The sequence below is a fragment of the Actinomyces israelii DSM 43320 genome (assembly GCF_000711965.1).
Lineage (GTDB): Bacteria > Actinomycetota > Actinomycetes > Actinomycetales > Actinomycetaceae > Actinomyces > Actinomyces israelii.
Genome location: NZ_JONS01000013.1, coordinates 1 through 109,497 on the forward strand (window position 1 = coordinate 1; position 109,497 = coordinate 109,497).

The 109,497-nt window shown below is 72.8% G+C and carries 98 protein-coding genes and 4 pseudogenes; 44 read left to right on the top strand and 58 right to left on the bottom strand.

Features of this window, described 5'->3' with window-relative positions; translation table 11 throughout:
- Positions 1 to 380: 380 nt before the first annotated feature.
- The 8 genes from O145_RS05725 to O145_RS05760 all read right to left on the bottom strand — a co-directional run bounded on the left by O145_RS05725 (position 381) and on the right by O145_RS05760 (position 7,145).
- On the bottom strand, positions 381 to 1,769 hold the full coding sequence (locus tag O145_RS05725; protein WP_043560934.1) for a PAS domain-containing protein: 1,389 nt from the start codon (positions 1,767 to 1,769) through the stop codon (positions 381 to 383).
- Between the two features lie 159 nt (positions 1,770 to 1,928).
- The gene (locus tag O145_RS05730) at positions 1,929 to 2,645 is read right to left on the bottom strand and encodes an HAD family hydrolase (RefSeq protein WP_043560935.1); all 717 of its coding nucleotides are present in this window, start codon (positions 2,643 to 2,645) and stop codon (positions 1,929 to 1,931) included.
- The gene (locus O145_RS05735) at positions 2,642 to 3,181 is read right to left on the bottom strand and encodes a hypothetical protein (protein ID WP_043560938.1); all 540 of its coding nucleotides are present in this window, start codon (positions 3,179 to 3,181) and stop codon (positions 2,642 to 2,644) included. Before O145_RS05735 ends, O145_RS05730 begins: the two co-directional genes overlap by 4 nt.
- Before the next feature lie 9 nt (positions 3,182 to 3,190).
- Positions 3,191 to 4,108 carry an HAD-IIB family hydrolase gene (locus O145_RS05740; RefSeq protein ID WP_084682410.1) on the bottom strand — a complete coding sequence of 306 codons (918 nt, stop codon included), beginning with the start codon at positions 4,106 to 4,108 and terminating at the stop codon, positions 3,191 to 3,193.
- 208 nt (positions 4,109 to 4,316) lie between these two features.
- Positions 4,317 to 5,177 (bottom strand): PTS system mannose/fructose/sorbose family transporter subunit IID, encoded by an 861-nt coding sequence (locus O145_RS05745; protein WP_043560940.1) that lies wholly within the window; start codon positions 5,175 to 5,177, stop codon positions 4,317 to 4,319.
- 19 nt (positions 5,178 to 5,196) lie between these two features.
- A complete protein-coding gene (locus O145_RS05750) occupies positions 5,197 to 6,042 on the bottom strand; it encodes a PTS mannose/fructose/sorbose transporter subunit IIC (RefSeq protein WP_043560942.1) in 846 nt (281 codons plus the stop codon).
- A gap of 171 nt (positions 6,043 to 6,213) precedes the next feature.
- The gene (locus tag O145_RS05755) at positions 6,214 to 6,708 is read right to left on the bottom strand and encodes a PTS sugar transporter subunit IIB (RefSeq protein ID WP_043560944.1); all 495 of its coding nucleotides are present in this window, start codon (positions 6,706 to 6,708) and stop codon (positions 6,214 to 6,216) included.
- Positions 6,708 to 7,145 carry a PTS sugar transporter subunit IIA gene (locus O145_RS05760; protein WP_043560948.1) on the bottom strand — a complete coding sequence of 146 codons (438 nt, stop codon included), beginning with the start codon at positions 7,143 to 7,145 and terminating at the stop codon, positions 6,708 to 6,710. Before O145_RS05760 ends, O145_RS05755 begins: the two co-directional genes overlap by 1 nt.
- Before the next feature lie 319 nt (positions 7,146 to 7,464).
- Between O145_RS05760 and O145_RS05765 the strand changes: the two genes are divergently transcribed.
- On the top strand, positions 7,465 to 8,988 hold the full coding sequence (locus O145_RS05765) for a serpin family protein (protein ID WP_043560950.1): 1,524 nt from the start codon (positions 7,465 to 7,467) through the stop codon (positions 8,986 to 8,988).
- 17 nt (positions 8,989 to 9,005) lie between these two features.
- On the opposite strand, the gene O145_RS05770 is transcribed toward O145_RS05765, so the two are convergent.
- A complete protein-coding gene (locus O145_RS05770; protein ID WP_043560953.1) occupies positions 9,006 to 9,455 on the bottom strand; it encodes a GNAT family N-acetyltransferase in 450 nt (149 codons plus the stop codon).
- A 305-nt stretch (positions 9,456 to 9,760) separates the two neighbouring features.
- Here O145_RS05770 and O145_RS19860 point away from each other — a divergent pair.
- Together O145_RS19860 and O145_RS05780 are read left to right on the top strand one after the other, a co-directional pair.
- Positions 9,761 to 10,516, top strand: a pseudogene (locus O145_RS19860) (serpin family protein); the annotation flags it as partial.
- Between the two features lie 58 nt (positions 10,517 to 10,574).
- Positions 10,575 to 11,132 (top strand): serpin family protein, encoded by a 558-nt coding sequence (locus O145_RS05780; protein WP_169740325.1) that lies wholly within the window; start codon positions 10,575 to 10,577, stop codon positions 11,130 to 11,132.
- Here O145_RS05780 and O145_RS05785 read toward each other — a convergent pair.
- The 4 genes from O145_RS05785 to O145_RS05800 form a co-directional block, all read right to left on the bottom strand.
- The gene (locus O145_RS05785; RefSeq protein WP_043560962.1) at positions 11,101 to 11,895 is read right to left on the bottom strand and encodes an HAD family hydrolase; all 795 of its coding nucleotides are present in this window, start codon (positions 11,893 to 11,895) and stop codon (positions 11,101 to 11,103) included. The two genes, O145_RS05780 and O145_RS05785, sit on opposite strands and share 32 nt — an antisense overlap.
- Before the next feature lie 122 nt (positions 11,896 to 12,017).
- Positions 12,018 to 14,297: an NAD(+) synthase gene (locus O145_RS05790; protein ID WP_043560965.1), complete on the bottom strand. Its 2,280-nt coding sequence runs from the start codon at positions 14,295 to 14,297 to the stop codon at positions 12,018 to 12,020.
- Positions 14,298 to 14,774: 477 nt separating this feature from the next.
- The gene (locus tag O145_RS05795) at positions 14,775 to 15,485 is read right to left on the bottom strand and encodes a TetR/AcrR family transcriptional regulator (protein ID WP_043560967.1); all 711 of its coding nucleotides are present in this window, start codon (positions 15,483 to 15,485) and stop codon (positions 14,775 to 14,777) included.
- Positions 15,486 to 16,659: 1,174 nt separating this feature from the next.
- Complete coding sequence (locus O145_RS05800) at positions 16,660 to 19,374, bottom strand: ATP-dependent Clp protease ATP-binding subunit (RefSeq protein WP_043560970.1); 2,715 nt, start codon at positions 19,372 to 19,374, stop codon at positions 16,660 to 16,662.
- Between the two features lie 618 nt (positions 19,375 to 19,992).
- Here O145_RS05800 and O145_RS05805 point away from each other — a divergent pair.
- The 4 genes from O145_RS05805 to O145_RS05820 all read left to right on the top strand — a co-directional run bounded on the left by O145_RS05805 (position 19,993) and on the right by O145_RS05820 (position 24,419).
- The gene (locus tag O145_RS05805; RefSeq protein ID WP_043560973.1) at positions 19,993 to 20,700 is read left to right on the top strand and encodes a hypothetical protein; all 708 of its coding nucleotides are present in this window, start codon (positions 19,993 to 19,995) and stop codon (positions 20,698 to 20,700) included.
- 247 nt (positions 20,701 to 20,947) lie between these two features.
- Positions 20,948 to 21,607, top strand: coding sequence for a hypothetical protein (locus tag O145_RS05810; protein WP_156966618.1), 660 nt, complete (start codon positions 20,948 to 20,950; stop codon positions 21,605 to 21,607).
- A gap of 120 nt (positions 21,608 to 21,727) precedes the next feature.
- On the top strand, positions 21,728 to 21,910 hold the full coding sequence (locus tag O145_RS05815) for an Rv0909 family putative TA system antitoxin (protein WP_043560978.1): 183 nt from the start codon (positions 21,728 to 21,730) through the stop codon (positions 21,908 to 21,910).
- Between the two features lie 175 nt (positions 21,911 to 22,085).
- Positions 22,086 to 24,419, top strand: coding sequence for a prolyl oligopeptidase family serine peptidase (locus O145_RS05820; protein ID WP_043560982.1), 2,334 nt, complete (start codon positions 22,086 to 22,088; stop codon positions 24,417 to 24,419).
- Positions 24,420 to 24,457: 38 nt separating this feature from the next.
- Here O145_RS05820 and O145_RS05825 read toward each other — a convergent pair whose 3' ends face one another.
- Both O145_RS05825 and O145_RS05830 read right to left on the bottom strand, forming a co-directional pair.
- On the bottom strand, positions 24,458 to 25,090 hold the full coding sequence (locus O145_RS05825; protein WP_052374745.1) for a Fic family protein: 633 nt from the start codon (positions 25,088 to 25,090) through the stop codon (positions 24,458 to 24,460).
- 230 nt (positions 25,091 to 25,320) lie between these two features.
- Positions 25,321 to 25,800, bottom strand: coding sequence for a GNAT family N-acetyltransferase (locus O145_RS05830; RefSeq protein WP_043560983.1), 480 nt, complete (start codon positions 25,798 to 25,800; stop codon positions 25,321 to 25,323).
- Between the two features lie 225 nt (positions 25,801 to 26,025).
- Here O145_RS05830 and O145_RS05835 point away from each other — a divergent pair, with 225 nt between their 5' ends.
- Positions 26,026 to 26,451, top strand: a complete 426-nt coding sequence (locus tag O145_RS05835; RefSeq protein WP_043560986.1) for a YjdF family protein — start codon at positions 26,026 to 26,028, stop codon at positions 26,449 to 26,451.
- A 261-nt stretch (positions 26,452 to 26,712) separates the two neighbouring features.
- On the opposite strand, the gene O145_RS05840 is transcribed toward O145_RS05835, so the two are convergent.
- The 4 genes from O145_RS05840 to O145_RS05855 are packed head-to-tail and all read right to left on the bottom strand — an operon-like array spanning position 26,713 to position 30,330.
- Positions 26,713 to 27,915, bottom strand: coding sequence for an ABC transporter permease (locus tag O145_RS05840; protein WP_043560988.1), 1,203 nt, complete (start codon positions 27,913 to 27,915; stop codon positions 26,713 to 26,715).
- Positions 27,912 to 28,655 (bottom strand): ABC transporter ATP-binding protein, encoded by a 744-nt coding sequence (locus tag O145_RS05845; protein ID WP_052374734.1) that lies wholly within the window; start codon positions 28,653 to 28,655, stop codon positions 27,912 to 27,914. The genes O145_RS05840 and O145_RS05845 overlap by 4 nt, the downstream gene beginning before the upstream one ends.
- Positions 28,652 to 29,845 (bottom strand): peptidoglycan-binding protein, encoded by a 1,194-nt coding sequence (locus O145_RS05850; protein WP_084682418.1) that lies wholly within the window; start codon positions 29,843 to 29,845, stop codon positions 28,652 to 28,654. The genes O145_RS05845 and O145_RS05850 overlap by 4 nt, the downstream gene beginning before the upstream one ends.
- Positions 29,842 to 30,330 carry a hypothetical protein gene (locus tag O145_RS05855; RefSeq protein WP_043560991.1) on the bottom strand — a complete coding sequence of 163 codons (489 nt, stop codon included), beginning with the start codon at positions 30,328 to 30,330 and terminating at the stop codon, positions 29,842 to 29,844. Before O145_RS05855 ends, O145_RS05850 begins: the two co-directional genes overlap by 4 nt.
- A 241-nt stretch (positions 30,331 to 30,571) precedes the next feature.
- On the opposite strand from O145_RS05855, the gene O145_RS05860 reads away from it, so the two are divergent.
- Positions 30,572 to 31,231, top strand: a complete 660-nt coding sequence (locus tag O145_RS05860) for a response regulator transcription factor (protein ID WP_043561155.1) — start codon at positions 30,572 to 30,574, stop codon at positions 31,229 to 31,231.
- 1 nt (position 31,232) lies between these two features.
- Entirely contained in the window at positions 31,233 to 32,498 is a 1,266-nt protein-coding gene (locus O145_RS05865) for a sensor histidine kinase (protein ID WP_052374736.1), read from the top strand.
- A gap of 44 nt (positions 32,499 to 32,542) precedes the next feature.
- Here the strand turns inward: O145_RS05865 and O145_RS05870 are convergent, their stop codons facing one another.
- The 6 genes from O145_RS05870 to dnaK all read right to left on the bottom strand — a co-directional run bounded on the left by O145_RS05870 (position 32,543) and on the right by dnaK (position 38,035).
- Positions 32,543 to 33,355 (bottom strand): hypothetical protein, encoded by an 813-nt coding sequence (locus O145_RS05870; RefSeq protein WP_043561160.1) that lies wholly within the window; start codon positions 33,353 to 33,355, stop codon positions 32,543 to 32,545.
- Positions 33,356 to 33,362: 7 nt separating this feature from the next.
- Entirely contained in the window at positions 33,363 to 33,812 is a 450-nt protein-coding gene (locus O145_RS05875; RefSeq protein ID WP_043560995.1) for a hypothetical protein, read from the bottom strand.
- Between the two features lie 112 nt (positions 33,813 to 33,924).
- A complete protein-coding gene (locus O145_RS05880; protein ID WP_043560998.1) occupies positions 33,925 to 34,386 on the bottom strand; it encodes a heat shock protein transcriptional repressor HspR in 462 nt (153 codons plus the stop codon).
- Positions 34,383 to 35,405 carry a DnaJ C-terminal domain-containing protein gene (locus tag O145_RS05885; RefSeq protein ID WP_043561001.1) on the bottom strand — a complete coding sequence of 341 codons (1,023 nt, stop codon included), beginning with the start codon at positions 35,403 to 35,405 and terminating at the stop codon, positions 34,383 to 34,385. The genes O145_RS05880 and O145_RS05885 overlap by 4 nt, the downstream gene beginning before the upstream one ends.
- Before the next feature lie 63 nt (positions 35,406 to 35,468).
- The gene (locus O145_RS05890) at positions 35,469 to 36,179 is read right to left on the bottom strand and encodes a nucleotide exchange factor GrpE (protein WP_043561005.1); all 711 of its coding nucleotides are present in this window, start codon (positions 36,177 to 36,179) and stop codon (positions 35,469 to 35,471) included.
- A complete protein-coding gene (gene dnaK, locus O145_RS05895) occupies positions 36,176 to 38,035 on the bottom strand; it encodes a molecular chaperone DnaK (protein WP_043561008.1) in 1,860 nt (619 codons plus the stop codon). Before dnaK ends, O145_RS05890 begins: the two co-directional genes overlap by 4 nt.
- Before the next feature lie 410 nt (positions 38,036 to 38,445).
- Between dnaK and O145_RS05900 the strand changes: the two genes are divergently transcribed.
- Both O145_RS05900 and O145_RS05905 read left to right on the top strand, forming a co-directional pair.
- Positions 38,446 to 39,489 carry a phosphodiester glycosidase family protein gene (locus O145_RS05900; RefSeq protein ID WP_043561011.1) on the top strand — a complete coding sequence of 348 codons (1,044 nt, stop codon included), beginning with the start codon at positions 38,446 to 38,448 and terminating at the stop codon, positions 39,487 to 39,489.
- Position 39,490: 1 nt separating this feature from the next.
- Positions 39,491 to 40,639 (top strand): glycosyltransferase, encoded by a 1,149-nt coding sequence (locus tag O145_RS05905; protein ID WP_043561012.1) that lies wholly within the window; start codon positions 39,491 to 39,493, stop codon positions 40,637 to 40,639.
- 347 nt (positions 40,640 to 40,986) lie between these two features.
- Here O145_RS05905 and hemQ read toward each other — a convergent pair whose 3' ends face one another.
- Genes hemQ through O145_RS05920 form a run of 3 tightly spaced genes read right to left on the bottom strand, consistent with a single transcriptional unit; the run spans position 40,987 to position 44,659 of the window.
- Positions 40,987 to 41,793 (bottom strand): hydrogen peroxide-dependent heme synthase, encoded by an 807-nt coding sequence (gene hemQ, locus O145_RS05910; RefSeq protein WP_043561014.1) that lies wholly within the window; start codon positions 41,791 to 41,793, stop codon positions 40,987 to 40,989.
- On the bottom strand, positions 41,790 to 43,160 hold the full coding sequence (locus O145_RS05915) for a ferrochelatase (RefSeq protein ID WP_043561017.1): 1,371 nt from the start codon (positions 43,158 to 43,160) through the stop codon (positions 41,790 to 41,792). The genes hemQ and O145_RS05915 overlap by 4 nt, the downstream gene beginning before the upstream one ends.
- Positions 43,157 to 44,659 carry a glutamyl-tRNA reductase gene (locus tag O145_RS05920; RefSeq protein WP_084682412.1) on the bottom strand — a complete coding sequence of 501 codons (1,503 nt, stop codon included), beginning with the start codon at positions 44,657 to 44,659 and terminating at the stop codon, positions 43,157 to 43,159. Before O145_RS05920 ends, O145_RS05915 begins: the two co-directional genes overlap by 4 nt.
- Before the next feature lie 241 nt (positions 44,660 to 44,900).
- Here O145_RS05920 and O145_RS17135 point away from each other — a divergent pair.
- Positions 44,901 to 46,139 (top strand): annotated as a pseudogene (locus O145_RS17135) (uroporphyrinogen decarboxylase); the annotation flags it as partial.
- Here the strand turns inward: O145_RS17135 and O145_RS05925 are convergent.
- On the bottom strand, positions 46,061 to 48,499 hold the full coding sequence (locus tag O145_RS05925) for a PKD domain-containing protein (protein WP_229118384.1): 2,439 nt from the start codon (positions 48,497 to 48,499) through the stop codon (positions 46,061 to 46,063). The pseudogene O145_RS17135 and the gene O145_RS05925 overlap by 79 nt on opposite strands.
- A gap of 322 nt (positions 48,500 to 48,821) precedes the next feature.
- Between O145_RS05925 and O145_RS05930 the strand changes: the two genes are divergently transcribed.
- The 6 genes from O145_RS05930 (at position 48,822) to O145_RS05955 (ending at position 55,637) form a co-directional block, all read left to right on the top strand.
- A complete protein-coding gene (locus tag O145_RS05930; protein WP_043561020.1) occupies positions 48,822 to 50,582 on the top strand; it encodes a protoporphyrinogen/coproporphyrinogen oxidase in 1,761 nt (586 codons plus the stop codon).
- Between the two features lie 3 nt (positions 50,583 to 50,585).
- A complete protein-coding gene (hemC, locus tag O145_RS05935) occupies positions 50,586 to 51,644 on the top strand; it encodes a hydroxymethylbilane synthase (protein WP_043561022.1) in 1,059 nt (352 codons plus the stop codon).
- Positions 51,641 to 52,507 carry a uroporphyrinogen-III synthase gene (locus O145_RS05940; RefSeq protein ID WP_052374738.1) on the top strand — a complete coding sequence of 289 codons (867 nt, stop codon included), beginning with the start codon at positions 51,641 to 51,643 and terminating at the stop codon, positions 52,505 to 52,507. The genes hemC and O145_RS05940 overlap by 4 nt, the downstream gene beginning before the upstream one ends.
- A 34-nt stretch (positions 52,508 to 52,541) precedes the next feature.
- Positions 52,542 to 53,630 carry a porphobilinogen synthase gene (hemB, locus tag O145_RS05945; RefSeq protein WP_043561025.1) on the top strand — a complete coding sequence of 363 codons (1,089 nt, stop codon included), beginning with the start codon at positions 52,542 to 52,544 and terminating at the stop codon, positions 53,628 to 53,630.
- A 111-nt stretch (positions 53,631 to 53,741) separates the two neighbouring features.
- Positions 53,742 to 55,205 carry a glutamate-1-semialdehyde 2,1-aminomutase gene (hemL, locus tag O145_RS05950; RefSeq protein ID WP_043561027.1) on the top strand — a complete coding sequence of 488 codons (1,464 nt, stop codon included), beginning with the start codon at positions 53,742 to 53,744 and terminating at the stop codon, positions 55,203 to 55,205.
- Between the two features lie 186 nt (positions 55,206 to 55,391).
- Complete coding sequence (locus tag O145_RS05955) at positions 55,392 to 55,637, top strand: PspC domain-containing protein (RefSeq protein WP_043561029.1); 246 nt, start codon at positions 55,392 to 55,394, stop codon at positions 55,635 to 55,637.
- A 58-nt stretch (positions 55,638 to 55,695) separates the two neighbouring features.
- Here the strand turns inward: O145_RS05955 and O145_RS05960 are convergent, their stop codons facing one another.
- A complete protein-coding gene (locus O145_RS05960; RefSeq protein WP_043561030.1) occupies positions 55,696 to 57,015 on the bottom strand; it encodes an alpha-amylase family protein in 1,320 nt (439 codons plus the stop codon).
- Between the two features lie 39 nt (positions 57,016 to 57,054).
- On the opposite strand from O145_RS05960, the gene O145_RS05965 reads away from it, so the two are divergent.
- Positions 57,055 to 57,675 carry a TetR/AcrR family transcriptional regulator gene (locus tag O145_RS05965; RefSeq protein WP_043561033.1) on the top strand — a complete coding sequence of 207 codons (621 nt, stop codon included), beginning with the start codon at positions 57,055 to 57,057 and terminating at the stop codon, positions 57,673 to 57,675.
- 792 nt (positions 57,676 to 58,467) lie between these two features.
- Here O145_RS05965 and O145_RS05970 read toward each other — a convergent pair.
- Both O145_RS05970 and O145_RS05975 read right to left on the bottom strand, forming a co-directional pair.
- Positions 58,468 to 59,106: a MarC family protein gene (locus tag O145_RS05970; RefSeq protein ID WP_043561035.1), complete on the bottom strand. Its 639-nt coding sequence runs from the start codon at positions 59,104 to 59,106 to the stop codon at positions 58,468 to 58,470.
- 42 nt (positions 59,107 to 59,148) lie between these two features.
- A complete protein-coding gene (locus O145_RS05975) occupies positions 59,149 to 59,994 on the bottom strand; it encodes a PHP domain-containing protein (RefSeq protein ID WP_043561036.1) in 846 nt (281 codons plus the stop codon).
- 63 nt (positions 59,995 to 60,057) lie between these two features.
- Between O145_RS05975 and O145_RS05980 the strand changes: the two genes are divergently transcribed.
- The 4 genes from O145_RS05980 to O145_RS05995 all read left to right on the top strand — a co-directional run bounded on the left by O145_RS05980 (position 60,058) and on the right by O145_RS05995 (position 64,230).
- Positions 60,058 to 61,170 (top strand): Gfo/Idh/MocA family protein, encoded by a 1,113-nt coding sequence (locus tag O145_RS05980; protein ID WP_043561039.1) that lies wholly within the window; start codon positions 60,058 to 60,060, stop codon positions 61,168 to 61,170.
- A gap of 63 nt (positions 61,171 to 61,233) precedes the next feature.
- A complete protein-coding gene (locus tag O145_RS05985; RefSeq protein WP_043561042.1) occupies positions 61,234 to 62,841 on the top strand; it encodes an aminopeptidase P family protein in 1,608 nt (535 codons plus the stop codon).
- Positions 62,842 to 62,914: 73 nt separating this feature from the next.
- On the top strand, positions 62,915 to 63,304 hold the full coding sequence (locus O145_RS05990; protein ID WP_043561044.1) for an ArsR/SmtB family transcription factor: 390 nt from the start codon (positions 62,915 to 62,917) through the stop codon (positions 63,302 to 63,304).
- A complete protein-coding gene (locus O145_RS05995; RefSeq protein WP_043561046.1) occupies positions 63,301 to 64,230 on the top strand; it encodes a cation diffusion facilitator family transporter in 930 nt (309 codons plus the stop codon). The genes O145_RS05990 and O145_RS05995 overlap by 4 nt, the downstream gene beginning before the upstream one ends.
- Before the next feature lie 14 nt (positions 64,231 to 64,244).
- Here O145_RS05995 and O145_RS06000 read toward each other — a convergent pair whose 3' ends face one another.
- Positions 64,245 to 65,102 (bottom strand): sugar phosphate isomerase/epimerase family protein, encoded by an 858-nt coding sequence (locus tag O145_RS06000; RefSeq protein ID WP_043561057.1) that lies wholly within the window; start codon positions 65,100 to 65,102, stop codon positions 64,245 to 64,247.
- A complete protein-coding gene (locus O145_RS06005; RefSeq protein WP_052374739.1) occupies positions 65,099 to 65,875 on the bottom strand; it encodes a YflT domain-containing protein in 777 nt (258 codons plus the stop codon). The genes O145_RS06000 and O145_RS06005 overlap by 4 nt, the downstream gene beginning before the upstream one ends.
- A gap of 78 nt (positions 65,876 to 65,953) precedes the next feature.
- On the opposite strand from O145_RS06005, the gene O145_RS06010 reads away from it, so the two are divergent.
- The gene (locus tag O145_RS06010; RefSeq protein WP_043561171.1) at positions 65,954 to 67,246 is read left to right on the top strand and encodes a magnesium transporter MgtE N-terminal domain-containing protein; all 1,293 of its coding nucleotides are present in this window, start codon (positions 65,954 to 65,956) and stop codon (positions 67,244 to 67,246) included.
- Positions 67,239 to 67,826: a DUF1003 domain-containing protein gene (locus O145_RS06015; RefSeq protein WP_043561060.1), complete on the top strand. Its 588-nt coding sequence runs from the start codon at positions 67,239 to 67,241 to the stop codon at positions 67,824 to 67,826. Before O145_RS06010 ends, O145_RS06015 begins: the two co-directional genes overlap by 8 nt.
- On the opposite strand, the gene O145_RS06020 is transcribed toward O145_RS06015, so the two are convergent.
- Positions 67,814 to 69,706: an acyltransferase family protein gene (locus tag O145_RS06020; protein ID WP_043561062.1), complete on the bottom strand. Its 1,893-nt coding sequence runs from the start codon at positions 69,704 to 69,706 to the stop codon at positions 67,814 to 67,816. The genes O145_RS06015 and O145_RS06020 overlap by 13 nt on opposite strands.
- A 164-nt stretch (positions 69,707 to 69,870) precedes the next feature.
- Here O145_RS06020 and O145_RS06025 point away from each other — a divergent pair, with 164 nt between their 5' ends.
- Positions 69,871 to 71,016: an Mrp/NBP35 family ATP-binding protein gene (locus O145_RS06025; RefSeq protein ID WP_043561065.1), complete on the top strand. Its 1,146-nt coding sequence runs from the start codon at positions 69,871 to 69,873 to the stop codon at positions 71,014 to 71,016.
- Positions 71,017 to 71,033: 17 nt separating this feature from the next.
- On the opposite strand, the gene O145_RS06030 is transcribed toward O145_RS06025, so the two are convergent.
- Entirely contained in the window at positions 71,034 to 71,810 is a 777-nt protein-coding gene (locus tag O145_RS06030; RefSeq protein WP_043561067.1) for a twin-arginine translocase TatA/TatE family subunit, read from the bottom strand.
- Positions 71,811 to 71,984: 174 nt separating this feature from the next.
- Here O145_RS06030 and O145_RS06035 point away from each other — a divergent pair, with 174 nt between their 5' ends.
- Positions 71,985 to 72,620: an O-methyltransferase gene (locus O145_RS06035; RefSeq protein ID WP_043561069.1), complete on the top strand. Its 636-nt coding sequence runs from the start codon at positions 71,985 to 71,987 to the stop codon at positions 72,618 to 72,620.
- Between the two features lie 120 nt (positions 72,621 to 72,740).
- Here O145_RS06035 and O145_RS17140 read toward each other — a convergent pair whose 3' ends face one another.
- From O145_RS17140 to dapE, 4 genes are all read right to left on the bottom strand, one after another.
- Positions 72,741 to 72,908, bottom strand: a complete 168-nt coding sequence (locus O145_RS17140; protein ID WP_084682413.1) for a DUF3117 domain-containing protein — start codon at positions 72,906 to 72,908, stop codon at positions 72,741 to 72,743.
- Between the two features lie 142 nt (positions 72,909 to 73,050).
- Positions 73,051 to 73,821 carry an LOG family protein gene (locus O145_RS06040; RefSeq protein WP_043561072.1) on the bottom strand — a complete coding sequence of 257 codons (771 nt, stop codon included), beginning with the start codon at positions 73,819 to 73,821 and terminating at the stop codon, positions 73,051 to 73,053.
- Positions 73,822 to 73,873: 52 nt separating this feature from the next.
- Positions 73,874 to 74,893 (bottom strand): hypothetical protein, encoded by a 1,020-nt coding sequence (locus tag O145_RS06045; protein ID WP_043561074.1) that lies wholly within the window; start codon positions 74,891 to 74,893, stop codon positions 73,874 to 73,876.
- A complete protein-coding gene (dapE, locus tag O145_RS06050) occupies positions 74,890 to 76,113 on the bottom strand; it encodes a succinyl-diaminopimelate desuccinylase (RefSeq protein WP_043561076.1) in 1,224 nt (407 codons plus the stop codon). Before dapE ends, O145_RS06045 begins: the two co-directional genes overlap by 4 nt.
- A gap of 307 nt (positions 76,114 to 76,420) precedes the next feature.
- Between dapE and O145_RS06055 the strand changes: the two genes are divergently transcribed.
- Entirely contained in the window at positions 76,421 to 78,142 is a 1,722-nt protein-coding gene (locus O145_RS06055) for a phospho-sugar mutase (RefSeq protein WP_043561079.1), read from the top strand.
- Here the strand turns inward: O145_RS06055 and O145_RS06060 are convergent.
- The 10 genes and pseudogenes from O145_RS06060 to O145_RS06100 form a co-directional block, all read right to left on the bottom strand.
- Complete coding sequence (locus O145_RS06060; protein ID WP_043561083.1) at positions 78,108 to 78,989, bottom strand: metal ABC transporter permease; 882 nt, start codon at positions 78,987 to 78,989, stop codon at positions 78,108 to 78,110. The genes O145_RS06055 and O145_RS06060 overlap by 35 nt on opposite strands.
- Positions 78,986 to 79,981: a metal ABC transporter permease gene (locus O145_RS06065; RefSeq protein ID WP_084682414.1), complete on the bottom strand. Its 996-nt coding sequence runs from the start codon at positions 79,979 to 79,981 to the stop codon at positions 78,986 to 78,988. Before O145_RS06065 ends, O145_RS06060 begins: the two co-directional genes overlap by 4 nt.
- On the bottom strand, positions 79,978 to 80,826 hold the full coding sequence (locus tag O145_RS06070; protein WP_052374741.1) for a metal ABC transporter ATP-binding protein: 849 nt from the start codon (positions 80,824 to 80,826) through the stop codon (positions 79,978 to 79,980). Before O145_RS06070 ends, O145_RS06065 begins: the two co-directional genes overlap by 4 nt.
- Complete coding sequence (locus tag O145_RS06075) at positions 80,823 to 82,028, bottom strand: metal ABC transporter substrate-binding protein (RefSeq protein WP_043561085.1); 1,206 nt, start codon at positions 82,026 to 82,028, stop codon at positions 80,823 to 80,825. Before O145_RS06075 ends, O145_RS06070 begins: the two co-directional genes overlap by 4 nt.
- 75 nt (positions 82,029 to 82,103) lie before the next feature.
- Positions 82,104 to 82,757 (bottom strand): deoxyribose-phosphate aldolase, encoded by a 654-nt coding sequence (deoC, locus tag O145_RS06080; protein ID WP_043561088.1) that lies wholly within the window; start codon positions 82,755 to 82,757, stop codon positions 82,104 to 82,106.
- Positions 82,754 to 83,614 carry a hypothetical protein gene (locus O145_RS17990; RefSeq protein ID WP_156966619.1) on the bottom strand — a complete coding sequence of 287 codons (861 nt, stop codon included), beginning with the start codon at positions 83,612 to 83,614 and terminating at the stop codon, positions 82,754 to 82,756. The genes deoC and O145_RS17990 overlap by 4 nt, the downstream gene beginning before the upstream one ends.
- A 146-nt stretch (positions 83,615 to 83,760) precedes the next feature.
- Positions 83,761 to 84,027 (bottom strand): annotated as a pseudogene (locus O145_RS18990) (thymidine phosphorylase); the annotation flags it as partial.
- Between the two features lie 63 nt (positions 84,028 to 84,090).
- Positions 84,091 to 84,474 (bottom strand): annotated as a pseudogene (locus tag O145_RS18595) (cytidine deaminase); the annotation flags it as partial.
- Between the two features lie 92 nt (positions 84,475 to 84,566).
- Positions 84,567 to 85,745, bottom strand: coding sequence for a mannose-1-phosphate guanylyltransferase (locus O145_RS18000; protein ID WP_043561090.1), 1,179 nt, complete (start codon positions 85,743 to 85,745; stop codon positions 84,567 to 84,569).
- A 316-nt stretch (positions 85,746 to 86,061) separates the two neighbouring features.
- Positions 86,062 to 86,673: a 2'-5' RNA ligase family protein gene (locus tag O145_RS06100; protein ID WP_084682415.1), complete on the bottom strand. Its 612-nt coding sequence runs from the start codon at positions 86,671 to 86,673 to the stop codon at positions 86,062 to 86,064.
- A gap of 196 nt (positions 86,674 to 86,869) precedes the next feature.
- Between O145_RS06100 and galK the strand changes: the two genes are divergently transcribed.
- The 5 genes from galK (at position 86,870) to O145_RS06125 (ending at position 92,654) form a co-directional block, all read left to right on the top strand.
- Positions 86,870 to 88,171 (top strand): galactokinase, encoded by a 1,302-nt coding sequence (gene galK / locus O145_RS06105; RefSeq protein ID WP_043561093.1) that lies wholly within the window; start codon positions 86,870 to 86,872, stop codon positions 88,169 to 88,171.
- Between the two features lie 210 nt (positions 88,172 to 88,381).
- Complete coding sequence (locus tag O145_RS06110; protein ID WP_043561094.1) at positions 88,382 to 89,437, top strand: permuted SH3 domain-containing protein; 1,056 nt, start codon at positions 88,382 to 88,384, stop codon at positions 89,435 to 89,437.
- Positions 89,434 to 90,240 carry an ABC transporter ATP-binding protein gene (locus tag O145_RS06115; protein ID WP_043561097.1) on the top strand — a complete coding sequence of 269 codons (807 nt, stop codon included), beginning with the start codon at positions 89,434 to 89,436 and terminating at the stop codon, positions 90,238 to 90,240. The genes O145_RS06110 and O145_RS06115 overlap by 4 nt, the downstream gene beginning before the upstream one ends.
- The gene (locus O145_RS06120) at positions 90,237 to 91,688 is read left to right on the top strand and encodes an ABC transporter permease (RefSeq protein WP_043561100.1); all 1,452 of its coding nucleotides are present in this window, start codon (positions 90,237 to 90,239) and stop codon (positions 91,686 to 91,688) included. The genes O145_RS06115 and O145_RS06120 overlap by 4 nt, the downstream gene beginning before the upstream one ends.
- Before the next feature lie 117 nt (positions 91,689 to 91,805).
- Entirely contained in the window at positions 91,806 to 92,654 is an 849-nt protein-coding gene (locus O145_RS06125) for an exodeoxyribonuclease III (RefSeq protein WP_043561103.1), read from the top strand.
- A 769-nt stretch (positions 92,655 to 93,423) separates the two neighbouring features.
- Here O145_RS06125 and O145_RS06130 read toward each other — a convergent pair.
- From O145_RS06130 to O145_RS06150, 5 genes are all read right to left on the bottom strand, one after another.
- Entirely contained in the window at positions 93,424 to 94,581 is a 1,158-nt protein-coding gene (locus tag O145_RS06130) for a hypothetical protein (protein WP_156966621.1), read from the bottom strand.
- Positions 94,582 to 94,685: 104 nt separating this feature from the next.
- Positions 94,686 to 95,909 carry a hypothetical protein gene (locus O145_RS06135; RefSeq protein ID WP_156966622.1) on the bottom strand — a complete coding sequence of 408 codons (1,224 nt, stop codon included), beginning with the start codon at positions 95,907 to 95,909 and terminating at the stop codon, positions 94,686 to 94,688.
- A gap of 16 nt (positions 95,910 to 95,925) precedes the next feature.
- On the bottom strand, positions 95,926 to 96,825 hold the full coding sequence (locus tag O145_RS06140; RefSeq protein ID WP_043561111.1) for a bifunctional methylenetetrahydrofolate dehydrogenase/methenyltetrahydrofolate cyclohydrolase: 900 nt from the start codon (positions 96,823 to 96,825) through the stop codon (positions 95,926 to 95,928).
- Positions 96,822 to 98,138 carry a serine hydroxymethyltransferase gene (glyA, locus tag O145_RS06145; protein ID WP_043561114.1) on the bottom strand — a complete coding sequence of 439 codons (1,317 nt, stop codon included), beginning with the start codon at positions 98,136 to 98,138 and terminating at the stop codon, positions 96,822 to 96,824. Before glyA ends, O145_RS06140 begins: the two co-directional genes overlap by 4 nt.
- Positions 98,139 to 98,275: 137 nt before the next feature.
- Positions 98,276 to 99,391 (bottom strand): GTP-binding protein, encoded by a 1,116-nt coding sequence (locus tag O145_RS06150; protein ID WP_043561116.1) that lies wholly within the window; start codon positions 99,389 to 99,391, stop codon positions 98,276 to 98,278.
- 49 nt (positions 99,392 to 99,440) lie between these two features.
- On the opposite strand from O145_RS06150, the gene rpmB reads away from it, so the two are divergent.
- The 6 genes from rpmB to O145_RS06180 all read left to right on the top strand — a co-directional run bounded on the left by rpmB (position 99,441) and on the right by O145_RS06180 (position 101,792).
- Positions 99,441 to 99,677 (top strand): 50S ribosomal protein L28, encoded by a 237-nt coding sequence (rpmB, locus tag O145_RS06155; protein ID WP_043561118.1) that lies wholly within the window; start codon positions 99,441 to 99,443, stop codon positions 99,675 to 99,677.
- Positions 99,677 to 99,847, top strand: a complete 171-nt coding sequence (gene rpmG, locus O145_RS06160) for a 50S ribosomal protein L33 (RefSeq protein ID WP_043561122.1) — start codon at positions 99,677 to 99,679, stop codon at positions 99,845 to 99,847. Before rpmB ends, rpmG begins: the two co-directional genes overlap by 1 nt.
- Entirely contained in the window at positions 99,847 to 100,152 is a 306-nt protein-coding gene (rpsN, locus tag O145_RS06165) for a 30S ribosomal protein S14 (RefSeq protein ID WP_043561126.1), read from the top strand. The genes rpmG and rpsN overlap by 1 nt, the downstream gene beginning before the upstream one ends.
- A 16-nt stretch (positions 100,153 to 100,168) precedes the next feature.
- Positions 100,169 to 100,420 carry a type B 50S ribosomal protein L31 gene (locus O145_RS06170; protein WP_043561128.1) on the top strand — a complete coding sequence of 84 codons (252 nt, stop codon included), beginning with the start codon at positions 100,169 to 100,171 and terminating at the stop codon, positions 100,418 to 100,420.
- A 74-nt stretch (positions 100,421 to 100,494) separates the two neighbouring features.
- Positions 100,495 to 100,617 carry a type B 50S ribosomal protein L36 gene (gene ykgO, locus O145_RS06175; RefSeq protein WP_043561131.1) on the top strand — a complete coding sequence of 41 codons (123 nt, stop codon included), beginning with the start codon at positions 100,495 to 100,497 and terminating at the stop codon, positions 100,615 to 100,617.
- A 62-nt stretch (positions 100,618 to 100,679) separates the two neighbouring features.
- Positions 100,680 to 101,792, top strand: coding sequence for a hypothetical protein (locus O145_RS06180; RefSeq protein WP_043561133.1), 1,113 nt, complete (start codon positions 100,680 to 100,682; stop codon positions 101,790 to 101,792).
- Between the two features lie 33 nt (positions 101,793 to 101,825).
- Here O145_RS06180 and O145_RS06185 read toward each other — a convergent pair whose 3' ends face one another.
- Positions 101,826 to 102,215: an acylphosphatase gene (locus tag O145_RS06185; RefSeq protein ID WP_084682416.1), complete on the bottom strand. Its 390-nt coding sequence runs from the start codon at positions 102,213 to 102,215 to the stop codon at positions 101,826 to 101,828.
- A 209-nt stretch (positions 102,216 to 102,424) separates the two neighbouring features.
- On the opposite strand from O145_RS06185, the gene O145_RS06190 reads away from it, so the two are divergent.
- From O145_RS06190 to purU, 4 genes are all read left to right on the top strand, one after another.
- Positions 102,425 to 102,856, top strand: coding sequence for a hypothetical protein (locus O145_RS06190; RefSeq protein ID WP_043561136.1), 432 nt, complete (start codon positions 102,425 to 102,427; stop codon positions 102,854 to 102,856).
- Positions 102,857 to 102,873: 17 nt separating this feature from the next.
- Positions 102,874 to 104,109 (top strand): glutathionylspermidine synthase family protein, encoded by a 1,236-nt coding sequence (locus O145_RS06195; RefSeq protein ID WP_229118385.1) that lies wholly within the window; start codon positions 102,874 to 102,876, stop codon positions 104,107 to 104,109.
- A 105-nt stretch (positions 104,110 to 104,214) separates the two neighbouring features.
- Positions 104,215 to 105,468 carry an APC family permease gene (locus O145_RS06200; RefSeq protein ID WP_229118386.1) on the top strand — a complete coding sequence of 418 codons (1,254 nt, stop codon included), beginning with the start codon at positions 104,215 to 104,217 and terminating at the stop codon, positions 105,466 to 105,468.
- A 10-nt stretch (positions 105,469 to 105,478) separates the two neighbouring features.
- A complete protein-coding gene (gene purU / locus O145_RS06205; RefSeq protein ID WP_043561141.1) occupies positions 105,479 to 106,378 on the top strand; it encodes a formyltetrahydrofolate deformylase in 900 nt (299 codons plus the stop codon).
- A gap of 360 nt (positions 106,379 to 106,738) precedes the next feature.
- Here the strand turns inward: purU and O145_RS18995 are convergent, their stop codons facing one another.
- Together O145_RS18995 and O145_RS06210 are read right to left on the bottom strand one after the other, a co-directional pair.
- Entirely contained in the window at positions 106,739 to 107,068 is a 330-nt protein-coding gene (locus O145_RS18995) for a phosphotransferase (protein WP_229118387.1), read from the bottom strand.
- 1,889 nt (positions 107,069 to 108,957) lie between these two features.
- The gene (locus O145_RS06210) at positions 108,958 to 109,284 is read right to left on the bottom strand and encodes a hypothetical protein (protein WP_043561144.1); all 327 of its coding nucleotides are present in this window, start codon (positions 109,282 to 109,284) and stop codon (positions 108,958 to 108,960) included.
- Positions 109,285 to 109,497 lie beyond the last annotated feature (213 nt).

Here is a 109,497-nt window from a genome sequence, read left to right on the forward strand (position 1 = left end):
TCGGGTCGCACCCCTGCGGGGCGGGTTCTGCCGGGGCCTGCGGGCGCCGGGGCGACAGTGTCGCACATTCGCGCGCGACCCGCGTTGGCAAAAACCCCGGAATCATGCGGAAACGAAGTCCCAGCGGTGGTCACGATCCCGCTCCCATGTGCGCAGACCCCCCTCAGCACACATGGGAGCCAGACAACCGAGCACGACGACTAACAGGAAAGCGCACAATCCTGCGGAAAACCGGCCCTCGCCCTGCAAAGGCCCCACCCTCCCATGTGCAACACCGAAGAACACCGGCGAAGACCGCGCCCCGCCCCTCGGCACTCACACCCCGACACGACCCCGGACGAGAATGCCGGAGGACGGGGATCGGCGAGTCGGTGAGCCCGTCAGCCCAGCTCGGCCAGGGCTGCCTCGACGAGCACGAGCCGAGCATCGATGTCCGCGGCGGCGTACGGCACCTCCAGGTCGCGCACAGCGCCGGCGAGGTCGGCCAGGTCGCGGGCCTCGGGGAAGCCGTCGCGGACCAGTGAGCGGGCGGCGCGCACGGAGGCCTCGTCGGCGACCCCGGCGTCGGAGGCGGCGCCGAGCAGGTCGATCAGCAGCCGGTACGTGGCGGTCAGGGCCTTGGCGACGTCGTCGAGCTCGCCGCCGACCAGCTCGGCGCGGGCGTGGTAGAGGGACAGGCGCTCGGTGAGGCGCGCGGCGCCATCGCGCAGGGCCCTGGCGAGCTCGCCCAGGGAGCCGACGGCGTCGTTGGCGTCCAGCTCGTCCTCGCCGTCGAGAATCTGCAGGGCGAAAAAGCCCGAGGCCAGGTTGTGCAGCCGCAGCAGGGCGATGCCGAAGCGCAGCGAGTCCACGTCGCTGCGCAGCTCGGCCACCTGGCCGGCCAGGGGGCGGAGCTGCTCGACGCACTCCAGGATGAGGTTGTCGACCTTCCGGTAGCGCTCGGCGACGTCGTCGAGCGCCGGGCCCGACCCGAGCCGCTCGGCGTCGGCGGCGGCCTCGCGCAGGCAGTCGCGCAGCTGCTTGAGTCGGGCGGACAGGGCGCCGATCTCGGCGGAGCGTCTGCCCAGCAGGGCGACCATGCGGCTGCACTCGTCCAGGAGGGCGACCAGCTCGGCGGTGGAGGCCTCGACGCCGTTCATCTCGGCCAGGACGCGGGCGACCGGGCCGTCACCGCCCCTCTCGGGGATGTCGACGCCGGCGGCGACCAGGGCCGCGACCTCGTCCGGCAGGGTCCTGCGGGTGAAGTCCACGGAGTCGCGGTAGCCCAGCGCCCGCAGCTCCTCCAGCAGGGCGGCCTGACCTGCGGCGGCGACCTCGCGGCGGGAGGAGCCGCCGGCCGCGGAGGCGTCCTCGACCTGCCGCACGCGGGCGTAGACGGTCTCGATGGTGTCGCGCAGGCCGGTCTTCATCGGCAGGGTGCGCACGGACAGGAAGCCGTTGCCCGAGGGGACGATCGTGGCGAAGACGCGGTAGCGGCCGCCATCGGAGGAGCGGTTGGTGATGTAGGCGCTGGCGGCGGCCCCGGCCGCGATGTCCTCCCACACGCTGCGGAACAGGCCCGCCGGCATGTCGGGGTGCCGCACGACGTTGTGGGCGCGCCCCACCAGGGCGCCGCGCGGGTAGCCGGACAGGCGCATGAAGATCGAGTTGGCGCGGCGGATCCGGCCCGCGGCGTCGGTTGTGGAGAAGAAGAGCTCGTCGGCGGCGTAGGTGTGCTCGTCGCCCGCGGCGGGGTCTGCGGGCCTGGCGGGCCCTGTGAACTCGGTCATGTGGCGCCTCCCTTGGCAGATGTCGGTCTCCGACGACGCCGGGCGGCCAGGCGGGTCGCGCTCGACGGCGGAGGCGGGACGGTGGTCCTATCCCGGATAGCCTACTCAGCGGACACGTTGTCAGGTCCCGGTGGGCCGGACCGGTCTCGGTGCGGAGATCTACCGATCTCGGCGGAGCTGGGGGCGGGGCCAGACGAGGGAGTCGTCCCACAGCAGCAGGTGCGGCGTGACGGAGGCCAGGTCCTTGACGACGATCAGCCCCGGGTCGCCGGGGAAGAGCTTGTCGCTGCCGCCCACCTGGACGACCAGCAGGTCGTTGGAGCGCGCCGAGGCCGCACCCGTGGCGGAGTCCTCGACCGCCACGCACTCCTCGGGCCTCAGGCCGAGCCGCTCGATCGCCGCCGCGTAGGGCGCGGGGGTGGGCTTGCCCGGCAGCCCGTCATCGCCGGTGACCAGCTCGACGAACACGTCGCCGAGCGCGTGGGCAACCGACTCGACAATGGGCCGCGGGGACTGGGTGACAATGACCTGCGCCAGCCCGATCTCGCTGAGCATGGAGGTGATCCTCCGGGCGCCGGGCAGGATCGGCGGGTCGGCGCGCACCGCCTCCCCGACGTCGGCCGCGATCCGGGCGAAGACCTCGGCGGTGGCGGCGTCCTCTGGCGACCGCGTGGCGCCGGTCTCCGCAATGATCTCGCAGGTGCGCGCAATGGAGGCGCCCGCTATGCCCGCGACCTGCTCGGGGGTGACGGTCCCGCCCCGCTCCTGGCAGCGGCGGCGGAAGGAGTCGTCCCAGATCGGCTGGGAGTTCATGAGCGTGCCGTCCATGTCCCACAGGACGGCTTTGACATAGCGGTTGGCGCCGGCGGCGGTCATTGTTTCTCCCGCGGGGACTCGTCTTCCGGTGCGCGCCCGGAGTCGCCGCCCCGACGGCGCTGGGCGCGGGCGGCCTTCTTCGCCGCCCGTCGTTCGTTCCTCTCGGCCTGGTCCCGCGCCCACTCGACCTGCTCGGCGAGCCACGTCCTGGTCGCGGACGTGAGCATCTTATTGTCCTCCAGCAGGCCGGAGGCGCGCAGCTCGATGAACTCGAGATAGTCCGGCTTGCGGGTGCGCTCGTACTGGCGGCGAGCCTCCTGGAGGTCCGAGGCGACGCCCGCCACCTGCCGCTCGATCATGTGGCGCCCCAGCAGCAGGAAGATCGCCAGGGTCAGGGCGACAATGCTGCCGTAGCCCCTGGTCAGCGGGTAGAGGATCGCGGCGACCACCGACAGGACCATGGCCGGCCCCATCATGCCGTAGGTGTACCCCTCCGACCGGTCGTCGTAGCCGCGCAGCCAGTGACGTATCTTGATATGTCCCTGCGGGTCCCCGCCGTTGAACCAGTCGCGGACCTTCGCGCCGAATCCCGCCATATTGCTCCCTCAGCTCCTCTTGTCATCAGTGGCGCCGGAGGCCCGGACCGCAGGCCCGTCGCCTCCGTGAGCTCCACACGTCCCGAGAGCGCGGACCGATCTCGACGCGGAAGTGGACCGATCTCGGCGTCCGCCCCCGCCGGCTTCGAGAACCCGGTCGATGAGCTCGGCCATGGAGCCCGTGGTGTGCTCGCACACGGCGGTGACCTCCGCGGGGGACCAGGGCAGGGCGACGGCGTGGTCGGCGACCTCGTGCATGGAGATGTCGTTCCACGAGTCGCCGAAGCTCCAGGTCTCCACGCGCTCGCCCGGGTGCGGCCCGCCGGGGCCGGTGAGCCAGGCGACCAGGTCGTTCAGCCCGGAGCCCTTGGTCGCGCCGGCGGGGATGACGTCGAGGAACTCCTGGTTGCGCACCACCTCGATCTGCTCACCCCAGCGCCCGGTGAGGTCGGCGACAATGCGCTCGCGCGTGTCGTCGTCGCGCACCCGCATGGGCACCCCGATGAAGCGGTGCCCGGTCATCTGGTCGGGCTCCATGGGGACGAACACCTGGAGGATCGGGGAGATCTCGTGGTAGGTGTCTGAGATGATGTGGTCGGTCTCCAGCGTGGTGGCGAAGACCGTGAGGCCGTCGATCCCCTGCAGCGACATGACGATCTCGCGGGCCAGGCCGTCGGGCAGGAAGCGGGAGGTCACAATGCGGTAGTCGCCGTCGACGAGCACGGCACCGGTGAAGGTGACCGCGTAGTCGAAGACGACGCCGAGCGGCTCCAGGGTGTCGCGGGTGGCGAAGACGGACTTGCCGGTGTCCACCACGAGCAGGTTCCCGGCCGACCGCCACCGCCTCATGGCGCCCAAGTCGGCCGCCGAGACCTTCCGGTCGAACAGGATGGTGCCATCCAGGTCGGTGGCGATGAGCTGGAGCATACGCGTTCCTCTGCACTCCGTCGTCTGATGGTGGGATCGGGGTCGTCCCCGCTCGCGCGGGGGCTCACGGATAATGCGCTCTCGGGCTGCGGGCGCCGAGGCGGACGACTGCAAGTGATACCGCGCCGGAAGCGGGGCGGACAGGGCCGCCGGGGAACCCGTGTCCCCCGGCGGGCCCCTGTCATCGCCTGCGGGCCCGGCTGCGGCGCTACAGCCCCAGGAACCCGGACCAGGCTCCCAGGATGCCGATGACGAACATGCCCAGAATGATCCACAGGGCATTGACCTTCTTATTGAGCAGGTACATGCACAGGAAGGTCAGGCCGAGCGCGGCGGCACCCGGCAGCAGGCTATCCAGAATGTCCTGGAGGGTCTTCGTCTGGACTTCGCCCGTCCCGTACTGCTCCGCCTGGGAGACCACGGTGGGGAATTTAATAGTCGTCCACTTGGAGACCAGGGCGCCCATGACGAACAGACCGGTAATGGCCGCGATCTGGGTGATGCGCTTCAGCTGGCCTCCCCCCACCTCGGTGACCATGGCGGTGCCGCGCTCGTACCCCCACCTCAGGCCGTACCACCGAACGAGGACGCGGATGATGTTAATGCCGAAGAAGTAGATGAGCGGGCCGAGCCAGGAGCCGTTGAGCGCCAGTGAGGCGCCGAGAGCACCCAGGACCGGGCGGGCCGTGCCCCAGAAGATCGGGTCGCCGACACCGGCCAGGGGCCCCATGAGACCGACCTTGACGTTGGTGATCGTCTCGTCCCCGATGTTCTCGCCCTTGGCGCGCTGCTCCTCCATGGCGGCGGTGACGCCGAAGACCACCGAGGAGATCCACGGGTGGGTGTTGTAGAACTCCAGGTGGCGCTTGAGCGCGGCCGCCTGCTGGGTCTTGTCGTTGGGATAGAACTTCCTGATCGCGGGCATGAGGGTCAGGCAGAACCCGATGGCCTGCATGCGCTCGAAGTTGAAGGATCCGAGCAGGAAGGTGGAGCGCCAGTACATGCTCCGCAGGTCCTTGGTGGTGAGCATGCGCTCCGGAGCCGCGGGGGCAGTCACGTCGGTAGTCATAATCGTGCTTCCTTCCGGTTCAGTCGAGCTCGTCGTCCAGGTCGTCGTCCAGGTCGGCACCACCGCCACCGCCGCCCGCGGCGACCGGCTGCGGCAGCCGCGTAGCCTCGTGGAACTCGGGGTTGAGCTGGACGTAGATGAAGGCGAGGCAAGCGCCGAGAATGCCCAGGGCCACGAGGGTAATTCCCTCCTTCAGGGTCGTCATGAAGGTGGCGACAACGAATCCGATGAAGAAGAACGGCATGAGCTTGCGCGCCTTCATCATATTAATCACCATGGCATAACCGACGACGACAATAAAACCGCCGGCGATCTGCAACCCGTTGGTAATGACGTCCGGAATGGCCTCAAGCGCCGCCTGGACGCTGTCACCGGAGGCGACGACGACGACAATGGCGGTGGGGATCGCCACACGCAGCCCCTGGAGCATCAGGGCGATGAAGTGCATGACCTCAATGGCCCGCATATTCGCCCGATCGGCGAACCTGTCCGCCTGGTGGGCGAAGAAGACGTTGATGGTGCGTACGAAGATGGTGAGGGCCTGGCCGGCGACGGCCAGCGGGACCGCCACAGCGATGGCCTCTCCCTGGCTCTGCCCTCCAGCAATAACGATGACCGTGGAGACGGTGGAGGCGAGGGCGGCATCGGGGGCCATGGCGGCGCCGACATTCATCCACCCCAGGCTCACCAGCTCCAGGGAGCCGCCGATCATAATACCGGTGGTCGGGTCGCCCAGGGCGAGGCCGGTGAGGGTGCAGGCAACAATAGGACGGTAAAACATGCGCTCGTCCAGAACAGCATCGCAACCGGCCAGGAAGGCCACAAGCGTCACGAGAATGATCTGAACCGCATTGATATCATGCATGAGGCTGCTTTCTCTGCGGATTTCGGAGAATCTGGTGGAAGAGGACGGGGGAGGGCGCCGGGACGAGCCCGGGCACCGGCGTCGTCGGCGCTCCTCCTGAGGCGCCGGCGATGCCGCTCGGCTGCGCGGCAGACGACTACAGCGCGACCCGCCGCGCGGCCGAGGGTCGCCTCAGGAGATGAAACCCTTGGACTTCAGCGCCTCCATGAGATCCGAGCGGCCCGTGGAGGGGACCTGCTGGATGTACTGGGCGATCCCGCGCTTGTCGATCTCCTGGAAGGCCTTGGCGTCCTCGTCGGAGATGTAGACGGCCTGGGACAGGGCCTTGGTGCCCTGCTTGAAGGTCATGCCGCCGACATTGACCTCCTTGGCCTCGACGCCCAGGTCGAGCAGCCGGACGATGTCCGCCGGGGTCTCCACCACGATGACGGCCTTGAGGGAGGCGTACTTCGGGTTCTTGTAGACGCGGGCGGCCTTCTCCACCCCCAGGACGTGCACCTTGACCTTGCCGCCGCCGGTCTGGAGCATGAGCGTCTTGCGCAGCTCGTCGTTGGCGGCGCCGTCGGACACCGCGAGGATCGCCTCGGCCCCGAGGCTTCCCGCCCAGTTGTTGGCCACCTGGCCGTGAACCAGTCGTGAGTCAATGCGCAGGAGCTTGATGTCCATCAGAGCTCGTCTCCTTCGTCGTCGGAATCGGTGTTGGTGGGGGTGAAGATCTCGGAGAGGACCTTGACGCCGCCGGAGCCGGCGGTCCGGGCCGTCTCGACCAGCTCGGGCAGGGTCCCGCCGGTCAGGCGGCGGCCGAGGACCTCGATGAGCATGGGCAGGTTGACGCCGGTGACGACGTCGGCATCCTCACGCTCAGCGGCGAAGCGCGCCGCCGCGTTGTAGGGGCTGCCCCCGAGCAGGTCCACGAGCACCAGGTACTGGTCGCTCGGGGACTTCTCGACGGCGGCGGCGTACTTGGCGAGCAGATCGTCCGGGCCCTCCGAGGACTCGAAGGTGACAGCGACAAGATCTTCCTGGGGGCCCGCAATCATGGCGGACGAGGCGATCAGCCCCTCCGCCAGGTGCCCGTGGGCAGCGACGATCACAGCAACCATGCTCACTCCTTCGTGAATCGCGCAGGTCCCCGCCCGGGTTGGGCAGGGACGTCAACAAGCAGAACAAACGTTACCTGCATCACACAGATACGGCAGGTCGAGCGTCCGATATTCGACCACCAAAGACCGATTTGTGTCCTATCTCATAGATTAGGTGTAGTGTGGATGGGAGGCCACCCATGCACCCGCCCGCACGCGCCCAACAGCGGGCTGCCGCCGCCTGCCGTGCGCCGCCGCACGCCTCCGCCCGCCGCGCAAGGGGCAACACTCCACCGTCAGCCTGCTGACAAGGGCCCCGCGGCCACCGGACACTGTGCCCATGAGCACGCCGCCCACGAGCACGCGGAGCACACCGCGCACACAGAGCACGCCCGACCCCGCGCGCCGCACGCGCCTCCTCCCACGGCGCAGCGCCCTGAGGTCCCTCTCGGCGCTCGCGGCCCTGGCGTCCACGGGCGCGCTCACCGGATGCGGCTCGACCCCCGACAAGGACCGCGACGACGCGCTGGCCAAGATCGAGTGGCTGCCCTCGGAGGTCGACACCGAGTCCGTCAGTCTGGACCAGCAGCGCGCGACCACCGCGGTGACCGCCTGCAACGCCGTCGGCGCCACCATGCTCTCCACCCTGCTGCGCCAGGCGACAGGCTCCAACGCGCTGTCCTGCCCCGTGGGGATCACCTTCATCCTGGCCCTCCTGTACGCCGGGGCCGAGAGCGTCGGTGAGGGCGTCAACGCCGCCCTTGGCGTCAAGGCCGACGCCCAGGCCCAGTCCCGCGACTCCACCTGGAGCGCCGTCCGGCAGACCCTCCAGCGCTTCGACGTCGCCGACGTCCAGCAGCTGCGAGACTTCGACCCCGGGACCATCCCGGAATCACCGCTGATCCACGTCGCCAACAACATTATGATCGTTGACGAGAAGACCGTGGTCCGCCAGGAGTACCTCGACAACGCCAAGCGCTGGTACGACTCCGAGATCGGCCGCATCCGCAACCCCGACGCCAGGGCGGCCCTCGACGCCTGGGCCGCCCTCCACACCGGCGGCCTCATCAAGGAGTCCGGCATCGACATCACGCCCGACACGCGCCTGGTGCTGCAGAACGCGCTCCTGTTCGCCGCCCGCTGGGCCACCCCCTTCAAGGCCGAGGAGACGGAGAAGGGCGCACAGTTCACGCTCGCCGACGGCTCCTCGTCCACCGCCGACCTCATGACCGACACGGGCGTCTACCCGCTGGTCAGCGGGAAGGGGTGGCGCGCCCTGCGCCTGCCCTACACGGCCGGATCGGACTCGCCGTCGTCGTCGAGCGGGACTGGCTCCGAGGCGGTCGCGCCCGGCTCCGGCTCGCCGTCGTCGAGCACGGCGGGGTCGAGCGCGCCCGACCCCGGGCCCGGCTCCGCCTCCAGCAACCTGGCCATGGACGTGATCCTGCCCGACAACGTCGTCTCCCCCGCCGACCTGCCGGCGAGCACCTGGGGCGAGGCGACGGCGGCCCTCACGGCGGCCACCGCCGAGCAGCAGGTCGCCCTCAAGCTGCCCAAGCTCGACCTGGCCTCCGGGGTCATGGACCTCTTGCCCGTCCTGACAGCCATGGGCGTCGATCTGGGATCGCTGGACCACATCGCCGAGGGCATCGACGCCACCCGGGCCGCCCAGCAGGTGCGCCTGATCGTTGACGAGGAGGGCACCGTCGCCGCGGCCCTCACCGAGATCGGGATCGAGGCATCCGCAGTCGATGAGTCGGACGCCGTCGAGTTCACCGTCGACCACCCCTACGTCCTGCGGATCGTGGACCTCGCCTCGGGGGTGGCCATTATCGAGGCGGCCATCCTCAACCCCGCCGGCTGAGGAGCCCGCCCGGACCGTCACTTGCCGGAGTAGCGGTACACGTTGGTCTCGCGCAGCTCGAAGCCGCAGCGGCGGTACAGGCGGTTCGCGGCCTCGCGGGAGGGGCGGGAGGTCAGGTCGACCGTGCGGGCGCCAAGCTCACCGGCGTGGGCGACGGCCGCCTCGACGAGCGCCTGCCCAGCGCCCTGGCCGCGGGTCGCGGAATCGACGACGACGTCCTCCACCCAGGCGCGCAGCCCCGTGGGGATCGAGAATGTCGCCAGAGTCAGCATGCCCAGGATCGGGCGGGTGCCGTCCGCGGCGGGCTCGTCGGGGCGGAAGACGAACAGGTAGACGCCCTCCTGCGCCACGAAGGCCTCGCACTGCTCGGCGGTCAGCGCCGGCGCTGAGCGTGAGAGCTGGGGGATGAGGCGCTCCATCGCCTCGATGAGCTCGGGGGTGGACTCGGCGATGATCTCAACGGTCATGGGCTCTCCTCGTGTTTGCGTTCTGCTCGGTTGTGCGCAGTGGCGGGCCGCGGGCGCGTGAGCCTCGGCCTGCGGGGAGCCTACCGGCCCCGGCGCCCCGCACGGGCCGGGCATGCGGGCGGCCTGGGCCGGCACCATCTGCGCTCCCCCGCGTCGAGATAGGCATTCTCGGACGATGTCGGCGGCGTCACCGTCTGTCTTGTCCGAGAGCGCCCATCTCGACGCATGCTTCTCGTATGAGCAGTGATCTTTCCGGCGCCGTCCCGACCGGGGCCGCGGCGGCGTGCGACGCCATTGGTGCGCGCATGCTCGCCGGGCGCCTCCACGAGGGCGGTGCCGGCAGCACGATCAGCAAGAGCAGCGAGGCCGGGCGTGGCAGTCATGATGGTGCTGCAGACCACCGCAATGTGCTGGTCTGCCCGGTCGGGCTCGCCCTGGCCCTGGCCGTCCTGCGCGCCGGAGCAGCCGATGCCGGCACCGACGCCGCACTCGGAATCGACAGCGCGCCCGGCACCGACGCCGCGCCCGCGCTCGTGGCCGACGGTGCGCCCCGGGTCGGCGTCGGCACCCCCGACTCCACCGGCCCGCGCGCACCCGGGGACTCCGCCTCCCCGCTCCCCCGCGACCTCGTCTGGTCCGCCGTCCAGCGCGCTCTCCGGCGCTTCGACGTCGCCGGCCCCGAGCAGCTGCGGAGCTTCAACCCCGACGCCATACCGGAGACGCCGCTGGTCCACATCGCCAATAACATCCTGGTCGTCGGAGAGCACGTAGTCCGCCAGGACTACCTCGAGGCCGCCAAGCACTGGTACGACGCCGAGATCAGCAGAACCCCGCTCGCGGAGGCCAAAACCGCCCTCGACGCCTGGGCCGACCTGCACACCGGCGGCCTCATCAAGCAGTCAGCCATCGTCCTCAGGCCCGACACGGTCCTCGTGCTGCAGAACGCCCTCCTGTTCGCCGCCCGCTGGGAGCGCCGCTTCACAAAGGCATCGACCATCGAGAAGCAGCCGTTCACGCGAGCCGACGGCTCCACCTCGCGGGCCGACCTCATGACCAGCACGCGCCCCTACACCCTCGTCGCCGGCCCGGGGTGGCGCGCTCTACGCCTGCCCTACAATGGTGGCGGAGCGACCGGGGGGGCCGACGCTCGCCATGGATGTCATCCTGCCCAACAGGGTCATCTCCCCCGCCGGCCTGCCGGCGAGCACCTGGGGCGAGGCGACCCGGCTCCTCACCGCCGCCCAGGCGGAGGACCGCGCCGCCGGGGTGCGCCTCCGGCTCCCCCGGCTCGGCCTGTCCTCACAGCCCACCGACCTCACCGGCGTCGTCGAGTCCCTCGGCGTGCGTCTGGGCAGTCAGGACCATATCGGGCCGAACGTGCTCGTGGACCAGATCGTCCAGCAGGTCAGGCTCACCGTCGCCGAGGAGGGGACAGTGGCCGCCGCCCTGACCGAGATCACCGCTCGTTCTGGGGCGCTCGCGGGCTGGGAGGAGGACTTCGTCGTCGACCATCCCTACGTCCTGCGGATCGTGGACCAGGCCTCCGGCATCGCACTCATCGAGGCCGCCGTCCTGGACCCCGCCGCCGGCTCGCGGCCCCGGTGCCCGGTGCTGGTCGAGGGCGCGAGCAGGTTGAGGGCGCGGCTCAGTCGGAGGAGGCGAGGACCGAGTCGATGAGGGAGGCCACCGACGTCGTCGTGCGCTCGCAGACGGCCAGGACCTCGGGCGGCGAGCCGTTCATGGCGACGGCGTGGTCGGCGGTCTCGTGCATGGAGATGTCGTTCCACGAGTCGCCAACGCTCCAGGTCTCGATGCGCTCGCCCCGGCAGGGGCCGTCGTCGGCGGCGAGACGCTCGACCAGCACGGTCAGGCCCGCGCCCTTGGAGGAGCCGGCGGGGACGATGTCGAGGAAGTTCTGGTTGTGGAAGCCCACGGCCACGTCGCCCCAGCGGCGCGCGACCTCGGCCTGCATGTGCGCCATGAGCGCCGGGTCGGCGATGCGCAGCGGGACGCCGACGACGGTGCGTCCGGCCAGGTCGGCGCGGGAGGCCCTGGAGAACAGTGTGAGCAGGGCCGTGTCGGAGCCGATCGAGTCGTAGAGCTGGAGGTCGCCCTCGAGCGTGGTGGCGAAGACGGTGACGCCGGTCTCGCCCTCGAGCAGGTCGAGGACCTCCTCGGCCAGGCCGTCGGGCAGGGTCCGGGCCTCCAGGACGTCGTAGCCGCCGTCGGCCAGGGCGGCGCCGGTGTAGAGCACGGAGTAGTCGAAGGCCAGGTCGGAGCCGCTCAGAGCCGAGTGCAGGGCGGCCACCGAGCGCCCGGTGTTGGGCACGAGGAGGTTGCCGGCGTCGCGCCAGCGCGTCATGGCGTCCAGGTCGTCCTGGGAGATTGCCGCGTTGAACAGGAGCGTGCCATCGATGTCGGTGGACAGGAGCTTGCGCATCGCCCCAGCCTACGGGGCAGGGCGGGGTCCGGGGGCGCCGTCGGACCGATCTCGGTGCGGAAGTGGACCGATCCCGGCGAAGGGGCGCGGCGGGGCGCAGCGCACGGCGCGCCCCGGCGCGCTCAGGCAGGCGGAACGTTGCGCTCGAGCTCGGCGATCCAGGCGGCTGCGCCGGCGTCCGAGGGCATGCGCCAGTCGCCGCGCGGGGACAGCGAGCCGCCCGCGACCACCTTCGGCCCGTTGGGCAGCGTGGAGCGCTTGAACTGGTTGGAGAAGAACCGGCGGAGGAACAGCAGCTCCCACCTCCTGATGGCCGCCAGGTCGTAGGCGACCCGCTCCTCCTCCGGCAGCCCGACCGGCCACCGGCCCTCACCCGCGTCCGCCCAGGCCTTCTCCGCCAGGAAGGCGATGCGGCTCGGCCGGGACCCGCGGCGCAGCACGTGCCACAGGGTGAAGTCCTGCAGGGCGTAGGGGCCGATCCTGGCCTGGGTGGACTGGATGGGCTCGCCGTCGTCGGCGGGCACCAGCTCGGGGCTGATCTCGGTGCCGAGGACGGCCAGCAGCACCCGCCCGACGTCGTCGGAGAAGATCCGCTCGGACACCACCCAGCGGATGAGGTGCTGGATGAGGGTCTTGGGGATGCCGGCATTGACCCCGTAGTGGGCCATCTGGTCGCCCACCCCGAAGGTGCACCAGCCCAGGGCCAGCTCGGACAGGTCGCCGGTGCCCAGCACGATGCCGCCGCGCCGGCCCGCGATGCGGAACAGGAAGTCGGTACGCAGCCCGGCCTGGACGTTCTCGAAGGTGACGTCGTAGACCTCGCGCCCGCGCTCGCCGCGCCCGTAGGGGTGGTCCATGGCGGCGAGCATCTGCTCGGCGGCGGGACGGATGTCGAGCTCCTCGACGTGGCAGCCGAGCGAGCGGGCCAGGGCGAGCGCGTTCCGCCTGGTCTCGGCGCTCGTGGCGAAGCCGGGCATGGTGATGGCGTGGACGTGCTCGCGGCCAAGGCCGAGGCGGTCCACGGCGCGGGCGGCCACAATGAGCGCGTGGGTGGAGTCCAGCCCGCCGCTGACGCCGATGACGATCCTGGGCAGCCCGATCGCGCGCAGCCGCTGGACCAGGGCGGCGACCTGGATGCTGTAGGCCTCGTAGCAGTCCTGGGCGAGGCGGGCAGGGTCGTCGGGGACGAAGGGGAAGCGGTCCACGGCGCGGCGTAGGCCGATGTCGGTGCGCGGCGCCCGCAGCGTCCGCCGCCCGATGCGCACGGTGCGGAAGCGACCGGGCCCGACGGCGTCCGCAGCGCCGGGCGCGGGGGCGCCGTCGGGCCCGGGGTGCCCCCGCCCGGGGCGCCCTGGCCCGCCGAGGGCGAGCGCCGCGCGGTTGTCGTCGAAGGAGCCCTGGCGCAGCCGCTCGGCGCGCAGCCCCTCGATATCGACGTCGATGACCGTGGCGCGCGGCCCGTCGGGGAAGCGCTCGGTCTCCCCCAGGAGGTCGCCGTTCTCATAGACGAAGGTCTGACCGTCCCAGGCCAGGTCCGTGGACGACTCGCCCTGCCCGGCGGCCGCGAACACGTAGGCGGCCAGGCCCCGCGAGCTGGAGGCGCGCGCCAGGAGCTTGCGGTCCTCGGCCCGGCCCACGGTGATGGGCGAGCCGGAGAGGTTGACCAGCACGGTCGCCCCGGCCAGGGCCGCCAGCGACGACGGCGGCACGGGCACCCACATGTCCTCGCAGACCTCCACGTGGAAGGTCAGGCCCGGCACGTCGGCGACCTCGAAGAGCAGGTTCGGGCCGAAGGGCACGCCAGCGCCGCCCTCCCGGTTCCCGACGGCGGGGGTCGCCCCTGCGCCGTCGCGGTGCCCGACGGCGCCGCCCTCCCCTGCGCCGTCGCGGACTCCCGGCAGGGAGATCCGCCGGGCCGCCGCGCTGCGCCCGTCGGCGCCGTCGGCGAAGTGCCGCTTCTCGTAGAACTCGCGGTAGGTGGGCAGGTAGGACTTCGGGACGACGCCGCGCACGGCCCCGCCCTGGATGACGACAGCACAGTTGTACAGGCGGTTGCCCTCCCGCAGGGGCGCGCCGACGACGATCGCCGGCAGGAGCCCGGCGGAGGCCGCGCGGATGGTCTCGATGGCGGCGAGGACCTCGTCAAGCAGCACGTCGCCGAGCAGCAGGTCGTCGATGGAGTAGCCGGTCAGGCTGAGCTCGGGGAAGGCGGCCAGGCACACGCCGTCGTCGGACAGGGTGCGGGCCTGCTCAATGATCGCCGTCGCGTTGGCGGCGGGGTTCGCCAGTGCGACGGGCAGGGTGACGGCGGCCACGCGCGCGAAGCCCTGGTCGTAGGCGGAGCGGAACTCGATGGCCGGCCGGCCGGTGGCGGGGGGCGGCGTGGGTGCGTCCTGGTGCATGTGACGATCCTCCCACGGACGTCGGGGCGGGGCGCGGGGCGGGCTGCGGGCAGCCGAAGGGCCTCCCGTGAGGCGCCTCCGGCGCCCTGGGAGCCCCTCAGAACCCCCGACGTTACCGATTCGTTACCTTCGGGGAGGAATCGAGATCATTTCGTTATCATGGACCCGCGGAATCTCGCGGAATCCCCGTGGGGCGGGATTGGATTTCCGAGCCGGGACCCCCTATAGTTTTCCTCGTCGGAACGCGGACGACACGAGGGGATCAGGGACCCTGTTGACTGTCGTCGCGTTCGGGGATGTCGCGATTCAGGGACCGCGCCCCCGAGCCCGACACGAGGCCCCGCACCGCAAGGTGTCGGGGCCTCCCTCTGTTCTCCGGCAGGTCATGATCGCAACACCTGCCGGAGAACCGCCGGGGGACGTCGCGATCAGTCGAGTCCCGGCTCGGGATCGCTTCGCTTCCGCGCCGAGACCGGTTCACCCGCGGGCATCGGCGTCGATCCGCCACCGCTCCCGCAGCCCGTCCACGAACATGCGGACCTCCGGCTCCATCGAGGTGGCCAGGCACTGGTCCGCGGCGCTGTCCGGCGTCGTCGAGCACAGCCACTGGATCTGGAGCCCGTCGCTGAGGGCCACGACCGACCGGGCGATCATCCGCGACGGAGCCTCCGGACGCACGGTGCCCGTCTCCTTCCCCCGCTCCAGCGCCTCCTCGATCATCCTCACCGAGCCCGCCAGATGACTGGCGAACCACCGGTGAGCCGGATGCTCGGCGTCGAGCACGGACACCGCCGTCGCCGCGTAGATCGCCACGAGGTCCCGGTGAGCCGAGTTGTGCGCGACCAGCGCCACGAAGGCGTCGAGCAGCTCCCACGGGTCCTCGATCGCGCCACCACCCATCACGCCGACGAAGTCGTCCTGGTCCCGCCGCGCCAGCACCCGGGCGAAGAGCGCCTCCTTGGAGGAGAAGTGGTGCAGCAGCCCCGCCGTCGAGATGTCCGACGCCGTCGCGATATCGGCCAGGGACGTGCCGGCGTATCCGTGCGCCCCGAACAGCGCGATGGCCTCGTTGAGGATCCGCTCGCGCTTGTCCTCGCCGCCGGCCCTGGGGCGGCCCGGCTTGCGCCGATCGGCCTCCTCGATCTCGGAGGGATAGTCACCGGGGGAGGCACTGTCAATACTGTTCATACCAGCATTGTGGCACCGGGTCCCGCCCGCGCCCGGCAGGCGCGTCCCAATATCTCGAACTGATCTCAGCGCGGAACTGATGCGCGCGGGCCCGGCGGCCGCGCGACCATTCTTCGACGGCGGGGCTCGGCTTGTCCGCAGTTCGGGTGCCGCCCCGGGGACGGCCCGCAACTGGTGCGCACGCGCTCCTTGCGCGCCGGTACGCGGGGCGGCCGCGGCAGGCCGGCACGCATTCGCCCATCGCATAACACCGCGCCCCCTCCCGGTGCAGCAGCAGTCTATGAGGATTATCCATGGGACTTATGCGAATATGATTTCGAGGATGACCGTGAGAGCTCCGGGAAGGTTCCAGGTGGTTGATTCTGAAGGGAGGCTCAATCCTCGCGGTCCTACGTTGGCTCGCGTGGCCGTACCTTAGGCGACCGGCGACCGCGGCCCTCAAGCACGACCGCGAGAGCTTCGGGTTGTCGCCAGTCCAGGTCGGCCTCCCGGGGGTCCCGGAGAGCCGATGGAGGCCCGACGGCGGACGCCCCGAGTCCCCTTGAACCGATCTCGAGCCGGAAGCGGACCGATCTCGGCGAACGGGCGGCGGCCGCCGCCGGTGGACGGGGAGGGTGCCGGCGCGGGCACCTACAGCGTCCCGAACGAGAGCACCTCCACGGCCACCCACACGCAGAAGTCAGCCGGCTGCTGACCCTGAGGCGGAGGAGGGCATCATTCCTTTGCCGACGCTCAACCCGCCACAAGCAGCAACGCACCCAGCGTAAGCATGAGCGAAGCGGCTACATGCCGCTCACTACTCAACCTGGATATCACTGGGTCTCACCACGTACCCCAAAGAGCGCAGAAAAGGTCCCGGCCCAGCGCGCACCATAATGAGAGGCCTGGTCAGGGGAGGATTGATTGGGTTTGCAGCATCGGACTGGGGCGAAAGAGACCGATGCCGCCATTTATGTGTTCTGCATAATATCCGGGACCGAGTCTCACGAGTCGCACGTCCACCCACCCTGCGGAGCGCCTGGCCTCGACGCGGGCCCGGCCCGCCTGCCCCACTTCCCCGCCCAGAAGCCCGGCCGGGGGCGGCAGGTGAACGCGCCTGCCGCCCCCGGCCCGCCAGCCGTCGGTGCACGCCGTCCGGCTCAGGCCGGCCTCAGAGCCCGCCGCCCCGCCAGGCTCACACGGCGCTGGTTGCGGACGGCGCCCAGGCCTCGCCGCGGGCGGTCAGGGCGAGCCCGGCGAGCACGCCGTCGGGGCTGACGTCCACCACGACCTCCTGGCCGTCCAGGACCTCCCCGGCCAGGATCATGCGGGCCAGCTCGTCGCCGATCTCGCGCTGGACCAGGCGGCGCAGCGGCCGCGCCCCGTAGGCGGGGTCGTAGCCCTCGTCGGCGAGCCAGGCGCGGGCGGCGTCGGTGACCGACAGGGTGAGCCGGTGGCCCGCCAGGCGCTCCTGCATCTTGGCCAGCTGGATCTCGACGATCCGGCCCAGCTCCTCCTTGCTCAGCGGGTCGAAGACGAGGGTGTCGTCGAGCCGGTTGAGGAACTCGGGCTTGAAGGAGGCGCGCACCTGCGCCATGACCTCCTTGCGCTTCTCCTCGGGGCTCAGCAGCGGGTCGATGAGGAACTGGCTGCCGAGGTTGGAGGTGAGCACGAGGATGACGTTGCGGAAGTCCACCGTGCGCCCCTGGCCGTCGGTCAGGCGGCCGTCGTCGAGCACCTGCAGCAGGATGTCGAAGACCTCCGGGTGGGCCTTCTCGATCTCGTCGAGCAGCACCACCGAGTAGGGGCGGCGCCGCACGGCCTCGGTGAGCTGGCCGCCCTCCTCGTAGCCGACGTACCCGGGGGGCGCGCCCACGAGCCGGGCCACCGAGTGCTTCTCGGAGTACTCGGACATGTCGATGCGCACCATGGCGCGCTCGTCGTCGAACAGGAAGTCGGCCAGCGCCTTGGCCAGCTCGGTCTTGCCCACGCCGGTGGGGCCGAGGAAGAGGAAGGAGCCGGTGGGGCGGTCAGGGTCGGACACCCCGGCGCGCGAGCGGCGCACGGCGTCGGCGACGGCGGTCACGGCCGCCTTCTGCCCGATGAGGCGCTCGCCGATGACGGACTCCATCTCCAGGAGCTTCCTCTGCTCGCCGGCCATGAGCTTGCCCACGGGGATCCCGGTCCAGGAGGAGATGACCTCGGCGATCTCGGTCGGGCCGACCTTCTCGGCGATCATGGGCTCGGGCGCGGTGCCGGGCTCGCGCTCGACGCCGTCGGGCCCGACGACGGCAGCATCGGCCGCCGCCTGAGCGGCCTCCATGTCGCGGATCTGCGCCTCCAGGGAGGGCATCTCGCCGTAGCGCAGGCGCCCGGCCTCCTCGAAGCGGCCCTCGCGCTCGGCCAGGTCGGCCCGGGTGCGCAGGTCGTCGAGGGCGGCGCGCAGCTCGCCGACCCTGTTGTGGCCGGCCTTCTCAGCCTCCCACCGGGCGTTGAGCGCGGTCAGGCGCTCGGAGGCGTCGGCCAGCTCGGCGCGCAGGCGCTCCAGGCGGTCCGCGGCGTCCGGGTCGGCGGAGGAGCCCTCCTCCTCGATGGAGTCGGCCAGGTAGGACTCCTCCATGCGCATGCGGTCCACCCGCCGCTGGAGCTCGTCGATCTCAACGGGGCTGGAGTCCAGCTCCATGCGCAGGCGTGAGGCCGCCTCGTCAATGAGGTCGATGGCCTTGTCGGGCAGCTGGCGGCCGGTGATGTAGCGGTCGGACAGGGAGGCCGCGGCCACGAGGGCGCCGTCGGAGATGGTGACCTGGTGGTGGGCCTCGTACTTGGGGGCGATGCCGCGCAGGATGGCGACGGTGTCGGCCACGGAGGGCTCGCCGACGAAGACCTGCTGGAAGCGGCGCTCCAGGGCGGGGTCCTTCTCGACGTTCTCGCGGTACTCGTCCAGCGTGGTGGCGCCGACCAGCCGCAGCTCGCCGCGGGCGAGCATGGGCTTGAGCATGTTGCCGGCGTCCATGGCGCCCTCAGACCCGCCTCCCGCTCCCACGACGGTGTGCAGCTCGTCGATGAAGGTGATGACCTCGCCGTCGGAGTCCTTGATCTCCTTCAGGACGGCCTTGAGGCGCTCCTCGAACTCGCCGCGGTACTTGGCGCCCGCGACCATGCCCGCCAGGTCCAGGGCGATCAGGCGCTTGCCGCGCAGCGACTCGGGCACGTCGCCCGCCACAATGCGCTGGGCCAGCCCCTCGACGACGGCGGTCTTGCCGACGCCGGGCTCGCCGATGAGGACGGGGTTGTTCTTGGTACGGCGGGACAGGACCTGGACGACGCGGCGGATCTCGGCGTCGCGGCCGATGACCGGGTCGAGCTTGCCCTCCCGGGCGGCCTCGGTCAGGTCGGTGCCGTACTTCTCCAGGGACTTGTAGGTGCCCTCGGGGTTGGGCGAGGTGACGCGGGCGCTGCCGCGGACCTTGGGCAGGGCCTCGCGCAGCGCGGCGGCGGTGGCGCCGGCCTCGGCGAGGATGCGCGCGGCGGCGTCGGAGGACGGCTTGCCCGCGGCAATGCCGATGAGCAGGTGCTCGGTGGAGATGTACTCGTCGCCGAGGCTCTTGGCCTCGGCGGAGGCGGCCTCGAGGGCGGCGAGCAGGCCGCGGGAGGGCTGGGGCTGGCTCACCGAGCTGCCGGACGACGTCGGAAGCTGGGTGAGGGCGCGACGGGTGGCGGCGCCGATGGCCTGGCGGGCGCCGGCGTCGGGGTTGACGGCGGCGAGCAGGCCGACGGCGACGCCGTCCTCCTGGCCGAGGAGCTCGGCGAGCAGGTGGAGAGTGTCGATCTGGGGGTTGCCGGCCGCGGCGGCGGCCTGCATGGCTCCGGAGATGGCCTCCTGGGAGCGGGTGGTGTAGTTCGTGTCCATGTGGACCTCCTTGAAGTCGTTCAGACGGCGCAGGTCCTGGCGGGCGGGGCGGTCGGGGGCCCGCTCCTCCGGTGGTGCCGGTGGCGGTGAGGTCCCGGTCCGCGGGCCCGCGGGGGTCCTGGCGTCTCCGGCCAGTGCAACCTCGCCAGAGCTGAGTCTATTCCGCTCAGCTTACTGGCAAGCCGGGCGCTTTCTGCGATGAGCGCCACACGGGCCCCTTGGCGCGCCCCGCAAAGACGCCGGACCCTTGCACGCGCCGCCCACGGAGGACCGGCGCACGCGGCGCCCTTGACACGGAGCCGTCGGGCACGCGGCATGATCGCCGCCAGAACCACGACCGTCGCCGACACCGAGACCTCCGCCGGACGGCGACCGGCACGGCACCGGTGGCGGCGGCTGTCGGCGGCCCCGGGGGTCGCGACCGGCGCTGCGCGGAGGCCGCGCAGGCTCTCGCTGGCGAGTGGCGGCCCCGGGGGTCGCGAACGGCGCGATCGCCCCCGGCATCGATCTGCCCCGCGGGGGGGGGGCGCCCGGGGAGGGCTGAGCGGGAAGCGGACGGACTCCGGCAGTGGGTACTTCTGCCCACCGCCGCGCCAGGACCATCGCATACGGTGAGAAGTGTTCTTCAGCAACGACTCCAAGCACCGGGAGACACTCATGAAGACCTTCCACCGTGTAACCGCCGTCACTGCCGCAGCGCTCCTGTCCGCGTCCCTGGCGGCATGCTCCTCGACCAGCCCCAGGAACGATTCCAGCGGCGACTCCAAGGATCAGGAGAGCTCGGCCCAGCCGACAGCCGTATCCGCTCAGCCGGCGCCCGCCGGATACCAGATGGTCACCACGTCCACGTCGAAGATCTCCTTCGCCATTCCCGATAACTGGCAGATCCTGAGCAAGGACGCCGCCCAGGACGACCAGCGGGTTCAGGCTATCGCGGACGCGCTCGGCAAGAGCCCCGACGAGGTCCGCACGATGCTCTCGTCCCTCGACATGCAGGCCATGTCCACGGCTCCCGACGACAAGGGATTCACCGAGAACGTGAACGTCGAGCCGGTGACAGGGCCCACCTCCCTGCCGACCGAGAACGACATGTCCCAGATGATCCAGGGGCAGAACGGCACACCGGGCGAGTACTCCACCACGCAGACCGCGCTCGGGGAGGTCGCCGTCATGACCTACACCATGACCGTCCAGACCACCACGGTGCAGGGCGCCGTAATCGCCGTCCGGACCAAGGACGGCACCTGGACTCTCATCTGGGTGTCAACCTCAGAGACCTCCCGCGCCAAGGAGCTGGCCGGCATCATCACGTCCACGCTGTCCTGACGCCCCCACCCTGACGCCTCCGCCTCCTCAACACGCCTGTTCGCGTCCGCGTCCCGACTACGCTCATCGCAAACACGCGGGAACGAGCAGACGGGCACCGCCATCACGGGAACCCCGCCGGAGCGGCCACCTCGCCGCCGGGCAAGGTGCACTCGCACCAGCCCGGCGGGGGCCTTCTCCCCGTCTGCTCCGATCGTGATCGTCACATACTGTATAGACGGTTCCTCTGCAATATCGGGAGACGATCATGAAGGCCTTTTCCTGCGCGACCGCCGCAGCAGCAGCATTGCTGTCCGCCTCCCTGGCGTCCTGCTCATTGATCGGCTCCGAGGATGACCGGGGCGTCACGGCGCCAACGGGCACGGCCTCGCAGAGCGCCGAGCCGACGGATGCCTCCACCGACGGGGCCGACGACGACTACCAGACGGTCACGGCGCCCTCAACGCAGATCTCCTTCGACGTCCCTGCAAAATGGAAGGTGATCAGCAACGACGGCCAGGGGACCGCGATTATCGCCGAGACGCTCGGCGTCGGCACCGACGGGGAGGCCCATGCGCTCACGGCCGTCGACCTGGAGGCCATCGCTCCGAAGCGCAGGAAGAAGGGCTACGCGGAGAACGTGAGCGTCGCACCGGCGGCGGAGTTCTCCTCCCTGCCGAGCGAGGAGACGCTGTCCGAGCTGATCCGGACATGGGGGGCCACCCCGGGCGAGTACTCCGTTTCCGAGACGGCCCTCGGAGACGCCGCTGTCATGACCTCCTCCATCACCGAGTACGCCACCGCGGTGCAGGGCGCCTCAATCATTGTCTCGAGCAAAGACGGCGACTGGACGACCATTACGGTGCTGACATCAGACGCCTCCCGCACCAAGGAGCTGACCGACACCATCATCTCCACCCTGTCCTGACGCCCACGAGCCGCCCGCCGCCCACATCATTTTGTGACTCGCGGCGCCCGCGCCGGCGTGCCATGCTGTAGCCAGGCCGGTGCCGCCCGGCACCGCGCACCCCGACGAAAGGAGGTCGCTATGGGACTTGGTGACCTGACGAGCAAGGCTGGTGAGCTCCTCGGCTCCGACAAGAGCGAGGCCGTGACCGATCAGGCTCTCGACAAGGCCGCCGATGCCGCCAAGAAGGCGACCGGCGGCAAGCTCGACTCCCAGGTCGAGGCCGTGCGCGACGCTGTCGACTCCAAGATCGGCAGCGCCTGAGCCCAGGAGCATTGAAGCGGCCCTGTGATCGCAGGTGAGCCCCGGCGCCCCGCGGGGTGCCGGGGCTCCTGCGCTCCGGCCGGCCCGCCCGACGACGGGCCCCAGCCCAGCGAGCCCCTGGGCTGGGCGGGGGCCCGGCGGGCCCCCGCCCGGGAGCCTCCTGCACAATGCCCCCATGACCGACCCGACCGACCCGACCGACGCAGCCCCCGCCCAGCCCGGCCTGCCGCCCGTGCCCGCCTGGCTCGACGACATCGAGGGCGACCGGGCCCTCGCCTGGGTCGCCGAGCACAACGCCGCGACCCGCGCCGTCGTCGAGGGAGCCGAGCGCTTCGAGGCCATCCGGGCCGAGACCGAGGCGATCCTCGACTCGCCCGACCGCATCCCCGCCGTCGGCCAGGCGAACGGCCTGCTCTACAACTTCTGGACCGACGCCGACCACCCGCGCGGCCTGTGGCGCCGCACCACCTGGGAGTCCTACCGCGCGGGCGCCCCCGGTCGGGCCGACAACGGCACCGCTGCGTCAGGCGCGGCCTCCGCCGAGACCGGCACCCGGTGGGAGGTGCTGCTCGATCTCGACGCGCTCGGCGAGACCGAGGGCGTCGCCTGGGTGTGGCACGGCGCCCAGGTCCTGCGCACCGGGCCCCTGGCCGGTCGGCGCGCCCTCGTGACCCTCTCCGACGGCGGTGCGGACGCCGATGTCACCCGCGAGCTGGACCTCGACACCGGGCGCTTCATCCCGCCCGCCGAGGGCGGCTTTCACCGCGGGGCCTCCAAGGGGTCGCTGTCGTGGGCCGACGACGAGGGCGGCTCGGTGCTGGCCCTGACCGACCTCGGCGAGGGCTCCTTGTCCCCCTCCGGGTACCCGCGCCAGGTCAGGCGGCTGCTGCGCGGCCAGCAGCCGGCCGAGGGCGAGGTCCTGCTGACCGCCGCAGCCGACGACGACGGCGCCTGGGCCCACCGCGACCGCTGGGGCCGCACCTGGCTGCTCACACGCCCCGACTTCTACACCGAGGAGCTGTGGCTGCTTCCCGACGGCGCCCCCGCCCTCCCGGCGTCGTCGGGACCGGGCGCCCTGGCGGAGGCCTCCGCGACCGTGGCCCCGGGAGCCGTGCACATCGACGTGCCCGCCTCCGCGGAGGCCTCCGCCGTGTGGGACTGGCTCCTGGTCAGCCTGCGCGAGGACTGGGAGACCGGCGGCGCCGTCCACCGGGCGGGCTCGCTGCTGGCCGCGCCCCTGGAGGACTTCCTGGCCGGCGGGCGCGACTTCGAGACCCTGTTCGCCCCGACGCCGTCGGCCTGTCTGATCGGCTTCACCGCAACCGCCCGCCACCTGGCCCTCACCCTGCTCGACGACTGTGCGGCCGCCCTGGAGGTGCTCACGCCCCCGCGCGCCACCACCGGCGGGTGGGCGCGCCGCCCCCTGGACCTGGGCGCGCTGGCCGGGAGGCCCGATGCCGGCGCCCGCGCCGATGCCGAAGCCGACGCTCCTGCGCGGCCCGACGCGCAGCCCGACCCCACTGCGCTGCGCCCGGGCCGGCCCCTGATCGAGGTCAGCGCCACCGCCGTCGACGGGCGGGAGGGCGACCGGCTGTGGCTGACGACGTCGTCCTTCACCCGGCCGACCACCCTCATGGCGGGCGAGCTCGACGACGACGGCGCCCTGACCGGCGTCGAGGTGCTGCGCGCCGCGCCGGAGCGCTTCGATGCGACCGGCGTCGAGGTGAGCCAGCACGTGGCGGTCAGTGCGGACGGCACGCGCGTACCCTACTTCCAGATCGGGCGGCCGGTCGCCGACGCCGAGGGGCGCGCCGCGGGCGGGCCGACGATCCTGTACGGCTACGGCGGCTTCGAGGTGCCACTGGGGATCGGGTACCTTCCGGTGACCGGCAAGGCGTGGCTGGAGCGGGGCGGCACCTATGTCATTGCCAACATCCGCGGGGGCGGGGAGTACGGGCCGGCCTGGCACCGCGCCGGGCTCAAGGAGCACCGGCACCGCGTCTACGAGGACTTCGCGGCGGTCGCCCGGGCGCTGAGCGAGCGGGGCGTCGCCGCGCCGGGGCGGCTGGCCGTGCACGGGGGCTCCAACGGCGGCCTGCTCGTGGGCAATATGCTCACTCAGTACCCCGACCTGGTCGGGGCGGTGCTGTGCGAGGTGCCGCTGCTGGACATGCGCCGCTATACCCACCTGCTGGCCGGCGCCTCCTGGCGGGCCGAGTACGGGGACCCGGACGACCCGGCCCAGTGGGAGTTCATCCGGACCTTCTCCCCCTTCCACCTGCTGGAGGCCGGGCACGACTACCCGCCGGTGCTGCTGGTGACCTCGACCCGGGACGACCGGGTCCACCCGGCGCACGCGCGCACCATGGCCCACCGGCTGGAGAGCCTGGGGCAGGCGGTGACGTACTTCGAGAACTCCGAGGGCGGGCACGGCCGGGCCTCGACCAATGCGCAGCGGGCCTTCATGAGCGCCCTGACCTACGACTTCGCCTGGCGGACCCTGCGCTAGCCCGCCGAGATCGGTCCGCTGCACCGAGCCACAGCGAGCTACTCGTCAAGCACCTCGACGAACGGAGCGAAGCGGGCGTAGTAGTCGTCCTGCAGCGAGCGGAGCGTCTCGCGCAGGAACCCGGGCTGGTGCTCGTACTCGTTGAGACCCCGGTAGTAGAAGAGCTTCGTGGCGTCGAGGACGATGAAGGGCATGAGGCCATTGCGCAGGCACTGCTGGAACATCAGCATCCGGCCGACCCGGCCGTTACCGTCCTGAAAAGGGTGGATGCTCTCGAAGCGGTGGTGGAAGTCCGCGACGTCGTCGAGCGTCATGGACCCCGGCGTGCGCGCCAGAAGATCCTCGATCGCCGGCCCGACGCGCCCAGAGGCGACCGTCTCCCGCCCGCCGACGACGTTGGGCACGCGCTTCCAGCCGCCGACGGCAAAGGACGGCCTGCGGGCGTCGGCCGTCCCGCGCTTGAGGATCCGGTGGTAGTCCTTCATCACCGCTGCCGTGATCGGCTCGTCGAACCGGTCGAGCACGGCGTCGAACAGCTCAAAGCCGTTGACGGTCTCCACAATGTCGTCAACGGGGAGGGCATCGCCGGCAATGGTGCGGGTCTCGTAGATGTAGCGGGTCTGCTCCTCATCGAGGCGGCTGCCCTCGATCCGGTTGGAGTTGTAGGCCATGAGCACCTGGTTGAGGTGGTAGAGGCCGCCTTCATCCGGGTGCGGCGCTGCTCGCGCAGGGTGCGCGCGAAGCGCGCGGGGTCAATGGCGTACTCGCCCTGCTCGGGCATGCCGCACCCCCTCCCCGATCCGCAGGGCTTCCATGCTACGAGTCACCCGCACCGAGATCGGTTCACTTCCGGCTCGAGATCGGTTCACTTCCACAACTTCCACATCGAGACGCCGTCGCCTCAGCACGCTCGAAGGTCGGCGCGCATGGCGGGGAACTTGTTGAGCGTGAAGCCGGTCTGCTCGTACATGCCCTGTCCCGCCTCGGTGGCCATGAGCTCGGCCCGGCCGATGCCGGTCGATGCGGCCCACCGCATCACCGCCTCGAAGGCCCGCCGGCCGTGCCCGCGACCGCGATGGGCCGGAAGAGTGCACACGTTGCTGACCAGCACGTCGCGGCCGTCGGGGACCTCGGGCGAGGGCGCGGCGTCCCGGACCGCCCCCATCGCGCAGGCCACGACCTCCCGATCCGCCTGCACGACGAAGATCCCGTATATCGGGTCCCTGATCCTCTCGAGGAACCAGCGACGCGCGTTGCTCCGCCACCGGCCATCCGTCATCGCCGTCCCCGTCATGCGGAACATCTCCTCGCGCAGCGCCACCAGAGCACTGACGTCGGGAACGGTCGCCCGTCTCACGACAATGGCATCATCCACGGTCACGAAACTACCGTGGGCCCAAGCATGAGCAAAGGCCCTCACCCGGGCCGAGTCGAGGCATGCGCCACGGCGCTCCGTCGGCAGCGGTAGAATCGCTCCATCAGATCCTGGTGCGCGAATCGCACTGCCCGGTAGGAAGTCCGGGCGGCACCCCGCCCGTGCCCGTCGCCTCGCCCCGTCGAGGAATCCGGCGTCACCAGGTCCGCTTCGGCGTACCTGGAGACAACAATGGCGACGACTTTCACCATCTTCTTCGACGGCCACCGGTGGGTGGGTGTTCTTGAGCAGCGCGACGGCGGCCAGATCCGAGCCGCTCGGGTCGTCTTCGGCCGAGAACCGAGCGGCGCGGAGATCGAGGACTGGCTCCGCCGTCACGGCAACGACCTCATTGCCCGCGCGTCCGCTGCGCAGCCCATCGACGACGGCGGCCGCCCGGCAATGCGGGCGCGCAGTCCGAAGCGCGCCCAGCGCGAGGCCGCCCGGCAGGCGCGCCAGCCGCACGGCGCCACCGCCTCCCAGCAGGCCCTCGCCGCAGACCGGGAGGCACGAGCCGCAGCCCGCGCACAGGACGAGGCCGCCCGACGTCGTCGGGACCGCGAGGAGGCGTGGGCGAGGCGACGCGCACGCGCCCGAGCGCGCCACCGGGGCCGGTGAACCGATCTCGACGCGGAGCTGGACCGATCTCGGCGAAGAGGGGCGAGGGTGCCGGCGGGGCTGCGTGCTGGACGGGCGCGCGGGCACACGAGAGCCGCCGGCGCGTACCCCTGAAACACGCGCTCGGCGGCTCGTCGTGCTATGAACCTCCTCTCACTCGGTGGATCCCCGCGGCCGTCGTACCTGGAATGGACCGCGGAGCCTGGACATCTTCCCCTGTCGTTCCTTGTATTCCTCCTTCCGTGCGAGCTGCGTGCAGGTCTACTGGGCGTTGAGGGCCGCCGTCGGGGGCGTGCGCGCCGCCCGCACCGCCGGGTACAGCCCCGCCACCGCGCCGATAATGACCGTGACCCCCAGGCCCGCCAGGATGATGAGCGCCGGCAGGGAGAAGGGCCAGCCGTTGGCGGCCGCCACCCCGGCCGTCACCCCGACCCCGATGACGCAGCCCAGCGCTCCTCCCAGCCCCGCCAGAAGCAGGGCCTCGGCGAGGAACTGGATGAGGATGTGGCTGCGCATCGCCCCCAGGGCCCGTCTCAGGCCGATCTCGCGGCGCCGTTCCAGCACCGAGATGATCATGGTGTTGGCCACCCCGATCCCGCCCACGATCAGGGCGATCGAGCCGACCCCGGTCAGCAGGCTGGTGAAGGCCTGGTCGGCGGCGTTCTTGGCCGCCAGCGCGTCCGAGGGCCGCGAGATCTTGACGGCCCCGGGCGCCTGGGGCGAGATCGTGGGGCCGAGCAGTTCTCTGACCCGCTCGACGGCCTTGTCCGCGCTGCGCTCGTAGATGGTCGTCGGATTGCCCGCGTAGCCGAACAGCCTCTCGGCCACGGGCGCCCCGATGAGCGCCGCATTGTCGAGCTCGGGCGCCAGCACCGACGGCTTGAGGATCCCCACCACGGTGAAGGACGTCCCGCCGAGCCACACCTGGGTGCCGGGCTCCACCACGCCCAGTCGCCGGGCGGCGGAGGCCCCGAGCACGGTGGACGGGTAGGAGGACGTGGCCGGGTTGAGCCAGGCCCCCTTGTCCACCTCGCCGGCGACGACGTCGAGCAGCCCCGGCTCGGCCACCAGGGCCGAGATGCCGCCGGTCGCCGCCTTGTCGCTCAGGGAGTTGCGGTAGACGGAGGCTTTGACCAGCGAGGTCGAGCTCGACTGCTGGACGCCGTCGATCTTGTTCACGCGCCCGACGGCGTCGGTGGGGAACTTGACCTCGGTGCCGGTCAGGTCGGAGCCCGGCGTGAGGGTGAGCATATTGGTGCCCAGGGACTCGAGCTGGGCGGTGAGCTGGGCCCGGCTGGAGGTGGACACGCCGACCACCGCGATCATGGCCGCGATGCCGATGGCGATGCCCAGGGCGGACAGGAAGGCGCGCATGGGTCGGGCTCGCAGGCCCGTTCCGGCCAGGCGCAGGATGTCGGCCGGACGCAGGTGCGAGCGCTTCGGGCGCGTCGTCGTCGAGCTCATTGTGCCTCCTTCGCCATTGTCGCCTCGCCCGCCCGCGGGCGGGCCTCAGCCGCTCCCGCCTCCGGGTGGGCGGAGTCTGAGACGATCCTCCCGTCCCGGATGGCGACCCGCCGCGGCAGTTTGGCCGCCAGCTCGTTGTCGTGGGTGATGACGACCACCGTCGTGCCCTGCTCGTGCAGCTCGTGGAGGAGCTCGACGATCGAGGCCCCCGAGACCGAGTCGAGGTTGCCGGTCGGCTCGTCTGCCAGGAGCAGGGGCGGGTCCCCGACGACGGCGCGGGCGATGGCCACGCGCTGCCGCTCACCGCCGGAGAGCTGGTGGGGGCGGTGGCGCAGGCGGTGCCCGAGCCCCACGCGCCGCAGGGCAGTCTCGGCGCGCCTGCGGCGCTCGCCTCGCGGCACCCCCAGGTAGAGCAGGCCGTCGGCGACGTTGTCGATCGCCGTCACGCCGTCGGCCAGGTGGAACTGCTGGAAGACGAAGCCGATGCGCCGCGCGCGCACGGCCGACAGGTCCTGGTCCGACAGCCCGGCGACGTCGAGGCCGTCGATCTCGACGGTTCCCGAGCTGGGCCGGTCGAGGGTGCCGATGAGGTTGAGCAGAGTCGACTTGCCCGAGCCGGAGGGGCCGACAACGGCGATGAACTCGCCGCGGTCTACATCCAGGCTGATGCCAGCGCAGGCGGCCACGGGCGGCTCCCCGTAGGTGCGGCGCACATCGCGAAGGGACAGGATGCGGCTCATCGCTGCGGCACCACCACGCGCTGCCCCTCGGCCAGGCCCTCGCCCGAGATCTCGACACGGCCGGCGGCGAACAGCCCGGTGGTCACCGGGACCCGCTGGGTCGTGTTGTCGGCCTGGACCACCTCGACGCCGAACTGCTCCGGGCTCAGGGCGACCAGCGCACCCACGGGCACGGACAGGACGTTCTCCCGCTTCTCGCTGGGCAGGCCCACGGTGACCGAGACCTCCTGGAAGCTCGCGGTGACCGAGGCGTCGTCGGGCGTGATGGTCACCGGGATGACGCGCTCCTTCTCCTTGGAGTCGCCCGACCCGCTCTTCTCCGTGGGGGTGCCCACCGAGGAGATGGTGCCGGTGGTGTCGACGGCCCCCGGCAGATGCAGGGTGACCTTGTTGCCGACGACGCCGAGCTGCTGGTCGGCGAGCTTGATGTTGACGTCCACCACCTGGGCGGTGGAGGTGACGTCGTACAGGTCGCCCTCGACCGCCGCCTTGTCCCCCACGCGGGACTTGATGGAGCCCACGCGCAGGTCGTCCGGGGCGAAGACGACGCGCCCCAGCGGGATGGCGCCGGTCTGCTCCAGGTCCTTGTCCTTCTGCCAGGCCCTGATCGCCCGCATGGTCCACCACCCGAAGGTGCCGTCCGGCTCGCGGGTGAAGTAGCCCAGAGACTGCAGGGCGGCCTGGAGCTGCTGGACATCGCTGCCCTTGCTCATGCCGTCCTCGAAGGCGCGCCAGGCGGGGATGGAGCCGTGCATGAGGTAGGCGGGCTCGCCGCCGACGTCGTAGAGCTGGTCGCCGGCGTGGAGCACTGTGCCGGCCGCCGGCAGCCAGGTGACCACGCCCTCGAATCCGGAGCGCAGCACGTGGGAGTCGGAGAAGCGCAGGGTGCCGGCGGCACTCGTCTCGCCCTGCAGGGTCCCGCGGGTGATCTCCTCGGTGGTGCCGGTGAACTCGGCGGGCTTGTCCTCGTTCTTCCTCGCCTGGCCCGGGAGCACCCCGGCCGCCGCCGCGGTGCCCGCCCCGGCCCCGACCAGGAGGAGGGCGGCGCCGACCCCGATGAGGAGCCGACGGCGGGTCGGGTGCGCGGAGCCCTTCCTCTCCGGAGCCTCCGCACCGGCCGGGTCGCCCGCGCCCTCGATGAGGGACGCGAGGTCGCCCCCGGCGTCACGGGTTCGACGCCTGAGCCTCACTGGCTGTCCCCGGACGTCGCGGCGGCGCACTTCTCAATGGCCTCCTGGGGAATGGCGCCGACGTCGAGGGACAGGCCCTTGCCGGGCTCGGGGTCCTTGACGTCGTAGCCGTCGTTGCGCAGGCACTCGGCGAGCGCAATGCTCGACTTGAGGATCTCGGGGTCGTCGGGTCCCTGGGTGCTGGCCCCGGGCGGCGTGCCGAGCTTCTTCTCGCACTCCTCGACGGCGGTGTTGAAGGCGGCCGCGTCCCCGCCCACGTCCTGGGTGCGGATGTCTTTATCGCTGTCGGAGTCTGAGACGTTGAAGCCCGCGTCGCGCAGGCACTGGTTGAACTTGAGGTTGTAGTCCTGGGCCGCATCGGCCGTGCTGCTGGTGGAGGCATCGGCGGCGTCGGCCGACTTGCCGCCCCCGCACGCGGCGACCATCCCGAGAGCGCAGACCACGCTCGCCGCTGCCGCGAACATCCTCGTCTTGCCGTTCCTCATTGGGGCTCTCCTCATTCCTCGATCGTGGGTTCTGAAGCTCCCGTGCGCGCGCCGCCCCGGCATCCGGGGCGGCTCAGCGCCGGGCCCCGGTCCGTCCGGAGCTGGGCACAATCTCAGCGAAGCCGACGTTGCGAGAGCCTTTAGAAAAATCTTTACGCGGGTTTTAACCCCGTCTCCCCTATCGTTGGCTCGGGAAGACGCGGGAGACCGCGGGAAGATGCAGAGCCTGGAGGTCGATGACGTGCGCGTGCTGGTGGTTGAGGACGAGTCCTACCTCGCAGAGGCGATAGCCACAGGGCTGCGCCGCGAGACAATGGCGGTCGACGTCGCGGGCGACGGCGCCGAGGCGCTGGCCCAGGTCGAGATCGCCGACTACGACGTCGTCGTCCTGGACCGGGACCTGCCCGGCGTCCACGGCGACGAGGTCTGCGCCCGCCTGGCCGACGAGCACCCGGAGGTGAGAGTGCTCATGCTCACCGCGGCCCGCTCCCTGCGCGAGCGGGTGGAGGGCTTCCAGATCGGGGCGGACGACTACCTCGTCAAGCCCTTCGAGTTCCCCGAGCTCGTGGCCCGCCTGCGCGCGCTGGAGCGGCGCAGCCAGCCGGCCCGCGGGCCCGTCCTGGAGTCCCAGGGGGTGCGGCTGGACCCCTTCCGCCGGGAGGTCTCGCGCGACGGCCACTTCGTGCGGCTGAGCCCCAAGGAGTTCGCGGTCCTGCAGCTGCTCATGGAGGCCGACGGCGGGGTGCTCAGCGCCGAGACGATCCTGGAGAAGGCCTGGGACGCCAATGCCGACCCCTTCTCGAACACCATGCGGGTGACGATCTCCCACCTGCGCAAGCGCCTGGGCCGGCCCTGGGTCATCCAGACGGTCCCGGGCGCCGGCTACCGCTTCGGGGGCTGACATGTCGTCGCAGCGCGACCCGAGCGACCCGGCCGTCGAGACGGCCCGGACGGCGTCATCCGCGTCCGGGCCGACGACGACCGCTTCGGCACCGTCAGCGCCGCCGTCTGGGCAGTCGGCCCGGAGGCCCAGGGCCCGCAGGCTGACCATCCGCGCCCGGCTCACCCTGACCTATGCGGGCCTGGTGACCGGGTCGGGCGCCGTCCTCATCGCCCTGGTCTACCTCTACATGCGCCGCTTCGAGGTGCCGGTTTCCGAAGCGCCGGTGGTGGGCACCAATGAGAGCGACGGGTCGATCTACCTGCGGGTCACCCTCCTGTCGGAGTTCCTCAACACCATGCTCGGGATCTCCCTGGGGGCGCTCGTCCTGCTCGCCCTGCTGTCCGGCGCTGTCGGCTGGGTGGTCGCCGGTCGCATGCTCGCCCCGCTGTCGACCATGAACGAGGCCGCCAAGCAGGCGGCATCCGGCGATCTGAGCCGGCGTCTGGCGCTGGCCGGCCCGCACGACGAGATCCGCGACCTGGCCGACACCTACGACCACATGCTCGACTCCCTGGAGTCCTCCCTGGCCACCTACCGCCGCTTCGCCGCCAACGCCTCGCACGAGCTGCGCACGCCGCTGGCCACCGCCCAGACCATGATCGACGTGACCCTGGCCGACCCCGGCGCCTCGGCGGACCAGCTGCGCTCCCTGGTCGAGCGGCTGCGGGAGACCAACCGTGCGAACGTCGAGACCGTCGACGCCCTGCTGGACCTGGCGGAGGCCCAGTCGGGGGACATCTACCGCGAGGAGGTGGACCTCGGCGAGGTGATGGCCACGGTGCTGGCCCAGCTCGCCCCGGAGGCCGCCGAGCGGGAGGTGACCCTGCCGGCGGCCCCCGGCGACATCGTCGTCGTGGAGGGCGACCCGGTGCTGCTGCGCCAAGCCGTCTCCAACCTGCTGCGCAATGCGGTGCGGCACAACGTCGCGGGCGGCGGCGTCGAGCTCGGGCTCGCCCGCGCGGGCGACAGGGCCCGGCTGCTGCTGTCCAACGACGGACCGCTCGTGCCCGCCGAGCACCTGACAGCGCTGCGCGAGCCCTTCGTGCGCGGCGCCGGGCGGGGCCGGACCCGCGGCGACGGGCACGGCCTGGGCCTGGCCATTGTCTCCGCGGTCGCGGACGCCCACGACGGCGTCCTGGAGCTGTCCGCGAACCCGTCGGGCGGGCTGAGCGTCGTCCTCGACCTGCCCGCGCGCAGCGGCGAGCCGGAGGGCGGGGCCCTGTGATGCGCCGCCGGCCCCTTCTCCAGAGCCTTGGACGTTCGGACGTCTCAGTACTGGTAGGTGCGTTCGAGGGAGCGGTAGCGCAGCAGGCGGGCGGTGGCGAGAATCGTCACCACCAGGCCCACCAGCCCGGACACCCCGGCGATCAGGAGCATCAGCATGATCAGCGGCATGCGCGAGAGGTTCAGGGGCGGTCCGATGACAACGTTGCTGGTCCCTGCGGGGCAGGTCACCGTGAACGTGCCCGTCCCGGGAGCCTCGAACAAGGCGTAGGGCATGGTGTCGGACAGCGGGGTCAGCGCCACGGCGTCGCCGCTCGGAGCGGTGACGGTGCAGTCGGTCGTGGTCCCGCCGAAGGTCGAGGTGTACAGGGCCGAGGTGGTCCCCTGCTCCAGGTACACCGTACCGGCCTCGCCCAGCGGCTCGCCCAGGCCCCTGGAGCCCCCGAACGCCACGAACATGCTGGCGGCGCCGAGGACCAGCGGCACGACGAACAGAAGGACCAGGCCGATCACCGCCATGCGCCAGGGTCGGCGCCTCGCGCGGGGCTGGGTGCTGAAGCCCGTGTCGGCCCCCAGGCCCGTGTACTCGCGCACGGGCGGTAGAGGGGCCGCCAGTCGGACCAGTCCGTCTCCGGGCGCGCGCGCATACGGATCCGGGCCGCTGCCCCCGCGGTCGGCCTCGGTGTCCCCCGCAGGCGACCCGAACGACGTCGTCGCCGGGGCCGTCTGCCAGTCGGAGTCCGCAGGCGAGGCCGACGACCGCTCGAGTCTCTGCTCGTGCAGGTAGGCCGCCAGCTCCTCGGGGCTCAGACGCTTGCCGTAAAGGGGCTGGCCGTCCTCGGTCTCGTAGCGCGCCACGCGTGACTCAGCCCTGACGGCCACCTGCGGGACCACCGACCTTCGCCGCGATCTCAAGCACAAGGCGCAGCCCCAGGATCTCGGTCAGGACCCAGGGCAGGTTCACGAGCAGGTCGATGAGGAACTTGCCGACGTCGAACTCCGAGCCGGAAAGAGAGGAGAAGGACAGCGAGACGCCCGCCTTGTAGGACGCGTAGAGCCAGGACAGTGCGAAGCCGATGGTGCCGACGATCATGACGATCGTGCCGTACTTGGCCGCGAAGGAGCGGCCGGCGTCGAACAGGTTGGTGAAGATGGAGTCCCCGGCCGGAGCCATGCCCGGCTGCTGCGGCACCGCGCCGGTGGGGACGTACTGGGTGTTCTGGGCCGCGAACTGCTGCGGGTTGTAGGCGCCCGGGGCCGACGGCGCGGAGGTGGGTGGGATGTAGGGCTGTCCGGGATTGGGAGGTTGAGTCATGGCGAACTTCCTTCGTCGTTGGGAGTACTCGCACACTATAGTCACGGGGCCGGAGGCCCCGGACAGAGGATCACGTTCTGATCTCGGCCAGGATACGCCGGTCACGACGACGTCAGAAACGGGGCAGGATCATGGCGCCGCCCACAGACGTCCTCGGCGCCGCGCTCCGCCCCGTCCGGCCGGTGCGGGCGGGCACGACCTGGACCTCGCCGTCGGCGGCCGCGGCGAAGATCCGCTCGGCGGCCGCCTGGCGCAGGCGCAGGGCGCGGTTCTCGCGCTCAAGGGCCTCCAGGCGGCGCTCGAGATCCAGGATACGCCGGATGCCCTCCAGGTTGACGCCGTCCTGGCTCAGGGCCTGGACGCGCCGCAGCCGTTCGACGTCGCGGTGTGAGTAGCGTCGGCCCCGCCCGGAGGTGCGGGCGGGGCTGACGAGCCCGAGGCGGTCGTACTGGCGCAGCGTCTGCGGGTGCATGCCGGCCAGCTCGGCCGCCACCGAGATGACGTAGACGGCGCGCTCGGCGGCGTCGTCGGCTGGGAAGTCGACGCTCTGGCCGGTGCGGCGCCGCGGGCTCACTGCGACGCCTCCCGGGCCAGCGAGGCGCGCGGGTCGGACTCCATGGCGGCGTCGAAGGCCTCCAGGGCGTCCTTGGCCGCGCGCGAGAGCCTCCGGGGCACGGCGACCTGGATGGTGACGAGCAGGTCCCCGGTCTTCTTGGAGGTGACGACCCCCTTGCCGCGCACCCGCATGACGGTGCCCGAGGACGTGCCGGCCTTGATCTTGATGCGGGTGGTCGTCCCGTCCAGGAGCGGCACCTCGACGGTTGCGCCCAGCGCCGCCTCCTTGAGGGTGACCGGCAGGTCCATGCGCAGGTTGACGCCGTCGATGGAGTAGACGGGGTGCTTGGCGACGGTGATGGTGATGACCATGTCGCCGTTCTCGCCGCCGTCGCGCCCGGGACGGCCCTTGCCGCGCAGGCGGATCTTCTGGCCGTTGTGCACGCCCGCGGGAATGCGCACGGTCATGGTCCGCCCGTCGGCGGTGAGCTCGACGGTGGTCCCGGCGACGGCGTCGCGCAGCGACAGGGTCGCGCTGGTGATCACGTCAGGGCCCTTGACGGGCTCGGGCTGGGAGCCGAAGCCCCCGAAGCCGAAGGGGCCGCGGGAGCGCCGCCCGCCGAAGCCGCCCGCACCGCCGGCCGCCCCGAACTGGCGCAGGAGCTCGTCGATGTCGGGGTCGGCGCCGCCCGACGTGGTGAAGCGGACGTTGCCGCCACCGCCGCCGAACATCGAGGAGAAGATGTCCTCGAAGCCGGCGCCGGCGCCGCCCCCGGTGCCGGAGGTGAAGCGGGCCCCGCCTCCGGCCATGGAGCGGATGGCGTCGTACTGCTGGCGCTCCTTGGCGTCGGACAGGACCGCGTAGGCCTCCCCGATCTCCTTGAACTTCTCAGCCGCGGCGGCGTCGTCGGGGTTGCGGTCCGGGTGGTACTTCTTGGCGAGGGTCCGGTAGGCCTTCTTAATGGCTGCGGAGTCGGCGTCCTTGGCGACGCCGAGGACCGCGTAGAAGTCCTTGGTCATCCAGTCCTGGCTGGCCACGGGTCACCGCCTCCTTGTCTGGGTGGTAGTCGTGTTTCTGTCTTTCGTGCGTGTGCGGGTGGGTCAGGCGGGGTTCGCGACCTGGACGCGAGCGGCCCGCACGATCCTCTCACCCAGGCGGTAGCCCGGCTGCAGGACCAGGGAGATGGAGGGCTCGCTGACCTCGTCCGACTCGGTGGCCATGAGGGCCTCGTGGATCGTCGGGTCGAAGACCTCGCCCACCTCGCCGAAGCGCACCAGGCCGAACTTGTCGGCCAGGATCGCCTCAAGCTTGCCCGCGGTGGTCTCGAAGGTGCCGGTGAGGTCCCCGTGCTGACGGGCCAGCTCGATCTCGTCGAGGACCGGGATGAGGGCCTCGACGACGGCGGCCTGCCCGGTCTCCCGGTGCCCCGCGGCCCCCTCGCGGGAGCGGCGCACGAAGCCCTGGTACTCCTGCTGGAGGTTGTACAGGTCGGCGCGCGCCCGGGCCAGGTCGTCGGCCGCCTGCGCGGCCTGTGCCCGGGCCCGCTCGAGCTCGGAGGTCTCGGCGGGCTCAGCAGGCTCAGCGGGCTCAGAGGCCCCGGCAGCCCGGGCGGACCCGGCGGGCCGGGCCCCGCCGTCGTCGGCCCCCCCGGAGCCCTCGGCCTCCCCGGCCTGCCCCGCAGGGGCGACCGGGTTGCCCGACTCGTCCAGCACGACGCCGTCGAAGGCGGAATCGACAGCCTCCGCCAGGGCGGGGTCGACCTGCTCCCCGCCGTCTCCGTTGTCCGTGCGCCCGGTGTTCTCGTCACTCACTTGGAGTCCTCGTCGTCAATGATCTCGGCGTCAACAATGCCGTCGTCCTCGGCCGGGGCCTCGGAGGAGGCGCCGGCGGCGGAGGTCTGGGCCTGCTGGGCCTGGTCGTGCTGGTAGAGGGCCTCGCCGATCTTCTGGGCGACCTCGCTCAGCTTCTCCTGGGCGGTCTTGACGGGCTCGATGTCCGAGCCCTCGAGGGCCTTCTTGAGGTCATCGACGGCGCCGGAGACCTCGGAGTGGACGGCCTCGGGCAGCTTGTCCTTGTTGTCCTTGAGGAGCTTCTCCACGGAGTAGGCCTGCTGCTCGGCGGTGTTGCGGGTCTCGGCGTCCTCGCGGCGCTTCTTGTCCTCGGCGGCGTGCGCCTCGGCGTCCTTGACCATGCGGTCGATGTCCTCCTTGGGCAGGGCCGAGCCGCCGGAGATGGTCATGGACTGCTCCTTGCCGGTGCCGCGGTCCTTGGCGGAGACGTGGACGATGCCGTTGGCGTCGATGTCGAAGGAGACCTCGATCTGCGGGATACCGCGCGGGGCCGGGGCGATGCCGGTGAGCTCGAAGGTGCCCAGCGGCTTGTTGTCGCGGGCGAACTCGCGCTCGCCCTGGTAGACCTGGATGAGCACGGAGGGCTGGTTGTCCTCGGCGGTGGAGAAGACCTCGGAGCGCTTGGTCGGGATGGCCGTGTTGCGCTCGATGAGCCTGGTCATGACCCCGCCCTTGGTCTCGATGCCCAGCGACAGGGGGGTGACGTCAATGAGCAGGACGTCCTTGCGGTCGCCCTGGATGACGCCGGCCTGGAGGGAGGCGCCGATGGCGACGACCTCGTCCGGGTTGACGCCCTTGTTGGGCTCCTTGCCGCCGGTCAGCTCGCGCACCACCTGGGCGACGGCGGGCATGCGGGTGGAGCCGCCCACCAGCACGACGTGGTCGATCTCGGACAGGGAGACGCCGGCGTCCTTGATGACGTTGTGGAAGGGCACCTTGGTGCGCTCCAGGAGGTCGGCGGTCATCTCCTCGAAGTGGGAGCGGGTGAGCTTCTCGTCCAGGTGGATGGGGCCGGACTCGCTCATGGACAGGTACTGCAGGTTGATGTTGGTGCTCGTCGCGGACGACAGCTCCTTCTTGGCCTGCTCGGCGGCGTCCCTCAGGCGCTGCATGGCGATCTTGTCCTTGGACAGGTCGACGCCGTCCTTGGACTTGACCTGCTTGACGAGCCAGTCCACGATGCGGGCGTCCCAGTCGTCGCCGCCCAGGCGGTTGTCGCCGTTGGTGGCGCGCACCTGGATGGTGGCGAAGCCGTCCTCGTCCTTGCCGACCTCCAGCAGGGAGACGTCGAAGGTGCCGCCGCCCAGGTCGAAGACGAGGATGAGCTCGTCCTCCTTGCCCTTGTCCAGGCCGTAGGCCAGGGCCGCTGCGGTGGGCTCGTTGACGATGCGGTCCACGCTCAGGCCCGCAATGGTGCCGGCCTCCTTGGTGGCCTGGCGCTCGGCGTCGTTGAAGTAGGCCGGGACGGTGATGACCGCGTTGGTGACGGTCTCGCCCAGGTAGGCCTCGGCGTCGGCCTTGAGCTTGGCCAGGATGCGGGCGCTGATCTCCTGGGCCGTGTACTTCTTGCCGTCGATGGTGACGGACCAGTCGGTGCCCATGTGGCGCTTGACCGAGGAGATGGTGCGGTCGACATTGGTGACGGCCTGGCGCTTGGCCACCTCGCCGACGAGGACCTCGCCGGACTTGGAGAAGGCGACGACGGAGGGTGTGGTGCGGCCGCCCTCGGCGTTGGGGATGATGGTGGGCTCGCCGCCCTCGAGGACGGCGATGGCGGAGTTGGTGGTACCGAGGTCGATACCGACGGCGCGTGCCATGGAAGACTCCTTGCTGCTCCTGACGGAGCGACGGTTGATGTTGAGTGGTATGCACTCAGGATTGTGGTTGAGCGGAGCCGTGTCAACTTCGCCGTCCTCAATCTTGAGTCTGCTGAACTCAACTTCAGCGCGGGAGGTTCTATTCCGCGCCGCCGCTCCGGGCCGTATGCGGTGCGCCACAGGACCTGCCTCCCCCAAGCCGGAGCACCCCGGCACCCTTTTGCCGAGATCGGTAGATCTCCGCATCGAGATCGGTTCGAAGCGCCCGCCCGGCACCATCCTCACCATGCCCGCGGGCCTGACCATGACGGGCCCGCCGAACGCCGTTCCGCTGGTTACCGCCGTCTTTTCACAGAAGACCCACAAGAGGGACCTGCGCGCGCCACACGCCGGCCCGACACGGTGGAACCATGTCGAGCAAGCACCATCCACCGGCCCCGCACGCCGCCTCCCCGGCCGGCCCTGCCGGCACCACCGGTTCAGCCGTCACCGCCGCGCCCCCGCCCGGGCAGCACCGCCGCCACACGCGCCGCAATATTCTGCTGGGCGCCGCCGCCCTGGGCCTGGCCGCCACCGGCACCAGCGCCTGGGCGCTCAACCGCTTCGTCATCGACCACACCGAGATCACCGACGTCGAGGCCTACGAGGCCGAGAACGCCGCCGCGACCTCGGCCGCGACCGCCGACGCGTCCAGCATTACAATCACCGACACCTCCTACACATCCTCGCTCACCTCGATCGCGATCGGCACGGTCGCCACCGGCTCCGGGGACGACACCGTCACCTACTACACGGCCGACATCACCGTCACCGACGCCACCGCCGTCCGCAGCGCCTTCGCCAACAACGAGTACGGCACCAACATCACCGCCAAGCCGAGCCGGATCGCCGCCGAGCACGACGCCGTCTTGGCCATCAACGGCGACTACTACGGCTTCCGCACCGACGGCATCCTCATCCGCAACGGCGTGGTCTACCGCGACGACGGCGTGCGCGACGGCATGGTCCTCTACTCCGACGGCCGCTGCGAGATCTACGACGAGACCTCCACCGGCGCCCAGGCCCTCCTGGACGCCGGGGCGTGGAACACGCTGTCCTTCGGCCCCGCCCTGGTCAGGGACGGGCAGATCCCCGCCGGGATCGACAGCGTCGAGGTCGACACGAACTTCGGCAACCACTCCATCCAGGGGACGCAGCCGCGCACCGCCCTCGGGTGGGTGGAGACCGACCACTACATGTTCGTCGTCGTCGATGGCCGTGACGAGGGCTACTCGCGCGGGGTCACCATGACCGAGCTCGCCCGGATCATGGCCGGCCTCGGCTGCCGGGCCGCCTACAACCTCGACGGCGGGGGCTCCTCGGCCATGTACTGGGGCGGGCGGATCGTCAACCGGCCCTCCAACGGGGGCGAGCGCGCCACCTCCGACATCCTCTACATCACCAGGGGGGCATGAGATGAGCGTGCAGACAGGCCCCGTCCCGGTCCGCCCCCGCATCGCCCCCGGCCGCCGCTCCCCCGCCGGGAGCCCGACGCGCCCGACGCCGGGGCGGGGCGCTGCGGCCGGACGCGGGCGGGCCCTCCCCGCCCGTCTGGCGGTGCTCGTGCCCGCCTACCAGCCCGACGCCCGGCTGGCCGGCCTGGTGACCGACGTCCGCCGCCGGCTGCCCGGCGCGCAGGTGCTCGTCGTCGACGACGGCTCCGGCCCCGCCCACGAGCACGTGCTCGCCGCGGCCCGCGCCGCCGGCGCCGCGGTCACCGGCTACCCGGCCAACGCGGGCAAGGGCGCGGCCCTGCGCACCGGCCTGGCACGGGTGGCGGAGCTGTGGCCGGACGCCGACGTCGTGTGCGCCGACGCCGACGGGCAGCACACGCCCGCCGACATCGCCGCGGTGGCGCGCCGGGTCCGCGAGACCGGCCGCATGACGCTGGGCGTGCGGGCCTTCACCGGGCCGGTGCCCCTGCGCAGCCGGCTGGGCAACCGGGCGACCGCGCTGCTGTTCCGCGGGGCGACCGGGTGGCGGCTGCGCGACACCCAGACCGGTCTGCGCGGCTACCCGGCCGGCGGGCTGGAGTGGCTGATGGAGGTCCCCGGCAACCGGTACGAGTACGAGCTGTCGGCCCTGCTGCGGGCCCGCGAGCTGGGGATGGCGGTCGAGGAGGTCGAGATCGCCACGGTCTACGAGCCCGGCAACACCTCCTCCCACTTCCGTCCGCTGCGGGACTCGGCACGGATCTACGCCCCGCTGCTGCGCTTCACAGGGGCGTCGCTGGCGAGCTTCGTCATCGACTGGGTCGGGGTCATGGTGCTGCACCTGCTCACCGGGAACCTGCTGGCGAGCGTGGTGGGGGCGAGGCTGATCAGCGGCACCGCCAACTTCTTCATGAACCGTCGCGTCTTCCGGGCGGCGCCGGGGACGGTGGGGCGCACGGCGGTGCGCTACGTGGCGCTTGCCCTCGCCCTGGTCGCGGCGAGCTATCTCGCGCTGGCCGTGCTGACCGGTATCGGCATCCCGCTGGGCATTGCCAAGGTCGTGGGCGACAGCGCGATCTACATGACCAGCTATGCGATCCAGCGCCGGGTCGTGTTCCGCGAGAGGGCCTGAGAACCGGCTGGTGCGCGGCGTGGGGGTGTTTCAGAGGGTGGGATGGTGCCGAGCAGCGGGGGCAGGCCAACGGCGGCATCGCCGCCGGCCGGCTCGGCACCGGTGACGCCCACCACCTCCGCACCACAACCCCAAAACCCCGGAGTCCCACCACACACCCCGGTCCCCAGCGACCCGCGCACGTGCAGGGCCCGGCCTCGCACACCGCCCAGCACGCCGGCGCACACGACATACCAGAACCGATCTCGAGCCGGAAGTGAACCGATCTCGGCGAAAGGGGGCGGCCGCGTCTGGCCCTCCCCCTCGCCTCCGGGACTCTCCCCCCGCCCCCGGGGGGCTCGTCGAGGTCAGGCGCGCGGCTGGCGCTCCGCCCACTCGCGCGGGCTCACGCGGGACCCCGTGTAGAAGGGCGTGTCCTGGCGCACGTGAAGCCGGGCCTCGGTGTAGCGCTGGTGGTGGATGACACCCTCCAGGCGGTCCAGGGTGTCGGCCTCGAAGGCGAGAATCCACTCGTAGTCGCTCATGCCGAAGGCCGACAGCGTGGAGCCCTTGACGTCCGGGTACTTCGAGAACCCGTTGCGGCCGTGCGCGGCCATAATGCGCGAGCGCTCCTCGGCGGGCAGCAGGTACCAGTCGTAGCTGCGCACGAACGGGTAGACCATGCACCAGTCGCGCGGGGCGACGCCCCCCAGGCAGGCCGGAATGTGCCGGCTGTTGAACTCGGCGGGCGTGTGCAGCCCCATGCAGGACCACACGGGCTCCAGGTACCGGCCCAGCGCGCTGGCGCGCAGCCGGTGGCTGGCGTCCTGGAGCTTCTCGGGGTCGTCGTCGAGCCACCAGATCATGAGGTCGGCATCCGAGCGGAACCCGGCCACGTCGTACCAGCCGCGGGTCGTGACCTCGGACTGGTCGACGAAGAAGTTCGACTCCCCGACCAGCCGTCGGCGCGTGTCCTCCAGAGCCGGCAGCGGCGCCACCAGGCAGTAGACGGCGTAGAGGGCGTAGTGGTGCCGGTTGTTGACGGCGTCGAAATCGACGTCGGTGGCGTCGCGCGGGTCGCGGTAGGGGCGGCGCTCCTCGTCCTCGAAGCGGTGCAGGCGCGGATCGCCCGCACCCGAGTCGGCAGTGGGCTGGGAGGCGTCATGGTTCGTCATCGCGTGCTTCCTTCATTGACGAGAGCAGTATCAGGAGCAGTATGCGGGCTTACGGACACCGATGGGAGTGATTTCGCGGTCGGGCGCATCCCGCGACCGCGGGCGGAGCGGGTCTCCGGCCGGCAGCACTGGGGCGGGCAGACGGTGTGGAAGGGGCCGACGCCGGTGGTCGACGCCGGGCGGACCTCCTCGCCGCGAGCCACGGCGGCCCGCTCCGCGAGCACGTCCGCCAGGGAGGACACCAGGGCCGGGTGCGTCCCGGCGGTCGCGGCCCGCACGTAGGGCAGGCCCAGGCGGGCGGCGGTCTGCGCGGCCTCGGTGTCCAGGTCGAAGACGACCTCCATGTGGTCGGCCACGAAGCCGATGGGCGCGACGACGACGCCGGCGGGCGGGCGCACGGGCGTGCCATCGGTCAGGCGGCCGCCCACGAGGGCCTCCAGGTGGTCGTTGACATCCGGCTCGAGCCAGCGGGCGTGCGGCGGCCCGGAGCGCGAGCAGTACACGAGGTCGTGGCCGGGCGCCGCCTCCAGGCCGAGGCTCTCGGCCAGGGCGGGCAGGAGGACCTCGATGAGACGGCGGTGCTGCTCCACGTAGGAGATCTCCGTGGACAGGTCCGCGGTCACACCCGGCTCAAGGCGCGGAGCGGCGACCGGCGCCGCCCCGCCGAGATCCGGCACTACCTCACCGGGACCCGGCGCCGAGAGCTCCTCCATGGAGACGGGCACGGAGTGGGTGACCAGCACGAGCCTGACGCTCCGCGGGGGCAGGCCCCGCTCGGCCATCCGCCCGTAGGCCTCGGCAATGGCGTCGACATTGGCCCTCAGCATGCCCTCGGTGTTGTAGAAGGGGCGGGTCTTGTCCACTACGAGCTCCACCGGCGCCCCGCCCGCGCCCCCCACCCGTGCGGCGGCGTCGGCCTCGGCGCCCTGCCCGGTGCTCCCGTCGGCGCCGGCGGCGAGCAGGGTCAGCGCCCCGGCCACGTCCTCGCGGTACTGCCGGCAGCCGGAGTAGGAGCCGTAGGCGGAGGTCGTGATCGCCAGGACGCGGCGCGCCCCGCCGTCGGCCAGAGCGCGCAGGGCCTCGGAGACGAAGGGGCGCCAGTTCCGGTTGCCGATGACCACGGGCAGGCGCGAGCCGCGGGCGGCGAGCTCGGCCCGCAGCGCCTCCAGCAGCTCGGCGTTGCGGGCGTTGATCGGCGAGACGCCGCCGAAGCGGCCGTAGTGGCCGGAGACCTGCAGGAGCCGGGAGTCGGGCACGCCCCGCCCGGCGGTGGCGTTGCGCATGAAGGGCAGGACGTCGTCGGGGCCCTGCGGGCCGCCGTAGGACAGCAGCAGGACGGCGTCGTAGGGGGCCAGTGGATCCGTCATGCGCGCCCTCCCGAGAGCTCCGACATCACAGCGAGCCCGGCGAGCGGCTCGTCCCGCCAGTCCGGCCAGTCGCCGACGGTCGAGGCAGCCGGCCGAGTCGGAATCGTCGGGAGGTCGGCGGCCCCCCGCTCCACACCCGCGTCCTCGGCGCCCCCGGCGCCCTGAGCCTCGCGGGCGGGGCAGGCCGCGGGCGGGCGGACGCCGTCGCGCAGCCCGGCGGCGACCTCCGGGCCGACCACGAGGTCGAGGGCCGCGAGATACTCCTGCTCGCGGCCGGCCTCCCCGGCGGCGCGCGCGGCGACGCTGGGGTGGTGCAGCAGGCGGGCGGCCAGCCGGTGCAGCGCGCGGGCTGCGTCCTCGGCGTCGACGCGGCCGTCCGCAGGGCGCAGGCGGGCGATCTCCTCCTCGACGACGGCGCCGACGCCGCTGCGCAACCGCCGCACGACTGGGTCCATGCGGCGCCCGGCCCGCACCCGCTCGAAGCTCGCCGCCTCCTCGGCCACGATCCGCCGCGCCGCATCGACCTGGGAGGCCTCGACGTCGGGTACGGCGCGCTGCACGCTGGGCAGGTCGATGAGCAGGACGCCGGGCAGGGAGCCGACGGACCGCTCGACGTCGCGGCTCAGGGCGAGGTCGAGCACGACCAGGGGGCGCGCTGCGGGCCCGGCGCCCCCGTGCGGCGCTGTGGACCCGGCGCTCCGGCGCAGGCCCGTGGCCGAGGCGACCAGCCCCCGGGTCAGGACGGGAGCGCCCAGCCCCCGGCAGGTGATGACGAGGTCGGCCTGCGCCAGCGAGCGCGGCAGCTCGTCCTTATCGACGGCGCGCACGCAGTGCCCGGCGGCGAACTCCCGGGCGCGGTCGGACCGGGAGTGGACCCCGATGTCGCGGATCCCGCGGTTGCGCAGGGCGGTGACGGTGGCGCCCGCGTAGGCGCCCGTGCCGACGATGAGGGCGCGCACCCCCTCGGGCGGCGGCAGGCGGCGCGCTGCGAGCTCCAGGCCGACGGCGACGACGCTGCGGCCGGTGCCGGCCAGCGCGGTCCGGGCGGCCACGCGCCGGGAGACGGCCGAGGCGTGCTCGACGGCGCGGGTAATGGCCCCGGTGACGGTGCCCTCGGCGGTGGCGAGGATCAGAGCGCGGCGCAGCTGCCCGGCGATCTCGCGCTCGCCGACCACCATCGACTCCAGCCCGGCCGCGGTGGCGAAGAGCTCGCGGTGCGCGGCCCGATCGGACCACAGGCTCAGGCGGACGGGCTCGCCGGCCCCCGAGCGCTCGGCGAGGAAGTCGGTCACGGCGTCGCGCAGGTCCTCGGCCAGCGAGCCCTCGGGGGCGTCCAGAAGGATCGCCAGGCGGTTGCAGGTGCCCAGGACGAGGACGCCGTCGATCCCCCGGACGGCGCGCAGCAGGTCGGGCCCGAGCCGCGCGGAGACGCCGCCCAGGCGGGAGACTGCCTCCAGGCCCTGGGCGCGGTGGTCGGCGGAGAGAAGGTGAACGGTCACAGCGAGCGCTAGTTAAGCATCTCCCGGCAGCGGGATTCCAACACCGACCGCGACATAGGGCCCGGCTATCGCGACAATGTGTCAAACTTGCGTTCTGACACACCGTCATATTACGGTCTGCGTTGCGATTCCGGACGTCAAAAGCCCCCGTGCGGACGTCGGGGGCGCGCCGGGGAAATGACGTCGGTTAACATCCGTTAACGGCACGTGGTGTCGCCTCAACCGCATTCAGGGAGTTTTCATGACAGATTCCTCACCAAATTCGGGCGGAGGCGGCCCCGCCGCCGCGCCAGCCCTGCTCGCGGCGCTCGCGGGCGCCCGCCCTGCGCGCACCCCCGTGTGGTTCATGCGCCAGGCGGGGCGGAGCCTGCCTGAGTACCGGGAGCTGCGGAGGCGGGCCGGCCTGGGCATGCTCGAGGCCTGCCTGACCCCCGGGCTCGCGGCCGAGATCACGCTCCAGCCCGTGCGGCGCCACGGGGTGGACGCCGCCGTCTTCTTCTCCGACATTATGGTGCCGCTGCGCATGGCGGGCCTGGACGTGCGGATCGAGCCGGGCGTGGGCCCCGTCGTCGGCGACCCGGTGCGCACGCCCGACGACGTCGCCCGCCTGACCGCCCGCCGCTACGGGCAGGGCGCCGCCGGGGAGGCGGGCGCGCGCGCCGTCGAGGCCGGGGTGCGCGCCGCCGTCGTCGAGCTGGGGACCCCCGCCGCGCCGGGCGGCGGCCCCGGTCTGGCCGAGCGCGCCCGCGCCGGCCTGGCCGAGTCGCGCGGGCGGGCGTCGTGGACCCCGCTCATCGGCTTCGGCGGCGCGCCGTTCACCCTGGCGGCCTACCTCGTCGAGGGCCGTCCGAGCCGGGACCACCTGGCCGCGCGCACCCTCATGCGCGCCGACCCCGCCTCCTGGGACGCCCTCATGACCTGGTGCGCCCGGACCACCGGCGCCTTCATCGCCGCCCAGGTGCGCGCGGGGGCGAGCGCCGCCCAGCTCTTCGACTCCTGGGCCGGGTCCCTGTCCCCGGCGGACTACCGCGAGCGGGTGGCCCCCTACTCCGCCCTGGCCCTGGACATCGCCCGCGAGGCGGTCTCGCCCACCACCGGCTCCCGCGTCCCGCTGATCCACTTCGGCACAGGTACGGCCCGGATCCTGGCGGACATGCGGGCCGCGGGAGCGGGGAGCGACGGCGGGTGCGCCGTCGGCGTGGACGACCGCACGGACCTGGGCTGGGCCATCGGCCGGCTGCGGGCCGGCGACGCGGTGCGGGCCGACGGCGCCGGTCCCGTCGTCGTCCAGGGCAACCTGGACCCGGCGCTGCTGGCCGCACCCTGGGATGTCCTGGCTCCGGCCGTGGACGCCTGCCTGGAGGCGGGGCGCGCCGCGGACGGGCACGTCGTCAACCTCGGTCACGGGGTGCCGCCGTCCACGGACCCGGATACGCTCACCCGCGTGGTCGCACGCGCGCACGGCTCGGGCGAGTGGGAGGGCGTGGCACTCGCCGGCTGGGACGCCCCCGCCGAGATCGGTTCACCTCCGCACCGAGATCGGTTCACTTCCGCACCGAGATCGGTTCGGACGCGCAGGACGACGGCACCGGCCGTGGTCAGGACCACGGAGGCCAGGACCACTGCGGGGGCGTCGGTCCCCGTGCGGGCGATCGAGGAGGATCCCACCTCGACCCGGGAGGACGCCGGCGCGGCCCCGGACGGCAGGACGACGGGAGCGCCGGCGGGCTCGGCCGGCGCGGAGCCCGCGGACTCGTCGCCGGGTGCAGCGGCGGGGGCGCTGCCGGTGATCTCGCTGACGCCGGGGGCGTCCTCGGCGGGGAACCCCGGGGTGGGGTCGCACTCGTCCCCGACGCCGTCGGAGTCGTAGTCGGTCTGCCCCCAGTTGCCGGTGTCGGGGCAGTTGTCCGACTCCCGCGGCGTCTGATCGCCGTCGTCGGTGACCATGAGCGGGGACGCGGCCGTCGCGCTCCGGCCGTCGGACTGGGTCACCCGCACCCCGACGACGCCGCCCCGCTCATCGGGGAAGACATGCTCGACCCTGGGCGTCGCGGTGGTCTGGTCGTAGGCGCCGTCGCCGTCGAAGTCCCACTCGTAGGAGACGATCCGGCCGCTCGTGGCGTACGAGGCCGACGCGTCGACGGTCAGCGCGTCGCCGGCCTTGACGACGGCGCCCCCTTGGACCCAGGCGAAGGGCCTGGACGTCTCGGCCGTGATGTCGCTGTCGACCAGCCCGGGCAGGTCGCCCGGGGAGCCCGCCTCCGCTGCGCTGCCGCCGCTGGCCGACGCCAGGGCCCTGAGGGGCTCGAGGGCCGCGGAGCCCCCGGCGCCCGCGGAGCCGCCGGTGCTAATGCTGTAAATGGTGACCTGGGCGCCCCCGCGGGCCGCCCGGGCCACCGAGGCGGCGGTGTAGCCGGTGCCCGGCTCGGGGTCTCCGGCAGGCGCGTCCCCGATCACGATCACCTCTCTTCTCGCCCCGGACCGCCAGCTCAGCCCCATGGCCCGCATAATGCCGGAGTAGACGGGGGCGCTCGCACGACCGACCTCACCGGCGCCTCCGCCGCGAGCCAGGGAGTCCAGGCCGTTCTCGACGGCGGCGGCATCGGCGGTGAAGTCCACGTCGGTGCGGGCACGCTCATCGCCGGCGCCACCCCCGTAGGACACCAGGGCGAATCTGCACGACGACGAGGACGCCCCGGCCCTGTCCGCGATCGAGCGCATACTCGCGCGCAGGGCGGCCACGTCGTCGGACACGGAGGCCGCGGCGCTCACCACGAAGACGATATCGGTGCCCGCGCTGGAGGGCGCGGCCGGCCTGGCGTTGCCGGGCACACCGACCCGCTCCTCGATGAGCTCGGCGATCTGCTCGTGACCGATCTTGTTGAGCTGGTAGAAGGTGCTGGCATCGCCGCTGAGACGCGACACCGTCGTCCCGTCCTCGCCCAGGTCCCCCTCGGCCTCCCAGGCCCCGTTGATCCACCGGCGGTCATTGCGGCCGCCGGCCGACGGATCGGGCTCATGGCCGGAGAAGGCCGCTGCCGTGGAGTCGATGCAGGTGACCTTCAGGGTGCTGGAGCGCACCGCGTTCCACTCATCGACCAGGGCCGACTGGGACTCCCTCATCTTCTCACTCAGGCTCCGCACCCCCGCCCCGGCGTCATAGACCTCCCCGCCCGCGCCGGAGAGCCGGTACGACCTGTCCATCACCGGGTACGGGTAGCTCACCAGCACCACCTGCGCACCGTCGGCGAGCTTCGCGTCGAGCGCCTCGAGGATGCTCCGGGTCTGCGACCTCACGCTCGGCACGGCCACGCCCTTGTCGACCGTCGCGCTCTCCAGGCGCCTGCCGGCGGCCTCAACCGTCTCCCGGCAGCCGGACGCGCTGCGCGACCCGGGGACGAAGCACCGCCTCGCAATGTCCGGGACGCCCACATCGGCCCCGCCGACCGCGAGCATCACCAGATCGGTGTCGGCGGGCATTGCGCCGATCTGCCCGTTCGCGACGTCCTCGGCCGTGGCGCCGCTGCGGGCGAGGGTCGTGAGCGTCGCGTGCGCGCCCTGCTCATTGAGCCAGTCCACGTAGTGGTGCGCCCAGCTGTTGCGGCTGCGGTAGGCCGGGCCGTCCGGGTCACTCGGGTTCTCGGCCTCGTAGTCGCCGGCCCCGCTTCCGGATGAGTAGGAGTCTCCGAGGACAACGACGTTCAGCGTCACATTCAGCGAACCCGAGCCCGCTGCCGCGCGGGCCGGAGCGGACATCGGCAGCAGGACCGAGAAAACGAGAGTGACCGCCAGAAGAATAAGCAGGGGGACGAGGGGGCGAGATCGTTCTGTCTCATTCATCAGGGAACCTTCTAAGGGAATTGTAAGGGAGGGGAAAGGGCGCGCAGGCCCGGAAACCGAACCGGCGCGCGCCAGCGCGTCGTCGCACACAGGATTGTTGAGAGCCAGGGAGCCAACGCCCTAAAATTAACGAGCCGGATGTGCAGCGTCAACGCCCTCATGGTCACCGTCTGACAACAATTCCCCGGGCCCCGCCGGCGCCGGGGCCCGGCTGAGGAGAGGGTGCCGGCCCGGCGCCGGTACAGTCGCCGAGGAGCGCGCGCCGCTCCCCCTCAACCGCCGCTGGCCCTCCGCGGGCCCTCCACCGCACAGGACGACGACCATGACGCCTCCCGCCGCCGACGCCCCCTCGCCGAGATCGGTCCAGTTCCGCACCGAGACCAACGAGACCGGTGCGACGACGCCGGCACCGGCCGCGCCTCTCGATCTCCTGGGCGGCAAGGAGCTCGTCGAGCACTGGGACGCCCTCGTCGTCGGCGGCGGCATCGCCGGCCTGACGGCCGCCTGGGAGCTGACCCGCGCAGGCCTGCGGCCGCTGCTTATCGAGGCCCGCGGCTACACCGGGGGGCTCGTCGCCGCGGGCGCGATCGCCGGGGTGCGCATGGACCTGGGGGCGGAGGGGTTCGCCGTGCGCGGCGGGGCCGTGACGAGCATGGCCGATGCGCTCGGCCTGGACGTCGTCGGCCCCGCGGGCGGCGGGGCCCGCCTCTTCCTGCCGCCGCGCCCCGGCGAGCCGGCGCAGTCTCCACCCGCTCCTCCGGACGGCGACCCCGCCCGCGGGTGGCGGCTGCACCGCTTCGTCCGCGGCGCCGTCCTCGGCATCCCCGCCCACCCCCTGGCCGACGACGTCATCGCCGTCATCGGCGAGCAGGCCGCCGAGCGGGCCGCCCAGGACGCCCGCCTGGGCGAGGCCGGCACCCGCCCCGGCGACCCGGAGGACCTGGCCTCCTTCGTGCGCACGCGCATGGGCGACGGCGTGCTCGACCGCCTCGTGGGCCCGATCGTCGCCGGCATCTACTCCGCCGACCCGGCCGCGCTCGCCGCGGACACGGTCCTCCCGGGCCTGCGGGAGGCCACGGCCCGGCTGGGCTCGCTGCAGGCCGCGGTCGGAGAGGCCCTGGAGCGACGGCGCGCCCGCGGACGCGGCAAGGCGGACGCGACGATCGCCGGAGGGCTCTCGCGCCTGACCGACGCCCTGCGCGCCGCCGTCGAGACCGCGGGGGGCGGCGTGCTCACGCGCACGGGCGCGCAGTGGCTGCGGCCCGCCGGCGGCACGAGCGACGGCCCCGACGACGGCGCACCCGGCGCGGCGCCGGACGGTGGCGCACCCGGCTGGGCCGTGGCCATCGCCCCCACGGGCCGCGGCCCGACGCCGTCGGACGAGCCGGTTCCCGTCGGCCCCGCCCGTATTGTGCGCACGCCCCGCGTGGTGCTGGCCTGCTCGGCGCCGGCCGCCCTGCGGCTGCTCGGCGGCGCGGGCAGTGCGGGCGGCGCGGGTGCAGGACAGGTGGGCACGGACCTGCCGATTCCCGCCGGCGCCCCGATCGCCCGCTTCACCCTGGTGGCGCGCGCCCCCGACCTGGCGGGCGCCCCGGTGGGCCCGGGCCTGCTGGTCGCCGGCGCAGCCGGCTGCCCGGTGCGCGCCAAGGCCCTGTCGCACCTGAGCGCGAAGTGGCCGTGGATCGGGGCGGAGCTGGCCGCCCTGCACGGTCCGGGCACCCACGCCCTGCGCCTGTCCTACGGGCGCCCCGGCGAGCCGCCACCCGAGGTGGACCTGGAGCGCGCACTGGCCGACGCCCGGACCCTGACCGGCGTGCGGATCACCCCGTCCGACGTCGTCGACTCCGCCCTGGTGCGCTGGGACGGCACGCTGCCGCCGGCCACCCCCGAGCACCGCGAGCGCGTGCGGCGCCTGCGCGCCCAGGTCCGCGGGCTGCCGGGGCTCGCGCTCACGGGGGCCTGGGCGGCCGGCACGGGGATCGCCGCCGTCGTCGAGGACGCCCGCCGGCAGGCCATTGTCACGACAGGCGCCGACGCGGGTAGCCTGCCGGTAGCCTCAGCGTCGATCCATCAAGAGGAGTGACTCGTGACAAAGCCCGCGACCAGGACCGTCAGACTCGGTACACGCGGTTCGGCGCTCGCCATCACCCAGTCCGGGCTCGTCGCCCACATGATCGCGCAGCGGGCCGCCGACCTCGACCTCGACCTCGCCGTCAAGATCGTCGAGATCCGCACCCGGGGGGACGAGGACCCCACGGCCCTGACCCAGCTCGGCGGCACCGGGGCCTTCGCGGCAGCTCTGCGCCGGGCGCTTCTCGACGGCGACTGCGACCTGGCGGTCCACTCCCTGAAGGACCTGCCCACCGCACCGACGCCCGGGCTGCGCATTGCCGCGGTGCCGATGCGCGAGGACCCACGCGATGCGCTGTGCACCGTGGGCGGTCCCGACGGGCGCCGCCTGGCCGAGCTGGCGCCCGGGGCGCGCATCGGGACGGGCTCGCCGCGGCGCGCCGCCCAGCTGCTGGCCGTGCGCCCGGATCTTCAGGTCGTGCCAATGCGCGGCAACGTGCCCACCCGCCTATCAAGGGTCCTCGGCAAGGGCGTACGGGAGGACGGCCCCATGGGGGCGGCGGGGGAGCCGGACCTCGACGGCGTCGTCCTGGCGCTGGCGGGCCTGCAACGGCTCGAGCTCGACAGCCACGTCAGCGAGATCCTGCCCGCCGGCACCGACGGGGACGCCCCGATCATGGTGCCGGCAGCGGGCCAGGGGGCGCTGGCCGTGGAGACGCGAGAGAACCTGGAGCGGGAGGACCCCGGGCTGTCGCAGGTTCTCAACCACATCGACAACCCGGCCACCCGCGCGGCGGTGACCGCCGAGCGCGCCGTGCTGGCCCGGCTCGGGGCGGGGTGCGCCGCGCCCGTGGGCGCCCTGGCCGTACCGGCCGTGGCGGGGGGCGACGCCCTGAGCCTGAAGGCGGTCGTGGCCTCGCTCGACGGCCGCACCGTTCTGCGCGAGTCATCCACGGCGCACCTGGACCGGGCCGAGGCGCTGGGGGTGCACGTCGCGCAGGCCCTGCTCGCGGCGGGCGCCACGAGGGTCGCCGACCTGCGGGCCGGGGCCCCGGTCCGAGGGGGCCGGCGGTGAGCGGGCCCGGGGCCAGGGCGGCGACGCCCGGGTCCGCAGAACCCGGGGCCGCAGAACCCGGGGCCGCAGAACCCGGGGCCCCAGAGCGCAGCGGCCCTCTGAGCGGGCGCCGCATTCTGCTGCCGCGTCTCAAGGACGGGGACGCGCTGGCCGCCGCGCTGCGCGCCGCGGGGGCCGACGTCGAGACGGTCCAGGTGACCCGCACGGTCGCCGGCCCGTCCGAGCCGCGCGCCCGCGCCGGGGCGGCGCTGGCCGCGGGCGCCTACGCCTGGCTCATCGTGTCCTCCCCGCGCACGCTCGACCACGTCGACCTCACCGGCCTGCCCGCGGATACGGGCCTGGCGGTCGTCGGCGCCGCCACGGCCCGCATCGTCTCCCGGGCGCTCGGGCGTCGGGCCGACCTCGTGGCGGCCGGCTCGTCGGCGGCGCTCCTGGAGCTCGCCCCCCTGGCGGACGGCCCGGCGCCGGGCGCCGCCGGAGCTGCGCGGCGGATCCTGCTGCCGGGCTCCGCGCTGCGCGGCACCTCCCTGTCCGGCGGGCTGACGGCGGTCGGCTGGGAGGTGGATCAGGTGTCGGCCTACACCATGGAGCCGCTCGCCCCCGCCGAGCTGCCCGACGGCTTCGCCCGGCGCTGGGCGGGCGGGACCTTCGACGCCGTCGTGCTCACGGCGGGCTCCTCCAGCCGGGCGCTGGCCGGGCTCGCCGGGCCGCCGCCGGCCTCCACGCGGGTGGTGGCGCTCGGGCGCCCGACCGCGACCGCGGCCGGCGAGGCGGGCTTCGCCGTCGACGTCGTCGCCGACTCCCCCACCCCGCCCGGCGTCCGCGCCGCCGCCATCGCCGCCACTACCACGCCGGCGCCCTGAGCCCGCGCCCGCCCCGTGCACGAAGGAGCACCCCATGACCGACTCGTCCGGCCGCACGGCCGCCCTGCCCAACCCGACCGACCCCGCCACATCCCCGGCCGCCGACCTGCTCACCGGCCGTGGCGTCCCGGCGCCTGCGGCGCCCGTCGTGCGGCCCCGCCGCCTGCGGCGCACGCCCGCCCTGCGGGGCCTGGTCGCCCAGACGCGCATCAGCCCCGCCCAGCTGATCCTGCCCGTCTTCGTGCGCGAGGGCATTGACGAGCCGGCCCCGGTCGGCGCCATGCCCGGCGTCGTCCAGCACACCCTGGACTCGCTGCGCCGCGAGGCGGCCGCGGCCGCCGAGGCCGGAGTCGGGGCGATCGACCTGTTCGGGGTGCCCGCCGCCCGCGACGAGGCCGGCTCGGAGGCCTGGGCCGAGGACGGCATCCTCAACCGCGGCATCGCCGCCGTGCGCGCCGAGGTGGGCGACGCGCTCGTCGTGTGCGCCGACACGTGCCTGGACGAGTTCACCAGCCACGGCCACTGCGGCGTCCTGCGCCCCGGGCCGGGCCCGCGCGCCGGGGAGGTCGACAACGACCCCACCCTGGCCCTCTACCAGGCGATGGCGGTCAGCCAGGCCGAGGCCGGGGCGCACATGGTCTCGCCCTCGGGCATGATGGACGGGCAGGTCGCGGCCATCCGCACCGCCCTGGACGCCGCCGGGCACGACGACGTCGCCATCCTCGCCTACTCGGCGAAGTACGCCTCGGCCTACTTCGGGCCCTTCCGCGAGGCCGTGGGCTCCACCCTCAGGGGCGACAGGCGCACCTACCAGCAGGACCCGGCCAACCGGCGCGAGGGGCTGCGCGAGGTCATGCTCGACGTCGAGCAGGGCGCGGACATGGTCATGGTCAAGCCGGCCGGCCCGTACCTGGACGTGCTGGCCGACGTCGCCGCCGCCAGCCCCGTGCCGGTGGCCGCCTACCAGGTGTCGGGCGAGTACGCGATGGTCGAGGCCGCCGCCGCCAATGGGTGGATCGACCGCGAGCGCGTCATCGCCGAGTCGGTGCTGGGGATCGTGCGCGCCGGGGCGGATTGCGTGCTCACCTACTGGGCGCGCGAGATCGCCGAGGGGCTCGGCTGAGGCGCGGGGCGCCGGCCCGGTGCGCTGCGTTACGGGCGCCCGGCGAGCCAGTAGAGTCCGGGTACCGATCCTCACACGGCTCCGCCCGACCGACACACGACAGCAGGAACGATGACGCCCACGCACCCGACCCCGACCACCAACGACTCCCTCTTCGACGCCGCCCGCGCCGTCATCCCCGGGGGCGTGGACTCCCCCGTTCGCGCCTTCGGATCGGTCGGCGGCACGCCCGCCTTCATCGTGAGCGCCCGGGGCGCCCACGTCGTCGACGCCGAGGGGCGCGACTACGTCGACCTGGTGGGATCGTGGGGCCCGGCGCTGCTCGGGCACGCGCACCCCGCCGTCGTCGAGGCCGTGCGGGAGGCGGCCGCCCGCGGCCTGTCCTTCGGGGCGCCCACCGCCGCCGAGACCGAGCTGGCCGAGGCGGTGCGCCGCCGCGTGCCCGTGGCCGAGCGGGTGCGCTTCGTGTCCACCGGCACCGAGGCGACCATGACGGCCGTCCGCCTGGCACGCGGGGCGACCGGCCGCGACCTGGTGGTGAAGTTCGCCGGCTGCTACCACGGGCACAGCGACGGCCTGCTCTCGGCTGCCGGCTCCGGGGTGGCCACCGGCGGCCTGCCCGGGTCGGCTGGGGTGCCGCAGCCGGTGGCCGCGCAGACGATCGTGCTGCCCTACAACGACGCCGCCGCCCTGGAGGAGTGCTTCGCGGCGCGCGGGGAGGAGATCGCCGCCGTCATCCTGGAGGGCGCGCCCGCGAACATGGGGATCGTGCCGCCCGCGCCCGGCTTCAACGAGTCGGTGCGGCGGGTGACGGCTGCCCACGGCGCCCTCATGATCGCCGACGAGGTCCTCACCGGCTTCCGCGTGGGCCCGGCCGGGTTCTGGGGCCTGGAGGCCCTGGACGGCTGGTCGGCCGACATCCCCGACGGCGGCGCCCCGTCGGTCCCGGCAGTACCGGCAGCGGCGGCCTCCGCGCCGTCGTGGCCGGGGGCCGGCTGGCGCCAGCGGGCCGCCTGGGTGCCGGACCTGCTGACCTTCGGCAAGGTGGTGGGCGGCGGCATGCCGCTGGCGGCCCTTGGAGGCCGGGCCGACGTCATGGACCTGCTCGCACCGCTGGGGCCCGTCTACCAGGCGGGCACGCTGTCGGGCAATCCGCTGGCCACCGCCGCCGGCATCGCGACACTCGCCCTGGCCGACGACGCCGTCTACGCGACCGTGGCTCGGCGCGCCCGGGAGATCGGGGAGGTCGTCGGCGCGGCGCTCGACGCCGAGGGCGTGGCGCACCGGGTGCAGTGCTCGGGCTCGCTGTTCTCGATCATGTTCGGGCCCGACGCCGCCGCCCGCGGGGTGCGCGACTACGACGGGGCGCGCGCCCAGGAGGCGTGGCGCTTCGGGCCCTTCTTCCACGCGTTCCTGGACGAGGGGGTGGCGCTGCCGCCGAGCGTCTTCGAGGCCTGGTTCGTCTCGGCCGCGCACGACGACGCCGAGCTGGAGCGCATCGCCCGGGCGGCGCGCCCGGCGGCGCGGGCCGCGGCGGCGGCCCGGCCCCCGAGCGCGGGCGCCCCCTCCGCCTGACCCGAGCCCTGGTCCGCCCCGCCCCCTTCGTCGAGATCGGTCCGCTTCCGCGCCGAGATCGGTCCGGGCGATGGGCGGCCCGCCCCGGGCGCACACGCGCCGTCGTGAATGATCCGCCAGGCGGCCGGGGCCGAATCAGGGGGTTCACGGATACCGGTCGAGGCCGGAAGGCGGCACACTGGAGCCATGACACAGCACTACCCCTCCGACCCGTCCCTGTCCGCCCGCACGGAGAGCTGGCGCTCCACGCTCCCCCACCGCTCCCACCACCGGCTCCTGGCGGGCGTGTGCGGCGGCCTGGCCGAGTACTGGGGCGTGAGTCCCGCCCTCGTGCGCGTGGCCTACCTCGCCCTGTCGCTGCTGCCGGGGCCCATGTGGGTCGCCTACGTCCTGGCCTGGATCCTCATGCCCGCCCCCGACGAGGCCCTCTGAGCCGATCGCCCCGGGCCGCTGCGCCCGGGCGTCCCGCCGCCGTGACCGCCCGGCGCGCTCAGCCCCTGTGCTCCATGACGAGGGCGGGCTCGTCCGGCGCCTCCACCTCCGCCCGCGGCACCGGCTCAAGGCGAAGGCGGACCCGGATGCGCCGTCCCCCGGTCCCGACGGCGTCGTACTCCATGAGCCGGTTCTCCAGGGCGATGCGCTCGGTGCGGGCCCCCACGAGCCACGGGTGACGACGGCGCAGCCCGATGAGCTCCTGGTGCCAGCGGTAGAGCCAGCCCCCGAGGGGCGAGAGGGCCTCCGGTCCCGGCGGCAGCGCCGGACGGACCTCGTCGTCGCCTGACGGGCGGTCCGTCTTGACGCCGCGGAAGGCCTGCTCGTCGCCGTAGTAGATGGCTGGGACGCCGCCTACGGTGAGCAGGACCGTGACGGCAAGCGCCGCCTTGGCGTCGCCGATGCGGCTGGCGATGCGGGTGACGTCGTGGTTCCCGACGAAGGTCAGCGGCGTGAAGACGTCGAGGAACCCGTTGTGGCGGTTCAGGCACCAGTCGAGCTCGAAGAAGTTCTCGTCGAGCAGGGAGCTCCAGATCGCCTTCCACAGCTCGTACTGGGTCAGCGAGTCCATTGAGGAGCGCTCGATAATGCCGGCGTAGTCCCCGTGGATGACCTCCCCGACGAACCAGGCGTCAGGGAACTCGCTGCGGACCCGCGGCAGGACGCGGGCCCAGAAGGCCGGCGGGACCGCGTAGGCCGCGTCGAGCCTCCAGGCCGAGGCTCCCCGCCCCAGCCAGTGGGAGAGCACGGACACGGCCAGCTCGGCGACCTCGTCGCTGTCGTGGTTGAGCACCGCCAGCCCCTCATGCCCCTCGAAGACGGCGTACCCGGGCCGGGAGCCGGGGACGCCGGGCGGGCCGGAGGAGCCGTCGGCCTCGTCGAAGCGGAAGAGGCGGCGCTCCCGCTGCTCCGGGCCGCCGGCGCGGGCGGTGCGGAACAGCGGGTGCGCCGTGCCCACGTGGTTGAGGACGCCGTCGAGCATGAGCGCCACGCCCCGGTCACGGCAGGCCTCGGCGAGGTGGTCGAAGACGGCGTCGTCGCCGAGTCTGGGGTCGATGCGGAAGTGGTCGGTGGTGTCGTACCCGTGGGTGCTCGACTCGAAGACCGGCCCGAGCGCCAGGCCGTTGGAGCCCAGGTCGACGAGGTAGTCGAGCCATTCGACGAGGCGTCCGAGACGGGGTGCGGGCGACCTGTCGGCCGGGGTCTCCGGCCGGATCGGGGCTCCGGTGGCGCCCAGGGGGTAGACGTGCCACCAGATGCTGTGCTCGACCCGGGCGGGAAGGCCCCGTCCGCTTATTCCAGTACTCTCACTAGCCATGTTAATGACTGTACTCACTAGCGTGACTAGAATGCAACCATGCCGACCAGATCAGATCGCCGACCCCGTGTGCGCATGGACCCCGACGAGCGCCGGCGGCTCATCCTGGGCGCCGCGCGCCGGGCCTTCGCCGCGCAGTCCTACGAGGACGTGTCCCTGTCCGCGATCGCGCGGGAGGCCAGGGCCTCCGAGGCGCTCGTCCACAAGTACTTCTCGACCAAGGGGCGGCTCTACGGCCAGGTGCTCGCCCTGGACGCCGCGGACCTGGCCGAGCGCACGCGGCTGGCCGCCGACGCCCTGGACGACGGCAGCACCGCCCGAGACCATGTCCGCACCTCGATCGGCGTCTACCTCGACTTCATCGCCGAGCGCGCCCCCGGATGGGCCGCCTACCAGATGCTCGCCGGTCACGAGCCGAGCGAGGCCGCCGAGGTCCGCAGGCGCGCCCGCGAGGTCTCGATCGATGCGCTGCGGGACCTGCTCGGGGGCGCCGACGACGCGCGGACCACCTTCGCGCTGTGGGGATACCTGGGGTTTCTTGAGACGGTCTGCCTGGAGTGGGTCTCACGGGGCTGCCTCGCGAGCGACAGGCCCGCCGTGACCGACGCCGCACTGGGCTGCCTCGAAGGGGCGCTCGGCGCGACGGGCCTCGGCCGCTGAGTCGGCTGAGTCGGCGTCCGGTCTGGTTGGCCGGCCCGGCGGCCCGCCGGGCGCTGCTGCGCCCCGCGAAGTGATCACCCCACGCGCCCTCAGCCCTCCGCGGTGGCGCGGATGTAGCTTGTCGATCTCTGCGTTTTGGATTTGCTCGTCGCAGTCCTCCACGGTGGCGCGGATGTAGCCCTTGTCGAGAGCCCGATCACCCCACGCGCCCTCAGCCCTCCGCGCCGCCCGGCCCGCACAGCAGAACCGCGGAACCACGCCGACCTCCACCACACCCGAGACCGGCGACCGACCTAAAAGCGCGTGGGACGACCACCTCCCCCGCCCCGACTTGTCCCGCACCGTCTTGGAGCCGGCCGGTCAGCCAGTCATCGGGACGACCGGCCCCGGACCAGCAGGCACGGCCACCAGGCACTGCGAGAGCCGGCCCCGCACCGGAACGTCAACGCACCCTCCCAGCATGAACCCGCCCTTCTCCCAATCCTCCTGGAGGGCAGCGCCCAGAACGACGGGAGAAAAGCACGACCACACGACAAAGATACGTCCGTACGTCCACGTCGGGCCGCACGCCCCCTGTCGAGATAGACATTTTCGTACGAGGTCGGCGGTGTCACCGTCTATCTCGTACGACAATGTCTATCTCGACGCCGGAGGCCGCCGCCGCACGCCCCGACCGACACGGCCCAGCGCGCCACACGGCCCAACGGACGTCACCGGCGGACAGGACGAGCTCAACCGGCAAGCACGGCAGAGCCACAGGACACCACCCACCACCAGCCCCGAATCACTCACCTAGAGGGTCGAGAGGGCCGTGCGGACGTAGGCCAGGACGCCCTCGGCGATCATCTCCACGGCGATCGCCGCGAGCAGGAGGCCGAAGATCCGGGTCAGGACGCGGATCGCGGAGTCCCCCAGGAAGCGGTGCAGCGCCACGGAGAAGCGCAGGGTGAGCCAGATGACCACGTGCGTGGCGATCATGGCCGCGGTCACGGACGCCCACCCCACGACCGGGCTCGCAGCGGACTCGACCGACACCATGGCCGAGACGATGGCTCCGGGTCCGGCCAGCAGAGGCGTGCCCAGGGGCACCAGGGCCGCGTTGGTGCTCACGGCGTCCGGGTCGGGGCTCTCGTCGGCCTTGTCGGTGAGCAGCTCGAGGGCGACCAGCAGCAGGAGCAGCCCGCCGGAGGTCTGCAGCGCCGGCACGGAGATGCCGAGGAACTTCAGGATGTAGCGCCCGAAGATCGCGAAGACCAGGATCACCGACAGGGAGACCAGGGTCGCTTCGCGGGCGGAGCGCTTGCGCTCCTCGGTGTTCTGGCGGCTGGTCAGCGACAGGAAGATTGGGATGGCCCCGAGCGGGTCCTGGATGACGAGCACCGTCGTGAAGGACGTGGCGAACAGGTTGAGGCTGAAGATCGAGTCGAGCATGGGCGGGGGCGGGCTTGTCTGTCTGGCTGAGAACGAGGCGGGTCAGGTGGTGATGAGGGGCAGCGCGCCCTCGGCGACAATGCGGTCGAGCAGCTCGGGGGGCATGAGGTTCTCCCCCAGGCGGTTGGGCTTGCCGGCGCCATGGTAGTCGGAGGCCCCGGAGGCCCCCAGGCCGAGGCGGCGGGCCAGGGCGCGGGCCGCCTCGCGGCCGGCGGCGTCGTGGTCGCGGTGGTCGACCTCGAGCGCGGCCAGGCCGGCGTCGGCCATGGCGGCGAAGGTCTCGTCGGGCACGAGGCGGCGCTGCCTCCGGGCGGCCCGCGGGTGGGCGGCGACGGGCACGCCCCCGGCGGCGCGCACGAGCTCGCAGGCCCGGACGGGCTCCAGCGCCCAGTGGTGGACGTAGTAGGGCGAGCCGGTGGCCAGCGGTCCGGCGAAGGCGGCCGAGCGGTCCGGGAAGCAGCCGGCGGCCACGAGCGCGTCGGCGATGTGCGGGCGCCCGATGGTGGCCGTCCGCGCGCTGTGCTCGACGACGTCCTGCCAGGTGATCGGGTAGTCGGCCGCGAGGCGCTCAACCATGCGCCGGGCCCGGCCGTCGCGCGAGCTGCGGGCGCGGGCGAAGGCCTCGCGCAGGGCGGCGTCCTCGGGGTCGAAGAGGTAGGCCAGCAGGTGGAGGGTGACGCCGTCGGCGGCGCAGGAGATCTCCGTGCCGCGCAGCAGGGCCACCCCGGTGGCGGGGACGGCGGCGGCGGCCTGGGCCCACCCGGCGGTCGTGTCGTGGTCGGTCAGCCCGACGACGTCGAGCCCGGCGCGCGCGGCGGCGGCCATGAGCTCGGCGGGGGTGTCGGTCCCGTCCGAGCAGGCCGAGTGGGTGTGGGGATCGATGCGCACGGGCGCCAGTGTAGGGACCCGGCGCCCCTGCCGCGCACGGGCGCACCGTGGGACAATGCCGTCATGAGCGCCGTCAGCCCCGCCTCCTCCGCCCGGCCCGCCTCCCCCGCCGAGCGCGACGACAAGACGCCGGCGATCCGCTTCGGGGTGGTGGGGGCCGGCTTCATCGCCCGCTGGTTCCTCCAGGCGGCCGCCGCCGTCCCGCGGGCCCGGGTCGTGGCCGTGGCCTCGGCCCACCCTGAGCGCGCGGCCGCCTTCGCCACCGAGCACGGCATCGGCGCCTCCTACGCGACGGTGGAGGAGATGCTCGCGGCCGGCCGCCCCGGCGGCGCCGACCCCTTCGACGTCGTCTACATCGGCTCCCCGAACTCCCTGCACGCCCCCCAGGCCGTCGCCGCCCTGGAGGCGGGCTTCCACGTCCTGGTGGAGAAGCCCTTCGCGCTCGACGCCGACCAGGCCGAGGCGATGGTCGCGGCCGCCGGGCGTCACGACCGCTTCCTCATGGAGGGGTGGCTGACCGCCTTCGAGCCGGGTACGGCGGCGCTGCGCCGGGCGCTGCCCGCCCTGCTGGACGACGGGCCCGGCCCGCACCGCGCGGTGCTGGTCAAGGAGCAGTACTCCAGCCGCATGGACCGCCTGCGCGCGGGCGGGCTCCCGCCAGCCTTCGACCCGGCGCTGGGGGGAGGCAGCCTCATGGACCTGGGCATCTACCCGGTCTCGCTGGCGATCCACCTGTTCGGGCCCCCGAGCCGCGTCACCGCCGCGGGCAGGACCCTCGGCTCGGGGGCCGACTCCCACGGCGTCGTCGTGCTCGACTACGACCGGCTCGCCGGCGCCTGCGGCGGGACCGGGCGGCCCGCGGACCTGCAGGTCGTGTGCCTGCACTCCAAGACCTCGCCCGCCGGCGCCGGCGCCCGCACCAACCGCATCGCCTCCGACCGCCGGGTCCTCGCCTTCGACGACTGCCAGTGGCCCCGCGCCATCGAGCTGAGGGGGCCGGACGGGGAGAGGGACCTGTCGGTGCCCGACGACGGCGCCCCCGTGCTCGCCCGGGAGCTGGCGGAGGTCTGCCGCCTGGTGGCGGCCGGGGCGCGCGAGTCCGACCTCCACCCGCTGGCGGCCTCGGTCGCCGCGGCCGACGTGCTGGCGAGGGCCCGCCGCGGCTCGGGCTCCTGACGGCCCCGAGGCCCGGGCCGCTCCCGGTTCGGCCCGGGCGCCGCCCGGTGGGAGGATGCGGGCATGACCGACACGAGTGAGACCAACCGCCCCTCCCCCGCCGACGCCGCGCCCGGCGCCGAGGCCCCGCAGCCCTCCGACCAGCCCCTGTCCCAGCGGGTCAACAACCGCTCCCGCCAGCCGACCAACAAGGCCTTCCGGGACTTCATCGGCTCGGGCTGGGGGCCGCGCCCCGACGCCTTGCCCGCCCTGTCCGAGGCCGCGCCGTGGGCCGCCAGGCGGCAGGCGGCGCTGGGCGCCCGCTTCCCCGGCGAGCGCCTGGTCCTGCCCGCCGGGACCCTGGTGACGCGCAACAACGACTGCGACTACCGCTTCCGCCCCCACTCGGCCTTCGCCCACATGGCGGGCACGGGGACCGACTTCGAGCCCGACGCCGTCCTGGTCCTGGAGCCGCTGACCGTGCCGGGCCAGCGGCTCGCCGCCGGCGAGCCGACGCACGAGTCGGTGCTCTACTTCCGGCCGCGCGCCTCCCGCACGAGCGAGGAGTTCTACGCCAACGCGCGCTACGGCGAGCTGTGGGTGGGGGTGCGCCCCTCCATCGAGGAGGTCGAGGCCGCCACCGGGATCCGCTGCGCCCACATCGACACCCTCGGGGACGCCCTGGCCAAGGACGCGGGTGCGGACGGTGTCCGGCTGCGGGTGATCGCCGAGGCCGACACGGCGGTCACCGCGCTGGTGGACCAGGTGCGCCGCAGCGCCGGCCTGGCCGCCGGCCAGGAGGCCCAGGGCCTCGACGACGCGCTGGCGGAGGCGGCCAGCGAGCTGCGCCTGGTCAAGGACGACTGGGAGGTCGACCAGCTGCAGAAGGCGGTGAACGCCACCAAGGCCGGCTTCGACGACCTCATCCGCTCCATCCCCCGCGCGAAGGGCCACTGGCGCGGCGAGCGCGTGCTCGAGGGCGCCTTCGGGGCCAGGGCCCGCGAGGAGGGCAACGGCCTGGGCTACGACACGATCGCGGCCGCCGGGGACCACGCCAACACCCTGCACTGGATCAACAACGACGGGCCCGTCCAGCCCGGCCAGCTGGTGCTGGTGGACGCCGGCGTGGAGGTCGACTCCCTCTACACGGCCGACGTGACCCGCACGATCCCGGTGGACGGGCGATTCACCGCCCCGCAGCGCCGCGTCTACGAGGCGGTACTCGAGGCCGCCGACGCCGCCTTCGCTCGCGCGGGCGAGCACGGCTGCCGCTTCAAGGACCTGCACGCGGCCGCCATGGAGGTCCTCGCCCATCGCCTGGAGGAGTGGGGCCTGCTCCCCGACGGCGTCACGGCGGCCGACTCCCTGGGCCCGGACGGCCAGTACCACCGGCGCTGGATGGTGCACGGCACCAGCCACCACCTGGGCCTGGACGTGCACGACTGCGCCCAGGCGCGCCGCGAGATGGCCATGGACGCCGAGCTCGTCACGGGCATGGTCTTCACCATCGAGCCGGGCCTGTACTTCCGCTCCGACGACCTGCGGGTCCCCGCCGAGCTGCGCGGCATGGGAGTGCGCATCGAGGATGACGTCGTCATGCGCGGTCCCGGCCGCCCCGAGTACCTGACCGCCGCGATCCCGCGGCGCCCCGACGACGTCGAGGCCTGGGTGAGCAGCCTGATCGAGTCCTGAGCGGCCCGCCCCGCCGCCGCAGGGACCTGACACCTCTTGACAGCATTTCGGCACCCACCGATACCATCGGTGGGTGCCGATCATTCATGAGCTCCTGCCCACCGACATCACCGACGACACCTCCGCCGTCCACGACGCCACCGCCCTGGCGGCGGTCCTGTCCGTCCTGGCGGACCCCACGCGGCTGGCCATCCTGTCCCACCTGCGCGGCGGCGAGCACCGCGTCGGCGAGCTCGCCGAACACCTGGGCCTGGCGCAGTCCACGGTCTCCCAGCACCTGGCCATCCTGCGCGGCACCGGGCTCATCTCCACCCACGCCCACGGCCGCGCCCGCGTGAGCGTCCTGGAGCACGCCGACGAGCTCATCGCCGTCCTGGTCGCCGCCGGGGCCCTGGCCCGCTCGGCCGCCGCCGTCGCCGGAGCCGCCGCCGAGGAGCCCGAGAGAGCCGAGGAATCCGCATGAGCCCCGTCAACCGCGCGCACCCCTCCCACTCGCACGACCACACCGCCGGGGCCTCGCGTCGCCGCCTGGCCATCGTCCTCGCCATGGTCGCCGCGGTCCTGGTCGCCGAGGTCGTCACCGGCCTGCTCACCGGCTCCCTGGCCCTGCTCGCCGACGCCGGCCACATGCTCACCGACTCCATGGGCCTGGTCGTCGCGCTGGCGGCCGCCCACCTGGCCGTCCGCGCCCCCACGGACCGCTCGACCTGGGGCATGCGGCGCGCCGAGGTCATCGGCGCCGCCCTCCAGGCCGGCATGCTCGCCGTCGTCGGAGTCGTCGTCGGCGTGCGCGCGGTCCTCGACATCCTCGCGCCGGGGGACATCGAGGCCGACGGCATGCTCGTCATGGGCGTGATCGGCCTGGTCGCCAACGTCGTCTCCATGCTCGTCCTGGCCGGCGGGCGCGGCTCCAGCCTCAACGCGCGCGCCGCCTTCCTGGAGGTCGCCAACGACGCGCTCGGCTCGGTGGGGGTCATCGTGGCCGCCGGCGTCGTGGCGCTCACCGGGTGGACCCGGGCCGACGCCGTCGCCTCGCTCGTCATCGTCGCCCTCATCTTCCCGCGGGCGGTCGCCCTGCTGCGCGCGGCCGGACGCGTCCTGATGGACTTCACGCCCGAGTCCCTCGACCTGGCCGAGGTGCGCCGCCACATCCTGACCATCGACCACGTCGAGGACGTCCACGACCTGCACGCCTGGACGGTCGCCTCCGACCTGCCGGTGCTGACCGCCCACGTCGTCGTGCGCGACGAGTGCCTGCGCGACGGGCACACCGCCGCGATCCTGGACTCGCTCCAGAGGTGCGTCGCCGGCCACTTCCCGGTGCCCATCCGGCACGCGACCTTCCAGCTCGAGCCCGCCGCGCACCGCGAGCACGAGCACACCTGCTGAGGACGGGCGGCGCCTCAGGTCGTGCGGTAGCGCCTGCGCTTGGGGGCGGGGACGTGGACGTTCTCGGTGCGCCCCTCCCCCTCGAGGTGCTCGCGGGCGAAGGCCAGGGCGCTGGCCAGGCCCTCGCGGCGCTCGGCGGCCGACATGGAGCCCGTCTTGACCTCGACGACGACCTGGCCGCCGCGCTCCTCGAAGCCGGTGGCCACCAGGTGGGCCAGGACCCCGGCGCAGTCCTGGTTGCCCTGCCCGGGCAGGAGGTGGTCGTCGCGGAAGCCCGGCACCCCGTCGGTCAGGTGGAGGTGGCGCAGGGTCGGGCCGAGCGCGCGGGCCATGGCCAGGGCGTCCGAGCCCGAGGTCGCCGCGTGGGAGATGTCCAGGGTGACGGAGTGGTAGCCCTGGCCCACCGGGTCCCAGGTCGGGGAGTAGGCCTGGAACTCCCGCGTGGAGCGGGCGTCGCGGGGGCGCCAGGTGAACATGTTCTCCACGCACAGGTGCATGCCGGTGGTCGTCTCGCGCAGCGCCACCCCGGCCACGAAGCTGCGGGCGTAGCGGGTCTGCCAGAAGAAGGGCGGGTGAAGGACGACGTTGGGCGCCCCCAGGGCGAAGGCGAGCTCGATGGAACGGTCAACCTTGTCCCAGGGGTCGGGCCCGAAGACCCCGCGGGTGAGCAGCAGCGTGGGGGCGTGCACGGCCAGGACCGGCTGCTCGTAGCGCTCGACCAGCGCCGACAGGAGCCGGAAGTCCTGGGTCGTGCGCTCGGACCACACCATGACCTCGACGCCGTCGTAGCCGAGCCCGGCCGCGAGCGCGAAGGTGTTCTCCACGCCCGCAGGCATGAGGCAGGCATTGGACAGGCCGACCGGGATGCTCATGCCTCGCCGTCTCCGGAGCGGTCCCCGGGCGCCTTGCGCAGGTAGGGGTCGATCTCCCCGCGCTCCCCCGGCGCGGCCCCGGCGTCGCGGCCGCCGTCGTCGGAGCCCTCGGAGCTCCCGGAGCCGCCGGAGTAGTCGGAGGGGTCGACGCCCTCGGGCACGCGCACGCCGTAGCGCGGGCGCTCGTCGGGCCGCGACCCGAAGGCCGTCGAGCCGCCGCGCGCCTGCGCCCGGGCCGCACGGCGCTCCTCGGCGCGGCGGGCCGCGTCGCCGCCCCGCGACAGGTTGCCGGGCACGCCGGCGAGGGCCTGGGCCGCCTCAGCGGCCCGGTCCGAGGCGATGATCGAGTAGCGCGAGGCCACGACCTGGCTGACCGAGGTGAAGTCGCGCCGGCCGCGGGTGAGCGCGTAGGAGCCCACCTGGAACACGATCCCCCACACCACGCCCAGGAGCACCGCCGTCACCATGCTCACGCCGCCGGCCGCCTCGGAGCCGACCAGAGCCATCATGGCGCCGAAGAACAGGCCGATCCACAGGCCAGACCCGGCTCCGGAGGCCACGGCGCGCCCCCAGCTCATGCGCCCGGTGATCCGTTCCACCTGCCGCAGGTCGGTGCCGATAATGGTGAGGAACTGGACTGGGAAGCCGTCGTCGGACAGGGAGTCGACGGCGTGCTGGGCCTCGGCGTAGCTGGCGAAGGAGGCGACCTCCTCGCCCCGGGGCATGCCGCCGCCCCGGGGCGAGAACGCGGGTCGCGAGGAGAACTGACTCATGGCCCCATCGTCCCACGCCGCGCCCGGCTCAGGACCCCGATACCGGCCCGTCATGCCCAGGGCGCATAGTCTGTGCCCGTGGAGAGCACCAGGACGCGCACCGTCTCACGGGTTTTTGTCGCCCGCCTCGTAGGAACGACCGTCTTCGACCCCCTCGGCGACCCGGTGGGCAAGGTCCACGACGTCGTCGTCCTCATCCAGATGCGCGGCGAGCCGCGGGCGGTGGGCCTGGTCATCGAGGTGCCCGGACGCCGCCGCGTGTTCCTGCCGCTGTCGCGGGTCACCGCCATCGAGCCGGGAGCGGTCATCACCACGGGGCTGGTCAACATCCGCCGTTTCGAGCAGCGCCACGTCGAGACGCTCGTCGTCGGCGAGCTGCTCGACCGCGTGGTCACCATGCGCGACGGCACCGGGCCGGTCACCGTCCGCGACGTCGCCATCGAGCGCGACCGCGGCATGGACTGGAAGGTGACGCGGCTGTTCGTCCAGCGCGGCGCCTCCGGGCCGCTGGGCCTGCGCCGCGGCGAGACCTTCATGGTGCGCCCCGAGGAGGTCGCCGGCCTGGCCGGCAGCGCCGACCAGCAGGGGGCGACCGCGCTGCTGGCCACCATGGAGGACCTCAAGCCCGCCGACCTGGCCGACGTCCTGTCGGACCTGCCCCTGCCCCGCCAGATCGAGGTGGCCGCCGAGCTGTCCGACGAGCGCCTGGCCGACGCCGTCGAGGAGCTGTCCACCGACGACGCCGTCGCCCTGCTGTCGGGCCTGGAGGCGGCCCGCGCCGCCGACGTCCTGGACGCCATGCAGCCCGACGACGCCGCCGACCTGGTCTCCGAGCTGCCCCTGCCCAAGGCGGCCGAGCTGCTCGGGCTCATGCAGCCCGAGGAGGCCGAGGACGTGCGTCGCCTCATGCGCTACGACGAGTACACCGCCGGCGGCCTGATGACCACCGAGCCGATCATCCTGCCCCCGGAGGCCAATGTGGCCACCTTCCTGGCGCAGGCGCGCAAGGCCGAGGTCCCGCCGGCGCTCGCGGCGATCGCCTTCGTGTGCCGTCCCCCGCTGGAGTCCCCCACGGGCCGGTTCCTGGGGATGGTCCACTTCCAGCGGGCCCTGCGCGAGCGCCCGCAGCGCCTGCTCGGCTCGGTCCTGGACAAGGGCCTGGACCCCATCCACGCCGACGACTCGATTGGCACGGTGACCCGGCTGCTGGCCACCTACAACCTGACCGCCCTGCCGATCCTGGATGAGGCCGGGCGGCTGCTCGGCGCCGTGAGCGTCGACGACGTCCTGGACCACCTCATGCCCGACGACTGGCGGGAGGCCGACGACGCCGTCACCGACGAGATGATCGAGAGGAACGCCAATGCCTGACCAGCTCGACCAGCCGCTGACCCGGCCCCGCTCGCGGTGGATGCCCTGGCTCCGCCCGGCGCACGCCTCCCGCTCCGACGGCTTCGGGCGCTTCGCCGAGGCGACGGCCCGGTTCATGGGCTCGCCGAAGTTCGTCCTCTACATGACGGTGTTCGTGGTGGCGTGGATCGCGGCGAACATGCTCCTGGCGAAGATCAGCGAGGACGCCGCCTGGGACCCCTACCCCTTCATCCTGCTCAACCTGGCCTTCTCCACCCAGGCGTCCTACTCCGCCCCGCTGATCCTGCTGGCGCAGAACCGGCAGGACGACCGCGACCGGGTCACCGCCGAGCAGGACCGCCAGCGCGCCCAGCGCAACCTGGAGGACACCGAGTTCCTCACCCGGGAGATCGCCTCCCTGCGCCTGGCCATGAACGACGTTGCCACCCGCGACTTCGTGCGCTCCGAGCTGCGCGACATGCTCTCCGAGATCCTCGCCGAGGAGCGCCGCACCCGCGAGGAGATCGCCTGCGAGATGGAGCCGGCCGAGGAGGAGCAGGGCGCGCACAGGCCGCCGTCTCAGGCGCCTCAGGACGGCTGACGCCTCAGGGTCGCGATCGCGTTGGCGACCGTCTGCGCGTAGAGGTCGCCGCCCTCCGGCAGGGGGTGGATCTGGTCGTCGTAGAGCAGCTCTGGGTGGGCGGCCGCGGCGGCCTCCCAGTCCGCCACCGCCACCTGGTCGGGGTGGGCGGCGGCGAAGGAGCGGATGGTCTCGTCGGCCTCGGGGATCCAGGTCGTGCGCGCCGGGCCGTACCCGGTGACCAGGACGAGGCTGCGGCTGGGCCCCAGGTAGTCCAGGATCGAGTCCAGCTCGCCGGTGTCCACGGGGCCGTTGGTGGCCAGGGAGACGACGACGCAGGGCCTGGCACCGGCGGCGTCGGCCGTCTCGAGCACGGACTGGGCGGCGTAGATGGAGCGCGAGACCTCGGCGTCGACGACGACGCCCGGCAGGCTCGTCTCCAGGCTCGGGGCCGCCGCCACCGTCACGGAGTCGCCGACGACGGTGACCTCCGCCCCGGTGAAGGGGCTCGCGGTCGCCTCGGCGGTGGGGGTGGCCGTCTGCGTGCCCGAGTCGGACGGCGGTGGAGGGACCGCGGACGAGACGGTGAGGTACTCGCCGCCGGCCGCGATCGCCTGCTGCGCCGCGGTCTGGTTGGGCTGGGAGGCGAAGCCGAGGCTGATGAGCAGGGCGAGGGCGGTCAGCCCGCCTCCCACCGGCACGGCCTGGCGCGGGCGCAGCCGGACGAGCTGCCGCAGCCAGCCGACGAGGCCGTTGCGCCGCACGGGCGTCTCAATGTAGACGTAGGACAGCTCGGTGAGCCACAGCGTCAGCCCCAGGACCCCCAGGGCGGTCACCCAGGGGCTGACGGTCGCCGGAACGGCGTAGAAGGCCAGGACCCCCAGGGGCCAGTGCCACAGGTAGAGCCCGTAGGAGCGGGAGCCCACCCACCGCAGTGGCCGGGTGTCCAGCAGGCGCAGCAGCCACCGCGCCGGCCCGGCGGCGAGGGCGACCTCCCCGGTGAGGGCCTGGACGACGGCCAGGGTGCACGCGGAGGCGGCGATGAGGGCCGGCACGGGCCCGAGGTCGCCGGGCTGCCCCGTCGCCCCCTCACTGGCGACGCGGGCCAGAACGAGCAGGCCGGCCAGGCCCACCCACCCCAGCGCTCCGCGCAGCCGGCGCAGCCGCGCGGGCTGGGGGCTCAGCGTCAGGCCCTCCGTCGCGCGCCCGTGACACAGGGCCAGCGCGGCACCCATCATGAGGCCGAAGGCGTGGGTGTCGGTCCCCATGTAGACGCGCGTGGAGGACGCCCCGTCCCGCATGAGGCGCAGGGCCCAGGCGGCCGAGACCACCGCGAGCCCCAGGGCGAGGACGGCGCCGAGCCTGGTCCGCCTGCGCGACGCGCCCCGCGACAGGAAGGCGATGATGACCAGCGGCCACACCAGGTAGAACTGCTCCTCCACCGCCAGCGACCACACGTTGGTCAGCAGGAGGGGCTGGGTCTGGTCGAAGTAGGACGACCCGCCGGCGATCTCCACCCAGTTGTAGACCAGCAGGATGGAGCCGAGGACCTGGCGCCGCACGGCCAGCAGGACGTCGCCGCCCAGGCAGGCGGCCATGGCCACGACCGCGGCGACCGCGGCGACGAGGGCGGGCACGATCCGGCGCAGGCGCCTGGTCCAGAAGCGCCTGAGGTCAATGACTCCCGTGCGACGCCTCTCAACGACCAGGAGGCTGGTGATGAGGAACCCCGAGATGACGAAGAAGGCGTCGACTCCCACCATCCCGCCGGGCAGGACCCCGGGCACGAGGTGGTAGACGAGGACGAGGGCGACTGCGACAGCACGCAGCCCGTCGAGGCCGCCGATGCGGCCCCGGCGAGGGGTAGACGATGAATTGGCGGAGCGCTGAGTCGAGGTCATGCGCTTCTCTTTCCGGCTCGCAGGAGGAACGACGTCCGCGCGTGGTGGCGGCCCGTCCAGGTTACGACGCCTTTACCATCGCACATCCCTAAAACACGGGGAGGAGCGTCTCAACGTGCTGTGCACCACGACAGCCCGCGCGCGCTCCCACATAGGATGGCGCTATGTCCGCACCCACCGAAGACGCAGTTCGTGAGGCTCTGGGCCGAGTCATCGATCCCGAGCTCCGCCGTTCGATCACCGATCTCGGCATGGTCGAATCGATTGAGATCAGCGAGACGGGCGCCGTGACCGTCGGCGTCCTGCTCACCGTGGCCGGCTGCCCGCTCAAGGACACGATCACCGCGGACGCGCGTCGTGAGGTCGGCGGGGTCGAGGGCGTCACCGAGGTGCAGGTGCGCCTGGGCGTCATGAGCGACGAGCAGAGGGCCGGGCTGCGCACCCGGCTGCGCGGGGGCGCGGCCGAGCCGGTCATCCCCTTCACCCAGCCGGGCAGCCTCACGCGCGTGTACGCGGTGACCTCCGGCAAGGGCGGGGTCGGCAAGTCCTCGGTGACCGCCAACCTCGCGGCGGCCATCGCGACCCAGGGCCTGAACGTGGGGGTCGTCGACGCCGACATCTACGGCTTCTCCATCCCCCGCATGCTGGGCGTGGACCGGGTCCCCACCCAGCTGGACGGCATGATCGTCCCGCCGGTGGCCCACGGGGTGAAGGTCATCTCCATCGGGATGTTCGTGGAGTCCAAGCAGCCGGTCGTCTGGCGGGGCCCCATGCTGCACCGGGCGGTCCAGCAGTTCCTCTCCGACGTCTTCTGGGGCGACCTGGACGTCCTCCTGCTCGACCTGCCCCCCGGCACGGGGGACGTGACGATCTCGGTGGCCCAGCTGCTGCCCAACGCCGAGATCCTGGTGGTCACCACGCCGCAGACCGCGGCCGCCGAGGTCGCCGAGCGCACCGGGCTCATCGCCGCCCAGACCAAGCAGAAGGTCGTCGGCGTCATCGAGAACATGTCCTACATGCCGCAGCCCGACGGCTCGCGCCTGGAGATCTTCGGCTCCGGCGGGGGGAGGACGGTCAGCGACTCGCTGACCCGGACACTGGGCTACGACGTGCCGCTCCTGGCCCAGCTCCCCCTGGACATCCGCCTGCGGGAGGGCTCGGACGGCGGCGTGCCCGCCGCCGTCGCCGAGGGCGGCAGGCCCGCGGCCGACGCGCCCGCCGCCCTGGAGCTGGCGAGCGTGGCGCGCAGGCTCGCCCACCGCTCCCGCGGGCTGGCCGGCCGGAGGCTGAGCCTGAAGGTCGCCACCTGAGCGCTCGGCCCTGAGCCTCAGCCGTCGACGACGGCGGCCGCGGCCTCGGCCCGGGTGCGGGCGGCGGCGTTGGCCGCGCGCACGATCTCGCGCGGGGAGATGGGGCGCACCCGGGGCGCCGCCTCGCTCGTGCTCTCCTCGACCAGGCTCGAGGGCACCGGCTCCGGGGCGACGGGCTCAGGCTCCTCGGGCGCAGCGTCCGCCCCGGCCTCGCTCGACGACGGCGCGTCCGGCTCCTCGTCGTCGGCAGTGGCGGCGTCGGCGTCGGGTGCGACGGCCTCCCGGGCTCCGTCCTCGGCGGGCGACGCGGCGGCCTCGGCCTCCGACCCGGCAGCGGCCTCGGCCGGGCCCTGCGCCTCGGTCTCAGCCGCGTCCTGCTCCGCACTCTCCTTGCGGGCCCGGCGCGTCTGCTCGGCCTTGTCGTCGATCATCCGGGTCAGGGACTTCGTCGAGCCGGTCCTGACAATGCCGTCCGCCGTCTCCTCGGCCGTCTTGGCCACCGACTGGAACGGAGTCGCCAGGTCCTTGCGGATGGCGTCGAGGTCCTCCCCCAGGGCGTCGCGCACGATCTTGCGCGGGTCGTAGTTGCGGGGGTCCAGGTCGGACAGGTCGAGGTCCGTCAGCTCGGGACCGACCTCCTCGGCGATCTGCTCCTTGGCGTCGTCCAGGAACACTCTCAGACGGCGCACGGCCTGGGTCAGCTTGCGAGTGTACTCGGGCAGGCGCTGGGGACCCACGACGATGACCGTCACCAGGATGATGACGAGGAACTCGGGACCTGAGATGCCTAGCACGCCGATAGTATAGGGACCCACGACGGCAGCCAACGACAGGGACGCACGACGGACGATGCGGGCGATGGGCCCGCGACCTGGAACAATGAGAGCGCCCGCGCCCGTCCCGCCCCGGGCCCGCACGGGCAGACCCGGTCCTACGCGACCGCCAGTCGCAGCACGGAAGGTGGAACGGTGAGCGCCGACAAGACCTTGAGCTGGTCCTACACCGAGGAGTTCCCTCATGAGGACGAGCCAACCGCGGAGGCCAGGCTGCGCGGCATCGAGCTCGGCATCGCGCCCGTCTCCCCGGCGACGGGCGCCGCCCTGCGGATGCTCGCCGCAGCCGTGGGCGCCAAGTCCGTGGCCGAGATAGGCACCGGCACCGGTGTGTCGGGCCTGTGCCTGCTCGGCGGGATGGGGGTGGACGGCGTGCTGACGACCATCGACCTTGAGCCCGAGCTCCAGCGCGAGGCGCGCAGGACCTTCGAGGCCGCGGGGTACCCGGGGGCGCGCACGCGAATCATCCGGGGCAGGGCCTCCGACGTCATGCCCCGCATGGCGGCCCGCTCCTACGACATGGTCGTCCTCGACGTCGATCCGGAGGAGTCCGCCAAGCTGGCGGGGGCGGCGCTGCGCATGCTGCGCGTCGGCGGGGTCCTGGCCATCACCCGCGCCCTGTGGAATGACCACGTCGCCGACCCGGCCCGCCGCGACCCCACCACCGTCGCCGCGCGGGAGCTCGGGAAGACGCTGCGCAACCACGACAGCGTGCTCGTCTCGCTGCTGCCGGTGGGCGACGGGCTGCTCGTCGCCGTGCGCCAGGCCTGAGGCGGCTCATCGCAGAGGGCTCGGGAAGGGCTCGGGGAGGACACAGCACAAGGACCGGGCCTCGCGGACCCGGTCCTCGCCCTGGCTGCGGCCGGTGCCGCCTGCAGCGCGGGCCGAGAATCAGTACTTCACGGAGGCCAGCGCCTCCTGGAGCTCCTTGATCTCGTCGGGTGTGATCTCGACGACCAGTCGGCCCCCGCCCTCCAGCGGTACGCGCATAATGATCGAGCGGCCTTCCTTGACGACCTCGAGAGGCCCGTCGCCGGTCCTGGGCTTCATGGCAGCCATGAGCTCCCCTTTCAGTGCTGTATCGCGGATCCATCACCGCACTGCCCAGGTCATTCTACGGCACGGCGGCGCCGCTACTGAGGGAAACGTGGTTAAGTCCACGAATGCTAAACTATGCTCGGTGTTTTTCGCGCAGGCGGGCTCATCCCAGGCCCCGCGGCCCCCTGGCGGCCTCCTCGGCCCGCAGCCGCCGCGCACCGTCGACGACGTAGTCGATGGCCTCCTGCGCCGTATCGACCACGGGGAGCAGATCGACGTCGCCGGGCGAGATCGTGCCGGTCTCGACCAGGGTGCCGCGGATCCAGTCCACCAGCCCCCTCCAGTAGCCCGAGCCGACCAGCACGATCGGGAAGGTGGACACCTTGCCGGTCTGGACGAGGGTGACGGCCTCGAAGAGCTCGTCGAGCGTGCCCATGCCCCCGGGCATGACGACGAAGCCGTCGGAGTACTTCAGGAACATCGTCTTGCGGGCGAAGAAGTAGCGGAAGTTGATGCCCAGGTCGACGTAGTCGTTCATCTCCTGCTCCAGGGGCAGCTCGATGCCGAGCCCCACCGAGACGCCGCCGGCCTCGTGGGCGCCCTTGTTGGCGGCCTCCATCATCCCCGGACCCCCGCCGGTGATGACGCTGTAGCCGCTGTCCGCCAGCCCCGCCCCGATCCGCTCGGCCAGGGCGTAGGCCGGGTCGCCGGCCGCGGTGCGCGCCGAGCCGAAGACGCTGATCGCCGGCCCCAGCTCGGCCAGGGCGCCGAAGCCCTCGACGAACTCGGACTGGATGCGCAGGACGCGCCAGGGGTCGGAGTGCAGCCAGTCGGTGTCGCCGCGGCGGTCCAGCAGACGCGCATCGGTGGTCCGGGCGGGGATCTGGGTCCCGCGCAGCAGCACGGGCCCCTTGCGGTAGGTCTCGCGTGTCATGGGAGCATGATTCCCCACCGCCGGGCGCACGGTGTCAACATCGTGAGGACTGTCAGCATCCGCCGGCGCCGGCGAGCGCGCCCCTGACCCAGGCCGGGGCGTCCCAGCCCTCAAGGAGCCCGACGGCGAAGGGCCGGGTGATTCCGCCGGCCACCGGCAGCGCGACCAGGAGGGTCCAGCCTCCCGCGGCCGGTTCGCCGCAGGAGGCCAGGTGCCGGTGCAGAGGGCCCATGAGGCGCCGCTCGCACGGCTCGGTCAGGTGGGTGTCGACCAGGAGCGTCTGGCTGTCCTCGGCGCCATCGACCACCCGGGCCAGGCACCGCGCGGCGTCGGCGAGCGCCTGCGCCCCCTCGCGGGGCAGGGCCATGACCGTGACCTCCCGGGCGCCGTCGTTCTCGGCCGGCCAGACCAGGGCGGCGGCGGCCGCCCTGCCGCCCCGCATGTGCACGCGCGAGCGCGCGGGCTCATAGCACCCGGGGGCTCCCCAGGCCAGGTCCTCGGCGAAGAGCCCGGCGAGCTCCTCGGCGGGAGCCGCGGGGGCCCAGCGCGCGTGCTGGGCCGCATAGTGCCCGGCCCATAGGCGGACGACGGCGGCCGCGTCCCCGCGCTCCACGGCCCTGGGGCGCCGGGCGCCCCCGTAGCCGTCGTGCGCGTCCCACCGCGCGGCCCACGAGCGCAGGGCGGGGCCCACGCGCAGGCGCCACGGCGGCAGGACCTGCTCGACGACGCCGCCGGCGACGGCAGCGGCGCGGCGGAGCAGCCGGTCCTCCTCGGTGATCCTGAGCCGCAGGGGCCGGGAGGACACGGCCGCCTGGGCCGCCACGAGGGCATCCGCGACCCGGCGGGCCGCGGCATCGTCCAGCGCCGGGTCGACGCCCAGGACGAGTGTGCGCGAACCGGGGTGGAAAGGGTTGTCGACACCGCGGCAGTGCCCCAGGACGCGCCCCCGGCCGCCTTCGTCCTCGGCCACCAGGGATCGGCGGCCGCCGCCGGCCGCCCAGCGGTCCGCCAGCAGGTCGGCTCCCGCCCACGCCCGCGCGGCGTCCCCGGGCGCGGCCGGCCGGACCCTCACGCGAGCCACGCGCGCAGGACGCCGGCGACGGCCTCGATCTGGGCGACGGGGCAGTGCTCGTCGTCGGTGTGGCACAGCATCGGGTCGCCCGGGCCGAGGTTGACGGCGGGGACGCCGGCCGCGGAGAAGCGGGCGACGTCCGTCCACCCGTACTTGGGGCCGATCCCTCCCCCGCGCTCGCGCACCAGGGCGATGAGCTCGCGCGCCATCGGGGAGCCGAGCCCGGGCCGGGCGGCCGGGCACAGGTCGTCGACCTCGACGGCGACCGGCCCGGTGCCGGCGTCGATGACCGGGTCGGCCTCGCCGCCATCGGCGTCGAGCCCCGCCAGAATGCGCCTGGCGCGGGCCAGGGCCGCCTCGGCCGCCAGGTCGGGGGCGAAGCGGTAGTTGACCGTGACGCGGCAGCGGTCGGGGACCGTGTTGGCCGGGTTGGCCGGGTTGGCCGGGTTGGCCGCCGCACCGCCCTCGATGCGGACGACGCTGAAGGACTCCCGGTAGGCCAGGCCCTCGACCTCGACGGTGCGCAGGGGCGCCGCCTTGACCCGCTCGACGAGGGCGGAGGCGGCGTGGATCGCGTTGGCGCCCCTCCAGGCGCGCCCCGAGTGCGCGGCCCGCCCGGGCACGTCCAGGATGAGGCGCAGGGTGCCGTTGCAGCCGCCCTCGATGCCCGCGCCGGTGGGCTCGCCGAGCACCGCCAGGTCCGCCTCGAACCAGTCGGGGTGGGCCGCGAGCGCCCGGCCGAGCCCGTTGCGCTCGGCGACGACCTCCTCGTTGTCGTAGAAGACCCAGGTGACGTCGCGGCGCGGCGCGGCCAGGGTCGCGGCCAGGTGCAGGCCGACGGCGACCCCGCCCTTCATGTCGACGCTGCCGCGGCCCCACACGACCGTCTGCCCGTCGCGCTCCTCCAGGCGGCCCGGGACGTTGCCGGTGCGCCGCGAGACCGGGACGGTGTCGAGGTGGCCGGCGACGACGACCCGCTCGGGGCGTCCCAGGCGGGTGCGGGCGACCACCGTGTCTCCGTGCCGCAGGACCTGCAGGTGCGGCCTCGCCGCCAGGGCGGCCTGGACGGCGCCGGCCAGCGGGGCCTCGGAGCCGGACGCGCTCGGCACGTCCACCAGGGCCAGGGCGAGGGCGCCGAGGTCGCCGGCCGGGTCGGGCAGCGCGACCGGCCCGACGGCGGGGCCGCCGGGCGGCCGGCCCGGGAGGGATGCGTCAGTCATGGGCCCAGGGTACGGTGAGGCGGTACGGCACCCCTTCGACGCCGCCCGGATCCTGCGTGAGGACAACCCGGAGCGCGCCCGGCCGGTCGCCGCCGGCTGGCGGATCGTCCCGACATCCCACCGGGCGCCCGGCTTCGGGCTCGAGCCCGAGCGGCACGCGCTTCCCCTCCCCGCCGCCCCCGTGCGGGCCCCGCGAGTTCTTGAGCGCGCCGGAGGTCGACCGTCTCACATTCTTGTGTTAGGCACCACTGGTGAGGGCCGTCATTGTCCCGGTTCGGGGCAGGCGGCTCACGGTAGCGTCGCAACCATGACCCCTCCGGATCGCTCTCTCGACACCGTCGCCGTGACTGCCTGGATCAACGAGGACCCCGACTCCGCCACCCGTGAGGAGCTCACCGCCCTGCTGGCCGCTCACCAGGACGGTGACGCCGAGGCCACCGCCGCCCTCGCCGACGCGTTCTCGCACGCCCTGCGCTTCGGCACCGCCGGCCTGCGCGGACGGCTGGGGGCCGGCCCCAACCGGATGAACCGTGTGGTCGTCATCCGCGCCGCCGCCGGCCTGGCCGCCTACCTGCGCGAGGCCCTCGGGGAGCGCTTCACCGTCGTCATCGGCTACGACGCGCGCCACAACTCCGAGGTCTTCGCCCGAGACACGGCTTCCGTGGTCACCGGCGCGGGCGGCTGCGCCCTCCTGTTCGACTCCCCCTGCCCCACCCCCGTCCTCGCCTTCGCCCTGCGGCGCCTCGGGGCCGACGCCGCGGTCATGGTGACCGCCTCCCACAACCCGCCCCGGGACAACGGGTACAAGGTCTACCTGGGCGGGAGGGCCGTGACCGGCCCGGGCCAGGGCGCGCAGATCGCCCCGCCCTACGACGCCGAGATCGCCGAGCGGATCGCCGCGGTCGGCGCCCTGGCCGAGGTGCCGATGCCCGACTCCGGCTGGCGGACCCTGGGGTCCGAGATGGTCGAGGAGTACACCGGGCGCGCGGCGAAGTCGGCGCGCATGCGCGCCGTCGCGCCCCTGAGGGTCGTCCTGACCGCCCTGCACGGAGTGGGAGGACCGGTGTGCCGCGACGCGCTGAGCCGTGTGGGCCTGGACGTCGTCGTCGTGCCCGAGCAGTTCGAGGCGGACCCCGACTTCCCCACCGCCGCCCTCCCCAACCCCGAGGAGGACGGGACCCTCGACCTGGCTCTCGCGCTGGCCCGCCGGGTCGGCGCCGACCTCGTGATAGCCAACGACCCCGACGCCGACCGCTGCTGCGCGGCGATCCCGGACGAGCACACCACGGGCCGCTGGCGCCGGCTCACCGGCGACGAGGTCGGGGCGGTCCTGGGCGAGCAGGCCGCCGAGCTCGCCGCCTTCACGGGCACCGGCATCCTGGCCAACTCGATCGTCTCCTCCCGCATGCTGCGCAGGATCGCGCAGGCCCACGGGCTGGGGCACCGCAACGCCCTGACCGGCTTCAAGTGGATCTGCCGGGTGCCCGGGCTGGTCTTCGGCTACGAGGAGGCGCTGGGCTACTGCGTGGACCCCGCCGCGGTGCGCGACAAGGACGGCATCTCGGCGGCCGTGCGCCTGGCGGTGCTGGCCAGCGTGCTCAAGCAGCAGGGCCGATCGATCGCCGACCTGCTCGACCGGCTGGCGCGCGAGCACGGCCTGCACGCCACCAGCCCCCTGAGTGTGCGGGTGGAGGATCCGGACCTCATCTCCGCCACCATGGAGCGCCTGCGCGCCGGCGGCGCGCCCGCCTCACTGGCCGGTTCCCCCGTGGTCGACGTCTTCGACCTGATGGACGGGGCCTCGGACGGCAACGGCGGGAGGCTCCCGCCGGCCGACGGCCTGATCTTCAAGACAGCGGCCGACGACCGCGTCGTCGTGCGCCCCTCGGGCACGGAGCCGAAGCTCAAGTGCTACTGCGAGGTCGTCGTGCCGGTCGCCGTCGAGGACCCGGTCGAGGTGGCCCGTCGCACCGCGGCCGACCGCCTGGAGTCGATCAAGGCCGACCTGCACGGGGTGCTCGGTCTGTGAGCGCCAGCCGGCGCGCGGCCGCGGCCAGCAGGTAGACCGCGCCCGCCGTCGCGGCGATGACGCCGCCCACCGACAGGCTCAGGGCCACCCCCAGCCACATCCCCGCCACGCAGGTGGCGGCTCCCAGCAGCGCCGACCCGACCACCAGCGAGCGCATGGAGGAGCACCACGGGGCGATCGCGGCAGCCGGCGCCGCGACCAGGGCAATGGGCAGGATCGTGCCGACGGCGGGGACCAGCGCCGCAATGGTCAGGCAGATCAGGATCATCAGGACCGCCTCGACGGGCCCGGGCCGCAGCCCGGCGGCCCGGTAGCCGACCGGGTCGAAGCCGTAGAAGGCCAGGAAGCGCCCCGCCACCGTCAGGACCACCAGCGCCCCGACCAGGACCGCGGCAGTCACGGCGACGTCGGCGGTGCCGATGTTGAGCACCGAGCCGGTCAGGAACCCGTCGACCTTCAGCGGCAGCGGGGCGAACCACTTGGCCAGGAAGTACCCCAGGGCGAAGCCGAAGGTCAGCACGATCCCGGCGGCCGACTGGGAGGTCAGCCCCGGGATGGTCGACAGCCAGCGCATGAGGGCGATCATGGGCAGGCACATGAGCACGGCGCCGACGAACAGGGCGGCAGTCAGCAGGTCGTAGTCGGCCCGCTGACCGGCCAGGGAGCGGCTCAGCGCCGCGGCCACGACCACGCCCGCGACCGCGCCGGGGAAGGTGGAGTGGGTCAGGGACTCGGTGAAGAAGATCCGGCGGTGCACCAGCGCCAGGGCCCCGACGATGCCGGCCAGCGCCCCCATGAGGACGACCTCGACCAGCGGCAGGGCCACCACGCTCCAGCTCACGCTCATGCCGCCGCCTCCGCCTCGGCGCGCCGCTCACCGGGGCGCGCGCCGCCGCGCTCCGGGGCCGGGAGCCGGCTCCGACCCGGGCGGCGGTGGCGGATGCGGCTGCGCAGCCAGGCGCGCGCCGCGGCCACCAGGAACAGGGCGGTCGTGGTCAGGGCCACCGCCGCCTGCGGCGAGACGGGGTGGGGCATCGGCGCGATCGCGACCGCCAGCCCGAGCCAGCCGCCACCGATGCCGACTCCGAGGGCGACGGCCACCATGGTGGCGACCCGCCCGGCCAGCACGCGCCCGGTCGCACCGGGGATGACGAGGTAGCCGATGACCAGGAGCGTGCCCACGGCCGTGGACGCCGAGACGACGACCGCGGCGACCGCCATGTTGAGGACCAGGTCGAGCACGAGCAGGCGCATGCCGCCGGCCCGGGCCCCCACGGGGTCGAAGGCGTAGGCGACCTGCTCCTTCCAGGTGACGGCCACGGCCACCAGGGCGATCAGGCACATGAGGAGGGCCTGGGCCAGGCGCAGGTCGGTGACCTCCAGGAGGCGCCCGAACATGAGCGCCTCGAGCTGGCCCGAGAAGTCCCCCTTGGCCAGGGACAGGACGATGCCGATGGAGAAGAAGCTGGTGAGCACCACCGCCGTGCCCGCCTCGGAGGCGGAGCGGCGGGTCGCGCGGTTGGTCACCCAGGTCAGGACGGCGGCGGCGAGCACGGCCACCGCGCTGGCCGCCGGGACGATCCGGTCGATGCCGCCGTAGACGGCGCCCGCCACAATGCCGGGGAAGACGGCGTGGACCATCGCCTCGGCGGTGAACTCGGTGGTGCGCAGGTTGACCAGGGTGCCGACGACGGCGCACACGCCGCCGAGCAGCACGATCATGAGCAGCGGCCTGAACAGGTAGGGCGCGGAGGCGAACGGGGCCACGCCCGGTATGTGAGCGCCCAGGTGCCGCAGGTTCTCAACGAGGTCGGCGAAGGCCCTGACTGCTGCGCTCACCGCTCCTCGCCCCCTCTGTCCGCCGCGCCCCGCTTCTCCAGCGCCGCCGGGTCGAGCTCGACGAGGCGGTCCGAGCCCGATCCGCCGTAGGCCTGCTCGATGAGGGCGGGCACCAGGACCTCCTCGCGGGGCCCGAAGGCGATCTGCCGCCCGGCCAGCAGGGCGGCCTTCTCGCAGGTCTGCCGGGCCAGGACCAGGTCGTGGGTGGAGACGACCACGCCGATGCCGTGCTCCTTGAGCCGCGCAATGATGTCGAGCAGGGCGTTGCGGTTGGGCTGGTCGAGGCCGTTGAAGGGCTCGTCCAGGAGGATCAGGCTCGGCTCGGCCGCAATGCAGCGGGCCACGAGCACGCGCTGGCGCTGACCGCCCGACAGCGTGCCGAAGTGCCGGGAGGCCAGGTCGCTGAGCCCCACGCTGTCCAGGGCCTCCCGGCAGCGGCGGCGCTCGGCGCGGCCGGGGCGGCGCATCAGGCCCAGCCGCGAGTAGGTGCCCATGAGGACGACGTCGAGGACGGTGACCGGGAAGCTCGGGTCGAGGTCGGCGACCTGGGGGACGTAGCCGATCGAGCCGCGCGGCGCGCGTCCGGGGGCGGCGCCGTTGACGCGCAGGCTGCCGGCGATGATGCGGACCATGCCGAGCAGGCCGCGCAGGAGCGTCGTCTTGCCCGACCCGTTGGGGCCGATGAGGGCGAGGGCCTCACCGGGCAGGACCGTGCCGGTGACCCCGGTCAGGACGGGGCTCGAGGTGTAGGCGAAGGCCGCGTCGTCGAGGATGACGACCGGCTCGGCCGGCGCCTCACGGGAGGTGCCGGCCGAGCCGCGCGACCGGGAGTCGGCTGAGGTCACTTGACCTCCGTCTGCGTGGGCGTCCAGTCCTTCAGCGAGTCCGGGATGTCCTTGACGGTGCCGTCCCAGGCCTTGGTGAGGTTGGTGACGTTGTGGAGGATCGAGCCGATGTAGGTCTCGCCGTCGGAGCCGGCGACGCCCAGCGAGTCCCCGTACAGGGCCTCCTCCCCGATAATGGCCTTGACGCCGGCCTCCGCGGCGACCTTCTCCACGGACTTGGGGTTGTTGGAGTTCTCGGCGAAGATCGCCACGGCCCCGGAGGCCTTGACGGCCTTGGCGGTCTCGGTGATCTTGTCGGCGGTGGCGTCCTGCTGCGCGTTGAAGTCGGACAGGGCGGCGCCCTTGAAGGTCACGCCGTACTCCGCCGAGAAGTAGCCGAAGGCGTCGTGGCTGGTGAACAGGACGCGCTTGCCGGCCGGGACGGTCTCCAGGCTGGCGCGGGCCCAGTCGTCGAGGTCGGTCAGGAGCTTGATGTAGCTGTCGGTGTGGGACCTCAGGAGGTCGGCGGACTCCGGGGAGGCCTTCTCCAGGGCGGCACCGATGTTCTTGACCTGGGTAATGGCGTTCTTGGGCGAGGTCCACACGTGGGGGTCGAAGCGGAACTCGGGCTCGCTCTCCCCGTCCTCGGGCGGGAAGGGCCACTTGGCGACCTCCACCTTGTCCGAGCCGCGGTCCACGGTGTAGGGCAGGTCCTTCTCCTTGGCGAGCTGGGCGTCGAGGTCATCGACATCGGCGGCGCCGTAGACCCCGGAGGTCACGACCATGGTGCCCTTGAAGCCGGTGGAGGTGACGGCGTCGTCCAGGAAGTGCTCCAGGTCGACCCCGGAGACGAAGAAGAGGTCGGCCTCGGACAGCGCCTTGGACTGCTCCGCGGTCATGTCGTGCTCGTGGGCGGAGGCGTTGGGGGCCAGCAGGCAGGTCAGGGTCAGGTGGGTCTTGGCGCTGGCGGTGTCGGCGCCGAAGTGCTCGGTGGCGCCGTCGGCGCCGGTGCGGTCGAAGGACAGGCCGTCGTCCTGGCCACCGGAGGCGAGCTGGGTGATGTAGTCGCAGATCTGGGTGGTGGAGGCGACCGCCTTGATGGCGGAGTCGTCACCGCCCGACGACGTGGACCCGCAGGCGGTCAGGGGAAGGACCGCCGTGGCAAGGGCGAGGGAGGCGAGGGTGGCTGCCGTGCGGCGTCCGCAAGTGAATATGGGTCTCATGAGACGGGAGATTATTTCGTAAATCCGAAACTTTCAAGATGAGGGTCGCCTAAACCTTGTGCGTCCGTGCGAGGCTCACTCGGACAGGCCCTCGAGGATGGCAATCGAGGCGGACACCCCCAGGCGGCCGGCACCGGCGGCGACCATGTCGAGCGCGTCGGCCGCCGTGCGGATGCCGCCGGAGGCCTTGACGCCGAGCCGGTCGCCGACGGTGGCGCGCATGAGCTCCACGGCGTGGACGGTGGCGCCCCCGGCCGGGTGGAAGCCGGTGGAGGTCTTGACGAAGTCGGCGCCGGCGGCCTCGGCGGCCCGGCAGCAGGCGACGATCTCGGCGTCGGTCAGGACGGCGGACTCGACAATGACCTTGAGCAGGGCGCCCTCGCAGGCCTGCCTCACGGCGCGGATGTCTGCCTCGACGCCGTCGGCGTCCCTCTCCTTGACCAGCCCGAGGTTGACCACCATGTCGATCTCGTCCGCGCCCTTGGCCACGGCGTCGGCCGCCTCGGCGGCCTTGACGGCGCTGGCGTGAGCGCCGGAGGGGAAGCCGCAGACGGTGGCGAGGGCCAGGCCCGCCGGGACCCGGACGGGCAGCCGGCTCGGGGAGACGCACACCGCGCAGACGCCCAGCCGATCGGCCTGGGCGATGAGGTCGGCGACCTGGGCGCCGGTGGCCTCGGGGGTCAGGAGGGTGTGGTCGATGATCGCGGCGATCTCGGCGCGGGTGGTCATGGTCGTCCTCTCGGTGCGGGTATCGGGGTGATGAGGGCCAGGATGCGCGGCCAGTACCCGAGCTCGCGGGGGCCCGGGGCGGCGGGGCCGCGCGGGGCGAGCAGGTCCAGGACGCGCACGGAGCCCGACGACGGCTCGTAGACGTGAACGCGCCCCGGACCGGGGTCGTCCTGGCCGGCGAGCCGCCACGGGAGGGCCAGCACGTAGTGGCGGGGCAGCACAGGATGCGCAGCAAGCGGGGGAAGCGCAGTCAGCCCTGCTGCGGCCCTGCGCAGCGCGCGCACCGGCCCTGCGCCGCCCGGGCGGGGGCGCACCAGGGGGCCGCCCACGAGCATGACCGCGGGCAGCCCGGCGTCCAGCGCCCGGCGTATGCGCTCGGCGTCGTCCGGCCAGCGGGGACCGCCCTCGCGGACCCAGCGGACCCGGTAGGCGGCCCCGACGGAGCCGGCGGGGACGGCGCGGCCGGGCTCCTCGCCCAGGGCGCGCGCCACGGCCCACGGCGTCGACCCCAGGCGGCGGGTCCACGGCAGCGGGCCGAGCGGCCCGCCCGAGCGGCGGTTCATGCGCGCCTGGAGGCGGCGCTGCTCGGCGTGCAGGGCCCGCGTCAGGCGCAGGCCGGGAAGCGACCCGGTCGGGCCGGAGAGGCCGGTCGGGCCGGAGGCGGAACCGCCCGCCGCACCTGTCGTGCCGAGGAGCAGCCGGGCGGCCAGGACGACGGTGGCGCCGCAGGTGGTGGGGTCTCCCTGGGTGAGGGTGACGGCGTCGCCGGGCGTCGCGAAGGCGCCCACGCGCAGCCGCGAGCTCGACACGCGCGCTCTGAGCCCGCCCGCGGGCGGGCCGGCATGGCGGTCATTCACGACAGCAGGTTAGCGGCGCGCCGTGACCGTGCGGGGGCTGTGGCCGATCGGGCGGGTCGGGCGCTCCCCTCCCAGCCCCGCGGCCCTCTTCGCCGAGACCGGTCGAGTTCCGCGTCGAGATCGGTCCGGTTCCGGCGAAGAAGCGGCGGCAGGGTGGTCTTGTCCCCCACCCCGCCGGTGGAGTGCTTGTCGGCGGTGGGGCGGCCCAGCCGGGAGAAGTCCATGCGCTCGCCGCTGCGGATCATGGCGCCGGTCCACCGGGCCGTCTCGGCGCGGTCCATCCCGCCCAGGTAGATCGCCATGGCCAGCGCGCTCATCTGCTCGTCGGCGACGACGCCGCGCGTGTAGGCGTCGATGACCCAGTCGATCTGGGGGCCGCTCAGGCGGGCCCCGTCGCGCTTGGCGGCGATGATCTCGACGGCGTCGAAGGGCTCGGGAGCCCGCGGGCCGCGGGCGGCGCCCGGGCGGGGCCCGCCGGCCCGCGGGGAGACGACAGCGGCGATGTCGGCGTCGGTGAAGCGCCCGGGCAGGACCTCGTCAATGGTCGTGATCCCGCCCGGCACGGCCAGCACCATGCCGGGCGCGGCGTGCTCGGCCAGCAGCTGGCGGCACCGCCCGCAGGGGGCGCAGGGCTCGCCGCGCCCGTCCACGCACACGAGGGCCACCAGCCGCCCTCCCCCGGTGCGGACCAGCTCGCTCACCAGGCCGCACTCGGCGCACAGGGTCACGCCGTAGCTCGCGTTCTCCACATTGCATCCCGACACGAGCCTGCCGTCCTCGACCAGCGCGGCCGCCCCCACCCGGAAGCGGGAGTAGGGGGCGTAGGCGCGCTCCATGGCCCGGGCGGCCAGGGCGCGCAGCCGCTGCCAGACAGGGTCGTCCGGCGCGGGGGCGGTCGGGGCGACGCCGGCAGCCGGTGAGGCAGAGCCTGCTGAACCCGCCGGGTGCGCGCTCACAGGAGCTCCTCGCGCCCCTCGGCCCGCAGCCGGTCCACGACGCCCTTGACCGCCTGGGCCCGTTCGGGTGTCGTGATGAGCAGGGCGTCGGGGGTGTCGACGACGACGGCGCCCGGCACGCCCAGCAGCACGGTCCTGCGGCCGGTGGTCGAGGCCACGAGCGCGCCGGGCGAGTCCGCGGCCTCGACGTCGGCCGCCGGGCCGCCGGCCGCGGAGTCGTCCAGCACGGCGACGCCGTCGGCCGGGCCCCAGGTGCGCGCGGGCACGATCGCGGACAGGGAGTCGAAGCCGCCGACGTCGTCCCAGCCCATGGCCGCGGGCACCATGGCCACTCCCCCGGCGGCGGCCACGGGCTCGGCGATGGCGTGGTCGATGGCGACGGCCTCCAGGCCCGGCCAGCGCGCGGCGAGGACCTCCTCGCGCGCGGGCGCGTCCCAGGCGGCGGCGATCGCCTCGATGCCCGCGGCGAGCCGGGGCCGCTGGGCGGCGAGGTGGTCCAGCAGGACGCCCGCGCGGGCCGCGAACATGCCGGCGTTCCACCGGTAGTCGCCCGTGGCCAGGTACTGCGCCGCGGTGTGGGCGTCGGGCTTCTCGGTGAAGCCGAGGACGCGGCGCCCGTCCGGGGCCCCGGGCACGCCGATGGCATCGCCGCAGTGGATGTAGCCGAAGGCAGTGGAGGGGCCGGTCGCCTCGATGCCGATGGTCGCCACCCATCCCGCGCGCGCCAGGGCGGCGGCCTGGCGGACGGCGCCGGTGAAGGAGGCCTCGTCGGCGATGGTGTGGTCGGCGGCGAAGGAGCCGACGACGGCGTCGCGGCCGTGGCGCGCGGCAATGACGGCGGCGGCCAGGCCGATGGCCGCCATGGAGTCCCGGGGCAGGGGCTCGGCCAGGATGTTCTCCCGCCCCACGCCGGGCAGCTGGTCGGCGACGGCGGCCACGTGCGCGACGCCGGTGACGATCGTCGTCGTGGCGGCCACGGGCGCCAGGCGCGCCACAGTGCCCTGGATGAGGGTGCGACCGGTGCCGGTCAGGTCGAGGAGGAACTTGGGGCGGCGGCGCCTGGACAGCGGCCACAGCCGGGTGCCGGCGCCGCCGGCGGGAATGATCGCGTGAATCGGCCTGTCGGCGCTCGCATATGAGTCCCCGGCCGGGTCCTGGGCGGCGTTGTCGGTCACGGCCCCAGGCTAGATGATTGACTCCCGAAGAGCGCAGGGCGGGTCGGGTGGCGGGGGTGTCCAGGCGTCCGGCTCCGCGCCCCCTATGGCGGCCCTCTCGCCGGGATCGGTTCAGCTCCGCACCGAGACCGGTCCGAAGCGCCCGCTCGGGCATCTGCCGGTACACGGCCGCCTTTTTCTACTGCGCGGCACCGTTCGGCCCCGGGACCGGTCATCCAGGTTCCGGGGAGCCCGGGAGAAGCGGGACGCGAACGTACCTTCCCATCGTCAACGTACCTCTCACGCGACGAACTTCCGTTGACGGCGCCATCTGCCGTCAACCGCCGTTGTCGCCTACCTGGGGCGCGGCCCGGCCGCCCGGTCCCGCCCCGGCGTCTGCGGGCCCGCCGGCGAGCGCCGGCGCGATCAGCGTCTGCCAGGAGCCGTCCTCGGCCAGGCGGTGCAGGCTGATCCGCTCGACCACGAAGCGCGCGTCGATGTCGGCGCCCGCGCGGGCCGCCGCGTCCAGGGAGTCGTCGGAGACCTCATGGGCCAGGGTGATGTGCGGGTGGAAGGGGAAGCGCAGGGCCGTGGCCAGCGGCCCGCCCTGCCGGCGCAGCATCTGCTGGAGGACGTCGCACTGGGGCCCGCCGTCCTGGAGCGCGACGTAGACGACGGGGCTGACCGGGCGGAAGGTGCCGACCCCGCGGGCGCGCAGCACGAACGGCGCCGTGCGCCCGGCCACCCGCTCGACGTGCGCCGCGATGGCGGGCACGTCGCCCCGCTCCACGACGGTGGGGGGCAGAAGCGTGACATGGGGCGCGATCACATGGGCCAGAGGGTCGCCCGCCCCGGCGCGCACGATGCGGACCTGTGCCGCCCAGGGCTCGGGCAGGGGGATGGTCAGCCCGACGACGCACTGGGAGGGGGCGGGCACGGGCAGGTCCATGTCACCTCCGTCAGGCCGGGGATGTGTCAGATCGTCTGAGGGGACACTACCGCACGCGACGGCGCCGCCCCAGGCCTCGCAGCGCCCGCTCGCTCTCGGCTTGGGGCGCACGGCTCGGCGCGCGCCGGTGGCGCCCTCTGGCAGAATTGCGAGCAGTATCCGCCCCTCCGCCGAGCCGCAGCCCCAGGAGCCTGTTATGAACGACACCCCGACCCCCGCCGTCGCTGGCGCCGCGCCCGTCTTCTCCCCGGCCCTGAGTCCGCGGGAGGGCGCCGCTGCCGCCGCCGCCCTGCTGCGCGAGGCCCTCGGCGGGGAGCCCGACGGCGTGTGGTACGCGCCGGGACGCGTCAACATCATTGGCGAGCACACGGACTACAACGGCGGGCTCGCCCTGCCCATCGCCCTGCCCCACCGCGCCTTCCTGGCGCTGCGGCGCCGCGAGGACCGGGCGGTGCGGCTCGTGTCCTCCCAGGCGCGTCAGAGCATCGACGTCCTGGACCTGGACACCGTCGGCCCCAGGGGCACGCCCGGCGAGGTGCGCGGCTGGAGCGCCTACATCGCCGGCGTGGCCTGGGCTCTGGAGCGCGACGGGCTGGGCCCGCTGTCGGGCTTCGACGCCGCCCTGGTCTCCTGCGTGCCCCTGGGCGGGGGCCTGTCCTCCTCGGCGGCCCTGGAGTGCGCCGCGGCGGTGGCGCTGGACGCGGTCGACGGCCTCGCCCTGGCGGGCCCGGCGGATGCGCCCGACGACGCCGGCCGCGCGCGCCTGGTGACGGCCTGCGTGCGGGCGGAGAACGAGGTGGCGGGCGCCCCCACCGGCGGCATGGACCAGTCCGCGTCCCTGCGCTGCCGCGCCGGTCGCGCCCTGCGGCTGGACTGCCGCACCGGCGGGGTCGAGCAGGTCCCCTTCGACCTGGCTGGCGCCGGGCTGGCGCTGCTGGTCATCGACACCAGGGCCAAGCACTCCCTGGTGGACGGGCAGTACGGCGCACGGCGGGCCGCCTGCGAGAGGGCCGCCCGCCTTCTCGGCGTCGAGCTGCTGGCCGACGTCCCGCCCGACGAGCTCGATGCGCACCTGGGCCGTCTGGCGGGCTGCGGCGAGGCGGACGCCGACGAGCTGGTCAGGCGCACCCGGCACGTCGTGACCGAGATCGACCGGACGCGCCGCCTCGTGGCGCTGCTCGAGGACGACCGCCCTCTTGCCGGCGCGAAGCTGGAGGAGGCCGGGGCCCTGATGAACGCCAGCCACGACTCGCTGCGCGAGGACTACGAGTGCACCTGCCCCGAGCTGGACGCGGCCGTGGAGGCGGCCCGCGCGGCGGGCGCCCACGGGGCCCGGATGACCGGCGGGGGCTTCGGCGGCTCCGCGATCGCCCTGGTCGACGCCGGCTCCGCCGACGCCGTCGCCCGCGCCGTCGTCCGCGCCTACGCCGAGGCGGGCTTCACGGCCCCGGCCTTCCTGAACGCGCTCCCCTCCGCTCCGGCCGGCCGTCTGGCGTGAGGCCGACCCGGGCCCGTCGTCATCCCTCCGAAGGCTGATTCCCGCTCGGGCGTCCTCCTTTGGTCACAGGGGCGGTTCCTCCTTCAGGAGGAACCGCCCCTGCCCGCGAGGGCCATAGGCTTGCATCAATTCCCTTACACGGCACAGCGGTCGTCTGATTGCGCCGCGTTCCCAGGAGCCCGCCAGGCCGGGGCACAACCGGAGACTCACATGAAGAAATACGTCCTACCCACCGTCAAGGTTCTCATCGCCGTCGTCATCGCGATCGCGCTGGCGAAGATCGCCTTCTTCCCCGAGCAGAAGGGCCAGAACCGCGCGGACATCGCCTCCGGGCTCGAGCTGACGGCGCGGACGACGACCGCCACGGTCGGCGACATCGCCAGCACGGTGGAGGTCAAGGGCCAGATCGTCCAGGACAAGGCCGTCGAGGTGAAGGCCACCCTGAGCGGCGTCGTCGATTCTCTCGCCGTGGTCAAGGACGCCATGGTCACCCAGGGCGAGCCCCTGCTCTACCTGAAGAAGACCGAGCCGCAGGCGCCCACGACCGGCACCGATGCCGACGGCAACCCGACCAGCACGCCCACGGCCGACAAGGTCACCTGGGGAACCGTGTACGCCCCGGTGGGCGGCAAGGTGTCCTTCAACGTCATTGAGAACCAGGAGACGACCGTCGGTATGGTCGTGGCCACCATCACCCCGCAGACCTACTCCGCCACCGGCAATATCACGGCCTCCCAGCAGTACCGGCTCACCAACGCCCCGGCCGCGGCGACCATCTCGGTGGCGGAGGGCCCGGCGCCCTTCTCCTGCTCGGATCTGAGCATCGGCACGAAGGCGAGCACGTCCACCACCACCGGCCAGGACGGCAGCACCACGACGACCACCGGGGAGGGCACCAAGGTCGAGGTCCGCTGCTCCGTGCCGTCCGACCAGAAGGTCTTCGCGGGCCTCAAGGTCACCATCGGCATTGACGCGGGCTCGGCCACCGGGGCGGTCCTGGTCCCCGTGACCGCGGTGGAGGGGTCGGTGACGACGGGGAACGTCTGGGTCGTCACCGACCCCGACAACCCGAAGGGCGCCGAGAAGCGCGAGGTCTCCCTGGGCATCAACGACGGCACCAGCATCCAGGTCACCGACGGCCTGGCCGAGGGCGAGACGATCCTCCAGTACGTGCCCGGCAAGGACATCGTCCGCAACGGCCCGCCCAACACGTGCGAGGCCGACAACTCCGCCTGCTACGACGAGAACGGCCAGGAGATCCTGTGAGCCCCGACCCGCTGATCAGGCTGCGGGGCATCACGCGCACCTTCACGGTCCCCGACTCCCCGCCGCTGACGATCCTCACCGGCCTCGACCTGGACGTCCACCCCGGCGAGCATGTGGCCATTGTCGGCCGCTCCGGGACCGGCAAGTCGACCCTGCTCAACACCCTCGGGCTGATCGACACCCCGACATCCGGCACCTACCACCTCACGGGCATCGACACGGCCAGGCTCAGCGAGGGCCGCCGCGCCCACCTGCGCGGCGAGACCTTCGGATTCGTCTTCCAGTCCTTCAACCTCATCAGCGGCCTGACGACCACAGAGAACGTGGCGGCCCCGCTCCTGTACGACCACGGCACGGCCTTCTGGAGGCGCGTCTCCCGCGCGAAGGAGCTCCTGGACGCCGTCGGGCTGGCAAGCAAGACGGGCCTGGCCATCGGACGGCTGTCGGGGGGCGAGCAGCAGCGGGTCGCCATCGCCCGGGCGCTGGCCCGGCGCCCCCGCGTCATCCTGGCCGACGAGCCGACCGGCGCCCTCGACGTCGACACCGGGGCCACCGTCATGGACCTGCTGGAGAAGCAGTGCCACGACACCGGTGCGGCGCTCATCCTCATCACTCACGACCTGGCCGTGGCCGGGCGGGCGCACACCCAGTACCGCCTCGAGCACGGGGTCCTGACCCCGATCTCGGTGACCCGCAGGCAAGTGGGCTCCCTGGAGGAGTTCGGCGAGATCCAACTCGGCCCGCCCGACGGCGCCGGCCGGGGCGCCGACGTCAACGCAGTGGCAGTGGGAGGCGCCAGATGAGGCTCTTCGCGGGGGCCGGCGGCCTGGCGACGGGATTCGTCGGTGCCATCATTGAGGCGTGGGCGCAGCTGCGCATCGGCAAGCTCCGGGTGCTGCTCTCGCTGGTGGGGGTCGCGGTGGCCGTGGCCGCCATGGCCTTCGTCATCGCCGTGGGACAGATCTCGGTGTCCGCCATCAACTCTCAGATCGAGCAGTACGGCGGACGCTCCGGCACGGTCACCATCAACGTCTCCCCCACCGGGAAGGACGTGACCGCCTCGGGCCAGGGCGACTCCACCGGCTCTGACGGCTCTGAGGACGCCGGCTCCGGGGAGTCCGGCTCCGGGGCCTCGGGCGCCGCGCAGGCCGGCTCCGGGCAGGGCTCCGGGCAGACGGGCTCCGGGGCGGATGGCGCGGCGCCGTCGAAGACGACGTCGGCGGCGACCTCCGACAGGGTCAGCACCGCGCTGGCGTCCTTCGTCTCCCGGTACGAGGCGAGCTCGTGGGCGACCAGCTACACCACGAAGGTGCGCTTCGCCTTCCCCGACGGGCCGCGCCAGGTGTCCACCCAGGCGGTGAGCCTGGGGTACGGGACGCTGCACCACACGCCGGTGGCCCAGGGCCGCTGGTTCAGCGGCGACGACGCTGACGACCTCTCCCCGACGCTGGTCGTCTCCCAGGGCTTCCTCGAGAACCTCGGCGTCTCCGAGCTCACGGAGCCGATCACCATCACCTCCTACACCCCCGTGCGCACCACCTTCACCATTGTGGGGGTGCTCAAGCCCGACGAGAACGCGAGCTCGCCCTACTGCACCACCACCAACGCCGACGGCGATGACATCCCCTGCCCGCAGCCGCTGTCGGCATTCGTGCTGGCGGACTCCTATGAGCAGCAGCTGTCCGAGCAGACCGAGCGCCCCATACCGACGCTCGAGATCTGGGCCGGGAAGGACGAGGCCAAGCAGGTCAAGGAGCTCGCCAAGCGGAACCTGGACGCCCAGTTCGGGAAGGGGTCCACTCAGGTGAGCGACAACCTGGCGATCTCCAACGCGGGCGTGAGCGCGGACGCCTTCACCACGGTGGTGACCGGCGCGGGCGTCTTCATTATGATCCTGGGCGCCCTGAGCCTGGTGAACATCTCGCTGGTCACGGTCCGTCAGCGCATCCACGAGATCGGGGTGAGGCGCTCCTTCGGGGCGACGAGTCGACGGATCTTCTTCTCCATTATGCTGGAGTCGGTGGTGGCGACCGTGGTGGCCGGCGTCGTCGGCGTCGGCATGGCGATCGTGGCGCTCAGAATGGTGCCGCTCAGCTCCGTGCTGGGGATCCCGACGGCGTCCAATCCGCCCTTCCCCATGGTGGCGGCCATTATCGGGCTGCTGGCGGCAACCGGGGTCGGGGCCCTGTCCGGCATCATCCCGGCGATCGTGGCCGTGCGCATCCGCCCCATCGACGCCATCCGCTACTGAATCCGCTACTGAATCCGCTGCTGAATCCGCTGCTGAATCCGCTGCTGAGCCGCAGACGTCGGGGGAAAGCGAGTGTCCCGGCCAGGGTGCCATTGTGACTGGCCGTACCCTGGCCCCATGCGCATCGCCACTGTCAACGTCAACGGCATTCGGGCCGCGGCCCGCAAGGGTATTTCGGGGTGGCTGAAGGCCAGCGCGCCCGATATCCTCCTGCTCCAGGAGGTCCGCGCGGACGAGGGGACGGCGTCCGGCCTCCTGCCCGGATACCGCTGCGAGGTCTGGCCGTGTCGTATCCGGGGGCGAGCAGGGGTCGCCGTCGCCGTGCGCGAGGACAGCGGGGTCGTTGTGGGGCAGGTTCGGCGCGGCGTTGCGGCGCAGGACGCCGTCGAGCCCGACGTCGACTCGGGCCGGTGGCTGGAGGTGGACCTCGCCGTGGAGGGCGCCCCGTGCTCCGAGGGCGCGGGCCGACACACGTTCACCGTGGTGTCGGCCTACCTGCACTCGGGCCAGCTGGGCACCGAGAAGATGGACCAGAAGTACGCCCACCTGGAGCTCGTGGACGCGCGCATGGCCGAGCTGCTGGCCTCCAGCGAGTCCGGCGGCCCCCAGGTCGTCATGGCCGGGGACCTCAATGTGGTCCGCTCCGAGCAGGACATTAAGAACTGGAAGCCGAACCACAACAAGACCGCCGGGGTCATGGACGAGGAGATCGCCCATCTGGAGGGCTGGTTCGCCGCCGGCTGGATCGATGTAGCCCGCCGGCTGGCACCGCGCGAGCAGGGGCCCTACACGTGGTGGTCCCAGCGCGGCAAGGCCTTCGACAACAATGCGGGATGGCGCCTCGACTACCAGGTGACCACGCCGCGCCTGGCCGAGCGGGCCTCCTCCTTCACCGTGGACCGCGCCGACTCCTACGCCTCCAGATGGTCCGACCACGCCCCCCTGGTCATTGACTACGCCTTCTAAGGGACTCGCCAGTAGGGGCGCCCCCTCGCCGAGATCGGTAGTACTCCGGCTCGAGATCGGTCGAAACCCGCGCCGAGATCGGTCCGCCCCCGGCCGCGCGGACCCGCCGGGCCGGCAGGACGGGCTCAGCCCGACGTCAACGGAAGTTCTTTCACGTTCCGGCCGGGCGCTCGGACGCCGCGGCACGTCCCTCTTACCCGCGTGGCAGCGGACGCGGGCCGGACCGGCCATGCGATGCGACAATGGGAGGGCCGGGCCGCACAGGTGTCCGTCAGAATGACATTGACCGTCCGCCCCTCCGGGACGCGAGTGGAGAACCGCGTGATTGCAGGCATCTCTTCAAGAGGTACAGCGCCTTGAGTCTCCAATGTCATTCTGACGGACACCCGCCTCCCGAGCCCCTGCCCCACGCACGGGTGCCGGGGCCGATCGGGCGGCCGTGCGGATGAGAACGTCGACCTCGGGGATGCGCGTTCCTGAGTGACTGACTCCGACGGTGCGCGGGCCGGGCGGGCGGCGCGCCCAACGTCAACGTCAGTCCGTCACGTGAACGTACCTTCCTCCCGTCCTTCTGGGGGTGGTGCTCAGCAGGATGGGAGAAACACGCTGGGAAGGTGCGTTCACGTTCCGGCGCGTCCCGAGCAGGCGCCCGAGGCGACCCTGTGCGCCTCCCGGCCGCTCCGCCGCCCGCTTCACCGAGGTCGGTGGTATTCCGGCTCGGCAGAGGAGAGCCGCCGGCCCGGCACGTGCACCCGTCAGAATCAGCCATCTAGCACGTGGGGTATGACGCCGAGTTGTAGATCTCAAAACCGCCATCCTCTTTGCCGTGAAGCGCGATCCAACGGTGAACGTAATCAGATGCCCCTAATTCACCCCTAGCCCCGCCGAGCGCACATATCATATCGCCGGCCTGGTAATCATTACTTTCGACGAATACGTAGGCGTGCCCCTGGGATCTGAGCTCGCTTTTACGGCCGTCGCTGAAGTACACAGTTCCTACGCCCTTACCATCAGGGGAGTTCGAGGAGGACAGAAGCACACACTCCTGGACCGAGCGTCCCGCTTCGAAATAAGCTTGGCGCAGAGCCTCTTTTTCCTGGAGGGCACTCGTAAGACCCGGTGACATCCATTGCGAGGCAGCACTGTCATCATGATTGGCGATAGCATCATAGGCTGCCTGGACGTCCTCGACCCTGGGCATGCGGACCTTCTTGTCCCCGCCTACCGTGTAGACGGCATCGGAGATCGTGTACCCGCGCGCCCCGCCCGCCCACGTGTAGAGGACCTTCGCGCTCCCGGAGTGGCGGGCGGCGTGGTAGCTCTCGTCGCCGTAGACGCCGATCTGGCTGATGGACAGCACGAGGTCGCCGGTCGCGGCATTCGCGGACAGCGCATCAATAGTGAGGTCATCGATATGGCCCTCAAGATCGCCCCGAAGCGCCCGCGGGTCAATGGCCGCCACCAGGGAGAGGCTCGAGTCGTAGACGACGATCGCGTCATCGGCGTAGGCGCCGCCGTAGGCGCAGCTAACGGTCGCAACGGCAACCGGCCGCCCATCGATGACGCTCGACGTCACCTCCTTGATCGTTGTTGCGGCCAGCGGCAGGTAGCTCCGATCGCCCGGTGGGGACTCAGCCTTGCCGCTGGTGAAGGTGACGGTCCCGATGGCGCCCTGGGTGGCGTCGCCGGGGTTCGTCCTGAGCGCGCAGATCTCGGGCACCTCAAGGGTCGCGTCGGACAGGTCCGCCTGGGTGGGGGCCGGCATGAACATGGCCATGGGCGAGCCCGCCCGCGAGGAGCCTCCGTCAGCAGACGCCGCATAGCCGTAGGCGCTCACGCCCGGGCAGCCCGGCAGCAGGAAGACAGTGGCCGCAGCAGTCAGCAGAGCAGACAGCCGCAACCGGAAAGGAGCAGTGGGGAGTCTCACAGGCACAGTCTACGCCCCACGAGCCCGCCCCCGGCAGAAGTCGCCCCCCTCAGACGCCCGGACCCACGGCCCATCAGGCCCGCCGGGCCCGGATGCACCGGTGGTCAGTCGCCTGCTGGCCCTGGGGTGTAGGCCTCGACGCTGCCGTCCTCCTGGCCGCGGAGCATGAGCCAGTGGGAGAACTCGTCGGACCGACTGCCCGCTCCGCCCAGTCCGCAGATTATGTCGCCGGCTTCGTACTGGTAAGAATTACCTTTGACGATTGTGGAGGGCGCACTGGGCTCGACGACGGCGCTGCCACCGCCGTCAAAGAACGCCTCGGGCTTGCGGCCGATCACGCTAATGGGCGGCAGAAGCCTGCACTCCCCGACAGTGGAGCCCTTCGGGAAATATGATTCTCGGACGGTGAGGCCGCTGTACGGCGCGTTATTATCGAGGGCGCTGATGAGCGCCGGTGCGGCCCACTGCGCGGCGGTGCCATCATCGTGAGCAATGACGGCATCGACGAAGGCCTGGACGTCCTCCGTCCTGGATATGCGGACCTTCTTGTCCCCGCCTACCGTGTAGACGGCGTCGGAGATCGTGTACCCGCGCGCCCTGCCCGCCCACGTGTAGAGGACCTTCGCGCTCCCGGAGTGGGGAGAAGCGTGGGAGCCCTCGTCGCCGTAGACGCCGATCCGGCTCATGGACAGCACGAGGTCGCCGGTGGCCGCATTCGCGGACACTGCGTCAATGGTGACGTCATCGACTCGTCCCTCAATGTCCGCGTGGAACACCCTGGGCTCAATGGTGGCGACCAGGGAGAGGCTCGAGTCGTAGGCGACGATCGCGTCGTCGACATAAGCACCGCCGTAGTTGCAGGAGATGGTCGCAATGGCGACCGGACGCCCGTCGAGAACGCTCGACGTCACATTCTTGATCGTCGTCCTGGCCGACTGCCTGTGCTCCGGAAGACTCGGTGGAGGAGCGGCCTCGCCTCCGCTGAAGGTGACGGTCCCGGTCGCACCCTGGGTGGCCTCACTCGGGAGCTTCTCGAGCGCGCAGATCTCGGGCACCTCAAGGGTCGCGTCGGACAGGTCCGCCTGGGTGGGGGCCGGCATGAACATGGCCGTGGGCGAGCCCGCCCGCGAGGAGCCGCCGGCCGCCGCGCTCGGGGAGGCACTGCCCGGGGCGGCCGGGGACGCACTGCCCGCCGCGCTCGGGGAGAGGGCCCGGCCTGGGGCCGCCGCATGGCCGTGGGTGCCCGCGCCCAGCACCAGGAGCACGGCGGCGAGAACGGCCGGCAGCGCGGGGAACCGCCGTCGGCAGGCAGCAGTGGGAGACCTCACAGGCACAGCCTATGCCTCAGCCCGCCCGGCGCTCGGCCGCCTCCACCACGTTGGCCAGCAGCAGGGCGCGCGTCATGGGCCCCACTCCCCCGGGGTTCGGGGAGAGCCAGGCCGCGACCTCATCGACGCCGTCGGCGACGTCCCCGGCGATGCGGCCCTTGCCGGTGACCGGGTCCACCACCCGCGCGACCCCGACGTCCAGGACGACGGCGCCGGGCGCCACCATCTCGGGGCGCACGATCCCGGCCGATCCGGCCGCGGAGATGACAATGCCGGCGCGCCGCACGTGCGCGGCCAGGTCGCGGGTGCCGGTGTGGCAGACCTCGACGGTGGCGTTGACGTCCTTGCGCCCCAGCAGCAGGCCGATGGACCTGCCCACGGTGACGCCACGCCCGATGACGCACACGTCGGCCCCCGCCAGGTCAATGCCGTGGCGGGTCATGAGCTCGATGCAGGCCCGGGGCGTGCACGGCAGCGGCGAGGCGATGGGCCCGGAGCTGCGCAGGACGAGGCGGCCCAGGTTGGTGGGGTGCAGGCCGTCGGCGTCCTTGTCGGGGTCGACGCGCTCCAGGACGGCGTTGGCGTCGATGCCGCCGGGCAGGGGCAGCTGGACGATGTAGCCGGTGCAGGCGTCATCGGCGTTGAGGCGGTCGACGGCGGCCTCCACCTCGGCCTGTGCGGCGGTGGCGGGCAGGTCGATGCGGATGGAGTCGATGCCGACCTGTGCGCAGTCGGCGTGCTTGCCGGCGACGTACCTGAGCGACCCGGGGTCCTCACCCACGAGCACCGTGCCGAGCCCTGGGGTGAGGCCGCGCTCGCGCAGGGCGGCCACGCGCCGCGCCAGCTCGGCCTTGATGGCGGCGGCGGTGGCCTTGCCGTCCAGGACCCGGGCCGGACCGTCCCAGGGCGCTCTCACTGGACCAGGCCCGGGTAGAGGGGGAAGGCGCCGGTGAGCGCGCGCACGCGGCCGCGCAGGCCGGCCAGGAGCTCGGCGTCGGCCCTGCCCGCGGCCCCGGCGACCAGGGCGGTGGCGATAATGTCGGCGACCTCGGTGAACTCCTCGGCGCCGAAGCCGCGGGTGGCCAGCGCCGGCGTGCCGATGCGCAGGCCGGAGGTGACGCGCGGCGGGCGCGGGTCGAAGGGGACGGCGTTGCGGTTGACGGTGATGCCGGCGTCGTGGAGGAGGTCCTCGGCCTGCTGGCCGTCCAGGGAGGACTCGCGCAGGTCGACCAGGACCAGGTGGACGTCGGTTCCGCCGGTCACCAGCCGGATGCCGGCGGCGCGCGCGTCGTCGGCCCGCAGCCGCTCGGCGAGGATGGCGGCGCCCTCGACGGTGCGGACCTGGCGGTCCTTGAACTCCTGGGTGCCGGCGATCTTCATGGCCACGGCCTTGGCGGCGACCACGTGCATGAGGGGCCCGCCCTGCTGGCCGGGGAAGACGGCGGAGCTGAGCCTCCGCCCCCACTGCTCGGCGCGGTTGGACAGGAGCATGCCGGACCGGGGGCCGCCGAGGGTCTTGTGGACGGTGGTGGACACGACGTCGGAGGCGGGCAGGGGGCTGGGGTGCAGCCCGGCGGCGACGAGCCCGGCGAAGTGGGCCATGTCGGTCCACAGGGCGGCGCCGACCTCGTCGGCGATGGCGCGGAAGGCCTCGAAGTCGAGGTGGCGGGGGTAGGCGGACCAGCCGGCGATAATGACCCGGGGCCGCTCGCGCAGGGCGGCCTCGCGCACCCGGTCCATCTCGATGCGCATGGTGGTCTCGTCCACGCCGTAGGCGGTGGCGCGGTAGTTCTTGCCGGAGAAGTTGATCCTCATGCCGTGGGTGAGGTGGCCGCCGTGGGCGAGCGACAGGCCCAGGATGGTGTCCCCGGGGTCGGCCAGGGCGTGGAGGACGGCGGCGTTGGCCTGCGCGCCGGAGTGCGGCTGGACGTTGGCCCACTCGGCGCCGAAGACGGCCCTGGCGCGCTCGATGGCGAGGTTCTCGGCGATGTCCACGACCTCGCAGCCGCCGTAGTAGCGGCGGCCCGGGTAGCCCTCGGCGTACTTGTTGGTCAGGACCGAGCCCTGGGCCTGGAGGACGGCGCGGGGCACGAAGTTCTCCGAGGCGATCATCTCCAGGGTGTCGCGCTGACGGGCGAGCTCGCCGGCGAGGACCTCGGCGATGTCGGGATCGAGCTCGGCCAGGGGCAGGTCGTTCAGGGCTGCTGCGGGCTTGTGGGGCTCTGTCATGGTTCTCCTCGATCTGCGCGGGCAGAGGCCGGCCGACGCTCCCCGGTGATGGCCACCTTGTCGCCAGTCGCGCACGGCGCGGTCAGTCTAGCGCCCCGCCGGTCCCGGCACGGGAACGCGCTCGGGGCGCGGGCGGGTCAGCCCCGGCCGAACCAGTCCTCCAGGCCGTCGGGCGCGCCAGCCCAGGCGAGGGCCTCGGCGAGCTCGTCGGGGCGCAGGAGGATCGCGGCGAAGGCGGCGCGCACGCGCTCGCACTCCTGGTCGTCGGCGACGCCGGTGACCACGAGGTGGCACCGGGGCCCGCCCGACTCGTCCGACTCGTCCGGCCAGAGCCCGGCGTCCCCCACGCTGACCACTCCCCCGACGACCTCCCAGGTGCACACGCGCCCGGGGCGGCTCGGCAGCCAGAAGCAGCCGCGCGCCAGCAGGCCGTGCCCGGCCAGGTCCTCGACCAGCTCGCGCAGCCGCCCGGGGTGGAAGGGCATCTTGCTGGACAGGTCCAGGGTGCGCACCCCGTGCTCGGCCGGACCGCCCCAGGCCCGGGTCGTGGCGGGGTGGACGCGGGCGACGGCGGCAACGGCGTCGTGGCGCAGGGCGAGCAGCTCGCCCAGGAGCGGGGCGTCCAGGCCGGGCAGCAGGAGGGTGTCGTGGGGTCGCAGGTGCTCCACCAGGTCGCGGCCGACCGGGTCCCGCCCGAGCGCGACGACGACGTCGGCGTAGCCGAGGGCGACCATGTGCAGCTCGCCCGCGCACTGGCCCTCGACGGCGGCGACGGAGCCGGGCGGCGCCTGGTGCGTAAGCAGGTCGCGGGCGGCGGTGTCGACGTCGATGACGTGGGCCAGGCCCGCGAGCGCCGCGCCGGGGATCCGGGCGAGGTCGTCGGCCAGGCGCGGGGCGAGGTGGATGAGCTCGACGCCGGGCGGCAGCAGGACGACGGTGGCGCCGTCGGGCTCCAGGCGGGCCCTGTCCTCGACGACGGCGAGCAGCACCTCTCGCAGGGAGCAGGTCCAGCAGTCCGTGGTGCGCGCGACATCGAGGACGGGCGCCGCCTCGGCGTCCCCGAACGGAACGTGCGCGGCGGTCAGGCGGATGAAGCCGTCCTCGAATCCGGGGACCTCCCGTCCGCCGGCGGCGGGGGCGCCGTCGTCGTGGAGCGAGGCGGTCAGGACGAGGGCGTCCTCGCCGTGGAGGGCGAGGGTGGTCAGGTCCACCAGCAGCGGGTCGACGGCGCTGACGAGTGCGAGGCAGTGCACGGCACCTCCCAATTGACTGTACTGAGAATCGTTTGCATATAGTGGACCCATGAGCCGCTATTGCCAAGTCACGGGAGCCCGGCCGATCACCGGCCACTCGATCTCCCACTCCCACCGCCGCACCAAGCGCCGGTGGCTGCCCAACCTCCAGCGCAAGCGCTACTGGGTGCCGTCCCTGGGCCGCACCGTGCGCCTGACCGTGAGCGCCAGGGGCATCAAGATCATTGACAGGAAGGGCATCGACGTCGTCGTGGCGCAGATGCGCGCGAGGGGGGAGAAGGTCTGATGGCCACCAGAGCAAAGGACCTGCGGCCCATTATCAAGATGGTGTCCACCGCCGGCACCGGCTACACCTACGTGACCCGCAAGAGCCGCCGCAACACCCCGGACCGCCTGGTCCTGCGCAAGTTCGACCCGGTCGTGCGCCGGCACGTGGAGTTCAAGGAGTCCCGCTGATGGCCAAGAAGTCCAAGATCGCGGCCGAGAAGCGCCGTCGCCGGGTCGTGGCGCGCTACGCCGAGCGCCGCGCCGAGCTGAAGAGGGCCGGCGTGAACCCGGCGCTCACCGACGCCGAGCGCCAGGCCGCCATGGCGGCCCTGCACGCCCTGCCCCGCGACGCGTCCCCCACCCGCCTGCGCAACCGCGACGGCGTCGACGGGCGCCCGCGCGGCTTCCTGCGCAAGGCAGGGGTCTCGCGCATCCGCTTCCGCGAGATGGCGCTGCGCGGCGAGCTGCCCGGCATCTCGAAGTCGTCCTGGTGAGGAGTAAGCCGACACCATGCGCCCCGGAATCCACCCCGACTACCACCCGATCGTCTTCCGCGACAAGAGCGCGGACTTCGCCTTCCTGACCCGCTCCACCATGACCTCGACCCAGACCATCGAGTGGGAGGACGGCAACGTCTACCCCGTCGTCGACGTCGACGTCTCCAGCGCCTCGCACCCCTTCTGGACCGGCAGGGGCCGGATCCTGGACACCGCCGGGCGCGTGGAGAAGTTCGAGCGCCGCTACGGCAGGCGCCGGCGCTGAGTCGCGGGCCCCGCCGCCCCTCCTACTCACCTGCACCTGCCCGCACCCGAGATCCGCACCCGAGAAAGGACGTCATGAAGGTCCGCGCCTCCATCCGCTCGCTGGCCAGGCAGCCCGGCAGCAAGGTCGTGCGCCGCCGCGGCCACACCTATGTCATCAACAAGAAGAACCCCCGCCTCAAGGCCCGCCAGGGCTGAGCGCCCGCCCTCCCCGCGCGGCCGGCCGCCGTGCGGGGAGGATCCGGGCGTAGACTGCGCATGTGACTTCCCCCACCCCCTCCCGACGGCGGCCGGCCGCGCTGCTGACCGCCCTGGCCACCGCCCTCCTCCTGCCCGCCTGCCACCTGGGAGCCGGCGGATCCCCCCATGCGACGAGCACGCCCTCCCAGCCGCCGGCTCCGAGCCTCGACGACCTGTCGAACGCGACCCTCGAGGTCCCCGAGATCTGCGCGCTCAGCAAGAGCACGGACGAGGCCGTCCGGGGCGCGACCGGAACCGTGACCCTCACCGACGGCAGGGCCACTCCGCAGCCGGGCTCCAAGGCGATCGACGCCGCCGTGACGAGCCTCAAGGACGTGACGGCGGGCGCGATCGACGGGCGCCCGGTGGCCGTTGCGACCATCACCTGCGCCTACGGCACCCCCTACGCCGACGACGTGATCGTCGTCTACGACTCCGACCTCTCCCTGGTCACCGCCATCGAGCCCCGGACGCTCCGCACGGACGTCCAGGGCCATATCGACGACATCACCATTGACGCCGTCTCCACGGACTCCGACGACGGGGACCTCGTGCTGTCCATCAGCCAGATCGGCGTCTACGGCGACGAGCCGTTCCACGCCGCCGTCCACTCCGGCAGCGCGTCGGCCACCTACACGTGGGCGGGCGAGGCGCAGGGGTACGCGGTCTCCGACGTCCTCTACACCATTGGCGACAAGAAGGTCCGCATGCCCGAGAAGGACGATGTCCAGGCCTTCGTCGATGCCGTGACCGCCCACGATGACGACAGGGCCGCGCAGTGGGCCACGAGGGACTTCATGAGCGCCCTCGACAGGCACGCGCCGCTCACCACCACGAGCGTGCGCGACTCGTACATCCCGAGGGGCTCCGCCGTCGGGGAGTGCGTGCTCCTGCCCTCCGTCAGCAAGCCGGACGGGCACGGCGTCAGCCATGTGTCCCTGAAGAACGGCGGCCAGACCTGGCTCCGCCCCGGCGCGGAGCCGCAGGTCGTCAAGGGCGCCTACTACCAGGCCGGCGACGTCCTGTGCACGGTGGACGGCCCGTCCGGCCCGTCCGGGAGCAGCTGGCTCATGCTCCGGGGCAAGGAGGACGGCGGCGTGGAGGTCTACACCGCGGGGCCCGAGGGCGACTGAGCCCGGCCCGGGTATGGCCCTCGCGCGCCGGGCTCAGTTGCCCGGCTGGAAGCTGCTCGCGGACAGGCTGCCCGGCGGCAGCTCGGTGAGGCGGACGTCGTCGACCCGCGCCCACCGGGGCCCGCGGTACAGCCAGGCGACCAGCTGCGAGACCGCGTCGGCCGGCCCCTGGACAAGGACCTTGACATCGCCGTCGGGCAGGTTGCTCACCCGCCCGACCAGGCCCAGGCTCTGCGCCTCCTCGGTGCAGTACCAGCGGAAGCCCACGCCCTGGACCTGCCCGGAGACGAGCGCGCGGACGGTGCGCACGCGGGCGCCGTCGTCGGGGCGGGCGGCGTCCGCGGCCGCCGATGCGTCCGGGCCGCCGGTGGCGGAGGGGGCGGGAGACGATCTGGAGCCGCGCAGGCGGGAGAAGAAGCTCATGCCCCGATTCTCGCAGGCCGCCGCCGTCGGCGTCGGGGAGTCGGGCGGCGAGGTCGCGCCCCGCCGAGCGGGGCCGGTCGGGGCGCTGAGGGGTCATGGGGAGCGCTGCCGTTGTCGACGGCGGTGACGCCCCCTAGGCTGGGAGCCGCGCTCACCGGCGTCGGGGCGCCCCGGCCGCGACGCGGCACGAGGCGCGGGAGGGAGAAGTGATGCACGCGAGGAACCGAGGCCAGCGGGTCGTGGTCTCCGCCGTGACCGCGGCGGCCGCGGCGCTGTGGCTGGGCGGACTGGCCGGCTGCTCCTCCACGAGCGACAGTACCGACGCCGACTACGTCAAGGTCTGCAAGGACCCCAGCACGGGAAAGCGCGTCGACGACGAGAGGTGCTCCGACGACACCGGCTCGTCGGACTCCTACCGCTCCCACCCGCACTGGGTCTACGTACCGACCTCGCGCGGCCGGTCGGTGAGCGCTCCGAGAGTCGGCGAGAAGGTGCCCTCCGGCTACAGCGACTCCAAGCCGCCGTCGAGCAGCAAGGTCACCACCTCGGGACGCTCGGGCGGCTCCTACTCGCGCGGCTCGGGCACCAGCCACGGGGGCTTCGGCTCCGGCTCGGGGTCCGGGCACGGATCGGGGTCCTGACGGTGCAGCGCATCCCCATGTCCCCGCGCCCGGGCTGGCGGGACACCGTCGCGCGCCAGGGCCTCGTCTTCTGCGACACCACCGATCCCCGCACGGGCATCACCACCAGCTACTGGAACGAGCAGGCCTGCTACGAGCTCACCATGGCCGAGGTGGACCTCCTGGAGATGGCCAGCGAGAACCTCCATCTCATGGCGCGGGACGCGGCGGGGTTCCTCGCCGAGGAGTCCCTCAAGCCCGGCTCGCCCTTCAACCTGGGCATCCCGCCCGAGGCGATCGAGTACGCCAGGGCCTCCCTGGAGCGTGACGACCCCTCCTTCTACTCGCGCTTCGACCTCATCTACTCCGGCAATGACGGCAACCCGCCGCGGATGCTGGAGTACAACGCAGACACCCCCACCGGCCTGCTCGAGGCCGCCCTCATCCAGTGGTACTGGCACGAGGATGTCCACCTCAAGGCGGGGCTGACGGGCTTCGACCAGTGGAACGGCATGCACGAGGAGCTCATCGCCCAGTGGAGGCGCATCGACGACCACCTGGGCCGCCGCCACGGCGTGCGCCCCCACATGTACCACTTCGCCTACACCGACGCCGATGACTCCGGCGAGGACCTCATGACCACGGGCTACATTATGGACACCGCCGTGCAGGCGGGCCTGACGACCACGCTGGTGGAGATGAGGCAGATCGGCTTCGACCGGGATGATGCGCGCTTCACCGACGGGGAGAACCTCCATCTGGAGGCGATCTTCAAGCTCTACCCGTGGGAGGAGATGATGTTCGAGGAGTTCGGCCCGATCATCTCCTCCCTCAAGCCGGACTACTGGTTCCAGCCCGCCTGGACGATGTTCCTGTCCACCAAGGCGCTGTCCGCGGCGCTGTGGCACCTCTACCCGAACCACGCCAACCTCATCCCCACCTACATGTACCCCGACGACGCGCGCGCCAGGCACGACACCATGGGCATGCCCGAGTACGTCATCAAGCCGCTGCACGCCCGCGAGGGCGCGAACATCGAGCTGCACGGCGAGGGCAGGCACATCGTCCAGCCCGGGGGCTGGGGCGTGGAGGGGTACGTCATCCAGGAGTTCTGCAGGCTGCCCGACTTCCCCGGCTCCGACCACCCGCACAACCGCCCGGTGCTGGGGACCTGGATGGTGGGCGAGGAGTGCTACGGCCTGGGCATCCGCGAGTCCGACGGGCCCATCACGGACTACTACTGCCGCTTCGTGCCCAACCGGGTCCGCACCTGAGGAGCCCCGCTGGACCCCGCGCCGTCGTCGCCCGCACCGCCCGCTCTGAGCGTCCCCCAGGGCACCGCCCTGGCCCTGTCCGCCACCGCGCCGTGGTACTCGATCATGGTCACCGCGCCGCTGATCGCCGCGCTGGTCGGCTCGGGCACCGCCGTCGTCTACGTCCTGGCGGCCGCGCCCGCGGCCCTCGTGGCCCGGGGCATGAGCGCCAACGACCGGCGCGACCCCGACAAGGGCAGCGTCTACACCTGGGTGCGGCGGCGCCTGCCCCGCACCGGGTGGTTCGCCGGGTTCTGCCTGGCCTCCACGGGTGTCATCGCCACCTCGGGCATGGCCTACGTGGCCGCCGACCTTCTGGCCCGGTCCGCCCCGACGCCGGTGAAGGCGGCCCTGGCGGCGGCGCTCACCGCCGTCGCCACTCTCATCGACCTGTACGGGCTGCACGTCATGGCGGTGCTGCAGTACCTGGCGGTGATCGCCGGGACCGGCGCGACGGTCGTGTGCGTCGTGCTCGTGGCAGGGGGCGCGGTCCGCCTCGCGCCGGTGACCGGGTCGCCCCTGGACTGGTTCCGCGCGGTCCTGCTCGCCGTCTTCGCCTACTGGGGCTTCGACGCGATCTTCGCGCTGACCGAGCAGACCGAGGTGGGCGCGCCCCGGCGCGTGACGGCCCTGACCATGGCCGCCCTGGTGACCTTCTTCGTGGTCGGCGGGACGGCCTACAGCGCGGTTGACCCGGCTCCCGTGACCGCCAACCCGGTCGTCAGGGCCGCCGTGGTCTCCTCGGCGGTCATGAGCCTGGGCTCCACGCTCATCCCCACGGCCCGCGGGATCGAGGCGATGGCCGACGCCGGCGAGGTCCCGGCCTGGGCGAGGACGCTGAGGAGCGCGTCCTGCTCGACGACGGCGGTCACAGTCGCGTCAGTGGCCTGGACCGGCCTGCTGTTCGTCTCCGAGGGGCTCTTCGACGACACCATTGAGGCCCTCAGCGTGCTCGTGGGGCTCTACTTCACGACCAGCTCGCTTATCGCGGCGCTCCACGGGAGGTCCGGGCGCGAGCGGGCCGGCCAGGCGGTCTCTGTGGCCCTCATGGCCGTCATCACCGCCGCCGTGGCGATCCAGATGCTCGACCCGGCCTACGGGGTGACGGCCGTGGGAGGAGTCGGAGGTGTCGGGCTGATCGTCGTCGGCCTGTGCCTGACCGGCGGGGCGGGAGCGCTGCGCTACGCCCCGGGGCGGGGAACCGGGCGGAGCGCTCGACGAAGCGCCCGGACGCCGGGGCCCGGGCCGGCGGATGGCCCCGGTCGCTCCTTCGTGGCCGGGCTCCGAACGATCCGCGTCCGGCCGGAGGACGGCGTCTAGGCTGCGTGCCATGAGCACACCCGTCACGCCGTCCGCCTCGTCGGCAGTCTCCCCCGCCGCCCCGGATCCCGCCCACCTCGTCCTGTCGCTGTCCTGCCCCGACCGGCCCGGCATCGTCCATGCCGTCTCCGGGGCGCTGGCGCGCCGCGGCGGGAACATCACCGAGTCGAAGCAGTTCGGCGACGAGGACTCCGGCCTGTTCTTCATGCGCGTCCAGGCCATGACCACGGTGCCCCGCGAGGAGCTGGAGAAGGACCTCGCCGAGCTCGCCGAGACCTACACGATGACCTGGAGCCTCGACGAGGTCGGCCGGCCCCTGCGCACCCTGATCATGGTGAGCAGGGAGGGGCACTGCCTGACCGATCTCCTGTTCCGGGCCCGCAGCCAGGGCCTGCCGATCGACGTCGTCGGCGTGGTGGGCAACCACGAGGACCTGCAGCCCGTCGCGGAGTTCTACGGGGCGCCCTTCGCCTGCGTGCCCGTCACGCGGGACACGAAGGAGGCGGCCGAGGCCGAGCTGCTGCGGCTGGTCGGCGAGCTCGACGTCGAGCTGGTGGTCCTGGCCCGCTACATGCAGATCCTGTCCCCCGCCCTGTGCGAGAGGCTGCACGGGGCCGTCATCAACATCCACCACTCCTTCCTGCCGAGCTTCAAGGGCGCCAACCCCTACCGCCAGGCGCACCAGCGCGGCGTCAAGCTCATCGGCGCCACGGCCCACTACGTGACGGCGGACCTGGACGAGGGCCCGATCATCGAGCAGGACGTCGCCCGCGCCACCCATGAGGACACGGTCGCCTCCCTGCGCGCCAAGGGGCAGGACGTCGAGCGCCGCGTGCTCGCCCAGGCGGTGCGCTGGCACGCCGAGCACCGCGTGCTGCTCAACGGCCAGCGCACCGTCGTCTTCGCCTGAGCGGCCCAGCTCCCCCTCCCCCTTCGCCGAGATCGGTCGAGTTCCGCACCGAGATCGGTTCACTTCCGCACCGAGATCGGTCCAGGCGCCCGCTGGACGGCCTGGTTGGCGCCGCAGAAGCGCCGGAGCGACCGGACCTCAATCGGTTCCACGTGTCGGCCTCCGGCGGGGTGGTCAGCGCCCTGGTGAATGCCACTGTGTTCGCGCGCAGGTAGCCGACGCCGCAGGTATGCCGGGTCGTGGCCGCCATCGAGGTGCCGCTGGGAAGCTGTGTCGCCCTTCGCCGTCTCCGCCCGCATGTAGTCGACCGGGTCGAGCAGCCGCCGGCACTGTGCCTTGATCACCCTGACCCGGTCCACCTCACCGCACTGGTCGCAGAAAGTCGGGCCCGCCGAGCCTGCTCGGCCGGCGAGACGACGCCGACCGTAGCGTCCGGGGCGGTGAGCGGGGAGAACCGGTAGATCGCGTAGGCGACGTCGCGGAGGCGGGGTCCGGGCGCGCGGTGTCGAAGTCGATCAGGCCGACCAGGCGGCCTCCATCGAAGATGCAGTTGTACAGCGCAAGGTCCCCGTGGCAGATGACCTCGTACGGCTCGACCGCCTCCAGCAGCCGGCCGTTGACCACCTCGGTCGGTCTGCCATCGGGGTCCTCGGGAATCTTGTTCGCATTCCCTCTCCGATCTTCCGACATCCTACGTGACCGGGCATCCTCGGGTTCACAGCCTCAACAGCGCCACCGGGCCAATTTATCGTTGACGGCCTTGCTCCTTGCGGCGGTGCGCCATCGGCGTGCAGCCTACTCGTTCCTTGAGGGTGGCGCCCACGGCTGGGCCAGGCACCCGCCCAGCGCACCCTGGTCCTCCCCACCCGGAGGGCGAATGCCGTAGCTCTCCAGGTGGTCGGCGGGACTGGGCGGAGGCGTACCGGGGTGCCGCGGCCCGGGGGCGAGGAGGATCGTCTCCCCTCCGTCGTGTACGGGCACCCGCGGGCCGCCATATCGATAGCCTCGTGCTTCTCGCTCACCCCCGCACCCTCGCGAGGAACGCCACTGCTTTCTCAGGCAGCTCGCCCCGCCACTCCGGGCGTTGCGCAGCCAGGCGCGCAGCCTCACGGTCTCAGCCGACTCGCTGCGGAAATCCTCCTCACCCCTGGGCGGTGGAATGATCCCTGCGGTACCTGCCCACCCAGCTCACCACTCCTCTGGGCCGGCAGACCACTGACAAGCAGCCACCGACGCGATCGTCCGGCCCCTTCACCCGCGATCTCACGCACAACCTGCACCCCGAGCTCATCCGAGTACCACGCTCTCGACACAATCCCACCCTGTCCCGCCACCAGAACACCGGGTCCCCACTGTCCGAGAAAAACCACTCACTCCACCTTGGGCTGCCGGGCATGTCTCGGACAGTGATGGAAAGTAATCCGTATTCGAGAAGCGAGGTTGAATCGGCTCATGGCAGCGCAGAGACTTGGCAGTGAAATGGCTGGAATTAAACAAAATGGTATTCTGGGGCGGCTGCTGCGGGATTCCTGGTTGGCGTCTGCGGAGCATCTCGCACGAGGACTGCCTCGTGCAGGTCGACGTGACGGACGAGGAGAGGGGCGTCCTCATCAGGTGGAGGAGGCGTTCGGACACCCTGCAGGCTTGTGAGGATTGAGGGCGGGGGCGGTTGTGTGCGCTGCCCGCGGCGTTGGCCTGGATACTGTCACGGAGGTGGTCGAGCGGGCCGAGGAGGCGGTACGCGGGTGGCTTTCTGAGTGGCGGCAGGCCAGGCTGGGCCCTCGTGGTAACCGGTCACGCCGTGGGCGGGAGCGCGGCGAGGCTCAAGCGGGCGCAGAAGGGAGGAGCTGGAGGAGACCCTGAGGAGACCGCCGTCGGAGGCGGGCGCCGGGGCCGGCTTCTGGGACGTCCCGGCCCCTTGAGGACGTCGCGTCCATCAAGCTCCGGCGTCGAGTACAGGTCCGAGTCCTCCTGACCTGCTGCTCATGCGCCTTGTCGGGCATGAGCCTCAAGCTCCCCGACCCGTCCAGGGGGGCGCCGCGACGAGAAGGCCATCGCCAGGCGGATGGCCCAGATCCGGCGCCAGGTCAACGATCTGCTCCAGGACGGATGGGAGGCCTGGCGCCGTCGACGAGGTCCGCGCCCGCCACGAGGCCGAGACCCGGCGCACGCGGCCCTCCCCAGGGGGAGGGCAAGACTGTACGTGGACCGGGCGAAGGCGAGCAGGTCGTTCCTCGGGGCACCGGGCCTGACGACCAGGACAATGAGGACCCACCCGATCCAGGGAGACCAGGACGCCGAGCAGACCCGCCCCCCATGAACGGGTCGCCCGGCGCGCGAGACCGACGAGGGACAAGGAGGACCGCGGCCGTCCCGGACAACACCAGGCTCCACCACGCCAAGGCCCTGACCGACCTATACGCACCCGGCCAGGAGCCAGGACGCATCACACCCATCCACCCCATCTACACACCCCCCTACGCCCCCGACCCCGGGGTCCCACCAAGCACGCACAAGACGCCGCCAGAGCCAACACCGCCAACCCCCGCCCACCCGCCCCGCAGAACACCCTCGCGCCCCTACCCGCCTACACCACCAACCACACCCCCGACCACGACGTCGAGCACCCCCCAGTCACACCACCACACACCGACCTTGTTTAACTCCAGCCATATCTGCTTTTCTCCGCGGGCGTGGGATTCATTCAAGTCGGCATCTCGCTCGACCGGGGTGACGACCATCACCTTTCCCGTATTTGCGCGAAGCAACTTGCAACGAGACGCATACAGCTCGACGTCGACGACATAGAACGGCTGGAGTGGCACGGACCACCAGAACCATTCGAACCAGTACGTGTGAGACTGGACTCCTTGCGCGACGGAGGGCTCATCAGACTCGTCATGCATGGACAGCCTCTGTTCCTGAGTGTTGAAGCCCGCACATGCACCATTTCCAGATCGCTATACGATCAACGCCGAACAAAAGTGTAGCTCATTTACATAACTCACAAGATATGGCGGTGAGGGCCGCGAAGGTGTTCTCCGGGGCGAGCGCGCGGAGGTTGGCGATATTGTTCTTGGCGGCGTTCCACACGTGTTCTGTGGGATTGTGGTCGGGGG

What these genes read in the sequence shown, in the direction of transcription:
- O145_RS05725 (WP_043560934.1), bottom strand. Translation starts at nt 1,769, where the DNA reads ATGACCGAGTTCACAGGGCCCGCCAGGCCCGCAGACCCCGCCGCGGGC.
- O145_RS05730 (WP_043560935.1), bottom strand. Translation starts at nt 2,645, where the DNA reads ATGACCGCCGCCGGCGCCAACCGCTATGTCAAAGCCGTCCTGTGGGAC.
- O145_RS05735 (WP_043560938.1), bottom strand. Translation starts at nt 3,181, where the DNA reads ATGGCGGGATTCGGCGCGAAGGTCCGCGACTGGTTCAACGGCGGGGAC.
- O145_RS05740 (WP_084682410.1), bottom strand. Translation starts at nt 4,108, where the DNA reads ATGCTCCAGCTCATCGCCACCGACCTGGATGGCACCATCCTGTTCGAC.
- O145_RS05745 (WP_043560940.1), bottom strand. Translation starts at nt 5,177, where the DNA reads ATGACTACCGACGTGACTGCCCCCGCGGCTCCGGAGCGCATGCTCACC.
- O145_RS05750 (WP_043560942.1), bottom strand. Translation starts at nt 6,042, where the DNA reads ATGCATGATATCAATGCGGTTCAGATCATTCTCGTGACGCTTGTGGCC.
- O145_RS05755 (WP_043560944.1), bottom strand. Translation starts at nt 6,708, where the DNA reads ATGGACATCAAGCTCCTGCGCATTGACTCACGACTGGTTCACGGCCAG.
- O145_RS05760 (WP_043560948.1), bottom strand. Translation starts at nt 7,145, where the DNA reads ATGGTTGCTGTGATCGTCGCTGCCCACGGGCACCTGGCGGAGGGGCTG.
- O145_RS05765 (WP_043560950.1), top strand. Translation starts at nt 7,465, where the DNA reads ATGAGCACGCCGCCCACGAGCACGCGGAGCACACCGCGCACACAGAGC.
- O145_RS05770 (WP_043560953.1), bottom strand. Translation starts at nt 9,455, where the DNA reads ATGACCGTTGAGATCATCGCCGAGTCCACCCCCGAGCTCATCGAGGCG.
- O145_RS05785 (WP_043560962.1), bottom strand. Translation starts at nt 11,895, where the DNA reads ATGCGCAAGCTCCTGTCCACCGACATCGATGGCACGCTCCTGTTCAAC.
- O145_RS05790 (WP_043560965.1), bottom strand. Translation starts at nt 14,297, where the DNA reads ATGCACCAGGACGCACCCACGCCGCCCCCCGCCACCGGCCGGCCGGCC.
- O145_RS05795 (WP_043560967.1), bottom strand. Translation starts at nt 15,485, where the DNA reads ATGAACAGTATTGACAGTGCCTCCCCCGGTGACTATCCCTCCGAGATC.
- O145_RS05800 (WP_043560970.1), bottom strand. Translation starts at nt 19,374, where the DNA reads ATGGACACGAACTACACCACCCGCTCCCAGGAGGCCATCTCCGGAGCC.
- O145_RS05810 (WP_156966618.1), top strand. Translation starts at nt 20,948, where the DNA reads ATGAAGGCCTTTTCCTGCGCGACCGCCGCAGCAGCAGCATTGCTGTCC.
- O145_RS05815 (WP_043560978.1), top strand. Translation starts at nt 21,728, where the DNA reads ATGGGACTTGGTGACCTGACGAGCAAGGCTGGTGAGCTCCTCGGCTCC.
- O145_RS05820 (WP_043560982.1), top strand. Translation starts at nt 22,086, where the DNA reads ATGACCGACCCGACCGACCCGACCGACGCAGCCCCCGCCCAGCCCGGC.
- O145_RS05825 (WP_052374745.1), bottom strand. Translation starts at nt 25,090, where the DNA reads ATGGCCTACAACTCCAACCGGATCGAGGGCAGCCGCCTCGATGAGGAG.
- O145_RS05835 (WP_043560986.1), top strand. Translation starts at nt 26,026, where the DNA reads ATGGCGACGACTTTCACCATCTTCTTCGACGGCCACCGGTGGGTGGGT.
- O145_RS05840 (WP_043560988.1), bottom strand. Translation starts at nt 27,915, where the DNA reads ATGAGCTCGACGACGACGCGCCCGAAGCGCTCGCACCTGCGTCCGGCC.
- O145_RS05845 (WP_052374734.1), bottom strand. Translation starts at nt 28,655, where the DNA reads ATGAGCCGCATCCTGTCCCTTCGCGATGTGCGCCGCACCTACGGGGAG.
- O145_RS05855 (WP_043560991.1), bottom strand. Translation starts at nt 30,330, where the DNA reads ATGAGGAACGGCAAGACGAGGATGTTCGCGGCAGCGGCGAGCGTGGTC.
- O145_RS05865 (WP_052374736.1), top strand. Translation starts at nt 31,233, where the DNA reads ATGTCGTCGCAGCGCGACCCGAGCGACCCGGCCGTCGAGACGGCCCGG.
- O145_RS05875 (WP_043560995.1), bottom strand. Translation starts at nt 33,812, where the DNA reads ATGACTCAACCTCCCAATCCCGGACAGCCCTACATCCCACCCACCTCC.
- dnaK (WP_043561008.1), bottom strand. Translation starts at nt 38,035, where the DNA reads ATGGCACGCGCCGTCGGTATCGACCTCGGTACCACCAACTCCGCCATC.
- O145_RS05900 (WP_043561011.1), top strand. Translation starts at nt 38,446, where the DNA reads ATGTCGAGCAAGCACCATCCACCGGCCCCGCACGCCGCCTCCCCGGCC.
- O145_RS05905 (WP_043561012.1), top strand. Translation starts at nt 39,491, where the DNA reads ATGAGCGTGCAGACAGGCCCCGTCCCGGTCCGCCCCCGCATCGCCCCC.
- hemQ (WP_043561014.1), bottom strand. Translation starts at nt 41,793, where the DNA reads ATGACGAACCATGACGCCTCCCAGCCCACTGCCGACTCGGGTGCGGGC.
- O145_RS05915 (WP_043561017.1), bottom strand. Translation starts at nt 43,160, where the DNA reads ATGACGGATCCACTGGCCCCCTACGACGCCGTCCTGCTGCTGTCCTAC.
- O145_RS05925 (WP_229118384.1), bottom strand. Translation starts at nt 48,499, where the DNA reads ATGAATGAGACAGAACGATCTCGCCCCCTCGTCCCCCTGCTTATTCTT.
- O145_RS05930 (WP_043561020.1), top strand. Translation starts at nt 48,822, where the DNA reads ATGACGCCTCCCGCCGCCGACGCCCCCTCGCCGAGATCGGTCCAGTTC.
- hemB (WP_043561025.1), top strand. Translation starts at nt 52,542, where the DNA reads ATGACCGACTCGTCCGGCCGCACGGCCGCCCTGCCCAACCCGACCGAC.
- hemL (WP_043561027.1), top strand. Translation starts at nt 53,742, where the DNA reads ATGACGCCCACGCACCCGACCCCGACCACCAACGACTCCCTCTTCGAC.
- O145_RS05955 (WP_043561029.1), top strand. Translation starts at nt 55,392, where the DNA reads ATGACACAGCACTACCCCTCCGACCCGTCCCTGTCCGCCCGCACGGAG.
- O145_RS05960 (WP_043561030.1), bottom strand. Translation starts at nt 57,015, where the DNA reads ATGGCTAGTGAGAGTACTGGAATAAGCGGACGGGGCCTTCCCGCCCGG.
- O145_RS05965 (WP_043561033.1), top strand. Translation starts at nt 57,055, where the DNA reads ATGCCGACCAGATCAGATCGCCGACCCCGTGTGCGCATGGACCCCGAC.
- O145_RS05970 (WP_043561035.1), bottom strand. Translation starts at nt 59,106, where the DNA reads ATGCTCGACTCGATCTTCAGCCTCAACCTGTTCGCCACGTCCTTCACG.
- O145_RS05980 (WP_043561039.1), top strand. Translation starts at nt 60,058, where the DNA reads ATGAGCGCCGTCAGCCCCGCCTCCTCCGCCCGGCCCGCCTCCCCCGCC.
- O145_RS05985 (WP_043561042.1), top strand. Translation starts at nt 61,234, where the DNA reads ATGACCGACACGAGTGAGACCAACCGCCCCTCCCCCGCCGACGCCGCG.
- O145_RS05995 (WP_043561046.1), top strand. Translation starts at nt 63,301, where the DNA reads ATGAGCCCCGTCAACCGCGCGCACCCCTCCCACTCGCACGACCACACC.
- O145_RS06000 (WP_043561057.1), bottom strand. Translation starts at nt 65,102, where the DNA reads ATGAGCATCCCGGTCGGCCTGTCCAATGCCTGCCTCATGCCTGCGGGC.
- O145_RS06005 (WP_052374739.1), bottom strand. Translation starts at nt 65,875, where the DNA reads ATGAGTCAGTTCTCCTCGCGACCCGCGTTCTCGCCCCGGGGCGGCGGC.
- O145_RS06015 (WP_043561060.1), top strand. Translation starts at nt 67,239, where the DNA reads ATGCCTGACCAGCTCGACCAGCCGCTGACCCGGCCCCGCTCGCGGTGG.
- O145_RS06020 (WP_043561062.1), bottom strand. Translation starts at nt 69,706, where the DNA reads ATGACCTCGACTCAGCGCTCCGCCAATTCATCGTCTACCCCTCGCCGG.
- O145_RS06025 (WP_043561065.1), top strand. Translation starts at nt 69,871, where the DNA reads ATGTCCGCACCCACCGAAGACGCAGTTCGTGAGGCTCTGGGCCGAGTC.
- O145_RS17140 (WP_084682413.1), bottom strand. Translation starts at nt 72,908, where the DNA reads ATGGCTGCCATGAAGCCCAGGACCGGCGACGGGCCTCTCGAGGTCGTC.
- O145_RS06040 (WP_043561072.1), bottom strand. Translation starts at nt 73,821, where the DNA reads ATGACACGCGAGACCTACCGCAAGGGGCCCGTGCTGCTGCGCGGGACC.
- dapE (WP_043561076.1), bottom strand. Translation starts at nt 76,113, where the DNA reads ATGACTGACGCATCCCTCCCGGGCCGGCCGCCCGGCGGCCCCGCCGTC.
- O145_RS06055 (WP_043561079.1), top strand. Translation starts at nt 76,421, where the DNA reads ATGACCCCTCCGGATCGCTCTCTCGACACCGTCGCCGTGACTGCCTGG.
- O145_RS06060 (WP_043561083.1), bottom strand. Translation starts at nt 78,989, where the DNA reads ATGAGCGTGAGCTGGAGCGTGGTGGCCCTGCCGCTGGTCGAGGTCGTC.
- O145_RS06075 (WP_043561085.1), bottom strand. Translation starts at nt 82,028, where the DNA reads ATGAGACCCATATTCACTTGCGGACGCCGCACGGCAGCCACCCTCGCC.
- deoC (WP_043561088.1), bottom strand. Translation starts at nt 82,757, where the DNA reads ATGACCACCCGCGCCGAGATCGCCGCGATCATCGACCACACCCTCCTG.
- O145_RS06100 (WP_084682415.1), bottom strand. Translation starts at nt 86,673, where the DNA reads ATGGACCTGCCCGTGCCCGCCCCCTCCCAGTGCGTCGTCGGGCTGACC.
- galK (WP_043561093.1), top strand. Translation starts at nt 86,870, where the DNA reads ATGAACGACACCCCGACCCCCGCCGTCGCTGGCGCCGCGCCCGTCTTC.
- O145_RS06110 (WP_043561094.1), top strand. Translation starts at nt 88,382, where the DNA reads ATGAAGAAATACGTCCTACCCACCGTCAAGGTTCTCATCGCCGTCGTC.
- O145_RS06120 (WP_043561100.1), top strand. Translation starts at nt 90,237, where the DNA reads ATGAGGCTCTTCGCGGGGGCCGGCGGCCTGGCGACGGGATTCGTCGGT.
- O145_RS06125 (WP_043561103.1), top strand. Translation starts at nt 91,806, where the DNA reads ATGCGCATCGCCACTGTCAACGTCAACGGCATTCGGGCCGCGGCCCGC.
- glyA (WP_043561114.1), bottom strand. Translation starts at nt 98,138, where the DNA reads ATGACAGAGCCCCACAAGCCCGCAGCAGCCCTGAACGACCTGCCCCTG.
- rpmB (WP_043561118.1), top strand. Translation starts at nt 99,441, where the DNA reads ATGAGCCGCTATTGCCAAGTCACGGGAGCCCGGCCGATCACCGGCCAC.
- rpmG (WP_043561122.1), top strand. Translation starts at nt 99,677, where the DNA reads ATGGCCACCAGAGCAAAGGACCTGCGGCCCATTATCAAGATGGTGTCC.
- rpsN (WP_043561126.1), top strand. Translation starts at nt 99,847, where the DNA reads ATGGCCAAGAAGTCCAAGATCGCGGCCGAGAAGCGCCGTCGCCGGGTC.
- O145_RS06170 (WP_043561128.1), top strand. Translation starts at nt 100,169, where the DNA reads ATGCGCCCCGGAATCCACCCCGACTACCACCCGATCGTCTTCCGCGAC.
- ykgO (WP_043561131.1), top strand. Translation starts at nt 100,495, where the DNA reads ATGAAGGTCCGCGCCTCCATCCGCTCGCTGGCCAGGCAGCCCGGCAGC.
- O145_RS06185 (WP_084682416.1), bottom strand. Translation starts at nt 102,215, where the DNA reads ATGAGCTTCTTCTCCCGCCTGCGCGGCTCCAGATCGTCTCCCGCCCCC.
- O145_RS06190 (WP_043561136.1), top strand. Translation starts at nt 102,425, where the DNA reads ATGCACGCGAGGAACCGAGGCCAGCGGGTCGTGGTCTCCGCCGTGACC.
- O145_RS06195 (WP_229118385.1), top strand. Translation starts at nt 102,874, where the DNA reads ATGTCCCCGCGCCCGGGCTGGCGGGACACCGTCGCGCGCCAGGGCCTC.
- O145_RS06200 (WP_229118386.1), top strand. Translation starts at nt 104,215, where the DNA reads ATGGTCACCGCGCCGCTGATCGCCGCGCTGGTCGGCTCGGGCACCGCC.
- purU (WP_043561141.1), top strand. Translation starts at nt 105,479, where the DNA reads ATGAGCACACCCGTCACGCCGTCCGCCTCGTCGGCAGTCTCCCCCGCC.
- O145_RS18995 (WP_229118387.1), bottom strand. Translation starts at nt 107,068, where the DNA reads ATGTCGGAAGATCGGAGAGGGAATGCGAACAAGATTCCCGAGGACCCC.
- O145_RS06210 (WP_043561144.1), bottom strand. Translation starts at nt 109,284, where the DNA reads ATGCATGACGAGTCTGATGAGCCCTCCGTCGCGCAAGGAGTCCAGTCT.